The 110,433-nt window shown below is 74.6% G+C and carries 111 protein-coding genes and 1 riboswitch (1 of these 112 only partly in view); of the genes, 49 read left to right on the top strand and 62 right to left on the bottom strand.

From position 1 onward, the window contains the following. The 4 genes from PU704_RS13545 to fmdA form a co-directional block, all read left to right on the top strand. On the top strand, window positions 1–882 hold the final stretch of the coding sequence (locus PU704_RS13545; RefSeq protein WP_277551706.1) for a M23 family metallopeptidase. It extends 912 nt beyond the left edge of the window; only the last 882 of its 1,794 coding nucleotides appear in the window; the start codon falls outside the window, past its left edge; its stop codon occupies window positions 880–882. A 137-nt stretch (window positions 883–1,019) separates the two neighbouring features. Beyond that, window positions 1,020–2,447 (top strand): FAD-binding oxidoreductase, encoded by a 1,428-nt coding sequence (locus PU704_RS13540; protein ID WP_277551705.1) that lies wholly within the window; start codon window positions 1,020–1,022, stop codon window positions 2,445–2,447. 136 nt (window positions 2,448–2,583) lie between these two features. Next, window positions 2,584–2,868, top strand: coding sequence for an FmdB family zinc ribbon protein (locus tag PU704_RS13535; protein ID WP_277551704.1), 285 nt, complete (start codon window positions 2,584–2,586; stop codon window positions 2,866–2,868). Window positions 2,869–2,910: 42 nt separating this feature from the next. Next, window positions 2,911–4,164, top strand: coding sequence for a formamidase (gene fmdA / locus PU704_RS13530; RefSeq protein ID WP_047801602.1), 1,254 nt, complete (start codon window positions 2,911–2,913; stop codon window positions 4,162–4,164). Window positions 4,165–4,259: 95 nt separating this feature from the next. Here fmdA and PU704_RS13525 read toward each other — a convergent pair whose 3' ends face one another. Both PU704_RS13525 and PU704_RS13520 read right to left on the bottom strand, forming a co-directional pair. After that, window positions 4,260–4,793, bottom strand: coding sequence for an alpha/beta fold hydrolase (locus PU704_RS13525; protein ID WP_047801603.1), 534 nt, complete (start codon window positions 4,791–4,793; stop codon window positions 4,260–4,262). A gap of 73 nt (window positions 4,794–4,866) precedes the next feature. Next, window positions 4,867–5,526 (bottom strand): maleylpyruvate isomerase family mycothiol-dependent enzyme, encoded by a 660-nt coding sequence (locus tag PU704_RS13520; RefSeq protein WP_277551703.1) that lies wholly within the window; start codon window positions 5,524–5,526, stop codon window positions 4,867–4,869. Window positions 5,527–5,600: 74 nt separating this feature from the next. On the opposite strand from PU704_RS13520, the gene PU704_RS13515 reads away from it, so the two are divergent. The 5 genes from PU704_RS13515 (at window position 5,601) to PU704_RS13495 (ending at window position 9,670) form a co-directional block, all read left to right on the top strand. Next, a complete protein-coding gene (locus PU704_RS13515) occupies window positions 5,601–6,038 on the top strand; it encodes a MarR family winged helix-turn-helix transcriptional regulator (protein WP_047801605.1) in 438 nt (145 codons plus the stop codon). Between the two features lie 144 nt (window positions 6,039–6,182). Further along, entirely contained in the window at window positions 6,183–7,175 is a 993-nt protein-coding gene (locus tag PU704_RS13510; RefSeq protein WP_277551702.1) for a dehydrogenase, read from the top strand. 28 nt (window positions 7,176–7,203) lie between these two features. Next, window positions 7,204–7,620: a 6-pyruvoyl trahydropterin synthase family protein gene (locus tag PU704_RS13505; protein WP_075872199.1), complete on the top strand. Its 417-nt coding sequence runs from the start codon at window positions 7,204–7,206 to the stop codon at window positions 7,618–7,620. Continuing rightward, window positions 7,617–8,807 carry a glycosyltransferase family 4 protein gene (locus tag PU704_RS13500; RefSeq protein WP_277551701.1) on the top strand — a complete coding sequence of 397 codons (1,191 nt, stop codon included), beginning with the start codon at window positions 7,617–7,619 and terminating at the stop codon, window positions 8,805–8,807. Before PU704_RS13505 ends, PU704_RS13500 begins: the two co-directional genes overlap by 4 nt. Beyond that, on the top strand, window positions 8,804–9,670 hold the full coding sequence (locus PU704_RS13495) for a class I SAM-dependent methyltransferase (protein WP_277551700.1): 867 nt from the start codon (window positions 8,804–8,806) through the stop codon (window positions 9,668–9,670). Before PU704_RS13500 ends, PU704_RS13495 begins: the two co-directional genes overlap by 4 nt. On the opposite strand, the gene PU704_RS13490 is transcribed toward PU704_RS13495, so the two are convergent. Next, window positions 9,663–10,430 carry a CDP-alcohol phosphatidyltransferase family protein gene (locus tag PU704_RS13490; RefSeq protein WP_277551699.1) on the bottom strand — a complete coding sequence of 256 codons (768 nt, stop codon included), beginning with the start codon at window positions 10,428–10,430 and terminating at the stop codon, window positions 9,663–9,665. The two genes, PU704_RS13495 and PU704_RS13490, sit on opposite strands and share 8 nt — an antisense overlap. Window positions 10,431–10,521: 91 nt before the next feature. Here PU704_RS13490 and PU704_RS13485 point away from each other — a divergent pair, with 91 nt between their 5' ends. Beyond that, on the top strand, window positions 10,522–11,478 hold the full coding sequence (locus tag PU704_RS13485) for a lysylphosphatidylglycerol synthase domain-containing protein (RefSeq protein ID WP_277551698.1): 957 nt from the start codon (window positions 10,522–10,524) through the stop codon (window positions 11,476–11,478). Window positions 11,479–11,536: 58 nt separating this feature from the next. On the opposite strand, the gene xdhC is transcribed toward PU704_RS13485, so the two are convergent. The 3 genes from xdhC to PU704_RS13470 are packed head-to-tail and all read right to left on the bottom strand — an operon-like array spanning window position 11,537 to window position 16,291. Further along, window positions 11,537–12,388 (bottom strand): xanthine dehydrogenase accessory protein XdhC, encoded by an 852-nt coding sequence (gene xdhC / locus PU704_RS13480; protein WP_277551697.1) that lies wholly within the window; start codon window positions 12,386–12,388, stop codon window positions 11,537–11,539. Window position 12,389: 1 nt separating this feature from the next. Further along, the gene (xdhB, locus tag PU704_RS13475; RefSeq protein ID WP_277551696.1) at window positions 12,390–14,771 is read right to left on the bottom strand and encodes a xanthine dehydrogenase molybdopterin binding subunit; all 2,382 of its coding nucleotides are present in this window, start codon (window positions 14,769–14,771) and stop codon (window positions 12,390–12,392) included. Continuing rightward, window positions 14,768–16,291: a xanthine dehydrogenase small subunit gene (locus PU704_RS13470; protein ID WP_277551695.1), complete on the bottom strand. Its 1,524-nt coding sequence runs from the start codon at window positions 16,289–16,291 to the stop codon at window positions 14,768–14,770. Before PU704_RS13470 ends, xdhB begins: the two co-directional genes overlap by 4 nt. An 862-nt stretch (window positions 16,292–17,153) precedes the next feature. Here PU704_RS13470 and PU704_RS13465 point away from each other — a divergent pair. Together PU704_RS13465 and PU704_RS13460 are read left to right on the top strand one after the other, a co-directional pair. Beyond that, window positions 17,154–17,651 carry a nucleoside deaminase gene (locus tag PU704_RS13465; protein ID WP_277551694.1) on the top strand — a complete coding sequence of 166 codons (498 nt, stop codon included), beginning with the start codon at window positions 17,154–17,156 and terminating at the stop codon, window positions 17,649–17,651. A 157-nt stretch (window positions 17,652–17,808) separates the two neighbouring features. After that, window positions 17,809–19,410, top strand: coding sequence for a nucleobase:cation symporter-2 family protein (locus PU704_RS13460; protein WP_277551693.1), 1,602 nt, complete (start codon window positions 17,809–17,811; stop codon window positions 19,408–19,410). A 99-nt stretch (window positions 19,411–19,509) separates the two neighbouring features. Here the strand turns inward: PU704_RS13460 and PU704_RS13455 are convergent, their stop codons facing one another. Further along, on the bottom strand, window positions 19,510–20,907 hold the full coding sequence (locus tag PU704_RS13455) for an 8-oxoguanine deaminase (protein ID WP_152683237.1): 1,398 nt from the start codon (window positions 20,905–20,907) through the stop codon (window positions 19,510–19,512). 444 nt (window positions 20,908–21,351) lie between these two features. Between PU704_RS13455 and PU704_RS13450 the strand changes: the two genes are divergently transcribed. The 3 genes from PU704_RS13450 to PU704_RS13440 all read left to right on the top strand — a co-directional run bounded on the left by PU704_RS13450 (window position 21,352) and on the right by PU704_RS13440 (window position 23,743). Further along, on the top strand, window positions 21,352–22,560 hold the full coding sequence (locus PU704_RS13450; RefSeq protein ID WP_277551692.1) for an LLM class flavin-dependent oxidoreductase: 1,209 nt from the start codon (window positions 21,352–21,354) through the stop codon (window positions 22,558–22,560). Beyond that, window positions 22,557–23,249 carry a CE1759 family FMN reductase gene (locus tag PU704_RS13445; protein ID WP_047801615.1) on the top strand — a complete coding sequence of 231 codons (693 nt, stop codon included), beginning with the start codon at window positions 22,557–22,559 and terminating at the stop codon, window positions 23,247–23,249. Before PU704_RS13450 ends, PU704_RS13445 begins: the two co-directional genes overlap by 4 nt. A gap of 77 nt (window positions 23,250–23,326) precedes the next feature. Then, a complete protein-coding gene (locus tag PU704_RS13440) occupies window positions 23,327–23,743 on the top strand; it encodes a MarR family winged helix-turn-helix transcriptional regulator (protein WP_075872245.1) in 417 nt (138 codons plus the stop codon). A 15-nt stretch (window positions 23,744–23,758) separates the two neighbouring features. Here PU704_RS13440 and PU704_RS13435 read toward each other — a convergent pair whose 3' ends face one another. From PU704_RS13435 to PU704_RS13410, 6 genes are all read right to left on the bottom strand, one after another. After that, window positions 23,759–23,995 carry a hypothetical protein gene (locus tag PU704_RS13435; RefSeq protein ID WP_277551690.1) on the bottom strand — a complete coding sequence of 79 codons (237 nt, stop codon included), beginning with the start codon at window positions 23,993–23,995 and terminating at the stop codon, window positions 23,759–23,761. 95 nt (window positions 23,996–24,090) lie between these two features. Beyond that, window positions 24,091–24,936, bottom strand: a complete 846-nt coding sequence (locus PU704_RS13430) for a sigma-70 family RNA polymerase sigma factor (RefSeq protein ID WP_238985942.1) — start codon at window positions 24,934–24,936, stop codon at window positions 24,091–24,093. A 53-nt stretch (window positions 24,937–24,989) separates the two neighbouring features. Further along, entirely contained in the window at window positions 24,990–25,157 is a 168-nt protein-coding gene (locus PU704_RS13425; RefSeq protein WP_187347273.1) for a hypothetical protein, read from the bottom strand. Between the two features lie 50 nt (window positions 25,158–25,207). Continuing rightward, complete coding sequence (locus tag PU704_RS13420; protein WP_047801617.1) at window positions 25,208–25,414, bottom strand: helix-turn-helix domain-containing protein; 207 nt, start codon at window positions 25,412–25,414, stop codon at window positions 25,208–25,210. After that, window positions 25,414–25,893: a DUF2975 domain-containing protein gene (locus tag PU704_RS13415; protein WP_047801618.1), complete on the bottom strand. Its 480-nt coding sequence runs from the start codon at window positions 25,891–25,893 to the stop codon at window positions 25,414–25,416. Before PU704_RS13415 ends, PU704_RS13420 begins: the two co-directional genes overlap by 1 nt. Window positions 25,894–25,962: 69 nt before the next feature. After that, window positions 25,963–27,153, bottom strand: coding sequence for a cytochrome P450 (locus PU704_RS13410; protein WP_277551689.1), 1,191 nt, complete (start codon window positions 27,151–27,153; stop codon window positions 25,963–25,965). A gap of 234 nt (window positions 27,154–27,387) precedes the next feature. On the opposite strand from PU704_RS13410, the gene PU704_RS13405 reads away from it, so the two are divergent. After that, the gene (locus tag PU704_RS13405) at window positions 27,388–27,582 is read left to right on the top strand and encodes a ferredoxin (RefSeq protein ID WP_047801620.1); all 195 of its coding nucleotides are present in this window, start codon (window positions 27,388–27,390) and stop codon (window positions 27,580–27,582) included. A gap of 117 nt (window positions 27,583–27,699) precedes the next feature. On the opposite strand, the gene allB is transcribed toward PU704_RS13405, so the two are convergent. The 9 genes from allB to PU704_RS13360 all read right to left on the bottom strand — a co-directional run bounded on the left by allB (window position 27,700) and on the right by PU704_RS13360 (window position 39,737). Beyond that, complete coding sequence (gene allB, locus PU704_RS13400) at window positions 27,700–29,361, bottom strand: allantoinase AllB (protein WP_255396229.1); 1,662 nt, start codon at window positions 29,359–29,361, stop codon at window positions 27,700–27,702. Then, the gene (locus PU704_RS13395; RefSeq protein ID WP_277551688.1) at window positions 29,358–30,575 is read right to left on the bottom strand and encodes a glycerate kinase; all 1,218 of its coding nucleotides are present in this window, start codon (window positions 30,573–30,575) and stop codon (window positions 29,358–29,360) included. Before PU704_RS13395 ends, allB begins: the two co-directional genes overlap by 4 nt. Before the next feature lie 43 nt (window positions 30,576–30,618). After that, window positions 30,619–32,394: a glyoxylate carboligase gene (gene gcl, locus PU704_RS13390; protein WP_277551687.1), complete on the bottom strand. Its 1,776-nt coding sequence runs from the start codon at window positions 32,392–32,394 to the stop codon at window positions 30,619–30,621. Between the two features lie 58 nt (window positions 32,395–32,452). Then, complete coding sequence (locus PU704_RS13385; protein WP_075872210.1) at window positions 32,453–33,388, bottom strand: 2-hydroxy-3-oxopropionate reductase; 936 nt, start codon at window positions 33,386–33,388, stop codon at window positions 32,453–32,455. Between the two features lie 43 nt (window positions 33,389–33,431). Then, entirely contained in the window at window positions 33,432–34,238 is an 807-nt protein-coding gene (locus tag PU704_RS13380) for a hydroxypyruvate isomerase family protein (RefSeq protein ID WP_075872211.1), read from the bottom strand. Window positions 34,239–34,476: 238 nt separating this feature from the next. Then, a complete protein-coding gene (locus tag PU704_RS13375; protein WP_075872212.1) occupies window positions 34,477–35,298 on the bottom strand; it encodes a bifunctional allantoicase/(S)-ureidoglycine aminohydrolase in 822 nt (273 codons plus the stop codon). Window position 35,299: 1 nt separating this feature from the next. Beyond that, entirely contained in the window at window positions 35,300–36,652 is a 1,353-nt protein-coding gene (locus tag PU704_RS13370) for a DUF6986 family protein (protein WP_277551686.1), read from the bottom strand. Beyond that, window positions 36,649–38,265: a malate synthase A gene (aceB, locus tag PU704_RS13365; protein WP_277551685.1), complete on the bottom strand. Its 1,617-nt coding sequence runs from the start codon at window positions 38,263–38,265 to the stop codon at window positions 36,649–36,651. The genes PU704_RS13370 and aceB overlap by 4 nt, the downstream gene beginning before the upstream one ends. Before the next feature lie 47 nt (window positions 38,266–38,312). Continuing rightward, window positions 38,313–39,737: an NAD(P)-dependent malic enzyme gene (locus tag PU704_RS13360; protein ID WP_075872214.1), complete on the bottom strand. Its 1,425-nt coding sequence runs from the start codon at window positions 39,735–39,737 to the stop codon at window positions 38,313–38,315. A gap of 187 nt (window positions 39,738–39,924) precedes the next feature. Here PU704_RS13360 and PU704_RS13355 point away from each other — a divergent pair, with 187 nt between their 5' ends. Next, entirely contained in the window at window positions 39,925–40,689 is a 765-nt protein-coding gene (locus PU704_RS13355) for an IclR family transcriptional regulator (RefSeq protein ID WP_047801627.1), read from the top strand. A 98-nt stretch (window positions 40,690–40,787) separates the two neighbouring features. Here the strand turns inward: PU704_RS13355 and PU704_RS13350 are convergent, their stop codons facing one another. From PU704_RS13350 to uraD, 4 genes are all read right to left on the bottom strand, one after another. Further along, window positions 40,788–42,347, bottom strand: coding sequence for a nucleobase:cation symporter-2 family protein (locus PU704_RS13350; protein WP_075872215.1), 1,560 nt, complete (start codon window positions 42,345–42,347; stop codon window positions 40,788–40,790). Between the two features lie 242 nt (window positions 42,348–42,589). Beyond that, the gene (pucL, locus tag PU704_RS13345; protein ID WP_075872216.1) at window positions 42,590–43,513 is read right to left on the bottom strand and encodes a factor-independent urate hydroxylase; all 924 of its coding nucleotides are present in this window, start codon (window positions 43,511–43,513) and stop codon (window positions 42,590–42,592) included. Window positions 43,514–43,585: 72 nt separating this feature from the next. Next, window positions 43,586–43,912: a hydroxyisourate hydrolase gene (uraH, locus tag PU704_RS13340; RefSeq protein ID WP_075872217.1), complete on the bottom strand. Its 327-nt coding sequence runs from the start codon at window positions 43,910–43,912 to the stop codon at window positions 43,586–43,588. Beyond that, window positions 43,909–44,406: a 2-oxo-4-hydroxy-4-carboxy-5-ureidoimidazoline decarboxylase gene (gene uraD / locus PU704_RS13335; RefSeq protein WP_047801631.1), complete on the bottom strand. Its 498-nt coding sequence runs from the start codon at window positions 44,404–44,406 to the stop codon at window positions 43,909–43,911. The genes uraH and uraD overlap by 4 nt, the downstream gene beginning before the upstream one ends. 195 nt (window positions 44,407–44,601) lie before the next feature. Between uraD and PU704_RS13330 the strand changes: the two genes are divergently transcribed. Further along, on the top strand, window positions 44,602–45,390 hold the full coding sequence (locus tag PU704_RS13330; RefSeq protein ID WP_277551683.1) for an SDR family oxidoreductase: 789 nt from the start codon (window positions 44,602–44,604) through the stop codon (window positions 45,388–45,390). 67 nt (window positions 45,391–45,457) lie between these two features. On the opposite strand, the gene PU704_RS13325 is transcribed toward PU704_RS13330, so the two are convergent. The 4 genes from PU704_RS13325 to PU704_RS13310 all read right to left on the bottom strand — a co-directional run bounded on the left by PU704_RS13325 (window position 45,458) and on the right by PU704_RS13310 (window position 47,628). Beyond that, window positions 45,458–45,925: a peroxiredoxin gene (locus tag PU704_RS13325; RefSeq protein WP_047801633.1), complete on the bottom strand. Its 468-nt coding sequence runs from the start codon at window positions 45,923–45,925 to the stop codon at window positions 45,458–45,460. A 51-nt stretch (window positions 45,926–45,976) separates the two neighbouring features. After that, on the bottom strand, window positions 45,977–46,159 hold the full coding sequence (locus tag PU704_RS13320) for a hypothetical protein (protein ID WP_047801634.1): 183 nt from the start codon (window positions 46,157–46,159) through the stop codon (window positions 45,977–45,979). Between the two features lie 157 nt (window positions 46,160–46,316). Beyond that, window positions 46,317–47,093, bottom strand: a complete 777-nt coding sequence (locus PU704_RS13315) for a RibD family protein (protein ID WP_277551682.1) — start codon at window positions 47,091–47,093, stop codon at window positions 46,317–46,319. Window positions 47,094–47,097: 4 nt separating this feature from the next. Continuing rightward, complete coding sequence (locus tag PU704_RS13310) at window positions 47,098–47,628, bottom strand: hypothetical protein (protein ID WP_075872219.1); 531 nt, start codon at window positions 47,626–47,628, stop codon at window positions 47,098–47,100. Window positions 47,629–47,805: 177 nt separating this feature from the next. Here PU704_RS13310 and PU704_RS13305 point away from each other — a divergent pair, with 177 nt between their 5' ends. Together PU704_RS13305 and PU704_RS13300 are read left to right on the top strand one after the other, a co-directional pair. Continuing rightward, window positions 47,806–48,069: a DUF3072 domain-containing protein gene (locus tag PU704_RS13305; RefSeq protein WP_047801637.1), complete on the top strand. Its 264-nt coding sequence runs from the start codon at window positions 47,806–47,808 to the stop codon at window positions 48,067–48,069. A 24-nt stretch (window positions 48,070–48,093) separates the two neighbouring features. Next, complete coding sequence (locus tag PU704_RS13300; RefSeq protein WP_075872220.1) at window positions 48,094–49,125, top strand: NAD-dependent epimerase/dehydratase family protein; 1,032 nt, start codon at window positions 48,094–48,096, stop codon at window positions 49,123–49,125. Window positions 49,126–49,155: 30 nt separating this feature from the next. Here PU704_RS13300 and PU704_RS13295 read toward each other — a convergent pair whose 3' ends face one another. The 4 genes from PU704_RS13295 to PU704_RS13280 all read right to left on the bottom strand — a co-directional run bounded on the left by PU704_RS13295 (window position 49,156) and on the right by PU704_RS13280 (window position 53,698). Continuing rightward, complete coding sequence (locus PU704_RS13295; RefSeq protein ID WP_380112669.1) at window positions 49,156–50,448, bottom strand: MFS transporter; 1,293 nt, start codon at window positions 50,446–50,448, stop codon at window positions 49,156–49,158. A 192-nt stretch (window positions 50,449–50,640) separates the two neighbouring features. Further along, window positions 50,641–51,582, bottom strand: coding sequence for a DUF4097 family beta strand repeat-containing protein (locus tag PU704_RS13290; RefSeq protein WP_277551680.1), 942 nt, complete (start codon window positions 51,580–51,582; stop codon window positions 50,641–50,643). Further along, entirely contained in the window at window positions 51,579–52,283 is a 705-nt protein-coding gene (locus PU704_RS13285; protein ID WP_047801640.1) for a response regulator transcription factor, read from the bottom strand. Before PU704_RS13285 ends, PU704_RS13290 begins: the two co-directional genes overlap by 4 nt. Next, window positions 52,283–53,698 carry a sensor histidine kinase gene (locus PU704_RS13280; protein WP_255396230.1) on the bottom strand — a complete coding sequence of 472 codons (1,416 nt, stop codon included), beginning with the start codon at window positions 53,696–53,698 and terminating at the stop codon, window positions 52,283–52,285. Before PU704_RS13280 ends, PU704_RS13285 begins: the two co-directional genes overlap by 1 nt. Window positions 53,699–53,954: 256 nt before the next feature. Here PU704_RS13280 and PU704_RS13275 point away from each other — a divergent pair, with 256 nt between their 5' ends. Further along, window positions 53,955–54,989, top strand: a complete 1,035-nt coding sequence (locus PU704_RS13275; protein WP_277551679.1) for a DUF1990 family protein — start codon at window positions 53,955–53,957, stop codon at window positions 54,987–54,989. A gap of 90 nt (window positions 54,990–55,079) precedes the next feature. Here PU704_RS13275 and PU704_RS13270 read toward each other — a convergent pair whose 3' ends face one another. From PU704_RS13270 to PU704_RS13220, 11 genes are all read right to left on the bottom strand, one after another. Beyond that, window positions 55,080–55,319 carry a hypothetical protein gene (locus PU704_RS13270; protein WP_047801641.1) on the bottom strand — a complete coding sequence of 80 codons (240 nt, stop codon included), beginning with the start codon at window positions 55,317–55,319 and terminating at the stop codon, window positions 55,080–55,082. Between the two features lie 119 nt (window positions 55,320–55,438). Beyond that, window positions 55,439–56,215, bottom strand: coding sequence for an urease accessory protein UreD (locus PU704_RS13265; protein WP_255396231.1), 777 nt, complete (start codon window positions 56,213–56,215; stop codon window positions 55,439–55,441). A 131-nt stretch (window positions 56,216–56,346) separates the two neighbouring features. Further along, window positions 56,347–57,000 (bottom strand): urease accessory protein UreG, encoded by a 654-nt coding sequence (gene ureG, locus PU704_RS13260; protein WP_047801642.1) that lies wholly within the window; start codon window positions 56,998–57,000, stop codon window positions 56,347–56,349. A gap of 90 nt (window positions 57,001–57,090) precedes the next feature. Beyond that, the gene (locus PU704_RS13255; protein WP_277551678.1) at window positions 57,091–57,804 is read right to left on the bottom strand and encodes an urease accessory protein UreF; all 714 of its coding nucleotides are present in this window, start codon (window positions 57,802–57,804) and stop codon (window positions 57,091–57,093) included. Continuing rightward, window positions 57,785–58,273 (bottom strand): urease accessory protein UreE, encoded by a 489-nt coding sequence (locus tag PU704_RS13250; RefSeq protein ID WP_277551677.1) that lies wholly within the window; start codon window positions 58,271–58,273, stop codon window positions 57,785–57,787. Before PU704_RS13250 ends, PU704_RS13255 begins: the two co-directional genes overlap by 20 nt. 64 nt (window positions 58,274–58,337) lie before the next feature. Next, entirely contained in the window at window positions 58,338–60,050 is a 1,713-nt protein-coding gene (ureC, locus tag PU704_RS13245) for an urease subunit alpha (protein ID WP_277551676.1), read from the bottom strand. Continuing rightward, window positions 60,047–60,391: an urease subunit beta gene (locus tag PU704_RS13240; RefSeq protein ID WP_047801646.1), complete on the bottom strand. Its 345-nt coding sequence runs from the start codon at window positions 60,389–60,391 to the stop codon at window positions 60,047–60,049. Before PU704_RS13240 ends, ureC begins: the two co-directional genes overlap by 4 nt. 25 nt (window positions 60,392–60,416) lie before the next feature. Continuing rightward, window positions 60,417–60,719 carry an urease subunit gamma gene (locus PU704_RS13235; protein WP_047801647.1) on the bottom strand — a complete coding sequence of 101 codons (303 nt, stop codon included), beginning with the start codon at window positions 60,717–60,719 and terminating at the stop codon, window positions 60,417–60,419. A gap of 223 nt (window positions 60,720–60,942) precedes the next feature. Then, complete coding sequence (locus PU704_RS13230) at window positions 60,943–61,485, bottom strand: hypothetical protein (RefSeq protein ID WP_047801648.1); 543 nt, start codon at window positions 61,483–61,485, stop codon at window positions 60,943–60,945. Between the two features lie 193 nt (window positions 61,486–61,678). Continuing rightward, window positions 61,679–63,262, bottom strand: coding sequence for a thiamine pyrophosphate-binding protein (locus PU704_RS13225; RefSeq protein WP_277551675.1), 1,584 nt, complete (start codon window positions 63,260–63,262; stop codon window positions 61,679–61,681). Then, window positions 63,259–64,752 (bottom strand): sodium:solute symporter family protein, encoded by a 1,494-nt coding sequence (locus PU704_RS13220; RefSeq protein ID WP_047801650.1) that lies wholly within the window; start codon window positions 64,750–64,752, stop codon window positions 63,259–63,261. Before PU704_RS13220 ends, PU704_RS13225 begins: the two co-directional genes overlap by 4 nt. Window positions 64,753–64,918: 166 nt before the next feature. On the opposite strand from PU704_RS13220, the gene PU704_RS13215 reads away from it, so the two are divergent. From PU704_RS13215 to PU704_RS13200, 4 genes are all read left to right on the top strand, one after another. Then, window positions 64,919–65,485, top strand: coding sequence for a helix-turn-helix domain-containing protein (locus PU704_RS13215; protein ID WP_277551674.1), 567 nt, complete (start codon window positions 64,919–64,921; stop codon window positions 65,483–65,485). Window positions 65,486–65,555: 70 nt separating this feature from the next. Then, complete coding sequence (speB, locus tag PU704_RS13210; protein ID WP_047801652.1) at window positions 65,556–66,617, top strand: agmatinase; 1,062 nt, start codon at window positions 65,556–65,558, stop codon at window positions 66,615–66,617. Further along, window positions 66,614–67,837 carry an aminotransferase-like domain-containing protein gene (locus PU704_RS13205; protein WP_047801653.1) on the top strand — a complete coding sequence of 408 codons (1,224 nt, stop codon included), beginning with the start codon at window positions 66,614–66,616 and terminating at the stop codon, window positions 67,835–67,837. The genes speB and PU704_RS13205 overlap by 4 nt, the downstream gene beginning before the upstream one ends. 138 nt (window positions 67,838–67,975) lie before the next feature. Then, window positions 67,976–68,728 (top strand): GAF and ANTAR domain-containing protein, encoded by a 753-nt coding sequence (locus PU704_RS13200; protein ID WP_277551673.1) that lies wholly within the window; start codon window positions 67,976–67,978, stop codon window positions 68,726–68,728. A 35-nt stretch (window positions 68,729–68,763) separates the two neighbouring features. Here the strand turns inward: PU704_RS13200 and PU704_RS13195 are convergent, their stop codons facing one another. From PU704_RS13195 to PU704_RS13185, 3 genes are all read right to left on the bottom strand, one after another. Continuing rightward, window positions 68,764–69,990 (bottom strand): NAD(P)/FAD-dependent oxidoreductase, encoded by a 1,227-nt coding sequence (locus tag PU704_RS13195; protein ID WP_277551672.1) that lies wholly within the window; start codon window positions 69,988–69,990, stop codon window positions 68,764–68,766. Between the two features lie 10 nt (window positions 69,991–70,000). Further along, entirely contained in the window at window positions 70,001–71,173 is a 1,173-nt protein-coding gene (locus tag PU704_RS13190; RefSeq protein WP_277551670.1) for a type III polyketide synthase, read from the bottom strand. Between the two features lie 137 nt (window positions 71,174–71,310). After that, a complete protein-coding gene (locus tag PU704_RS13185) occupies window positions 71,311–71,922 on the bottom strand; it encodes a malonic semialdehyde reductase (RefSeq protein ID WP_075872226.1) in 612 nt (203 codons plus the stop codon). Between the two features lie 113 nt (window positions 71,923–72,035). Between PU704_RS13185 and PU704_RS13180 the strand changes: the two genes are divergently transcribed. Together PU704_RS13180 and PU704_RS13175 are read left to right on the top strand one after the other, a co-directional pair. Beyond that, the gene (locus PU704_RS13180; RefSeq protein WP_277551668.1) at window positions 72,036–72,413 is read left to right on the top strand and encodes a DoxX family protein; all 378 of its coding nucleotides are present in this window, start codon (window positions 72,036–72,038) and stop codon (window positions 72,411–72,413) included. A gap of 185 nt (window positions 72,414–72,598) precedes the next feature. After that, window positions 72,599–74,218, top strand: a complete 1,620-nt coding sequence (locus PU704_RS13175) for a S8 family serine peptidase (RefSeq protein ID WP_277551667.1) — start codon at window positions 72,599–72,601, stop codon at window positions 74,216–74,218. 126 nt (window positions 74,219–74,344) lie between these two features. On the opposite strand, the gene PU704_RS13170 is transcribed toward PU704_RS13175, so the two are convergent. Genes PU704_RS13170 through PU704_RS13160 form a run of 3 tightly spaced genes read right to left on the bottom strand, consistent with a single transcriptional unit; the run spans window position 74,345 to window position 76,257 of the window. After that, window positions 74,345–74,902: a TspO/MBR family protein gene (locus PU704_RS13170; RefSeq protein ID WP_277551666.1), complete on the bottom strand. Its 558-nt coding sequence runs from the start codon at window positions 74,900–74,902 to the stop codon at window positions 74,345–74,347. A 3-nt stretch (window positions 74,903–74,905) separates the two neighbouring features. Next, the gene (locus PU704_RS13165; protein WP_053004965.1) at window positions 74,906–75,457 is read right to left on the bottom strand and encodes a DUF2238 domain-containing protein; all 552 of its coding nucleotides are present in this window, start codon (window positions 75,455–75,457) and stop codon (window positions 74,906–74,908) included. Further along, the gene (locus PU704_RS13160) at window positions 75,454–76,257 is read right to left on the bottom strand and encodes a glycosyltransferase family A protein (protein ID WP_277551665.1); all 804 of its coding nucleotides are present in this window, start codon (window positions 76,255–76,257) and stop codon (window positions 75,454–75,456) included. Before PU704_RS13160 ends, PU704_RS13165 begins: the two co-directional genes overlap by 4 nt. Window positions 76,258–76,295: 38 nt before the next feature. Here PU704_RS13160 and PU704_RS13155 point away from each other — a divergent pair, with 38 nt between their 5' ends. The 6 genes from PU704_RS13155 (at window position 76,296) to PU704_RS13130 (ending at window position 82,456) form a co-directional block, all read left to right on the top strand. Beyond that, a complete protein-coding gene (locus PU704_RS13155; RefSeq protein WP_053004964.1) occupies window positions 76,296–76,910 on the top strand; it encodes a MarR family winged helix-turn-helix transcriptional regulator in 615 nt (204 codons plus the stop codon). Window positions 76,911–76,957: 47 nt separating this feature from the next. After that, window positions 76,958–78,067: a polyprenyl synthetase family protein gene (locus PU704_RS13150; RefSeq protein ID WP_277551664.1), complete on the top strand. Its 1,110-nt coding sequence runs from the start codon at window positions 76,958–76,960 to the stop codon at window positions 78,065–78,067. Next, window positions 78,064–80,550: a phytoene desaturase family protein gene (gene crtI / locus PU704_RS13145; protein ID WP_277551663.1), complete on the top strand. Its 2,487-nt coding sequence runs from the start codon at window positions 78,064–78,066 to the stop codon at window positions 80,548–80,550. The genes PU704_RS13150 and crtI overlap by 4 nt, the downstream gene beginning before the upstream one ends. Next, window positions 80,547–80,903 (top strand): lycopene cyclase domain-containing protein, encoded by a 357-nt coding sequence (locus tag PU704_RS13140; protein ID WP_047803940.1) that lies wholly within the window; start codon window positions 80,547–80,549, stop codon window positions 80,901–80,903. The genes crtI and PU704_RS13140 overlap by 4 nt, the downstream gene beginning before the upstream one ends. Then, a complete protein-coding gene (locus tag PU704_RS13135) occupies window positions 80,900–82,081 on the top strand; it encodes a prenyltransferase (protein WP_277551662.1) in 1,182 nt (393 codons plus the stop codon). Before PU704_RS13140 ends, PU704_RS13135 begins: the two co-directional genes overlap by 4 nt. 219 nt (window positions 82,082–82,300) lie before the next feature. Next, window positions 82,301–82,456 carry a hypothetical protein gene (locus PU704_RS13130; protein WP_277551661.1) on the top strand — a complete coding sequence of 52 codons (156 nt, stop codon included), beginning with the start codon at window positions 82,301–82,303 and terminating at the stop codon, window positions 82,454–82,456. 65 nt (window positions 82,457–82,521) lie between these two features. Here the strand turns inward: PU704_RS13130 and PU704_RS13125 are convergent, their stop codons facing one another. From PU704_RS13125 to PU704_RS13115, 3 genes are read right to left on the bottom strand one after another with little or no spacing between them, the layout of a single operon-like run. After that, the gene (locus PU704_RS13125; RefSeq protein WP_047803938.1) at window positions 82,522–84,069 is read right to left on the bottom strand and encodes a dihydrolipoamide acetyltransferase family protein; all 1,548 of its coding nucleotides are present in this window, start codon (window positions 84,067–84,069) and stop codon (window positions 82,522–82,524) included. A 2-nt stretch (window positions 84,070–84,071) separates the two neighbouring features. Further along, window positions 84,072–85,121, bottom strand: a complete 1,050-nt coding sequence (locus tag PU704_RS13120; protein ID WP_047803937.1) for an alpha-ketoacid dehydrogenase subunit beta — start codon at window positions 85,119–85,121, stop codon at window positions 84,072–84,074. Further along, the gene (locus PU704_RS13115; protein ID WP_047803936.1) at window positions 85,118–86,293 is read right to left on the bottom strand and encodes a thiamine pyrophosphate-dependent enzyme; all 1,176 of its coding nucleotides are present in this window, start codon (window positions 86,291–86,293) and stop codon (window positions 85,118–85,120) included. Before PU704_RS13115 ends, PU704_RS13120 begins: the two co-directional genes overlap by 4 nt. A gap of 241 nt (window positions 86,294–86,534) precedes the next feature. Between PU704_RS13115 and PU704_RS13110 the strand changes: the two genes are divergently transcribed. From PU704_RS13110 to PU704_RS13095, 4 genes are all read left to right on the top strand, one after another. Further along, window positions 86,535–86,987, top strand: a complete 453-nt coding sequence (locus tag PU704_RS13110) for an Lrp/AsnC family transcriptional regulator (RefSeq protein ID WP_047803935.1) — start codon at window positions 86,535–86,537, stop codon at window positions 86,985–86,987. A 137-nt stretch (window positions 86,988–87,124) separates the two neighbouring features. Then, window positions 87,125–87,257, top strand: a riboswitch (SAM riboswitch). 15 nt (window positions 87,258–87,272) lie between these two features. Then, window positions 87,273–88,601 carry an O-acetylhomoserine aminocarboxypropyltransferase/cysteine synthase family protein gene (locus PU704_RS13105; RefSeq protein WP_277551660.1) on the top strand — a complete coding sequence of 443 codons (1,329 nt, stop codon included), beginning with the start codon at window positions 87,273–87,275 and terminating at the stop codon, window positions 88,599–88,601. 8 nt (window positions 88,602–88,609) lie between these two features. Further along, a complete protein-coding gene (locus PU704_RS13100; protein WP_277551659.1) occupies window positions 88,610–89,800 on the top strand; it encodes a cystathionine gamma-synthase in 1,191 nt (396 codons plus the stop codon). Window positions 89,801–89,823: 23 nt separating this feature from the next. Further along, on the top strand, window positions 89,824–90,681 hold the full coding sequence (locus tag PU704_RS13095) for a sulfurtransferase (protein ID WP_277551658.1): 858 nt from the start codon (window positions 89,824–89,826) through the stop codon (window positions 90,679–90,681). A 47-nt stretch (window positions 90,682–90,728) separates the two neighbouring features. On the opposite strand, the gene PU704_RS13090 is transcribed toward PU704_RS13095, so the two are convergent. The 3 genes from PU704_RS13090 to PU704_RS13080 form a co-directional block, all read right to left on the bottom strand. Beyond that, window positions 90,729–92,312, bottom strand: a complete 1,584-nt coding sequence (locus PU704_RS13090; protein ID WP_277551657.1) for an SDR family oxidoreductase — start codon at window positions 92,310–92,312, stop codon at window positions 90,729–90,731. A gap of 152 nt (window positions 92,313–92,464) precedes the next feature. Next, window positions 92,465–93,580, bottom strand: a complete 1,116-nt coding sequence (locus tag PU704_RS13085; protein ID WP_047803520.1) for a fatty acid desaturase family protein — start codon at window positions 93,578–93,580, stop codon at window positions 92,465–92,467. Between the two features lie 59 nt (window positions 93,581–93,639). Further along, on the bottom strand, window positions 93,640–94,692 hold the full coding sequence (locus PU704_RS13080; RefSeq protein ID WP_277551656.1) for a ferredoxin reductase: 1,053 nt from the start codon (window positions 94,690–94,692) through the stop codon (window positions 93,640–93,642). 94 nt (window positions 94,693–94,786) lie between these two features. Here PU704_RS13080 and PU704_RS13075 point away from each other — a divergent pair, with 94 nt between their 5' ends. Further along, window positions 94,787–95,983: a PucR family transcriptional regulator gene (locus PU704_RS13075; RefSeq protein ID WP_075872678.1), complete on the top strand. Its 1,197-nt coding sequence runs from the start codon at window positions 94,787–94,789 to the stop codon at window positions 95,981–95,983. Between the two features lie 17 nt (window positions 95,984–96,000). Here PU704_RS13075 and PU704_RS13070 read toward each other — a convergent pair whose 3' ends face one another. Both PU704_RS13070 and PU704_RS13065 read right to left on the bottom strand, forming a co-directional pair. Next, complete coding sequence (locus PU704_RS13070; protein ID WP_075872677.1) at window positions 96,001–96,816, bottom strand: lysophospholipid acyltransferase family protein; 816 nt, start codon at window positions 96,814–96,816, stop codon at window positions 96,001–96,003. An 89-nt stretch (window positions 96,817–96,905) separates the two neighbouring features. Further along, window positions 96,906–97,565 (bottom strand): TetR/AcrR family transcriptional regulator, encoded by a 660-nt coding sequence (locus PU704_RS13065; protein WP_047803516.1) that lies wholly within the window; start codon window positions 97,563–97,565, stop codon window positions 96,906–96,908. 111 nt (window positions 97,566–97,676) lie between these two features. Between PU704_RS13065 and PU704_RS13060 the strand changes: the two genes are divergently transcribed. Next, on the top strand, window positions 97,677–99,152 hold the full coding sequence (locus PU704_RS13060) for a YhgE/Pip domain-containing protein (protein ID WP_277551653.1): 1,476 nt from the start codon (window positions 97,677–97,679) through the stop codon (window positions 99,150–99,152). A 121-nt stretch (window positions 99,153–99,273) separates the two neighbouring features. Continuing rightward, on the top strand, window positions 99,274–99,774 hold the full coding sequence (locus PU704_RS13055) for a DUF4870 domain-containing protein (RefSeq protein WP_277551652.1): 501 nt from the start codon (window positions 99,274–99,276) through the stop codon (window positions 99,772–99,774). A 9-nt stretch (window positions 99,775–99,783) separates the two neighbouring features. Here PU704_RS13055 and PU704_RS13050 read toward each other — a convergent pair whose 3' ends face one another. Beyond that, on the bottom strand, window positions 99,784–101,034 hold the full coding sequence (locus PU704_RS13050) for an MFS transporter (protein ID WP_277551651.1): 1,251 nt from the start codon (window positions 101,032–101,034) through the stop codon (window positions 99,784–99,786). Window positions 101,035–101,090: 56 nt separating this feature from the next. Between PU704_RS13050 and PU704_RS13045 the strand changes: the two genes are divergently transcribed. The 7 genes from PU704_RS13045 to PU704_RS13015 all read left to right on the top strand — a co-directional run bounded on the left by PU704_RS13045 (window position 101,091) and on the right by PU704_RS13015 (window position 105,573). After that, window positions 101,091–101,717, top strand: a complete 627-nt coding sequence (locus tag PU704_RS13045; RefSeq protein ID WP_277551649.1) for a DNA-3-methyladenine glycosylase I — start codon at window positions 101,091–101,093, stop codon at window positions 101,715–101,717. 60 nt (window positions 101,718–101,777) lie between these two features. Further along, window positions 101,778–101,957, top strand: coding sequence for a hypothetical protein (locus tag PU704_RS13040; protein ID WP_047803512.1), 180 nt, complete (start codon window positions 101,778–101,780; stop codon window positions 101,955–101,957). A gap of 4 nt (window positions 101,958–101,961) precedes the next feature. Continuing rightward, entirely contained in the window at window positions 101,962–102,795 is an 834-nt protein-coding gene (locus PU704_RS13035) for a PhzF family phenazine biosynthesis protein (RefSeq protein ID WP_075872671.1), read from the top strand. 34 nt (window positions 102,796–102,829) lie between these two features. Continuing rightward, on the top strand, window positions 102,830–102,964 hold the full coding sequence (locus PU704_RS13030; protein ID WP_277551647.1) for a hypothetical protein: 135 nt from the start codon (window positions 102,830–102,832) through the stop codon (window positions 102,962–102,964). A gap of 1 nt (window position 102,965) precedes the next feature. After that, a complete protein-coding gene (locus PU704_RS13025; RefSeq protein ID WP_203225604.1) occupies window positions 102,966–103,838 on the top strand; it encodes an SMP-30/gluconolactonase/LRE family protein in 873 nt (290 codons plus the stop codon). Between the two features lie 70 nt (window positions 103,839–103,908). Then, window positions 103,909–104,703, top strand: coding sequence for a MerR family transcriptional regulator (locus PU704_RS13020; RefSeq protein WP_047803523.1), 795 nt, complete (start codon window positions 103,909–103,911; stop codon window positions 104,701–104,703). A gap of 159 nt (window positions 104,704–104,862) precedes the next feature. Next, on the top strand, window positions 104,863–105,573 hold the full coding sequence (locus PU704_RS13015) for a TetR/AcrR family transcriptional regulator (RefSeq protein ID WP_047803510.1): 711 nt from the start codon (window positions 104,863–104,865) through the stop codon (window positions 105,571–105,573). 4 nt (window positions 105,574–105,577) lie between these two features. On the opposite strand, the gene PU704_RS13010 is transcribed toward PU704_RS13015, so the two are convergent. After that, window positions 105,578–106,123, bottom strand: coding sequence for a GNAT family N-acetyltransferase (locus tag PU704_RS13010; protein ID WP_047803522.1), 546 nt, complete (start codon window positions 106,121–106,123; stop codon window positions 105,578–105,580). Window positions 106,124–106,253: 130 nt separating this feature from the next. Here PU704_RS13010 and PU704_RS13005 point away from each other — a divergent pair, with 130 nt between their 5' ends. Beyond that, window positions 106,254–108,389: a 3-hydroxyacyl-CoA dehydrogenase NAD-binding domain-containing protein gene (locus PU704_RS13005; protein WP_277551646.1), complete on the top strand. Its 2,136-nt coding sequence runs from the start codon at window positions 106,254–106,256 to the stop codon at window positions 108,387–108,389. A 48-nt stretch (window positions 108,390–108,437) separates the two neighbouring features. Then, window positions 108,438–109,676: an acyl-CoA dehydrogenase family protein gene (locus PU704_RS13000; RefSeq protein WP_277551644.1), complete on the top strand. Its 1,239-nt coding sequence runs from the start codon at window positions 108,438–108,440 to the stop codon at window positions 109,674–109,676. A gap of 89 nt (window positions 109,677–109,765) precedes the next feature. On the opposite strand, the gene PU704_RS12995 is transcribed toward PU704_RS13000, so the two are convergent. Then, complete coding sequence (locus PU704_RS12995) at window positions 109,766–110,110, bottom strand: hypothetical protein (RefSeq protein ID WP_053004914.1); 345 nt, start codon at window positions 110,108–110,110, stop codon at window positions 109,766–109,768. Window positions 110,111–110,433 lie beyond the last annotated feature (323 nt).

Below are 110,433 nucleotides of genomic sequence, written 5' to 3'. Positions count from 1 at the left end.
GCCGCCGATAAGGTCGCCGCAAAGCAGAAAGCTGCCCAGAAGAAGGCTGCCCAGAAGAAGGCCGCCGAGAAGAAGGCCGCCGAGAAGAAGGCGGCCGAGCAGAAGACCGCGCAGCAGAAGGCGGCCGCCGAGAAGCGTGCCGCGGCGCGGAAGGCCGCCGCCGACAAGGCCGCTGCCGACAAGGCCGCCGAGTCGACGAAGGCCACGGCGCCGCCACCGCCTGCTCCCGCGCCGGAGCAGCCCGACGACGGCCCGGCGACAGTGCCCTCCACCCCACCGGCGCCGCCCAGGGGTACGGAGCCGCTGACGGGCACAGAGCAGCCGTTGCCGCCTGTTTCCTCACCGACCACGCCGCCGGCGCCCGAGCTCCAACCTGCCCCGGAGCCCGGCACGAAGCCGTTGGGGCCTCCGGAAGCGGCGCCGGCCCCGACCCCGACTCCGACCCCGACACCGACCGCTCCCGGGGGGATCTCGCCGACCCCTGAACCCGGAGTCGCTCCCGTCGTGGCGGACACAGTGCGGGACACCGACAAGGACGGGATTCCGGACGTCGACGACGACAACCTCGACGGCGACTTCCACTCCGACCGCACGGACATCTTCAACCACGAGGACACGGACCTGGACGGCGACGGCATCGACAACGAGAAGGACCCCGACCTGGACGGCGACGGCCTGCGCAACGAGGCCGATCCGGACATGGACGGGGACGGACTGCCCAACGACGAGGACGACGACCGCATGCGACCCGCCCGACGCGCGGCCGCGCCCGGGGTCGGCGATGGTGTCGTGCCCGTCGAGGAGACGGGCGCGCCCGGTCCTGCCGCCGCCGGTCCGGCGGCGCCGGTCGGCGACACCGGTGCGGAGGTCCCGGCCCCCTGACCGGGAGCCGGGTCCGTGCGCGTTCCCGGGAGCGGCCCGGAGTTATCCAGCAGTGACGCGGCCCCCGGCCCGGACGGCCCCGGGGCGCACTAGAATTCTGCCGCCGGTGTTCGCATTTCCGCGCGGGGGTGATGGCGATGAGCACCACGCACCGGAGGGTCCCGGAGGACACGACGGCCCGGGCGCTCCGGGAGCTGGCGGAACGGCTGACGGGTCGGTTGGTCGCACCCGGGGACCCCGACTACGACCGCGCCCGGCGGTTCTGGAACAGCCTGCTGGACGTCCGCCCCCGAGCGGTCGTGCGGGCCGGCTCCGTGCAGGACATCGATCTCGCGGTGGCCGCCGCGCAGCGCATGCGCCTGCCCCTGGCGGTCCGCGGCGGGGGGCACGGGGTGGCCGGCTCCGGCGCTATGGAGGACTGCCTGCTGCTGGACCTCGGGCGGCTGCGGCAGATCGTCGTCGACCCGGCGAACCAGCTCGTGAGCGTGGAGCCGGGCACCACCATCGGCGCTCTGGACCGGGCCACCACGGTCCACGGGCTCGCCGTCCCGCTGGGGGCGGTCAGCACGGCGGGGGTCTCGGGCCTCGCTCTCGGCGGGGGCATGGGCTGGTTGACCCGCAGCAACGGGCTGACCCTCGACAACCTCGACTCCGCGGACGTCGTGACCGCCACGGGGGACCACCTGCACGCCAGCGAGGAGGAGAACCCCGAGCTGTTCTGGGGGCTGCGCGGGGGAGGGGGCAACTTCGGGGTGGTGTCCTCCTTCACCTTCGGCGCCCGCAGGATGCCGGCCCTCGTGCTCGCGGGCAGCCTCCGCTACCGCCGGCCGCACTGGACGGGCGCCCTGCGGGCCTTCGCCCGGTGGGCGCACGACCTGCCCGACGAGCTGAACCCGATCGTCACCTTCGGGCTCGGGCCACCGGGGGACGCGGCCGGCGACGAGCCGGCGATGGCGGTGCGGTTCTGCTGGGTCGTGGAGGACCACGTCGCAGGCCGCGCCCTGGTCGACGAGCTGCGGGTCGACGCCCCGCCCGATGCGGAGGACGTGGCGGCGGTGCCGTGGCTCGACTGGCAGAGCGCCCGGGACGGGGCCTTCCCGAAGGGCTCGCGCGGGCGCTGGCAGAACCTGCCCCTCGGCCGGCTGGACGACGAGGTCATCGACGTCGTCGTCCGCCTGGCGTCCGGGATCGCCGACCGGGGCGCCGGCCTCGACCTCCACCGCCTGGGAGGCGCGTTCGGGCGGGTCGCCGAGGAGGCCACCGCCTTCCCCAACCGCTCCGCGCCGTACTGGGTGACGTCCCACGGCGTTCGGCAGGACCCCGCGGAGGACGAGGATCTCACCGCGTTCACCCGGAGGGTCCACGCGGAGCTGCAGCCGTTCGCCGAGCACGGCCAGTACCTCAACCTCCTCGGTCCCGACTCCGCGGTGCCGGGGAACGCGGACCGGGCCGTGCGTCAGGTGTACGGGCGGGAGAAGCTGCAGCGGCTGGTCCGGCTCAAGGACCGCTACGACCCGGGCAACCTGTTCCGGCTCAACCTCAACGTCGCACCGAGCCGCCGCTGAGCCGCCGCTGCCCCTCCGGCGGGCCCGGGCGCGGCCGCGTCATCTTCCGCGGCCACTCGGTCCGCGCCCTTCCGCGGGACCGGGGCCGAGCGCTACGGTCGGGGACATCCGGTCCCGGCGCCGAGAGGTGACGCGCATGCCGCTCTACGAGTACCGCTGCCCCGCGTGCGGGGTGTTCGAGCTCCTGCTGGGGATGGGCGCGGCCGGGCGCGAGGCGTCCTGTCCCGAGTGCGGGACCGCGGCGCGCCGGCTGCCGGGCGCGCCCGGGCTCTCCCGGGCCGGGTCCCCCGAGGCACGGCTCATCGAGCGCACCGAGGCCACCGCGGGCGAACCGGACGTCGTCGCCGCCCTGCCGTCCGGGCCCCGGCGGCCCGCCCGGCACAGCACGAACCCCCTCCACCGCAGACTTCCCCGCCCCTGAGGGGGCACCGCACCGTCCGCCACGCACGCCAGGAGGCACGTCATGCCGGAGCTCATCTTTCCCCTCGACTCCTCGCGGTCCTTCGAGGACCAGCAGCTCGTCGGGCACAACCGCTGGCATCCCGAGATCCCTCCGGTGGCGACCGTGCGGCCCGGGGACACCTTCCGGGTGCACTGCCGGGAGTGGTTCGACGGCGCGATCGTCAACGACGACTCGGCGGAGGACGTCCTCAACGCTCCGCTGCGGACCGTGCACAAGCTCTCCGGCCCGTTCGCGGTGGAGGGGGCCCGGCCCGGCGACCTGCTCGTCGTCGACATCCTCGACGTCGGGCCGATCCCGCAGGAGGACTCCGGGCCGCTGGCCGGACAGGGCTGGGGCTACACCGGGATCTTCGCCAGGACCAATGGGGGCGGCTTCCTCACCGACCGGTTCCCGGACGCCTACAAGGCGATCTGGGACTTCCGCGGTCAGACGGCCACCTCCCGGCACGTCCCGGAGGTGTCCTTCACGGGCATCGTCCACCCCGGCCTGATGGGGACCGCGCCCTCCGCGCAGCTGCTGGCACGGTGGAACGAGCGCGAGGGCGCGCTCATCGCGACCGATCCGGACCGGGTCCCGCCCCTCGCGCTGCCCCCGGAGCCGCAGGACGCACTGCTGGGCGGGGTCCCGGACTCCGACGTCGACCGGGTGGCAGGAGAGGCCGCCCGCACCGCCCCGCCGAGGGAGAACGGCGGCAACCAGGACATCAAGAACCTCACCAAGGGCACACGCGTGTTCTACCCCGTGTTCGTGGACGGCGCGAACTTCTCGGTGGGGGACCTGCACTTCTCCCAGGGCGACGGTGAGATCACCTTCTGCGGCGCCATCGAGATGGGCGGGTTCATCGACTTCCACGTGGACGTCATCAAGGGCGGGATGGAGACCTACGGGGTCTCGGAGAACGCGATCTTCCTGCCGGGCAACACGGACCCGCAGTACAGCGAGTGGATCTCCTTCTCCGGCACGTCGGTGACCCTCGACGGCGAGCAGCGCTACCTCGACGCGCAGCTGTCCTACCAGCGGGCCTGCCTGCACGCGGTCGACTACCTCACGAAGTTCGGGTACTCCCCGGAGCAGGCGTACCTGCTGCTAGGCGCCGCGCCGATCGAGGGCCGCTTCTCCGGGGTGGTGGACATCCCCAACTCGTGCGCGACCGTGTACATCCCCACCGCGATCTTCGACTTCGACGTCCGGCCCTCGGCGGCGGGACCCCACCAGGTGGACCGCGGCATGGGCGCGCCCCACGCGGCAGCCTGACCCGCGGGTGGTGCGGGTGCCCGTCGGCGGCCTCCCGCGCCTGCGTCCGGCGGGGACCGGAGGGTTCGTTCGGCGGGGACCTGGACCGGCTCAGGTCAGGGCAGGAGGTCCTGCTCCGTCCAGGACGTGGGCAGGTGCCCGCCGGCGGGGAGCAGCACGAGTCTTGCCGAGGGCAGGTGCTCGGCGAGGCGGCGCGCGTGGACGGGCGGGACCACGTCGTCGTCCTCGGCGTGGACCACCACGATCTCCAGGTCCGCGAGCCGGCGGCCCACGGTGGGCGGCAGCGGGAAGCCGGGGGCGCTCCAGTCGGGGTCCTCCGCGTCCCAGAAGGGGGCGGCCACGGTCACGACCCGCTGCAGCAGCGTGGGGACGCGGTGGCAGAGGAAGCGCAGGACCTCGGACCCGCCGAGGGAGTGGCCCACGATCGCCCACGGCTCGTCCGGGATGGCCCGCACGGCCCGCCCGATCGCCTCCTGCCACAGCTCGGGGTCGGGGTCCTCGGGGCGGGGCAGGTCGGGAGCGACGACGTCGGCCTCGGGCCACTGCCTGCGCACCGCCTCGAGGAGCGGATTGCCGCCGGGGGCGGGCTGGGAGCCGGCACCGTGCAGGAAGAGGATGCGCTGGACCATGGGTCACCTCGGGAACGGGGGAGGCGACGGCGGACGCCGCCTGTTCCAGCGTCCCCGCCGCCGCGGCGGGGTGTCAAGCGTCCCGGGCCGCTCCCGGGGCCGCTCCCGGGGTCGCTGCGAGGAGCGGCAGGCCCGGGCCCTCCAGCCGGTCGAGGGCGGCGGTGCGGCCGGTCAGCAGCAGCAGGAGCGCCTCCATGCTCCCCCGGACCTCCGGGCCCTCGCCCGCGCGCCAGGCGACGTCGGTGGCCACCATCGTCAGCCCGCGCAGCCTCCGGCGGGCCCGGAACGGGAACGGCATCGACCACACCCGCTCCGCGGCCGCCCGGGCCGCCTCGGGCGGCATGGCGTGCCGGCGCCCCAGGGGCAGGACGATGTCCTGGGTGTGCACCAGCACGTCCAGCAGCGGTTCCCGGACGCTCGTGCCCGGTGGGTGACGCCTCGACCCGTCCAGCCGCCGGTAGTCGGCCACGATCTCCGCGGCGGGCCGCCGGCCGCGGTCCCGGGCGTCCAGGCGCATCGCCCGGTCGAAGTCGCCGCGCCCGCGCCACAGCGCCCGCACGAGGTCGGCGGGACCGTACTGCGCCGAGGAGATGACGTGGGCGGCGACGTCCCGCACGGCCCAGCCCGGGCAGAGCGTGGGGTGGTCCCACTCCTGCGGGCTCAGCGTCTCGAGCAGGTCCGCCAGTGCGGAGCGCTCGCGGTGGACGGCGTCCCAGACGGCGTCGCGGTCCATGGTAATCTCCCCCAGAAGTCAGTTTTCCTGACTAAATTTTCCGGCGCTGACGGCCGCGCCGTCAAGGGGTGGGCATGCACGAGGACACGGGCACGAACACGGGGCTGCTGCTGTACTACCCGTACCGGGACATGGAGATCCGGGTGATGGAGGCCCTGCACGCCGGCGGGTTCGAGGACCTCACCTACGCCCAGGCCCGGATCTTCCAGCGCATCGACCCCCAGGGCTCCCGGCTGGCCCGGCTGGCCGAGCAGGCCCGTGTGACCAAGCAGACCGCCAGCGTGCTCGTCCAGGCCCTCGAGCAGGAGGGCTACGTGGAGCGCCGCCCCGATCCGGCCGACGCCCGGGCCCGCGTCGTGACGATCGCCGCCCGCGGCCGGGCGGCCCAGGCCGCGGCGGCCGCCGTGGTCGCCGAGGTGGAGGCGCAGTGGCGCCGACGGCTCGGCGCACGGCGCTATGCCGAGCTGCGCCGGGCGCTCGCAGAGCTGCACGAGGACCCCGGCGCCGACTGACCGCGCGTCACCGAGCGACCACGGGCCCGAGCGACCACGGGCCCGAGCGAGCACGGGCCCCGAGCGAGCACGGAAAAAGGCGGTCACTCGAGCGGACCCCGGTCGCTCGGTGGCGCGGAGCCCGCCGCGCGCCACAATGGGAGCATGACCGACGCCGCTCAGCAGCCCAGGACCAACCGCGCCTACTGGACCGTGGAGCCCGGCCGGGGCGAGCTGCGCACCGCGCCGCTGCCCGCGCCGGGCCCGGACGAGGTCCTGGTGCGGGCGCTGCGCTCCGGGATCAGCCGCGGCACGGAGCGGCTCGTCCACCGCGGCCTCGTCCCGGCCCGCGTGCACGAGCGCATGCGGGCCCCCTTCCAGGAGGGGACGTTCCCCGGCCCGGTGAAGTACGGGTACCTGTCGGTCGGCGTCGTGGAGCAGGGCCCGCAGCCGCTCGTGGGCCGGCGCGTGTTCGCGCTGCACCCCCACCAGGATCGCTACGTGGTCCCCGCCGCGGACGTGACCCCCGTGCCCGACGGCGTGCCCTCCGACCGTGCGGTGCTCGCCGGACCGGTGGAGACCGCCGTCAACGCGCTGTGGGAGGCGGCGCCGCGCTTCGGGGACCGCGTGGCCGTGGTCGGCGCGGGGATGATCGGGGCCTGCACGGCCGCGCTGCTGGCCCGGTTCCCGCTCGCCCGGCTCCAGCTGGTGGACCCGCAGCCGTCCCGGGCCGGGCTCGCCCGCGCGCTCGGCGTGGAGCACGTGCGCCCGGAGGACGCGGCGGGGGAGTGCGACGTCGTCGTGCACGCCTCCTCCACCGCCGCAGGACTGGCCCGGGGGCTCGAGCTGCTCGGCGACGAGGGCGAGCTGATCGAGATGTCCTGGTACGGCGACGAGGACCCCGCGGTGCCCCTGGGCGCGGACTTCCACGCCCGCCGGCTGCAGATCCGCGCCAGCCAGGTGGGGGTCGTCGCCCCTGCCCGCCGGGCCCGCCGCACTCCCGCCGACCGGCGCGCCGCCGCCCTGGACGCCCTGCGCGACCCCCGCTTCGACGCCCTGCTCACCGGGAGCTCGCCCTTCGAGGAGCTGCCCGCGACGATGGCGCGGCTCGCCGGGGACGCCCCCGAGGCGCTGTGCCACGTGGTGCGCTACGACTGACCACCGACCGCCCGATCCGAGGAGCACCGTGTTCACCCTGACCGTCCGAGACCACATCATGATCGCCCACAGCCTCCCGGACCCCTTCTTCGGCCCGGCCCAGAACCTGCACGGGGCCACCTTCACCGTGGAGACCACCTGGGCCCGGCCCGTGCTGGACGAGCACGGCGTGGTCCTGGACATCGGCGTGGCCTCCCAGCTGCTCTCGGGCGTGCTCGACGGGCTGCGCTACCGCAACCTCGACGACCACCCGGACTTCACGGGCCGGCTGTCCACCACGGAGGTCCTCGCCCAGTACATCGCCGAGCGGCTCGCCGCCGGGGCGGCCGGGATCGCGGGGCTCGACCGGCTGACCGTCACCCTGCGGGAGAACCCCGACGCCTGGGCCTCCTACACCCTCGAGCTGCCCGTGCTGACCGAGCGCGGCGGGCCCACCTCCCGGTGAGCACGGGCTCCGCGGTGGTCGACGTGGTGGTGCCCGACGACGGCGGGCGGCCCACCGGCGGCTCGCTCTACGACCGCCGGCTCGTGGCGGCGCTGGGCGGGCTCGGCCGCCCGGCCCGGCTCGTGCCGGTGGCCGGGGACTGGCCCGCAGCCGACGCCGGCGCCCGGACCCGGCTGCGCACCGCCCTGGGCGAGCCCGCTCCCGGGCGCACGGTCGTGCTCGACGGCCTCGTCGGCTGCGCGGCCCCCGGGGTCGTGGGCGACGCCGTGCGCCGCGGCGTGCCGGTGCACCTGCTCGTGCACCTGCCGCTGCCGGCCGAGACCGGTCTGGCCCCGGGGGCGGCCGCCCGGCTCGCCCGGGCCGAGGCCGCCGCGCTCGCGGCCGCCACCGGGGTGCTGACCACGAGCACCTGGGCGGCCCGCGACCTGTCCCGCCGCTACGGCACCACGGACGTGGCGGTGGCCGAACCGGGAGCGCCCCGCGGGCCGGTGTCGGCCGGGTCGGCCGTGCCGCGCCTGGTCTGCGTCGCGTCCCTGACCCCCCGCAAGAACCAGCTGCTCCTGCTGCAGGCCCTCGCCCCGCTCAGCGGGCTGCCCTGGACCCTCGAGCTCGTCGGTCCCGCGGGCGGTCCCGCCTACGGGCAGCGGCTCCGGGCCGCCGTGCGCGAGCTCCCGGACGCCTCCCGGGTGCGCCTGCACGGCCCCCTGCACGGCCCTGCGCTGGAGCGGCTGTGGACCGGCGCGGACCTGCTGCTGCTGCCCTCGAGCGCCGAGACCTACGGCATGGTCGTCACCGAGGCCCTCGGCCACGGCGTGCCCGCGGTGGTGGGGGCCGGCACCGGCGCCGTCGAGGCGCTCGACGGCGGGCCGGCCCCCACCGCGGCGCCCCGACCCGGTGCCGCCCTCCCCCCGGACGACCCGTCCGCCTGGACCGGGGCGCTCCGCGCCTGGCTGACCGACCCCGCCGTGCGCGAGCAGTGGCGGACCGCTGCGCTGGCCCGTCGCGAGCGCCTGCGCGGCTGGGAGGACACCGCCCGCGACGTCCTCACGGCGATCGGGCGGCCCCTCGGCCGGCCGGACGCCGCCGAGCACGACCCCGACCCCGACCCCGTCACCGCGCTCGACCCCGACCCTGTCACCGCCGTCGACCCCGTCACCGCCACCCACCGAACCAGGAGACCGTCATGACGAACCACTCCGCACCCCACCGGCCCGTCGCCGGCGACTGGCTGGCCCTGCGCGAGCCCGCCGACGCCGCGGCCCGCGAGGACTCCCTGCCGCTGATCGCCCGTCTCGTCCGGCACTGGGAGGAGCTGCCGCCGGGCGACGACCCCGGTGCCGCGGGCGCCGAGCCCGTCGTGGTCGTGGACCTCGGCGCCGGGACGGGCGCGAACCGGGCGTGGCTGGCCCGCCATCTCCCCGGCCCCCAGCGCTGGGTCCTGCTCGACCACGACCGCGAGCTGCTCGAGCAGGCCGTGTCCGCCGCCCGGGCGGAGGGGGCCGACGTCGTGCCCGTGCTCGCCGGGATCGAGGAGCTCGGCCGGGTGCTCTCGGAGCACCCGGCGGCCCGGCGGCTCGTGACGTGCTCCGCCCTGCTCGACCTGCTGACCCGGGAGCAGGTGCGGGAGCTGGCCCGGGTGCTGGCCGAGGAGGCCGTCCCGGCGCTGCTGGCCCTGACCGTCGACGGCGAGGTCCTGATCGACCCGCCCCACCACCTGGACCCCTCGGTGCTGGGTGCCTTCGAGGACCACCAGCACCGCGGTGAGCTCGCCGGCACGGACGCCGTGCGGCTGGCCGCGGAGGCCCTGCGGGAGCGCGGCATGGTCGTGGACGTCACCCCCACTCCCTGGTGGATCTCCGACCAGCCGTGGGCGCGGCCCCTCCTGGAGCGGTTCCTCGGCGACCGCGCGGACGCCGCCGTGGAGCACCGGCCCGATCTCACCGCGGAGGCGCACGCCTGGCTGCGGACCCGCCTGGTGGACTGTGCCCGGGGACGGCTGCGGGCCACGGTCGGGCACGCTGACGTGCTCGCCCTGCCGCCGGTCAGCTGAGGCCGCGGGCGCTCCGCTCCAGCCACAGCACGTCCCGCCCGAAGGACACCAGGAGCAGGGCCAGGGCCGCCGCCGTGGCCCCGGCGGCGAGCGGCAGGGGGATCAGCGGGACCAGGGCGCCGAGCAGCACCCCGCCCTGGATCCCGGCCACCACCCGGCGATAGGGCGAGTAGGGCAGCGGGCGGCGCCAGGCGGGCCGGGCCCGCAGGCCCAGCAGGAACAGGTAGCGCAGCGCGCCGATCAGCAGCACCCACCACGCCCCGGGCAGTCCGAGCCTGGCGGCCACCGCCAGGGAGAGGACGAGCAGCAGCGCGGCGTCGACCTCCTGGTCGAACCGTGCCCCGGCACGGGTGGCGGTGCCGGTGCGGCGGGCCACGCGGCCGTCGATGCCGTCGAGCAGCCAGGCGGGCAGGGCGAGGGCGACCACGGCCCAGCACCAGGCCCCGGCCGGACCCTGCGCCTGCCCCGCGAGCACGGGCGTCAGCCCCACGGGCAGCAGTGCCGCGCACAGGGCGACCAGCACGGAGCGCGCCACCGTGACGCGGTCGGCGGGCCCGTAGGGCTCGGTGCGGCGGCGCAGCGTGCTGCGCACCACCGCCCCCAGCCCCGCGAGGCCCAGCAGCGCGGAGACCGCCAGCACGGCGGCCGGCGCCTGCGAGGCCGCACCGAGCGCGACGAGGCCGGCCCCCAGTCCCGCGAAGGCCAGGAGGCCGTCCCGGCGGGCCGAGGGGACGGACGCGGTGGAGTGGTCCAGCGGCATGGGGTCGCCTTCCGGGTGGGGGTCTTCATCCTGGGCGGGACGGCTCGCCACGTCAATCCGGGCCGCACCGGGCGGTGGCTAGACTGCGCCCATGCCCGCCGAGACCGCACCCCCGCGCCGCGGGCGAGGTCCCCTCCGCCGGATCCTGCTGGCGGTCGCGCAGGCGGTGGCCGGGCTCGTCCTGCTGGCGGTGCTCTTCCGGACCCTCGGCACGGACTCCGCCCGCAGCGCCGTGGGCGTGCTCAGCCCCCTCACCGTGGTCCTGGCGCTGCTCGCCGGGCTCGTGGCCACGGCGGCCCAGGCCCAGCGGTGGCGGCTCGTGGCCCGCGGCCGCGGAGCACGGTTCGGTCTCCGCGAGGCCCTGGGCGAGTGCTGGGCGGCCGGGCTCGTCAACCTGCTGCTGCCCGGCGGCGTGACCGGGGACGCGGTGCGGGTCCTGCGCCGGCGCCGGCGCGGCGACTCCTGGCCCGGGGCAGGGGGCTCCGTGGTGGGCGAGCGGCTGGCCGGGACCTCCGTGCTCCTTGCGGCCGGCGTCGTCCCGGCCCTGGCGGTCGGGCCCTGGGTGGCCGCGGCCTTCGGCGCGGGCGCCCTCGCCGTGGGGGCGGTCGCCTGGCGCGCCACGAGCAGGTCCCCGGTCCGGGACCGGGCCGCCGTGTGGTCCCTGTCGGTGCTCGCCTGGGCCTGCTACCAGGGGCTGTTCCTGCTGGCGGCCCTGCGCACCGCTCCGCAGGCACCCCTGCCGGACCTGTGGGGGACCACGGTGCTCGGCCTGGCCGGCATGTCGGTGCCCGTGGGCGTGGGCGGCTGGGGTCCGCGCGAGGGGATCACGACCCTCGCCGCGATGGCCCACGGCCTGCCCGCCGGGACGGGATTCGCGATCTCCCTCGGCTACGGGCTGCTCGCCCTGATCTCCGCCCTGCCGGGAGCCGTGGTCCTGGCCCGCTGGCTCCTGCCCCGGCGCGCGGCAGCGGGCACGGCTCGACCTCCTCGTGGGAGCGCAGGACGGAGCGGGCCCGGTCCCCGGCGGCAGTTCCGTCGGCCGCGCTGAGGGCCCCGCTCCCGGCCACGGGGTCGGTCCGGCCGCGGCGGCCCCGGGGAAGCACGCCTCACACCGCCTCGACCGCCTCGGCCGGGCGGCCGAGGCCCGGGGGCGCTGCCGCCGGTGAGCCGGCCAGGTCCCGGAGCAGGCCGGCGGCGACACTGATGGCGATCACCGCGGGGGCCTTGCCGGGGATGTCGGGGAGCCCGATGGGGCACGTGATGCCGTCCACGGCGCTCTCCGGGTGCCCCTCCGCGCGCAGGCGCTGCCGGAAGCGGGCCCACTTGGCCCGGGAGCCGATCAGGCCCACGGTGCCCAGGTCCGCCCGGCGCAGCGCCGCGTCGCACAGCACGAAGTCCTCGGCGTGGTCGTGGCTCATGATCAGCACGTGCGCTCCGGCCGGCAGCCCGGCCAGGACGTGCTCCGGGACGGGGCTGTGGTGGAGGTGGACCTGTGCGGTCCCGTCGGTGACGTCGGCGAGCCGGGCGGCGTCCAGCTGGCCTTCCCGGCTGTCCACCAGGTGCAGGTGCAGGGGCAGCCGGGACAGCACCCGGGCGAGCTCGTGCCCCACGTGCCCCACGCCGAACACCGCCACCGCGGGCCGGGCGCCCTGGGGCTCGAGCAGGACGCTGACCACGCCCCCGCAGCACTGCCGCCCGTGCTCCACGGCGGCGTGCTCGTTGAGCGAGAAGGTCAGCGTCTCCGGGACCGTGGCCCCGCCGGCGAGGAGGACGCGCGCCCGCTCGACCACGGTGGCCTCGAGGTTGCCCCCGCCCACGGTGTCCCACGTGGCGGTCTCGGCCACGACCATCTTGGCCCCGGCCTCCCGGGGGGCGTGCCCGCGCACCTCCGTGACGGTGGCGAGCACCCCCGGCGCGCCCGCCGCGCGCAGGTGCTGCAGCGCGTCCAGCCAGTCCACGTCAGTGCGCCGCCGTGGTGGCCGGCGCCGGAGTTCCCTCCGCGTCGGCGGTCAGGGCCCGGCGCCCCTCCTGGACGGCCCAGAACACCGCCTCCGGGGTGGCCGGGCTGGCGAGCCCGACGCTCCGGCCGCCGGGGCCGAAGGCGGCCGCCGCCTCCCGCAGCGCCTCGCGCACGCTGAAGGCCAGCATGAGGGGCGGTTCCCCCACGGCCTTGGACCCGTAGACGACCCCGCTCTCGGTGGCCTGCTCGAAGAGGTGCACGTTGAACTCCTCGGGCATCTCCGAGAAGCTCGGCAGCTTGTAGGTGCTCGCCGCCTGCGTGGCCAGCCGGCCCCGGTGCGGGCCGTCGGAGACGTCCCAGCGCAGGTCCTCGAGCGTGAGCCAGCCGGCCCCCTGCACGAAGCCGCCCTCGATCTGCCCCACGTCGATCAGCGGGGAGAGGCTGTCCCCGACGTCGTGCACGATGTCGGTGCGCAGCAGCCGGTAGGCGCCGGTGAACCCGTCGACCTCCACCTCGGAGACGGAGGCGCCGTAGGAGAAGTACTTGAACGGCTCGCCCTGCATCCTGGCGCCGTCCCAGTGCAGCCCCTCGGTGCGGTAGTACCCGGCCGCCCACAGCGAGATCCGCTGGAAGTAGGCGTCGTGCGCGAGCTCCGCGAAGGACATCTGCCGGTCGTGGAAGCCGATCCCGGTCACCGTGCCGTCCACGAACCGGACGTCGTCGGGGTGGATGTCGAACTTGCGGGCGGCGACCTCGGCCAGGCGGTCGCGGATCTGCTCGCAGGCGTTCTTCACGGCCCCGCCGTTGAGGTCCGCCCCGGAACTGGCGGCCGTCGCGGAGGTGTTGGGCACCTTGTCGGTGCGGGTGGGCGCGAGCCGGACGGTCTCCAGGGGCACGCCCAGGGCCGTGGCCGCGACCTGGCGCATCTTGGTGTGCAGGCCCTGCCCCATCTCGGTGCCGCCGTGGTTGATCAGCACGGACCCGTCCTTGTAGACGTGCACGAGGGCGCCGGCCTGGTTGAAGGCGGTGAGGTTGAACGAGATGCCGAACTTCACGGGGGTGACCGCGAGCGCCCGCTTGGTGTCGGGGTGGGCGGCGTTGAACGCCGCGATCTCCTCGCGGCGGCGCTCGACCTCGGCCCGGTCGAGCAGCTGCGTCCAGATGGTGCGCAGCCGCTCGGCGTGCCGGACGGGCTGACCGTAGGGGGTGGACTGGCCGGGGACGTAGAGGTTGCGGTGGCGCAGCTCCGTGGGGTCCACCCCGAGCAGCGGGGCGCAGCGGCCCAGCACCTCCTCGATCACCAGCATGCCCTGGGGGCCGCCGAAGCCGCGGAACGCGGTCTGGGAGGTCTTGTGGGTCTTCGCGATCCGCCCGTGGACCTGCACGTTCGGGATCCAGTAGGCGTTGTCGATGTGGCACAGCGTCCGCTGCAGCACGGGCTCGGAGAGGTCCAGGCTCCACCCGCCGTCGCTGGTGACGGTGGCCTCCAGGGCCTGCAGGCGACCGCTCTCGTCGAAACCGGCCTCCCAGCGGGCGTGGTAGGGGTGGCGCTTGCCGGACAGGGTGATGTCCTGGGTGCGGTTGAGCCGCAGCCGGACCGGCCGTCCCGTGAGCACCGACCCGAGGGCGGCGACGGCGGCGAAGCCGTGCGGCTGCATCTCCTTGCCGCCGAACCCGCCGCCCATGCGCAGGCACTGCACGGTGACCTCGTGGCTGTGCAGGCCCAGGACGTGGGCGACGATCTCCTGGGTCTCGGTGGGGTGCTGGGTGCTGCAGTGCACCAGCACCTGCCCGCCCTCGTCGACGTAGGCGAAGGAGGCGTGGGTCTCCAGGCAGAAGTGCTCCTGGCCGCCGAACTCGAGCTCCCCGCTGAAGCGGTGGGCGGCGGTGGCCAGCGCCGTGGCGGTGTCCCCGCGGCTGACGGTGGGCTGACCGCCCTGGAAGCTCCCGGCCCCGACGGCCTCCGCCACGGTGACCAGCGACGGCAGCGGCTCGTAGTCGACCTCGACGGCCTCGGCCCCCAGCCGGGCGGCCTCCAGGGTCTCGCCCAGCACCCAGCACACCGCGTGCCCGTGGAACATGACCTCGGAGGGGAACAGCGGCTCGTCGTGCTTGGTGCCGGCGTCGTTGACCCCGGGCACGTCCGCGGCGGTGAGCACCCGGACCACGCCGGGGACCGCCAGGGCCGGGGCCGTGCGCAGGTCCCGCACCAGGGCGTGGGCGTGCGGGGCCTGCACCGGCCAGGCGTGCAGCACGTCCTGGTGGCGCACGATCAGGTCGTCGGTGTACAGGGCCGTGCCCGTGACGTGCAGGGCGGCGCTCTCGTGCGCGACGGGCACGCCCACCACGGGGTTGACGGGGCGGTCGGCGAGGGACGTCATCGGGACTCCTCCAGATCGGGAGCGGGCGCGTGCTGCGCCCAGAACTTGAGCAGGGCCTGCTCGAGCATGGCCGAGCGGTAGCGGGCGCTGGCCCGGTGGTCGTCGATCGGGGTGCCCTCGCCGGCCAGCGCGGCCGCCGCGGCGAGGACCGTGTCGCGGCTCCACGGCGCGCCGCTGAGGATGCGCTCCGGGCCGTGCGCCCGGATCGGGGTGGCGGCCACGCCGCCCAGGCCGATCCGCGCCGAGGTGACCGTGCCGGCCTCCACGTGCACGGCGATGCCGACGGCCACGCTGGAGATGTCGTCGAAGCGCCGCTTGGCGATCTTGTGGAACGCGGTGTGCCGGGCCGGCGGCAGCGGGATCCGCACCGCGCGGATGATCTCCCCGGGGCGGCGGACGCTCTGCCGGTACCCGGTGTAGTACTCGTCCAGGGGGACCTCGCGCTCGCCCCCGGCGGAGGCCAGCACCACGGACGCCCCCAGGGCCAGCAGCGCCGGGGCCGAGTCCCCGATGGGCGAGCCGGTCCCCAGGTTGCCGCCGAACGTCGCGGCGTTGCGGATCAGGCGGGAGGCGAACTGCGGGAAGAGCTGGTCCAGCAGCGGCACCCGCCCGGCCAGGCCGCGCTCCACCTCGGACAGGCTCAGGGCCGCCCCGATCTCGACCCGCTCCGGTCCCACCTCGAGCGTGCGCAGCTGCTCGAGCCGGTCCACCGCCAGGGCCAGCGGCGGGCGGGCGTGCTGGATGTTGACGCCCACGCCCGCGTCCGTGGACCCGGCGACCAGCTGGGCCTCCGGGGTGCGCTCCAGGTGCTCGAAGAGCTCCTCCAGGGAGCCGGGGCGGACGAACCGTGCGCCGTCGGCCTCCACCCGCGTGGGCGGGGCCGGCTGCGCGGGCCGGTCCTGGCGCCGCAGCAGCGGGTCGGCCTCGGCCGGGGTGCCCAGCGCGTAGGCGGCGTCGCGGATGGGCCGGTAGCCGGTGCAGCGGCAGAGGTTGCCGCTGAGGGCGTGCAGGTCGAAACCGTTGGGCCCGCACTCGTGGCCGGCCGCGTGCTCCTCGCCGGCGACCTCGGTGCCGGTCTGCGCCTCGGGGGCCGCGCCGTGGTCCGCACCCAGGGCCTCGCGCTCGGGGCGGTAGTACTCGGCGGCCATGGAGCAGACGAAGCCGGGGGTGCAGTAGCCGCACTGGGAGCCTCCCCGGAACGCCATCTCCTGCTGGACGGGGTGCAGGGCCGCCGGCGCGCCGGTGCCGCCCGCCGCGCCGAGGCCTTCGGCGGTGACGACCTCCTGGCCGTCGAAGGCGGCGGCGGGGGGCAGGCACGCGTTGACCGAGGTCCACCGGCTGCGCCCTTCGCCGTCCGGCCGGGCGACCAGCACCGCGCAGGCCCCGCACTCGCCCTCGGCGCAGCCCTCCTTGGCGCCGGTCAGTCCCTCGCCGCGCAGCCAGTCCAGCAGCCGGGTGTGCGGGCCGACCCCGGCACCGTCCCGGGTCCGACCGTTGACCGTGACTCGGATCTCACTCATGCCTTGTCCTCCATGGCTTCGCGGAAAGGGTGTCGCCGACGGGCACGGGGCGACCGCCCCTCGGCGCTCGGGTGCTGCGGGTCCTGCGCCGGCGGGATGGGCGGCCGGGCGTCCGGCGTCCCGGGCGGCCCGGTGATGGCGGACCGGGCGACAGTGGACCCGGTGACAGTGGGCCCGGCGGCGGACCGGGCGCCGGCGGCCTCTGTCCGCGTGGGCGCGACGAGTGCCACCGAGATGACGGGTGCCACCACGACGACGGGCGACCCGCTCGACGACGCGGCCCGTCGGGCATTCCTCGGTGGAGGCGCGGTGCTCCTCACGGGGCGCGGGTCCGCAGGCCCGAGACCAGGCTGCCGGTGGGGGGCGTCGATGCCCGCCGGGCCGGTGCCCGTCCACGCCGGGCGCCGGTCTGCCGGCCACCTCCGGACGTGGCCGTGCTGACCGGGCGGCGGCACGGTGTCGATCATGGCGATGAACTCCTCGATGCGGGCCACTGGCCGCGACGTGGAGTCAGGTGGTTCCCCTGGGGTACCGGGAGCTCTCTGGCGGCGGGCCAGTGCGATTCGTGGTTGCTCGCCCGGTAGATAGTCCGTTGAGGACCCGCCGTGGGCTGTCTCACACCCTAATCACGCCGCCGTGCGGCCGCAACAGGTTCGCCGCCGCACGGAGTCATGGGTGATCGCGGAAGAATTCTTCCACGATGTGTTGTAGATCACGTCGAGCTGCTCTACGTTGGCCTCAGCCAATGGCGGGTCCCGGTTGCACGGGGCTATCTACCGGGCATGATCTGACAGCCGGGCGGGCCCGCCGACGGACAAGCCGTTCCCCGGGTCCATCCACGATCCGTGAGGACCTGAGCATCATGTCGACCATCCACGAAACCACTCCGCGCACCAGCACCCACCTGGAGCGGGCCGTCGATCTCGCGGCGGAGAGCGCCGCCGGCGACGGCGGGCCGTTCGGCGCCGTCGTCGTGACCGCCGACGGGCGGGAGTTCCCCGCCGTCAACCGCGTGACCGCGGAGCACGACCCCACGGCGCACGCGGAGGTCATGGCCATCCGCAGCGCCTGCCGCGAGCTGGGCACCTTCGACCTCAGCGGCGCCGTGCTCTACAGCAGCTGCGAGCCCTGCCCGCTGTGCCTGTCGGCGTCCCTGTGGGCCCGGCTGGACGCGGTGTACTTCGCCGCCGACCGCCACGACGCGGCGGCCGGCGGCTTCGACGACGCGCAGTTCCACGAGTTCTTCGCCCAGAGCGCGCAGGAGCGGGACCGGGCCCTCCCCGTCCGCCACGTCGCCCTCGCCACGCGCACGGAACCGTTCGAGGCCTGGGCCGGCAACGCCCTGCGCACCGCGTACTGAGCCGAGCACCCCGCCGCCCCGGTCGGCTCCCACCGGGACCATCAGATCTGGACACTTCACGGGGGATCCGCCCACACCGGACGGCCCGGGAAAAACAGAGGATCGCCGGACCTTGCGCAGCAGTGCCGACGCCTGCGCGCTGAAGGAGGCTCCTGCCATGTCATCGACCGCATCTGGCCACCAGGACAACGACCACCGGATCCGCCGCGACCGCTCGGCGCGACCGGCACCTGCACCCGGCCCCGAGGACGAGAGGCTCCCGCTGGGGCGCACCACGGCCTACGGCTTCCAGCACGTCCTCACCATGTACGGGGCCATCGTCGCCGTGCCCCTCATCATCGGGCAGGCCGCCGGCGTCTCCGGCGAGGAGATCGCCCTGCTCATCAGCTCCTGCCTGCTCATGGGCGGGATCGCCACGATCCTGCAGAGCTTCGGGGCCCCCTACCTCGGCTCCCGGCTGCCGCTGGTCCAGGGGGTCTCCTTCGCCGGGGTGGCCCCCATGCTGGCGATCCTCGCCGGGGGCGGCGACCTGTCCACCATTTTCGGGGCCGTCCTCGTCTCCTCGGTGGTGGGGTTCCTGCTCGCCGGTGCCTTCTCCCGCGTCCTGCGGCTGTTCCCGCCGGTGGTCACGGGCACGGTCATCACGGTCATCGGCATCTCCCTGCTCCCGGTGGCGATCTCCTGGGCCGCCGGCAGCGGGGAGGGTGGAGCCGCCGATCCCCGCAGCCTGGCGCTGGCCGGCATCACCCTGCTCATCGTGCTGGTGCTCTCCAAGGTGGGCGTGGGGATGATCTCGCGCCTGTCCATCCTGCTCTCCTTCGTGCTGGGCACGGCGATCGCCACCGCGATGGGGATGGTGGACTTCTCCGGCGTGGGGGAGGGCGGCATCGTGACCTTCCCGACGCCGCTGGCCTTCGGCCCCCCGAGCTTCGAGGTCGCCTCGATCATCTCGATGCTGATCGTGGTGCTGGTGACGATGACCGAGACCACGGCGGACATCCTGGCCGTGGGCGAGATCACCGGGGCCAAGGTGGACTCCCGGCGCGTGGCCGACGGCCTGCGGGCGGACATGCTGTCCTCCGCGGGAGCGCCGCTGCTCAACTCGTTCACCCAGACGGCCTTCGCGGCCAACGTCGGTCTCGTGGCGGTGACGGGCATCCGCAGCCGCTACGTGGTCACGGCGGCGGGGATCATCATGGTCGGGCTGGGCATGTTCCCCGTCGTCGGGGAGGTCGTCGCGGCCATCCCCACGCCGGTGCTGGGCGGGGCGTCGATCGTGCTCTTCGGCACGGTGGCCTCGTCCGGGGTCCGCACGCTGGCGAAGGTGGACTTCAACCACTCCATGAACCTCGTCATCGTGGCGGTCGCCTTCGCCTTCGGTCTCATCCCGGTGGCCGCGCCCCAGTTCTACGCCGGCTTCCCCTCCTGGGCCCAGACCGTCCTCGGCTCGGGCATCAGCGCCGCGGCGGTCGTGGCCATCGCGCTCAACCTCCTGTTCAACGAACTGGCCGCCGGCAACTCCGAGCACCAGTCCGCCGTGGCGGCGGCCCCGGTCCGGGTCGTCCGGGCGGACACCCTGGCGCACCTGCGGGAGGGCGACCGGATCCAGAACGGCACCGTGGTGGGCAGCGACGGGGCCGAGGTGGCGGTCGTGGCGGAGCGTCACTTCGACGACGTCCGGAGAATGATCGACGAGGGGGAGATCACCCACACGGGGCAGATCCGGATGGTCCTCGAGGCGAAGGACGCCAGGTCCTGAGCACGCCGGTCCGCCCCGGCCTGCCGAGGCCTCGACCCCGGGGTGTCCCCGCCCCCGCCCGGCGAGCCGCCGGGCGGGGCGGGGCACAGCCGGGGTGACTCAGACGTTCACCAGGCGGTGGGCCGCCGCGGTGTGCTCGGCCGTGAGCGCCTCCACGTCCAGTCCGGTGATCGCCCCGTCCTCCACGAGCCAACGCCCGGCCACCATGACCCGGTCCGCCCGCTCCGCGCCGCACAGCAGCAGCGCGGAGAGCGGGTCGTGCGCCCCGGAGAAGCGCAGCCCGTCGAGGCGGAACATCGCGAGGTCCGCCTGGGCGCCCGGGCGGAGCGCGCCGAGGTCCGGGCGGCCGAGCAGGCGCGCGGAGCCGGCCGTGGCCCAGCCGAGCGCACGCTGCGGGGTCACGGCCTCGGCCCCGTAGCGCAGCCGCTGCACGTACAGGGCCTGACGGGCCTCCAGCACCAGGTTGGAGGCGTCGTTGGAGGCCGACCCGTCCACGCCGAGACCCACGGGGGAGCCTGCGTCCTCGAGCTCCACGGCCCGGCAGATCCCGGAGGCCAGGCGCATGTTGGACGTGGGGCAGTGGGCCACGCCCACCCCGGCCGCGCCCAGACGGGCCAGCTCGGCGTCGTCGAAGTGGATGCCGTGGGCCAGCCAGGTCCGGTCGGTGAGCCACCCCGTGGACTCGAGGTAGTCCACCGTCCGCAGCCCGAAGCGCTCCCGGCAGAAGTCCTCCTCGTCGATGGTCTCGGCCAGGTGGGTGTGCAGCCGCACGTCGAGCTCGCCGGCCAGCACGGCGGTGTCCCGCATGATCTCCCGCGTGACCGAGAAGGGGGAGCACGGGGCCAGGGCGATCTGGGTCCGCGCGCCGTCGCCGCGCTCGTGGTGGGTCTCCACGAGCCGGGCGCTGTCGGCGAGGATGACCTCCGCCTCCTGCACCGTGTGCTGCGGGGGCAGTCCGCCGTCGCGCTCACCCAGGCTCATGGACCCGCGGGAGAGCACGGCCCGCATACCGAGGCTGCGCGCGGCCTCCACCTGCACGTCGATCGAGTCCTCCATGCCGCCGGGGAACAGGTAGTGGTGGTCGGCGGCCGTGGTGCAGCCCGAGAGCAGCAGCTCCGCCATCGCCACCGTGGTGGCCAGCTGCAGGTCGCGGGGGCGCAGGCGGGCCCAGACCGGATAGAGGTCCCGCAGCCACGGGAAAAGGGGCACGCTGACCACGGGCGCCCAGGCCCGGGTGAGGGTCTGGTAGAAGTGGTGGTGCGTGTTGATCAGCCCGGGCACCACCACGTGCTCCCGGGCGTCGAGGACCGCGCACGGCGCGGCCGGGACGCCGCCCGCGGGGACCAGCTCCACCACGGTGCCGGAGGCGGTGTCCACCACCACGCCGCCGGCCGTCCGCTCGGTGGTGTCCTCGCCGGCGTCCTCGCCGGTGTACAGGGCCAGGGGATCGCGCAGCCACAGCAGGTGGGAGCCGGGGTCGGTGGTGTGGGTGTGCACGGGGTGCTCCGATCGGTCGCAGGATCTCGTCGCCGGCGCCGTGGCCCCGGGTCCTTCCGAGGGCGGCACACGGCGCCGCCAGCTCAGTGAGGTCCTGTCTGCTGATCCAGGAGACCGCTCGTGCAGTCCCGGCGACCTTAACACCGCTGCGCGCCGCCCGACAAGCAGGTGGCCGCGGTGACGGCGCCGTGCACGGTGGAGCTCGCAGATCCTCGGGGGGCATTTGCTCGACGACCCGAGCGGAAGGCGCCGCCCCGGTGGCTGCCGCCGGCCGCGCTCACCCCGGCGGATGCCGACCTCGGTGGACGGGTTCCCCGCCCGGCCTCCGCCGGGGACCCGGGCCGGGAATAACCTCGCGCGGGCACGGCTTGTACGGGATGGTTCAAATTTGTAGAACTTGCGGTGCTCGCCGACACGGGTGCCGCGGGAGACCAGGAGGACGGCATGCAGTTCGGCATCTTCACCATCGGGGACGTCACCGAGGACCCCACCACGGGACGCGTCCCCACCGAGCACGAGCGGATCAAGGCCACGGTCGAGATCGCGAAGAAGGCCGAGGAGGTGGGGCTGGACGTCTTCGCCACGGGTCAGCACCACAATCCGCCGTTCGTGGCCCCGGCCAACCCGCCCATCCTGCTCGCCGCCGTCGCGGCGCAGACCGAACGGCTGCTGCTGTCCACGGCCACGACGCTCATCACCACGACCGACCCGGTGCGCATCGCCGAGGACTACGCCTACCTGCAGCACCTGACCGACGGGCGGGTGGACCTGACGATGGGCCGCGGCAACACGGGCCCGGTCTACCCGTGGTTCGGCAAGGACATCCGCCAGGGCATCCCCCTGGCGGTCGAGAACTACAACCTGCTCCACCGGCTGTGGCGGGAGGACGTGGTCGACTGGCAGGGGAAGTTCCGCTCTGCTCTGCAGGGCTTCACCTCGACCCCGCGCCCGCTCGACGACGTGGCTCCCTTCATGTGGCACGGGTCGATCCGCTCGCCCGAGATCCCGGAGCAGGCCGCCTACTACGGTGACGGGTTCTTCCACAACAACATCTTCTGGCCCGCCGAGCACACCCGGCGGATGGTCGACTTCTACCGGCAGCGCTACGAGCACTACGGCCACGGGTCCTACGACCAGGCGATCGTGGGGCTGGGCGGGCAGGTGTTCATGCGGCGGAACTCCCAGGACGCGGTGCGGGAGTTCCGGCCCTACTTCGACAACGCCCCGGTTTACGGCCACGGCCCCTCCCTGGAGGACTTCACGGCCCAGACCCCGCTGACCGTCGGCACCCCGGAGCAGGTGGTCGAGAAGACCCTCGCCTTCCGGGACTACGCCGGCGACTACCAGCGCCAGCTGTTCCTCATCGACCACGCGGGCCTGCCCCTGAAGACCGCCCTGGAGCAGATCGACCTGCTGGGCGAGGAGGTCGTGCCGGTGCTGCGCCGGGAGTTCGCCGCGCTCAAGCCCGCCCACGTGCCGGAGGCGCCGACCCACGCCTCGCTGGTGGCCCGCCACCGCGCCGGCCAGGACCCGGTGCCCGGGGGTGCCGCGGACTCGCCCGCCGGGCGGGCCCGTGCCGAGCAGGAGAGCCGCGCAGGCCAGGGAAGCCGCACCGGGCAGGAAAGCCGCACCGAGCAGGAGGCCCGCCGATGAGCACGCACACGCCCTCCCGGACGGCCTCGGCCCCCGGGGCTGCCCGCCCGGTCCGTCTGGTCGTGGTGTCGGCCGGGATGTCCGACGCCTCCTCGACCCGGCTGCTGGCCGACCGGCTTACCGAGGCGACCCGCGACGCCCTGGGTCCGGCCCCGGTACGGATCACCCGCGTGGACCTGCGCCCGCTGGCCCACGCCATCACCGACCACCTGCTGACCGGCTTCCCCGCCCCGGCCTTGCAGGAGGCGCTCGAGGCGGTCTCCGGCGCGGACGCCCTGATCGCGGCGACCCCGACCTTCAAGGCCTCCTACGCCGGGCTGTTCAAGTCCTTCTTCGACCTCGTCGAGGAGGACGCGCTGGAGGACCTGCCGGTGCTCGTGGCCGCCACCGGGGGCACCGCACGGCACTCGTTGATGCTCGACACCGCCCTGCGCCCCCTCTTCGCCCACCTCAAGGCGTTCGTACTGCCCGTGGGGGTCTACGCGGCCACCGAGGACTGGGCCGGGGAGGAGCTCCAGGCGCGCATCCGGCGCGCCGGCGCGCACCTGGCGTCACAGCTCGCACCCGGCCGCGCCCCGGAAGTTCCGGCCGCCGGGGAGGCGCCGGCCGGGGCGTCGGGCCGGCCGGGGGGCGACGGGTTCGCCGACGTCCCGGACTTCGCCGACCTGCTCGCCCGGACCGGGCAGTGAGCGGTCCGGCAGTGAGCGGCCCGGCAGTGAGCGGCCGGGGCACGGGCGGTCGGGGCACGGGCGAGCACCCATGGGACGTGTGGCAGCTGTTCTTCGAGACCTCCGCCCGGCTGACCATCGAGCTGGAGACCCGGCTGAAGGAGCACGGCTGCTCGCTGATGGACTACCAGGTGCTCCTGCTGCTGCGCAACGCGGCCCACCACCGCCTCCGGATGGGAGAGCTCGCCCAGCGGATGGTCTTCTCCCCGAGCCGGCTCAGCTACCAGATCGGAGTGCTGGAGAAGCGCGGGTGGGTCCGGCGCCGGCCGTGCCCGCAGGACAGGCGCGGGCTGGAGGCCGAGCTCACCGGCGAGGGGCTGGCCGCCTTCCGCCGTCTCCGGCCCGCCCACGCCCGCGACGTCGAGGAACTGTTCTTCGACGCCCTGGAGGGCGACGACGCGCAGCGGCTGCACGCCATCATGGAGCGCCTCGCGCGGACGGTGCACCCCTCCTGAGGCCGTCCGCCTCGATCAGTCCTCGGGGAGGTCGGCGAAGGCCTGCTTCATGTCGCGGTACCAGCCCAGCGACTGCTTCGGGTGCCGCCAGCGGCCCTTCATGGCGTCGCGCGCCTCCTGGTGGTCGGCGTCCCCGCTCCGCACCGCATCCTTGAGGTGGCGGTCCTGGGCGGTGATGACGTCGTCGGCCGTCTCGCCGCGGTGCGCGAGGTCGCAGGGCCCTCCCAGCTGGCGGCAGGTCATGGTCTTCATCGTCGGTTCCCTCTCTCTGATCCGGTGGTCCGGTTCGTGTGCTGGTGTTCGACTGTCCGACGATCGGCGCGCGGGGGATGTGACCGGCGCCGGGATCAGGCCCGTGGGCGCTGCCCGTCGCGCCGGACCACCTGCGCCAGCACCTCGGGTGCGGCACGGAAGGTGATGTGGGCGACGAGGCCGTCGACGACGGTGATGTCGAAGAGGACCCGGGCCCGGCCGCGGTGGAACCACGCCGCAGCGGGGCGGCTGCCGACGAACACCGGAAGCGCGGCGTGGGCGCTGCCGTCGAAGAACGCCGCCACCTCCTCCCGGCCGTCGATCCGCTGGGGGGTCCCGGCCAGGATCGCGGCGTCGTCGGCCGTCACGGTGACGCCCGGCGCCAGGAGGCGCACCAGGCGCTGGAGGTCGCCCTGCCGGGCAGCGGCCATGAAGGCGTCGACGACCTCCCCGTCGGCCGCCCGGCCCTCGGGGGCGGACCGGCCGACCTCGGCCCGGGCGCGGGAGGCCAGCTTGCGCGCGGCCGCCGGCGTGGTGTCCAGGACGGCGGCGATCGTGGAGAACTCGACCCCGAAGCTCTCGTGCAGGACGAACGCGACCCGCTGCTGCGGCGAGAGCCGGTCGAGCACCAGCTGGAGGGCGACGCCGACGGCATCGGCGAGCACGACCTCGTCGGCCGGGTCCGGGGCGGTGTCCGGCGGCCCGATCTCGGGGGCGGGGACCGGGGTCCGCGCCTTCAGCCGGTCCAGGCACAGACGGGTGGTCACCGTGGTCAGCCAGGCGGGCGGGTTCTCGATCTCGGCCTCCGTCCGGTGCAGCCGGAGCCAGGCCTGCTGCACCACGTCCTCGGCCTCGGCGTGATCGGCCAGGACGCCGGCCGCGAGGCGCAGCAGACGCGGCCGCTCCGCCTCGAAGATCTTCGTGCGCTCCACCGTGCTCACCGTGCCATTCTCCACCGTTCGCCCTGTGCGCTGTGGGGCCGCGGCGCCGGCGGTCAGCGGCTGCGCCGGACGGTGCGCACGCCGTACAGCACGGCGGCGAGGACCAGCAGGACGCCCAGCCCCTGGAGGCCGGGGGAGTCGTCGGCCTCTCCGTGGACGATGCCGGCGGCACCGATCGCCAGGCCGAGGACGACGAGCAGGACGGGGAGGACGTGTTTCACGGGTTTCCTCTCACAGGCTTCCGTTCACGGGAGTGGGGCGGCGGGGCAGGTCAGTCCTCGACCCACTCGAGCAGATCCCCGGGCTGGCACTCGAGCACCCGGCACATGGCGTCCAGGGTCGCGAAGCGCACCGCCTTGGCCCGGCCGTTCTTCAGCACGGCGACATTGGCGGGGGTGAGCCCGACCCGTTCGGCGAACTCGCCGACGCTCATCTTGCGCTTGGCCAGCTCGACGTCGAGGCGCACGACGATCGGCATCAGATCACCGCTTCCATGTCGGTGCGCAGGGCCGTGGCCTGGCGCAGCAGCGCCCGCATCACCACCATGAGCAGCCCCAGCACGGTGACCCCGGTCAGCATCAGGAACAGCAGCAGCGGCAGCCCGGGGTCGCCGGCGTTGAAGCCGACGAACAGGAACACGCCCAGCAGCACCGCCCACGCCGCGGCCACGGCCCACACGATCGCGTCCACCCACACCAGGGACGCCGGGCTGAAGATGCGGTCCTTCTTGACCAGGGTGAGCAGCTTCCAGGTGCACACGATCACCACCTGCGCGCACAGCACCCAGAACACCGTCACGGCGGTCGCCGGCCACCTCAGGTAGGCCATCTCGGGGTTCTCCTGGGCCATGTGCGCGAACTGCCCGGGCAGGGACATGACCTGGAACAGCACCAGGATCCCGAAGAGCAGCGCGAGGAAGACGCGGAGGGCGGCGACCGCCCGGTGTTCACGAATCATGCATCGAGTCTCGCTCGGTATCTATCGAATGTCAATAGGCGGGCGTGGGTGTGGCCCCGCCGGTGGACATCACCAGATGACGGGGAGCTCGTGCAGGCCGTAGATGTCGGCGTCGTTCTTGAAGGGCAGCTCGTCGACGGGCACGGTGCACCGGAGGTGGGGGATGCGCCGGAACAGGGTGTCGAGGACGATCTGCAGCTCCAGGCGGGCGAGGTGCTGGCCCAGGCACTGGTGCGGGCCGTAGCCGAAGGCGAGGTGGTGGCGTCCGCCGCGGTCGATGTCGAAGGAGCCCGGGTCGGTGAACACCTCCGGATCGCGGTCGGCGGTGTTGGACAGGCCGAGAACGCCGTCCCCGGCGCGGACGAGCACCCCGCCGATCTCCACGTCCTCCAGGGCCACGCGCGAGGTGCCCAGCTCGGCGATCGTGAACCAGCGCAGCAGCTCCTCCACGGCGTCCGGGGTCCTGCTGGGATCCCGGCGGATCACGGCCAGGTCCTCGGGGTGGTCGAGCAGCGCCAGGACGCCCAGGGAGATCATGTTCGCGGTGGTCTCGTGGCCGGCCACCAGCAGCAGGAAGGCCAGGCTGATCAGCGCCTCGTGGTCGACCGGGCCCTGCTCCTGCTGCCTGCGGACCTGGCGGCCCAGCAGATCGTCTGTGGGCTCCTGCTCCTTCGCGGCGATCAGCCGGTCGAGGTAGGACAGCAGTTCGCCCAGTGCCTGCTGGATCTGCTGCACGGAGATGCCGCGGGAGAGCAGCGTGGCCGAGCGGCTCTGGAAGAAGTCGTGCTCGGCGTAGGGCACGCCGAGCAGTTCGCAGGTCACCAGCGATGGCACCGGCAGGGACAGCGCCGGCACCAGGTCCACCGGGCGGGGCCCGGCCAGCAGGGCATCGACGCGTTCGTCCACGATCTGCTGGATGCGCGGGCGCAGGGCGGTGATCCGCTTGAGCGTGAACTCTCCCATGACGGCCCGGCGGGCGGGGCCGTGCTCGGGCGGGTCCATGCCGAGCAGGCTCAGGGAGACCGGGATCGGGTCGTGCGTGAACGCCGGGAACCCGGGGCGGTTGCGGTCGGAGCTGAACCGCGGATCGGTCAGCATGGCCCGGATGTCCTCGTGGCGGGTCAGCGCCCACACGGTCATCCCGGAGGGCAGCCTGACCCGGGCGACGGGTTGCTCGTCGCGTAGCCGCAGGTGCTCGGGCGGTGGGGCGTAGGGGCACTGCCGGGTGAGCGGCAGGGCGACGGGTTCGGTGGAGGTCATGGTGCACCCCGTCCTGGTGGCCGTACCACGTGACGTCTTCCGTGGTGTTCCACGCTACAGAGCTGCCGGAAACCCGTCCATATGCGTCATGACCAGGGGCGACGGGAGTCCGGGGGAGCGGCGGCCCGGGGGCCGCTGGTACGTTCGGCACCAGAGGGCACCAAAGGGCATCAGGCGGCACCGGACGATCCACGGGACGGGGACGTCCGGGTCCGGCCGGACGAGGAGGCGGACATGCGGGTCAGCGTGGACCGGACCAGGTGCGCCGGCTCCGGGCAGTGCTCCGCCCTGGCGCCGGCGGTCTTCGACCAGCAGGAGGACGACGGCGTGGTCCTCCTGCTCGACGCCGAACCGCCCGAGGCGCTGCACAGCGCCGTCCGCGAGGCCGCCCTGGCCTGTCCGGTCGCCGCGATCCTGCTCGACCCCTGACGGGCCGGGGTCCCTCGGCGGTGCCGGCTCCCGCGCGAGGGGGTGGTACCGGACGAGGGCCGGCCCCGGCGGGCACCGTCCGGCTCCGGGCCGCGTCACCGCGGCGTGCGCACCGGGTCAGCTCTCCCCGCGCCGGATGAGCCGGCCGCGCGGCGTCTCGAAGTCCACGGGCACCCCGCGCAGATAGGTTCGGCGCACCTTCCCGGACAGCGCCTTGCCCTGGTACGGGGTGATCGGGTTCCTGTGGTGCAGCCGTCCGGCGTCGACCACGAACGCGTCGTCGGGGGCGAAGACCACCAGGTCCGCGTCGTAGCCGAGAGCCAGCTTCCCCTTGGACCGCAGGCCGGCCCGCTGGGCGGGCCTCGTGGACATCCACTCCACCACGCGTCCCAGGTCGATCCCGCGACGGCGTGCCTCGGTCCAGATCAGGGACAGCCCCAGCTGCAGGGAGGAGACCCCGCCCCAGGCCACGCCGAAGTCGCCGTTGTCCAGGTCCTTGAGGTCCAGGGTCGAGGGGGAGTGGTCGGAGACGATGAAGTCGATGGTCCCGTCGACCAGCCCCTCCCACAGCAGCTCGCGGTTGCCGACCTCCCGCACGGGCGGGCAGCACTTGAACGCGGTGGCGCCGTTGGGCACCTCCTCGGCCAGCAGGGTCAGGTAGTGCGGGCAGGTCTCCACCGTGATGTCCAGGCCGTCCCGCTTGGCGGTGGCCAGCATGGGCAGCGCGTCCGAGGAGGACAGGTGCAGGATGTGCGAGCGCGCCCCGGTCCACCGGGTGCGCTCGATGACCTCGGCGATCGCCAGGTTCTCGGCGCCGCGGGGACGGGACCTCAGGAAGTTCTCGTAGACGTCGCCCTCGGGGTGGGGGGCGCGGTCGATGGCGCGGGAGTCCTCGGCGTGCACGATCATCAGGGAGTCGAAGGTCTTGATCTCGGCGAGGTCCTCCTCCATCTCGTCGGCCTCGAGGTGCGGGAACTCGTCCACCCCCGAGTGCAGCAGGAAGCACTTGAAGCCGAAGACGCCGTCGTCGTGCAGCTCGCGCAGGTCCGGGGTGTTTCCGGGGATCGCCCCGCCCCAGAAGCCGACGTCCACGAAGACGTTGTCCTGGGCGAAGAGCCGCTTGTACTCCAGCGCCGGCACGTTCACCGTGGCGGGGATCGAGTTGAGCGGCATGTCCAGGACCGTGGTCACCCCGCCGGCCGCGGCGGCCCGGGTCGCGGAGGCGAAGCCCTCCCACTCGGTGCGGCCGGGCTCGTTGATGTGGACGTGGGTGTCCACCAGTCCCGGCAGCAGCCTCTCGTCGTCGGCCAGCTCCAGGACCTCGCGGCCGCGCAGACCGGCGCCGAGGGGCTCGACGGCCACGATCCGGCCGCCGCGCACGCCGACCTCCCGGGGGGCGAAGTGGTCCCCGCACGAGACGTTCCTCCCGCGCACCACGAGGTCGAACTCCCGGTGGTCGCGGGCGTTGGTTCCCTGCTCGTCCGCTCCCGTGCGCGGGGCGTCGCCGGTGTCGTCGGGCAGCCCGTGCTCGCGGCGGTGGTCGGCGATCAGACGGCGGATGCGCTCGGGGTCGTTGACGTTCTCGCTGACCTCGAGCTTGTGGGCCTGTTCGGCCTCGAAGGCGTGCTGCGCGGCGGCGGGCTTGGTGGCCGCACGCGCGGAGTCCTCCTGGGCGATCGCCGCGGGGTCCTCGGGCAGCCGCTGCGGGCGCCCCGTGGGATCTGCGGCGTCGTCCCCGCCCTCGACGGGCGGCTGCCGGGGCGGCGTCTTCTCGGTCATCGAGGTTCCTTCGGGTCGTCGGCGTCCGCACCGGCCGCCGGATCGGTGAGGTCGGGCTGGGTCCCGGCGAGCAGCTCGGGAAGGTCGTGGGCCAGGCGGGCGCCCACCTGTTCGAGCAGCCGCCTCGCCTCCCGCATGCACGTGCGGGGGTCCGGCTCGAAATCGGTCAGAGCATAGGTCCGCCGGAAGCCGGCCTCGTGCAGCACGCGCGGCTCCAGGGTGGTCCGCCCGCAGACCGCGACCGCGGGCACGCCCGCGGACCGTGCGGTCTCCAGCACGCCCAGCGGCGTCTTGCCGCCGAGGGACTGCTCGTCCAGGCTGCCCTCGCCGGTGACCACGAGGTCCGCGCCGGCGAGCCGGTCCGCGAGGCCGACGAACTCGAGCACCACCGCGACGCCGGGGCGGCGCCGGGCGCCGAGCACGGCGAGGGCCGCGAAGCCCACGCCGCCGGCGGCACCGGCCCCGGGCGCCTCGGCGGCGCGTGCCGCGCCGTCCCCGAGGGCGTCGGCGAGCCGGTCCCGGAGGACCGTCAGGGCGGCGTCGAGCGCCCGCACCTGATCCGGGTCCGCGCCCTTCTGCGGGCCGAAGACCGCGGCGGCGCCGCGCTCGCCCAGCAGCGGGTGGTCGACGTCGGCGGCCAGGACGAACTCGGTGCCCGCCAGGCGCGGGTCGAGGTCGGTGAGGTCCACGCGGGACAGGCCGGCCAGGGCGGTCCCGCCCCGGCCCAGCTCCTCGCCCACGGCGTCCAGCAGACGGGCGCCCAGGGCCTGCAGCAGCCCGGCCCCGCCGTCGGTGCAGGCGCTGCCCCCGACGCCGAGGACCACGCGCTCGGCCCCGGCGTCGAGGGCGGCGCGGACCAGTTCGCCGGTGCCGCGGCTCGTCGCGCCGCCGGCGTCGAGGACGGGCTGCCCGGTTTCGTCCACGGGCAGGGCGGCGAGCCCCGAGGCGAGGGCCATCTCGACCACCGCGGTGCGGTCCCGCAGGGCGAACTCCGCCTCGACGGGCTCCCCGACAGGGCCGGTGACGGTGACGGGCGAGGGGACGAACCCGGCGCCGAGGGCGGCCTCGAGGGTGCCCTCCCCGCCGTCGGCCACGGGCAGGCGGACCACCTCTGCGGTGGGGTCCACCGAGTGGATCCCCTCCTCCAGGGCCGCGGCCACGTCGGGGGCCTCGAGAGAGCCCTTGAACTTGTCCGGGGCGACGACGATGCGCACGTCCGTCCTCCTGTCTGGTCGGTGCCGGCGCGGTGCCGGCGGGTCAGTCGAGCAGGGCGATCGCGGTGGGGGCGTCCTCGCCGCGCTCGGCCAGCTGCTCGAACTCCACCACATTGTCGATCTCCGTGCCCATGGAGATGTTGGTGACCTTCTCCAGGATGACCTCCACGACCACCGGGACCCGGAACTGCTGCATCAGCTCGTGGGCCTCGGCGAAGGACTCCTGCAGCCTCTCCGGGTCGGTCACCCGCACGGCCTTGCAGCCGAGGCCCTCGGCCACCTTCACGTGATCCACACCGTAACCCTCCGTCTCCGGGGAATTGACGTTCTCGAACGCCAGCGACACGTTCTGCTCCATCTCGAACCCGCGCTGGGACTGGCGGATCAGGCCCAGGTAGGAGTTGTTCACGACCACGTGCAGATAGGGCAGGTTGAACTGGGCGCCGACGGCCAGCTCTTCGATCATGAACTGGAAGTCGTAGTCCCCCGAGAGGGCCACCACGGTCCGCTCCGGCTGGGCGCGCACCACGCCGAGGGCCGCGGGGGCGGTCCAGCCCAGGGGCCCGGCCTGGCCGGCGTTGATCCACCGGCGCGGGCCGTACACGTGCAGCAGCTGCCCGCCGGCGATCTGGGAGAGCCCGATCGTGGAGACGTAGGTGACGTCCTTGCCGAAGGCGGAGTTCATCTCCTCGTACACGCGTTGCGGCTTGATCGGCACCTGCGTGAAGTGCGTCTTGCGGTGCAGGGAGCCCTTGCGCCGGGCGCAGTCCAGCACCCACCGGCCCCGGTCCGGCACCAGCCCGCGGTCCTTGCGCTCGCGGGCGACCTCGAGCAGGACGTCCAGGGCGGCGCCCGCGTCGGAGACGATGCCCAGGTCCGGGGCGAAGACGCGCCCGATCTGGGTCGGCTCGATGTCGACGTGCACGAACGTGCGGCCGGCGGTGTAGACGTCCAGGCTGCCGGTGTGCCGGTTGGCCCACCGGTTGCCGATGCCCAGCACGAAGTCCGACTCCAGGAACGTCGCGTTGCCGTAGCGGTGGGAGGTCTGCAGGCCGACCATGCCCGCCATCAGCGGGTGGTCGTCGGGGATGGCGCCCCAGCCCATCAGCGTGGGGATCACGGGGACGTCGAGCAGCTCGGCCAGCTGGACCAGCCGCTCCGAGGCGTCGGCGTTGATGATCCCGCCGCCGGCCACGATCAGCGGGCGCTGCGCGGCGAACATCAGGTCCAGGGCCTTCTCGGCCTGGATCCGGGTGGCCGCCGGGCGCTCGGGGCGCATCGGCTCGTAGGCCTCGATGTCGAACTCGATCTCGGCCAGCTGGACTTCCAGCGGCAGGTCCAGCAGGACCGGTCCGGGGCGGCCGGAGCGCATGAGGTGGAAGGCCTTCTGGAACGCCCCGGGGACCTGGCCGGGCTCCAGCACGGTCATCGCCATCTTGGTCACCGGCGCCGCGATGGCGGCGATGTCCACGGCCTGGAAGTCCTCCTTGTGCAGCTTCGCCACGGGGGCCTGGCCGGTGATGCACAGGATCGGCACGGAGTCCGCCCAGGCGGCGTAGAGGCCGGTGACCATGTCGGTGCCGGCGGGGCCGGAGGTGCCCACGCAGATCCCGATGTTGCCCGGGGCCGCCCGGGTGTAGCCGTCGGCCATGTGCGAGGCCCCCTCGACGTGCCGGGCGAGGGTGTGGCGGATGCCCCCGTGGGCGCGCATCGCCGAGTAGAACGGGTTGATGGCGGCGCCGGGCAGCCCGAAGGCCTCGGTGGCGCCCTCCTTCTCGAGGATGGCGACGACGGCGTCGACCGTGCGCATTCTGGCCATGGTGAACTCCTTGGAAGCAGGACCCGGGGTCGGGTCGGGAAGCGGTGGGGTGGGTGGGTCAGCGGCCGGAGCGGCCGGAGAGCTCCTCGGTGAGCTTGAACAGCCCGGAGTGGTCCAGGCCGCCGTCGCCGCGGGCCACCGTGGCGGCCACGAGCTGGGCGACGAGCGCGCCCAGCGGGACGGTGACCCCGGCCTCGCGGGCGGCGGCGGTCACGATGCCCATGTCCTTGTGGTGCAGCTGGAGCCGGAAGCCGGGGTCGAAGTTGCGCTCCAGCATCTTCCGGCCCTTCTGGTCCAGGACCTTGGAGCCGGCCAGGCCGCCGCCGAGGACCGTCAGCGCGGCGTCCGTGTCGACCCCGTAGGCCTCGAGGAAGACGACGGCCTCCGCGAGCAGCTGGATGTTGCCGGCCACGATGAGCTGGTTGGCGGCCTTGACGGTCTGCCCGGAGCCGGCGGGACCCACGTGGACGACGGTCTTCCCGACGGCCTCGAGGACCGGCCGGGCGGCCTCGAAGTCCGCGGCCTCGCCCCCGACCATGATCGACAGCGCGGCGTCGATCGCGCCCTGCTCGCCGCCGGAGACGGGGGCGTCCAGCGGGCGCAGGCCCGCGCGGGCGGCCTCCTCCGAGAGCCGGGCGGCCACGTCCGGGCGGATGGAGCTCGCGTCGATCCAGATCGCGCCCTGCTTCGCGTGGGCGAGGACGCCGTCCTCGCCGGTGACGACCTCCTCCACGTCGGGGGAGTCCGGGACCATGGTGATCACGACGTCGGCCTCCCGCACGGCCTCGGCCACGCCGGCGGCGCCCCGGCCGCCGGCCTCGACGAGCTGGTCGACCTTGTCCGGGGAGCGGTTGAAGCCGACGACGTCGAAGCCCGCGGAGACGAGGTTGCGGGCCATGGGCAGGCCCATGATGCCGAGGCCGATCACGGTGACGCTGCGGATGGCGGCGGGGGCGGTGCCGCCGGCGGCGGGGGTGTTCGCGGTGCTGGTCATGGTGTGCTCCTCGAGGTGCTGGTGGTGTCGGAGAGGACGGGGCTCAGGCGCCGGTGCGGGTCGCGGACCGGGAGGAGAGCCACGCGAAGGGGTCCTCCTGGGAGGCCTTGTACTCCAGGCCCACGCGGCCGGTGTAGCCGAGCGCCCGGCTGCGGTCGATCCACTGCTGCAGCGGGAGCTCGCCGGTGCCGGGCTCGTGGCGGCCCGGCGCGTCGGCGATCTGGAGGTGCGCGAAGTCCGCCGCGTGCTGCTCGATCACCGCGGCGACGTCGTCGCCGTTGACGGCCAGGTGGTAGAAGTCGGCGAGCAGCCCGATGTTGTCCGCACCGGCCCGCCGGACCTCCGCGATGGTGTCCAGGGCGTCCTGGGCGGTCTTCAGCGGATAGGCGGGCGCGCCGGAGACCGGCTCCAGCAGCACCGTGCCGCCGATGCGCGCGACGCCCTGCGCGGCGGCCACGAGGTTCTGCACGGCCAGCGCGTCCTGGGCCTCGGGGGTGTGCTCGGGCTGCCGGTTGCCGTAGAGGGCGTTGAAGGCCGTGCAGCCGGTGCGCTCGCCGATGGCGGCGACCACGGCCACGTTCTCCGCGAACTCCGCCTCGCGGCCGATCCAGGACACGAGGCCGCGGTCCCCGCCGGGCATGTCGCCGGCGTCGAAGTTCAGCCCGCTCAGCTGCACGCCCGCGTCCTGGACCGCCGCCACGAAGGCGTCCACGTCGCGGTCCGCGGGGGCCGAGGTCGCGAAGGGCCACCAGAACTCGACGGCGTCGAAGCCGGCCGCCCGGGCCGCCGCAGGGCGCTCGAGCAGGGGCAGGTCGGTGAGCAGGATGGAGCAGTTCACGGTGTACGACATCGTTTCCTCCTGGCCGGGAGCGACGCGCTGCAGGCGTCTTTCGTATTGCGGAATTTTGTTTTCTTTGTACGAAAAGACTACGACGGGATGTGATCCAGGTCAACGTACTGCTGAAAATTAAATTTCATAATGCGGAATACTGGGACATCGTGCGGGCGGTGCCGCACGTGGAAGGACCCCGCACCACCACGGCGAGGAGGCGGTGCGGGGTCCGGTCGGGAGGGCGCCGGCCCGTGGGTCAGCGCAGTTTCATCTGCCGGTTGACGTCCTTGTAGAGCAGGTACCGGAAGCGGCCCGGGCCGCCGGCGTAGCACGCCTGCGGGCAGAAGGCCCGCAGCCACATGAAGTCGCCGGCCTCCACCTCCACCCAGTCCTGGTTGAGCCGGTAGACGGCCTTGCCCTCGAGGACGTAGAGGCCGTGCTCCATCACGTGGGTCTCCGCGAACGGGATCACCGCGCCGGGCTCGAAGGTCACGATCGTCACGTGCATGTCGTACCGGACGTCGTCGGGGTCCACGAAGCGGGTGGTCGCCCACCTGCCGTCGGTGCCCGGCATGGGGGTGGGCGCGACCTCCTGGTCGGACGTGACGAACGGCTCGGGGACCTCGACGCCCTGGACGTACTCGTAGGCCTTGCGGATCCAGTGGAAGCGGGCGGGCTCGTCGCCGGTGCCGCGCACGGTCCACTCGCACTCCGGCGGGAGGAACGCGTAGCCGCCCGGGGTCAGCTCGTGCTCCTCGCCCTCCACGGTCAGGGTGAGGGTGCCCTCCATGAGGAACAGGACGCCCTCGACGCCGGACTCGGTCTCGGGGCGGTCGCTGCCGCCGCCGGGGGCGACCTCCACGATGTACTGCGAGAAGGTCTCCGCGAACCCGGACAGGGGCCGGGCGAGGACCCAGACCCGGGTGTCGTCCCAGAAGGGGAGCCGGCTGGTCACGATGTCGCGCATGGTCCCCCGCGGGATCACCGCGTAGGCCTCCGTGAACATCGCCCGGTCGGTGAGCAGCTGGGTCTGGTCCGGGTGCCCGCCGTGCGGGGCGTGGTAGGTGCGGTCGGTCATGTCAGATGCCTCCTGGGGTGGGGGTGGCCGCAGCCGGCCGGGGGTGGGCGAGGGCGGCCAGTTCGTGGTGGTCCAGCCCCGCGGCCGAGGCCAGCTCTCCCGCGCCGATCGCCCCGCACAGCAGGCCGCGGTGGACGAACCGGGCGAGGGCCCGGGCGGTCGCGGGCTCGTCTGCGACGTCCGCGGCCTCGATGCCGGGCACCGAGCGGCTGCGGTACACCTGCAGCCGGTGCGCGGACGCGCCGAACGAGCGCCGGTAGAACGCGTAGTTCGTCAGGAAGCGGGTCGGCAGCTGGTGGGCGTGCAGGTCCCAGCCCTGGTAGAGGGCCCGCTCCAGGGAGCGGCGGACCAGGCGCGCGTGCAGCGCCCAGGCCTCGCGCCGCTGGGCGGCATCGCCCACGGGCAGCCGGTTGGTGGACCCGTCCGAGAGCCGCACCCCGGTGCCGGCCACGGCGACCTGCATGACCTGCTTCGCGTGGTCGGCCACCGGGTGCTCCATGGACTGGAACTCCGCGGCCACGCCGAGGGAGGCGGAGTAGTCGTAGGTGCCGTAGTGCAGGGCCGTGACCCGGCCCTCGGCGACGCGCAGCATCGCCGGGATGGGGCAGGTGCCGTCGAGTCCCAGGATCATCGGGGCCGTCTCCATCTGGATCTCGAAGCGCAGCCGGCCGTGGGCCAGGCCGAGGGCGCTCTCCAGGGCGCGGCAGGCCTCGGTCATCACCTCGACCTGCTCCGCGGTGGAGACCTTCGGCAGGGTCAGCACCAGTCCGGCCGGCAGCCCGTCCGCGGCCGCTCCGGCCTCCGCCAGACCGCCCTCGCGCACGAGGGCGGTCACGAACAGGTCCAGGGAGCGCAGCCCGCGCTCCCGGGTCCCGGCCTCCAGGCACTTGAAGCGGATCCCGGCGAAGGCCGGCTGCGGCGAGTCCCCGCGGTGCCGGGCGAGCGCCATCGCGGCCACGGTGCGGGCGGCGCCGACGGCGGCCTCGTCCTCCTCGGCGTCGGGCCGCTCGCCGTAGCCGTCCTCGAGGTCCAGGCGCAGGTCCTCGATCGGCTCCTCCCGCAGCTTGCGCCCGGTGCGGGTCACGACCTCCTCGCGCAGGTGCTCCTCCACCCCGGCCAGCTCGGCCAGGGCGGTGAGCCCGCCGGCCTCCGCGGCGGCGGCGAGCGCGGCCTCGCCCCACTCCCGGGCGGTGGCCGGGGTGACCAGGTCCGCGGGGACGTAGCAGGTGTGCAGCGGCTGCCGTGACCCGTCGTCGCCCGGGAAGCAGTGCTCCAGGGCCGCGTCGGTGCCCTCGAGCAGCTGGTCGGCGCACCGGGCGAACGAGGCGGGCAGGCTCGTGCGCGCGGCGCTCACCGGCCCTCGATGAGGTCGTAGGCCGGCAGGGTCAGGAAGTCGACGTACTCCTCGCCCAGGACGAGGTCGGCGATGAGCCGGGCGGCGGGCTCGAAGTGGCGCTCGAAGAGCTCCGGGGCGACCTCCCCGCGCAGCACCTCCTTCTGCTGCTCGAGCACCTCGGCGACCAGCTCCCGGGTCGCGGTGCTCCCGGTGTCCTCGTAGACCACGCCGTTGCGGATCTGCTGCCAGACCTGGGAGCGGGAGATCTCGGCGGTCGCGGCGTCCTCCATGAGGTTGTGGATGGCCACCGCCCCGTTGCCGGACAGCCACACGGCGGTGTACCGGATCGCCACGTAGAGGTTGGCGGCCAGCTCCTGCTGCGTGCTGGTGCGGCCGGCGCTGGGGACGTCGAGCAGCTGCTCCGGGCTGACCTGCACCTCCTCGCGGAGCCGGTCGACCTGGTTGGGCCGCTCGCCCAGGACGTCGTCGAAGACCTCCCTGCAGGTCGGCACGAGGTCGGGGTGGGCCACCCACGACCCGTCGAAGCCGTCCTGGGCCTCCCGGGTCTTGTCGGCGCGCACCTTGGCGAAGGCGGCCTCCGTGGCCTCCGGGTCGCGCCGGTTCGGGATGACCGCGGCCATCCCGCCCATCGCGAAGGCTCCCCGGCGGTGGCAGGTCTTCACGAGCAGCTCGGTGTAGGCGCGCATCAGCGGCGCGGTCATGGTGATCGTGGACCGGTCGGCGAGCACGAAGCGCTCGCCGGCGTCCCGGAAGTACTTGATGATGCTGAACAGGTAGTCCCAGCGCCCCGCATTGAGCCCGGAGGCGTGCTCGCGCAGCTCCCAGAGGATCTCCTCCATCTGGAACGCCGCCGGGATCGTCTCGATGAGCACGGTCGCACGGACGGTGCCGTGGTCGATGCCGAGGTACTCCTCGGCGAAGCTGAACACGTCGTTCCACAGCCGCGCCTCGAGGTGGGATTCCATCTTGGGCAGGTAGTAGTACGGGCCGTGGCCGTTGGCCAGCAACAGCTGTGCGGTGTGGAAGAAGTGCAGCCCGAAGTCCACGAGCGAGCCCGAGGCCGGCTGCCCGTCCACGGTGACGTTGTGCTCGGGCAGGTGCCACCCGCGGGGGCGGGTGACGACCACGGCCAGCGGGGCGTCCTGGCGCAGGGCGTAGTGCTTGCCCTCCGGGGAGGTGAAGGAGAGGGTGCCGCGGGCGGCGTCGCGCAGGTTGAGGATGCCGTCCACCTGGTTGTACCAGGTGGGGCTGGAGGCGTCCTCCAGGTCGGCCAGCCAGACCCTCGCCCCGGAGTTCAGGGCGTTGATCGCCATCTTGGCCGGCGAGGCGGGCCCGGTCATCTCCACCCGGCGGTCCTGCAGGGCCGGCGGCGCCGGGGCCACCGTCCACTCGCTCTCGCGGATCTCCCGGGTCTGCGGGAGGAAGTCCAGGGTGCCGCTCCCGGCCGCGGCGCGGCGGTGCTGCTCGCGCGCCCCGAGCAGCTCGGCGCGGCGGGGGGCGAAGCGGCGGTGCAGCTCGGCGACGAACTGGAGGGCGTCCTCGGTGAGGATCTCGCCGGCGCGCTCGAGGCCCTCCGGCAGGGTGTGCTCGACGGTGTTCGTGGTGGTCATGGGAGTGCCTCCTGGTGCGGGTGGGTCGGCGTGCGGGCGGGGGCGGGTCAGGCGTGCGCGGGCTCGGTGACCGGCTCGGCGACGGCGCCGACGGCCTCGGCGCTCGCGCGCACGGAAGCGGCCACGGCCGGGGCGACCGCGGGGTCGAAGACGCTGGGGACGATGTAGCCGGCGTTGAGCTCGTCGTCACCCACGCAGTCGGCGATGGCGCGGGCGGCGGCCACCAGCATCTCGGTGGTGATGTCCGTGGCCCCGGCGTCGAGCAGACCGCGGAACAGCCCCGGGAAGGCCAGCACGTTGTTGATCTGGTTCGGGAAGTCCGAGCGGCCGGTGGCCACGACCTCGGCGTGCTCGGCGGCCGCCCCCGGGTCGACCTCGGGATCGGGGTTCGCCATGGCGAAGACGACGGCGCGGTCGTTCATCGCGGCGATGTCGGCCTCGTCGAGGAGGTTCGGCGCCGAGACGCCGATGAAGACGTCCGCCCCGGCCATCGCCTCCTTGAGGCTGCCGGAGAAGCCCTGCTCGTTGGTGTGCTGGGCGATCCACTGCCGGTGCTGGTCCTGGTAGTCCTCGCCCCGGTGGATGGCGCCGTTGCGGGAGCAGGCGACGATGTCGCCGGCGCCGTTGGCGGTCAGCAGCTGGATGATGGCGTGGCCGGCCGCGCCCACCCCGGAGACGACGATCCGGACGTCCTCGATGCGCTTGTCCACCACCTTCAGGGCGTTGTACAGCGCGGCGAGGGCGACGATGGCGGTGCCGTGCTGGTCGTCGTGGAAGACGGGGATGTCGAGCTCCTCGCGCAGCCGCGCCTCGATCTCGAAGCAGCGGGGGGCCGCGATGTCCTCGAGGTTGACCCCGCCGTAGACGGGCGCCATCGCCTTGACGATCCGCACGATCTCGTCGGTGTCCTTCGTGTCGAGGCAGACCGGCCACGCGTCGACGTCGCCGAAGGCCTTGAAGAGGGCGGCCTTGCCCTCCATTACGGGCAGGGCCGCGGCCGGGCCGATGTCGCCGAGGCCGAGGACGGCGGTGCCGTCCGTGACCACGGCCACGGTGTTGCGCTTGATGGTCAGGCGCCGGGCGTCGGCCGGGTTCTCCGCGATCGCCGTGCACACCCGGGCGACACCGGGGGTGTAGGCGCGGGAGAGGTCGTCGCGGTTGCGCAGCGAGACGCGGGGCGTCACCTCGATCTTGCCGCCGAGGTGGATGAGGAACGTGCGGTCGCTGATCTTGCGGACCGCCACGCCCTCGATCGCCTCGAGGGCGTCCCGCACCTCGTCCCGGTGGGACGCGTCGGAGACGTTGCAGCTGACGTCGACCACCACGTGCTCGGCGTGGGACTCGACGACGTCGAGGGCGGTCACTGCCGCGCCCGCGGTGGCCGCCGCCGTGGCGAGCTCGCTGGTGACGGTCAGACCGGCAGGCGCCTGCACGCGCAGGATCATCGAATATCCGGGACTGGGCGTTGCCATGGTTCCTCCGTGGAAGCTCGAGATGAAGGTTTCACCCGCATAGCGGAATGAAAATTCCGTATTATGGATATTATGGGACACTGGCATTGATGGCAAGACTCGTCCGTGACTCCTGTCACGGTACGTCGCCCTGGAGGGTCGGGTGCGGCGGCGAGCTGTCCCACGACCGACGGAGGACCACGGAACCATGACCACACGACCTGCATCGGGCGGTGTCCAATCGGTGGAGCGGGTGTTCGAGCTCCTCGAGGTGATCACCGCCGCGGGCGGCGAGATGTCGCTGAGCGAGCTCTCCGCCGCCGTCAAGCTGCCGCTGCCCACGATCCACCGGCTGCTGCGCACCCTGGTGCCCTCCGGCTACGTCCGCCAGCTGCCCAACCGCAACTACGCGCTCGGGCCGCGGCTGATCCTGCTGGGGGAGGCCGCCGGGCGCCAGTTCGGCTCCGCGGCCCGGGGCCGGCTCGACGAGCTGGTGCGCGAGCTCGGCGAGTCGGCGAACATGGCCGTGCTCGACGGCCAGGAGGTCGTCTACATCGCCCAGGCGCAGTCCCAGCGCTCGATGCGGATGTTCACCGAGGTGGGCCGCCGCGCGGACACCCACGACACCGGGGTGGGCAAGGCCATGCTCGCGACGCTGCCCGACGACCGGGTCCGGGCCATCGTCACCGCCACCGGCATGGCGACGCCCACGCCCAAGAGCCTCGGCACTCTCGAGGAGCTCTTCGCCGACCTCGAGCGGATCCGGGAGCGCGGCTACGCGATCGACGACGAGGAGCAGGAGCTCGGCGTGCGCTGCTACGCGATGGCGGTGCCCGGCGCGCCGACCCCCACGGCGATCTCCGTCTCCGGGCCCGTGAGCCGGGTGGACGAGGACTTCGGCCGCCGGGCCGTGCCCGTCCTGCGCCGGGCCGCCGAGGCGATCGCCGCGGAGCTCATGCCCGTCAGGGCCTGAGCCGCGGCCCGGGCGCACCGGCCGCCGTGCGGCAGGATCCCTGCGGCGCCGGGGATCCCGGCGCCGCAGGGATCCGGCGGTGAGCCGGCGCCGCGGTGTCAGTGCGCGGACGGCTCGCCGGGGCCGGCCGGGGTCCGGCAGATCCTGGTGTCGACGATCTCGCCGGCGGCGGTGATCACGGGGACCTCGTTGCCGTCGCAGTCCACGAGCTTGCCGTCCCGGACGGTGTCGCCCTCCTGGAGGTGGTCCTGCAGGTGCTCGAGGCTCTCGTAGCGGACGGCGCGCACCGGGGCCTGGGCGAAGACCGAGCCGGTGCCCCGCGGCGGATTGCCGGTGCGGATCTCGTTGAACAGGATGTTCAGCAGGATCGCCATCACGGCCGCCGAGCTGATCCCGGAGTGGAAGATCGTCTCGAACCAGGCCGGGAAGTTCGCATAGATCTCCGGCACGGCGATGGGCAGCATGCCGAAGCCGAGGGAGGTGGCCACGATGATCAGGTTGGCGCCGTTGCCGAAGTCCACCTTCGCCAGGGTCCGGATGCCGGAGGCGGCCACGCTGCCGAAGAGCACGATGCCGGCCCCGCCGAGCACGGGCGGCGGGACCGCCGCGACGACCCGGCCGAGGACGGGCAGCAGGCCGAGGGTCACGAGGATGAAACCGCCGGCCGTGACCACGAAGCGGCTCTTGACGCCGGTGATGGCCACGAGCCCCACGTTCTGGGCGAAGGCGCTCTGGGTGAAGCCGTTGAAGATCGGCGCCAGGGCCGAGGAGGCCATGTCCGCGCGCAGGCCGTCGGCGATGCGCTTCTTGCCGACCTTCGTGTCCACGATCTCGCCGACCGCGATGATGTCGGCAGTGGTCTCGGTGAGGGTCACGAGGATGACGATGAACATCGAGAGGATGGCCGCCACCTCGAACACGGGGGGACCGAAGGCCAGCGGCTGCGGAACGGCGAAGATGTCACCGCTGAGCACCTGGCTGAAGTCCGCCATGCCCAGCGCCGCCGCCGCGGCGGTGCCGAGCACCAGGCCGATGAGGATGGACAGCCGGGAGACGGCGGCGCTGCCCAGCTTGGAGAGCAGCATGATGATCAGCAGGGTCAGGCCGGCCAGCGCGAGGTTGCCGACCGAGCCGTACTCGGGAGCCTGCGCGTTGCCGCCCATGGCCCAGCGGGCGGCCACCGGGAACAGCGTGAGGCCGATGGAGGTGATCACCACGCCGGTGACGACCGGCGGGAAGAAGCGGATGATGCTCACGAAGAACGGCGTGATCAGGAATCCGATCACGGAGGCGGCGATGACGGCGCCGAAGACCGCCTGGATGCCGCCGCCGCCCTGGACGATGGCCGTCATGGTGGCCACGCCGGCGAAGGACGTGCCCTGCACGAGCGGCAGCTGCGAGCCGAAGAACCTGATGCCCCACGACTGCAGGACCGTGGCGAGGCCGCCCACGAAGAGCGAGGCCGCGATGAGCAGGCCCTGCTCCTGGGGCGTCATGCCGGCGACACCGCCGATGATGAGGGGCGGCGCGATGATGCCGCCGTACATGGTGAGCACGTGCTGCAGCCCGTAGCCCAGGCTGCCGCCCACGCCGAGGAACTCGTCCTCCGGGCGGGTGCGGGTGGTGGCGGGCGGCTCAGCGGTGCGTGACCTGGCCATGGTGTTCTCCTAGGGATCCTGGTGACGGGAGAGACCCGGTGCCGGCGTCGGGGCGGGACCGGGGCGGAGCGAGGAGGTGGAGAGGACCGCGGTGCGCGGTGGGCGCCGCAGGGGCGCCGGGCGTGCGGGCAGCGGGTGCGCCGCCCCAGCAGGGAGTGCGGGGTCCGTCGTCGTCGTGCGCGGACGGCGACGACGGGCCCCGTCCCCCGGCGCCGCGGTCGGCGGCGCCGGGGCGTGCGGGCTCAGCAGAAGCCGGCGATGCCCGTCCAGGCGGCCTCGTTCTCCGCGGCGCCCTTGCGCTGGATCGTGGCCTCGATGAGTCCGTAGGGGCGGTCGGCCGCCCAGTGGGTCTCCTTGTCGTTCTCGAGGCCGCAGAAGCCGAGGTCGTACACGAAGTGGTGCTTGTTCGGGCAGGAGAACTTGATCTCGTCGATCTCCGGGTGGGCCTCGATGACGGCCTTGCCCATCAGGTAGAGGGTCTCCTGGAGGGCCTTGGAGTAGTGGTCGGTGAACTTGGTGAGGATGATCCTCTTGACGTCCTCGTAGACGGCGTCGTAGTCCACGTCGGTGGTGCTGTAGCGCCACCGGGTGGCGATGTCGGTGGACATGATCCGGTCCTCGGTCTCGGGCAGCACCGTGTACTCGTCCTTCGGGTAGCCCGTGAAGCCGGACTGCGTGGACTTCAGGACGGTCAGGTCCTTGAACCCGGAGATCACCGTCCGCTCCTGGCCGTCGGCCACCACCACGGCGGTGCGCACCTCGTCCTTGTGCTGCACGAAGCAGTGGTCGTGGTCGTCGATCCGCTGCCACGCGTGCTCCTGGGCCGCCCAGCGCCCGCCCGTGATCCACTCGAACTCACCGGTGAAGTGGTCGGCGAGCTTGAGCAGGAACTGCTCGGGGGAGTCGATGCCGTACTGCTGGGCGAAGGCGAACACGGTCTGCTTCTGCGTGTCCGTGGGCACGCAGTGGGCGTTGTCGCCGCGCGTGTGCACCTCCTCCAGGTCGCCGCGCAGCTGGGAGGTGACCACGAGGTCGCGGATCTCGTGGCGGTCGGTGTCGCGGTTGATGCGCACGACATGGTTCTCGGCCTTGCCGTACTGGTTCCTGCCCAGGACGACGGTGTCCGTGGCCTTGTCCGTAGCCTTGCCGGTGACGACGTCGGTCATGACGTTTCTCCTCGCGGTCTGGTGTCTGCTGATCGGGGCGGTCGAAGACGGGCGGGCCCGCCAACTCCTGGGTCAACTGCCCCGGTAGGTGGAAAAGGCGAACGGGCTCAGCAGGAGCGGCACGTGGTAGTGCCGCTCCTCGGCCTGCACCGTGAAGTTCACCGTCACGAACGGGTAGAACGTCGGCTGGTTCCTGCCGGCGAAGTACTGCCCGGTGGCGAAGGTGATCCGGTAGTCGCCGGATTCCAGGGTCTCTGGGCCCAGTTCGGGCACGCGGCCGTCGTCGTCGGTCCGGGCGGCCGCGATGGAGGTGCCGTCGGCGGCCTCGAGGGACACGGCGACGCCCTGGGCGGGGGTGCCGGTGACGGAGTCGAGGACGTGGGCGGTGACGTAGCTCATGGGGTGACGAGTCCTTCGAGTCGGAGGAGGGCGATCTGGCGCAGCTGGTCGGCGACCACGGCGCGCTCGGTCCCGGCGTCGTGCTGCAGGCGCTCGGAGAGCTGCTCCAGGATCTCCTCGGGGGTGCGCCCGGCGGCGCGGATGAGGAAGACCTGGCCGAACTTCTCCTCGTAGGCGCGGTTGCCCTCCCGCAGGCGCCGTTGCACCTCGGCGTCGGAGGGGTCCACGGCGGACTGCTCCGCCCGGGACAGGCCGGCCTCCGCGCTGTCGCCCTGCGGGCGCTCGCCGATCCGGGGATGGTGGGACAGCGCCCGGTCGATCTCCTCGTCACCGAACGGCTCCGCCGCGTCACGGGCCCTGCCGAGCAGGGCATCATGGTGCCAGTAGGGGCGGGCGTCGGCCACGGCCTCCAGCCAGCGCGGGATGTCGAGGGCCGGGCGGATCGCCTCGACGGCCTCGGACCGGGGGAGGGAGTTGAACTCGGTGAGATGCATCGGGTGCGCCGTCAGCCCTTCCTGTATTCCATAATGTGGAATAAAACTTTCATTGCTTCCAGTGAACTGGATCACAAGACCCAAGTCAATGGTTCCACGCTCCTGTTACCAAGTTTTTGCAGCAAGATGGCGGAGGTGGAACTTTCGTTTCACGCCGGGGCGGACGCGCCGGCAGGACGGTGAGGGGGGCGCGGGATGGACGTGCAGGGCGTGGTGGACGGTGCCGGGGAACCCGGCACGGCTGCGAGGGTGCTGGTGGTGACGGGGGCCGGGTCCGGGATCGGTCGGGCGGTGGCGCGCAGCTTCCTTGCGGCAGGGTGGGCGGTCGTGCTGACCGGACGGCGGCGGGAGCCCCTGGAGGAGACCGCCGGCGGTGCGCCCGGGTCCTGGGTCGTGCCGATGGACGTGGCCGACGCGCAGAGCGTGTCCGAGGCCTTCCGGGAGATCTCCCGTCTCGCGGGGCGGATCGACGTGCTGTTCAACAACGCCGGGACATTCGGGCCGCGCGGGGAGGTGGACGAGATCGACCCCCTCGAGTGGCAGCGCACCCTGCAGGTGAACCTCATCGGGACCTATCTGTGCGCGGCCGAGGCCTTCCGGGTCATGAAGCGGCAGCGCCCCGGCGGCGGGCGGATCATCAACAACGGCTCGATCTCCGCCCACGCCCCCCGGCCGCTGTCCGCGGCCTACGCCGCGAGCAAGCACGCCGTCACCGGCCTGACCAAGTCCCTGGACCTGGACGGCCGTCCGTACGGGATCACCTGTGGGCAGATCGACATCGGCAACGCGGCCACGGAGCTGCTCGCGGGGCTGGGGACGGACGGCGGCGCCCTGCAGGCCGACGGCTCGCTCCGCCCGGAGCCCAGCTTTCCCGTGGAGGAGGTGGGGCGCGCGGTGCTGATGATGGCCGAGCTCCCCGCCGCCGCCACGGTGAACTCGCTCGTGCTCACCGCCTCCGGGATGCCGTTCGCCGGGCGGGGCTGAACGGCAGGACCGCCGCGCCCCGACGCGTCGCGGCGCGGGTGCGGGGGTCCCCGGGGTCGGGCGCCGGTCAGGCCGGAAGTCGCCGGCGCAGGTCCGCCACGTGGCCCTCAGCCTGGACGCCGTACTCCGCGGAACTGACGGTGCCGTCCTCCTGGATCACGAAGGTCGAGCGCAGGGGGCCGACCGTGCTCTGCCCGTTGACGGTCTTCTCGCCCCAGGCGCCCCACGCCTGCGCGGTGGCCGAGTCCGGGTCGGAGAGCAGGCGGTACGGGATGCCGTACTCCTGTGCGAAGCGCCCGAGCGTCTCGGTGTCGTCCCCCGAGATCCCCAGCACGGTGTAGCCGAGGCCCTCGAGGGAGGCGAGGTTGTCGCGGAAGTCGCACGCCTCGGACGTGCAGCCGGGGGTGAAGGCCTTCGGGTAGAAGTAGGCGATCACCTTCCGGCCCCGCAGCTCGGAGAGCCGCACCTCCTGGCCCTCGTGGTCGGTGAGCGTGAAGTCGGGGGCCTGCCGGCCGGTCCGGATCTGCGGTGCCATGGGTGCTCCTGAGGGCCGTGGTCGGTGTGGTGGTCGATGCGGTGCGCCGTGCTAGGGGCGCCGGACCGAGAGGCGGCCCACGGCGGCTCCGACACAGGCCGAGGACACCGCCAGCACCCACAGCGGGGTGGCGCGGACGGCGGGGTGCGGGGACAGGGCCAGATCGGGATCACAGTCCGTTCCGGTGTAGCTGAAGAAGGACGCGTGGGCGGCGAAGGCCGGGCTGGCGTTCATGAGGACTCCTTCGAGTTCGTATGACGGAATTGGGATTCCGTATCATGAAAGTTAGTGCTGCGGCAGGGTCGAGTCAAGGATGACGTGGTCGATGACACCGTGCGGGTCCCGCCGTCGCAGCCCGCCTCGGGCGGCTGCGCGGGCACGGGGAGCCCGCTCAGGCGCGGAAGGTCAGCTCGGTGCAGAGGTCGTCGCCGAGCGGGAAGCGGCGCGCCGGGGCCCGCAGCGCCCCGGAGAGGTGCTCCGCGCCGCGGAACCTGATGCCGGGCACGCCGTCGCCGATGAGCATGGGAGCGGTGGTGAGGTAGAGCCGGTGCAGCGCTCCGGCCTCGAGGAAGCTCGAGACCGTGCGCCCCCCGCCCTCCACGAGCACCCGGCCCAGGCCGCGGCGCGCGAGCGCGGTCAGCACCTCGTGCGGGTTCAGCCGGTGGGGCGGGGCCGGCACGCGCAGCACGTCGACGTGCGGGGCGAGCCGCGCCGGCACGGGGGCGCCGGAGCCCACGACCCAGACGGTGGGGGCGGCGCCGTCGGTGAGCACGGCCGAGCCGGCCGGGGCGCGCGCCGAGGGGTCGAGGACCACCCGGGTGGGGTGGGGGCCGGGCACCGCTCGGACGGTCAGCCGGCAGTCGTCGGCGGCGACCGTCCCGACGCCCACGAGCACGGCGTCCACGAGCGCGCGCAGCCGGTGCAGGTGCTCCCGGTCCTCGGGGCCGGTCACGTACTCGGCGTGCCCGGTGCGCGAGGCGATGAACCCGTCCAGGCTCTGCCCGAGCTGGGCGATCACCAGCGGCCCCCGGTGCGCCACGAGGGGCCCGTAGCGCTCGACGAGCTCCGGCTCGGCCGCGGGGTCCACCCGGCCGGCCAGCAGCTGCTCCCACGCCCCGGCGGACGCGCCCGCCGGGGGCCCTGTCGCCGGGCGGGGGCTCTCGGCCACGGGCTCAGCCCCGGGTGAGGAAGCGGTCCCGGGCGGTCTCCCCGGCGACCGCCCGCAGCCGGTCGTACTGGTCGGCGGCGCCGGCCTCGAGGGCGCGCAGCTCCTCGGCGTCCAGACGCGGGTCCGAGGGGGCGAGCTCGAGCAGGGTGACCCACATGCTGCGCTTGGCCACCACCAGGGACTGCAGCATCTCCAGCTCCCCGTGGGCGGCGATCCCCGCCCGTTCCCGGATCCGGCTCAGCGGATTGAGCCGGGACGCGATGCCGGTGGCCGTGCCGAGCCCCTTGGCGACCCGGCGCCGGGTGGCGCCGAGCCGGTCGAGCATCGTCTCGAGGTGCCCGATGTCGTCCTGGATCTCACGGACGAACCGGGCGAACCGGTCCTCGTAGGCGGTGCCGGCCCAGGTGCGGGCGGCCTCGTCGAAGAGCCGCACCCCGGACAGGGCGCCCATGTAGTGCCCGAGCATGTAGGCCTTGAGCTTGTCCCCCTGCAACCGCGCTCCCGCGGTCCCGCCGGTCTCGACCTGCTCGCTCATCTGCGTCTCCTCTGGTCCTGTGTGCGTCCGCCGGTGCGTCTGCTGCCGGGTCCCGCCGGCCGGGGCCGGTCCTCCAGCGTACTGACTGCGCCGCCGCGCCGGGAGGAGGTCCGGGCCGGGAGCTCGGCGACCGGCGCCGCGGCGCGACATCGTAAGCGGTATGACTATCATGGGCGCATGACTGAGAACCCGAACGGCACCCCGGATCCCGACGAGCAGGAGACCCTCGGCGCCTCCACTCCCGAGCCGGGCAGCGGGCTCGACCGCGACCCGGACGAGTGGGCCACGGGCGAGGAGCCCATGACCAGCGCCCAGCGCAGCTACCTGGACACGCTGGCCCGCGAGGCCGGGGAGGAGCTGCCCGCGGACCTCACGAAGGCGGAGGCCTCCAAGCACATCGACCGCCTGCAGGACCACAGCAAGCGCGTCCAGGACCAGTAGGTCCGGGCGGGGAGGGAGAGCGCCGTGAAGATCGTCGTCCTGGGCGCCACCGGCAACGTGGGCACCGCCCTGCTGCGGCGGCTGCACGCCGCCCCCGAGGTCACGCAGATCGTCGGGGTCTCCCGGGAGGGCCCGGAACGGGGCGGCGAGCCGTACGACGGCGTCGAGTGGCACACCGTCGACGTCGCCGAGAAGGAGTCCACCGGCCGGCTCGCGGAGATCCTGCGCGGGGCGGACGCGGTGGTCCACCTGGTGTGGCTGATCCGCCCCAACCGGGACTTCGCGCTCATGCACCGCACCAACGTCGACGGACTGGTCCACGTGCTCGACGCCGTCGTCCTGGCCGGCGTGCCCCAGGTCGTCTACCCGTCCTCCCTCGGGGCCTACAGCCGCGGCCCCAAGGACCGCCGCGTGGACGAGTCCTGGCCCGTGGGCGGGGTGGACACCTCCCACTACAACGTCCAGAAGGCCGAGACGGAGGCGCTGCTCAACCGGTTCGAGGAAGCCCACCCCGGGGTTGTGGTGACCCGGCTGCGGCCCGGCTTCCTGTTCCAGGCCGGTGCCGCCCCCGAGATCGGGGACTACTTCTTCGGTGCCCTCGTGCCCAAGGGGCTCATCGCCCGGATGCGCCTGCCGGTGCTGCCGTTCCCGGAGAGGTTCCGCTTCCAGACCCTGCACACCGACGACGTCGCGGACGCGTTCTGGCGGGTCATCCGGCACCGTGCGGGCGGGGCGTTCAACGTCGCGGCCGAGCCGGTGCTCGGTCCTGACGGCGTGGCCCAGGTGCTCGGCGCCAAGCGCGTCCTGCCCGTTCCGCCGGCCCTCGTCCGGGCGCTGGTGGCGATCACCTACCGGCTGCGGCTGCAGCCCACCGATCCCGGCTGGATCGACCTCGCCGACGCCGTGCCCGTCATGGACACCACGCGGATCCGCGAGGTCACGGGATGGTCCGAGACCGTGAGCTCGCTCGAGGCGCTCCGCCAGCTCGTCGACCACCTCGACGGCCGCGAGGGACTCGGCAACCGGGAGCACCGCCCCAAATCGCCGCTGGTGTAGCCGCCGCGGCCCCGCCGCCCGTCCGGCTCCTCAGCGGCGCCGGAGCAGGACCAGCGCCGCGCTGATCAGCACCATGGCGCAGGCCGCGCCGATCGCGGCCGTGAAGGCACCCCTGTGACCGGCGGTCTCGGCCGCGAGCCCGGCCAGCGCCGCGCCCACGGCCGTGCCCAGCACCACGCCGCTCGCCAGCATCGTCATGACCGTGCCCAGCCGCTCCGGCCGGGCGACGTCCCCGCCGATCGTGTAGATCGTGACCATGGTGGGGCCCACGGGCAGGCCGACGAGCAGCAGCACCAGGAGCATCGGGACGATCTCCCCGGGCAGGAGGAACAGCAGGCTCAGGGCGGCCATGGCGCCCGCGCTGGCCACCCAGCGGGCGGCGGGCGGGAAGCGCCGGGGCCACCAGGCCACGGACAGGGCCGCGGCCGCGGAGCTGATGCCCAGCACGGCGTAGAGCAGCCCGGCCGCGCTCTGGGCGCCGAACTCGCCGCCGAAGGCGCTCAGCGCGTTCTGCACGGCTCCGAAGAACGTGCCCATGGCCACCATCCCGAGCACGGGGAGCAGGACGAGGATCCGGTCCCGGCCGGGACCGGGCGCGGCTGCCGTCCGGCGCCGCGGGCGCGGGGCGGCCGGTGCCGCGCGGTGGGTGGGGTGCACGGCGAAGCACGAGACCATGGTGAGGGTCAGCGCGGCGGCCAGGACGAAGGGGGTCCACGGGGCGAGCAGGGACGCCAGCAGCCCCACGAGGGCGGGGCCGAGCACGAAGGTCAGCTCGTCGGCGGTGGACTCGTAGGACAGCGCGGTGTCCAGCTCCTGCCGGTCACCCCTGGTCAGCCTGCGCCAGCGGACCCGGGCGAGCGGGCCCACCTGGGGGCAGGTGGCGCCCACCAGCAGCGCCGCCGTGACGAGCAGCGGCACGGCCGGGCCGCCCGGGCCGGCGTAGGCGGTGATCAGCAGCACGCCGATGGCCACCGCGTGGGCGAGGGCCGAGACCAGCAGCACCGCCCGCTGTCCCACCCGGTCGGCGAGGTGGCCCATCACGGGCCCGCCCAGGGCCGAGCCGATCCCGACGGCGCCGGCGGCCGCCCCGCCCACGGCGTAGGAGCCGGTGACGGCGGTGGCGAGGGTCAGGGCCCCCACGGTGATCATGGCCAGGGGCAGGCGGGCCACGAAGGCGATCGGCAGGAAGCCGCGGCCGCCCAGCTCCAGGAGCCGCGCGTAGCGGCCGCCGGAGCGTCGCGGAGCCCGGCGGCCGGTGCCACCGTGCCCCGTGGCGGGCTGCCCGGCCGACGTCGACGCGGCGGACGTCGAGGCGGTGGCGATCGGCGCGGTGGCGGACTGCTCGGTGACAGGGGGCACCGTCGCGCGCCGGGCTGCGGCGGGGTGGTCGACCGGGGCCTCGGAGGTCGTGCCCACGGGGGCGGGAAGGGAGTTCAGGGGGTTCACGGGTGTCCTCGAAGACTGTGCGCACCGTCCCCCCTCCCGGTGCGCCCGACCCGGACGAACGTACCCAGTCTACCCGGCGGCCGGGCGCAGGGAACGGCCCCCGGAGGTGACCTCCGCCGCGCCCACCTCCGAGGAGACGTACAGGCACGGGCGGTCCTCGGGGGCCGTGGCACAGACCGTCGCCGCCGTCAGCTCCTCGGGGCCGCGCTCGCCGGCGCCGGCCACCGCGGGGGTCCACCACTCGGCGTCCGGGACCGAGGCCTCGATCGCGCCCGCGCCGGTGGTGATCGCGACCCGTCGCGGGGCGTCGCCGAGGATCCGCACCTCGGTGGCCCCCACCTCCGTGTGCACGTCCACGTCCTCGCGCACCCGGGCGCCGTCGACCAGGACGGTGCCCACCTCCGAGGCCGCCCACAGGCTCCGGGCGCTGCCGCCCATCTGCACCACGCCGGCCTCGGTGTCGAGCCGGACGTCGCCGAAGTCGCCCCGGGCGGAGAGGGTGCCGGCGTCGCCGGAGAGCCGCAGGTCCACGGGGTCGTCGTCGGCCGGGACCGTGACCCGCACCTGCATCCCGCCGCCGGTGCCGAACCAGGAGCCGGACGGGGGAGCCGCCACGGTCAGCCGCCCGTCCCGGACCAGCGGCTCGGGCGCCCGGTCCAGGCCGATGCCGGCGTACACGGCCTCGACCCGCAGATCGGGCACGTCGGCGGTCACGACCTCGATCACGGCGGAGCGGCCGTCGATCGCCACGGTGTCCACGGGCGCGGTCACGGTCGTGTCCACCCGCCGCTCCTCGATCGACAGCGACGCGGCCATGGCCGCCCCGCCGCCGCCGAGCAGCAGCAGGGCGCCCAGGCCGCCGAGCACGGCGGTGGGCACGAGCCAGGCGGCGCGCTCGCTCTGCCCGACGGTGTCCGGGGCGGGGCGCTGCGGGGGGCCCTGCAGGGGGTCGTGGGCGGTGCCGGGGGCGGCGGGCTGGCCGGGGACGGCGTGCTCGGGGTGGGTGCTCATGGCCGGAACTCCTGATGGGACGGGTGGGCGGACGAGGGGTGGCCGGGCCCGGGGTCGGGGTAGCCGAGGTAGCGCAGGACCGCGCGGACGCGGCGGTTGCCGCCGTCCTCGTGCGCGAGGCCGAGCTTGGTGAACACGGACCGGATGTGCTTCTCCACCGAGGACTCGGTGAGGAACAGGTTCGCGGCGATCGAGGCGTTGGACAGGCCCTGGGCCATCAGCCCGAGCACCTCGTGCTCCCGCGGGGAGAGCAGCTCCAGGTCCTGCCGGTGCCGCGAGCGCACCAGCAGCTGGGAGACCACCTCCGGGTCCAGGACGGTGCCGCCGGCGCCGACCGTTCCCACGGACTCGAGGAACTGGTCGACGTCGGCCACCCGGTCCTTGAGCAGGTAGCCCAGCCCGTCCCGGCGGGAGGCGATCAGCTCCGCGGCGTAGCGCTCCTCGACGTACTGGGAGAGCACGAGCACCGCGATCCGCGGGTGCTGGGAGCGGACGAGGACGGCGGCGCGGATCCCCTCGTCCGTGAAGGTCGGGGGCAGCCGCACGTCCACCAGGGCGAAGTCCGGCTCGTGCTGCTCGACGGCCTTCAGCAGGCCCTCCGCGGTGTCCACGTCGGCGACCACCTCGTGCCCGGCCTCGGTGAGCAGGCGGACCAGGCCCGCGCGCAGGAGGACGGCGTCCTCGGCGATGACGATGCGCATCAGGCTCCCTCCCCCCGGGCGACCGGCAGCTCGACGGTCAGCTCGGTCGGCCCGCCCGCGGGCGAGTCGAGGAAGAAGTGCCCGCCCGCGGAGCGGATCCGGTCCGCGATCCCGGACAGCCCGCCGCCGGGGACCAGCACGGCGCCGCCCCGGCCGTCGTCGGCGATCCGGGCGACCACCCGGGTGCCCCCGGCGGGGTCGGACTCGAGCCCGACCCGGACCGAGGCGGCGTCCGCCCCGGCGTGCTTGACGACGTTGGCCAGGCCCTCGGAGACCGCGAAGTACACGGCGGCCTCGGTCTCGGGGGCCAGGCGGGGCACGCGCACGTCCACGGCGACCGGCACGGGCGACTGGGCGGCCACGGCGGACAGGGCCGCGTCCAGCCCCCGGTCCTCCAGCACGGCCGGGTGGAAGCCCCGCGCCAGGCGGCGCAGCTCCGTGATCGCGGCCTTCGTCGTGGCGTGCGCCTCGCCGATGAGGTCCTTGGCCCCGGCGGGGTCGTGGTCGATCCGCCGCTGGGCCATCGACAGGTTCATGGCCACGGACACCAGCTGCGGCTGCACGCCGTCGTGCAGGTCGCGCTCGATCCGGGAGCGCTCGGTCCGCGCTCCGCGCACGGCGGTCTCCCGGGCCGCCGCGGCCTCGGCGGCCCGCCGGCGCAGCTCCGCCGCCTCGTCCACGCGCAGCAGCAGCCGGGACAGGCCCCGGTGGGCGGCCACGGCCAGCACGAGCAGGAGCACCCCGAGCAGCGCGAGCGTGATCCCGGCCAGCGCCACGGCCCAGTCCGGCCACGTGCCGACCAGCTCGGACGGCCAGACCGGGTTGGACTCCGCGGCGTAGAGGGGGGCCAGTGCCAGCGCCACGGCGGCGCCGGTGCCGGCGAGGGTGCCGACCGCCACCCAGCCCAGGGCCGTGGTCAGGAGCAGGTGCAGCAGGCCGGTCCAGAACGCGGGGTCGGAGACGTCCAGCCACCACTGGTGCAGGATCCGCCACCCGTCGGCGCGCGGGGAGCGGCGCCGGTGCGGGGCCGGCAGGTGCAGCCCGAACGCCGCCTGCGTCCGGCGGCGCTCCACCCACTCGATGCCGCGGACGGCGTAGATCGCGGCCACCAGCAGCACCACGCCCACGAGGGCGGCGAGCGAGGCGAGGCCCGCGGTGACCAGGGACACGAGGGCGGTCAGCCACAGGGTGCCCAGGGCGGCGTCGACCACCAGGTCGGTGCCGCCGAAGAAGAGGGTCTTGGCGGACCACGGCCCCCACTCGCGGGCGCCGGTGCCGCCGCCGGGGACGGCGGGCCGGGAGCCGGAGGCGGCGCGGTGGGCGGCGCCGTCGTCCGCCGTCCCGGGATCGGAGGGGTGCCCGGTGCCGCTCCACGGTGCGGGCGGCAGGGGCCGGGTCTCGTGCGGTGTGCTCATGGCTCTCACGCTACGGTCGGCGGGCTCCTCCCGACTGCGACGTTCTCCACCTGTTACGGGTGGGGTTTTCCGCACCGTCGCGGCCCGGGCCGCCCCGTCGGTCCCGGAACTCGTGGACGGGCCGACCCTGGGCGCCATCGACCTCGCCAACGACTGGCCGGGATCGTCACCGGCATCCGGCAGATCGCGCCGGACACCGGCGTCGACATCTGCACGGTGGCCCACGCCGCCGACGGCACCCTGCACCCTGCACCCGGTGATCGTCGTCGCCGAGCACGAGTCCATCACCCGGGGCGCGCCGAAGGACGCCCTCGGCCGGATGGTCGGGCTCGCCCGGGGTCTCGGCGGCGCCCTGACCGGTGAGCACGGTGTCGGACTGCTCCAGCGCGACCGGTTCACCGCCGAGGTCGGGGAGGTCCCGCGCGACCTCCAGCACCGCATCAAGCGCGCCTTCGACCCGCACAGCACCCTGAACCCGGGCAAGGCCGTCCGACCCCGGCCACCGCCGCCCCGCTGCGGCGCGGGGAGGAGGCCGACGGGCGGCTCGCCGGGCCGGGACCGGCGGCGGTGCCGGCGGATCCGGGAGACTGAGGGCATGGACGCGACCTGCCCCGCCGACGACGGCGCCCACGACGAGCCGGGCCCCGGCCCCCGGCGACGTGCCGCCGGCGGGACGCCGGCCGAGGACGGAGTCCGTGCCCGGTGGCCGGGGGAGCGGCCCCGGGGCCACCCGGACGGTCCCGGAGCGACCCGTCGCGGGCCGGCACCGCGCGGAGGGCGCCGGCGGGGGCCGCCGCTGGAGCAGCGCCGGCTCACCTACCCCGAGGTCGGGGCGACCGCCGGTGCGCTGCCGGCCGGCTACGACCACCTGGTGCGCTCCCGCGCCGTCGGCGCCGGGGAGGCCGCGTTCCGGGCGGCCGCCGAGCGGCTGATGGGCTGGGAGATGCACCGGTCCGCGGGCTTCGAGGTGCGGCCCACGGCCGCGCGGGCCGCCCTCGGCACCCGGGTGGTGCTGCGCCTGGGACGGGGGCCCCTGCGGCTTGAGGCGCCGTGCGAGGTCGTGCGCGTGCTCGACGAGCCCCGGCGGCAGGGCTTCGCCTACGGCACGCTGGAGGGCCACCCGGAGCGGGGCGAGGAGCTGTTCTGCCTGGACCTGCGCCCGGATGGCACGGTGGTGCTGAGCATCACCGCGTTCTCCCGCCCTGCCGCGTGGTGGGCCCGGGCGGGGGCTGCGCCGGCCCGGTGGGCGCAGGAACGGGTCACCCAGCGCTACCTGCGCGCTCTGCTCTGACGGTTCCCGGGCACACGGCGCACCGGGCACGAACCGCGCCCGGTGCGCGGGCCCGGGTGTCGCGGGGTCCCGGGGCTCCGGTGGACCGGCTCAGGCGGCGGGACGCAGCGGGCAGCGGCGCAGGCGGTGGTCCCGGAGGGTGGCCAGGCGCGGGATCCCGGTGCGGTCCTCCAGCAGCCAGAGCACCCCCAGGTGGGGTGCCACCTGGCTCACGGTGCCGGTGCAGCGCAGCTTCCGGTGCTCCCACACCTCGATCCGGTCGCCGGGCGCCACCCGGGACAGGCCCAGGATCCAGCGGGCGGGCGCAGTGGTGGGGCTGGGCGCGGTCATGGGCCCCCCTTCCGGGTCGTGCGGCGGGACCCTCCCATCCTCGGCCCCGGATGTGGCCGTGGCGTTACCGGGCGGTTGAGATCGGATGTCCTCTCCCGGACGGCGGGCGGGTCCCGTCCTCAGTACTTGCGCAGCGCCACGCGCCCCTGTCCGGTCCACCGGCTCCGCAGCAGCGCGGAGACGTCCAGCAGCAGTTCTGTCAGCTCCGCGGAGCCCGGTCCCAGGGCGCGGACCACGAGCCCCGGCACCGGCAGCTCGGAGACCCCGCAGCGCAGCAGCGGCAGCCGCCGCTCGGCGGCGGCGAGCAGCTCGTGGACCTGTTCGACCAGGGCGCGGTCCACCCGCGGGTCCACCACCAGCAGGGAGCCCAGGTGCGTGCGGCCCTCCAGGAAGCCGAGCCCGGCCACGGCGTCCTCGGCGGGGCGCAGGCGGAGGTTGTCGAGCACCACCGTGGTCCCGTCCATCACCACCTCGGTGCGCAGGGCCACGCCGCGGTAGCGGAAGACCGTCCCGTCCGGCGCCCACCCGGGGGTGACGACCTCGCTCGCCACGAGACAGGCCGAGGGGTCCATCGACACGGTCGTGGACTGCACGTAGTCGGCGTCCTCGTAGGCGATCAGCTGGTCCGGCAGGTACTCGAGCACCGCCCCGGGGCCGAGCGTGAGCCGCACGTCCTGGCGGGCCGGGGCGGCCGGGCTGCGGTACACCTTGGTCGCCGACTGGGTGGTGACCAGGGCGGTGCCGGCGGCCTCCACCGCGATGTCGAGCTCGTAGCGGTCCCCGCCGAGGTAGCCGCCGCCGGGATTGACGACGACGAAGCACGGCTGCCCCGACCCGTCCAGGCGGTGCGGGCGCAGCACCCGCAGGGCCCCGGCGTGGAACTGGCGGACGGCCACGGTGCGCCCCCCGCGGGGCGCGAGGACCAGCGCGAGCCGCCCGGTCGGGGCGGGAGCCCCCGGCCCGGGGTCCGGCCCAGGTCCCGGCACGCGTCCGGGACCGGCCGCGGGGGCCGTGGGCGCGGCCGCGGTCACCGGGCCATGTCCAGCATCAGCACGTCGTGCCGGATCCATGCGAGGATCCGCTCGAGGCCCTCGTCCGTGCGGAGATTGGTGAAGCAGAACGGCCGGTCCCCGCGGAACACCGCCGAGTCCGCGGCCATGACCTCCAGGTCCGCCCCGACGTGCGGGGCGAGGTCGATCTTGTTGATCACGAACAGGTCCGCCCGGATCATGCCCTGCCCGGCCTTGCGCGGGATCTTCTCGCCCTGGGCCACGTCGATGACGTAGATCGAGAAGTCGACCAGCTCGGGGCTGAACGTGGCCGAGAGGTTGTCCCCGCCGGACTCGACGAACACGAGCTGCAGGTCCGGGTGCTCGGCGCACAGCTTCTCGATCGCGGCCTCGTTCATCGAGGTGTCCTCACGGATGGCGGTGTGCGGGCAGCCGCCGGTCTCGATGCCCACGATCCGGTCCAGGGGCAGCACCCCGTTGCGGGCCAGGATCTTGGCGTCCTCGATCGTGTAGATGTCGTTGGTGATCGCGGCCATCGAGACCTCGTCGATCAGCGCCCGGGTGACCCGCTCCACGAGCTGCGTCTTGCCGGCGCCCACGGGCCCGCCCACGCCGATGCGCACGGGCCCGCGGCCGGTCGGGGTGGTGGGGGCGGAGGGAACGGTGGTCATGGGAACTCCTGGGTCGGTGCGGTCGGTGCGGTCGGTGCGGTCGGTGCATTCGGTGCGGTCGTGTGGCGGGGCGCCGGTCCGGTCGGCCGGTCAGGACATGAACATCCGGGCCCGCTGCCAGGCGTGGCGCATCTGGGCGATCTCCAGGCCGGGGCCGGTCGCCCCGACCTCCTCCTCGGACATGCGCCCGATCCGCTCGACCCCGCGGGCCACGTCCTCGTGCAGGGCGCGCAGGACCCGCTGGCCCGCGGTCTGGCCGAGGGGGATCCCGCGCACGGCGTTCTGGGTCAGCGAGGTGGCGGTCGAGAAGAGGTACGCGCCGGCCAGCTGCTCCCAGGCGACGCCGAGACCGGCGCCCACGAGGGCGAAGGCCACCGCGGGACTGCCCCGGCTGGTCCCGGCGCGCTGCCGGTCCGCGTAGGCCAGCAGCCGGGGGGAGGGGAAGTTCTCCGCGCCGATCTCGGTCATCCGCCGGCCCATCGCGGACGCGGCGTCCCGCACCTGGACGGGCAGGGCCTGGGCGGTGAGCAGCTCGTCGGCGCGCCACACGGCGTCGTCGTCCTCCGCCGTGGCGACGGCCCGCACGGCCCAGCCCTCGGCGGGCACCACCTGGTGGTGCAGGCAGTGCCGCACCCAGGCGAGGAAGCCGGGCTCGTCGCCCACGGTGCCGTCGTCGAGATAGGTCTCCAGGCCCAGGGAGTGGGCGAAGGCGCCGGTGGGCAGCGCGGAGTCGCACAGCTGCAGCACGGCCAGCATCCCCGCAGCGGCAGCGGGGGCGGCGGGATCAGTGGGTGTGCTCGGCATGGCGGAACGGGACCTCCATCTGCCGTTCGACGCGCGCGAAGCGCACCCCGGCCTCCTGCAGGTAGGTCTCGGCCGTGTGGTCGTACTGGAGCACCATGAGGCCGTCGTGCCCCGGCAGCTCCGCGACCTCGGTGGCGGGGCCGAGGAACTGGGCGGGCAGGTGCCGGTTGCCCAGCGCGTGCGCCACGCGGCCCATCTGCTCGATCGTCGCCGGCGCCACGACCAGGACGTCGGTGGGCAGGGTCGAGACCACCACTGCGTTGCTGCCCTCCCGGTGCAGGATGTCCCCGTCCTTGAGCTCCCGGCGCTCGGCCAGGCGCAGGCCGAGCTCGGTGCCGTGGTCGGTCACGACCCGCTGGACGCGCTTGCGCAGCTCGGGCCCGGCGAGGGCGACCCGCTCCAGGTGCAGGCCGGCGCGCTCCTGCTCGGTGAGCTCGGCCAGGTTGCCGAGGACGGCTTCGACGATCACGGGTGCAGGTCCTCTCGGGGAGTACGGGGAAGTGCGGGGAAGTGCGGGGCGGCCGGCGGGCCGGTCAGAAGAGGAAGTAGCGCTGGGCCATGGCCAGCTCCTCGGCGGGCTCGCAGGTGACGAGCTCGCCGTCGACCCGGACCTCGTAGGTCTGCGGGTCCACCTCGATCCGCGGGGTGGCGTCGTTGTGCCGCATGTCCTGCTTGGTCAGTCCCCGGATCCCGCCCACCGGCAGCACCCGCTTGCGCAGGCCCAGGCGCTCGCCGACGCCCGCCTCGACGGCGGCGCGGGACATGAAGGTGATGGAGTTGGCGTGCGGGGCGGTGCCCCGGGCCCCGAAGGCGTCGCGCATCAGCTGCGGCTGCGGGGTGGGGATGGAGGCGTTGGGATCTCCCATGAGGGAGTGCACGATCTGACCGCCCTTGAGCACGAGGTGCGGCTTCACCCCGAAGAACACGGGGTCCCACAGCACCAGGTCCGCGAACTTGCCGGTCTCCACCGACCCCACGACGTCGGCGATCCCGTGCGCGAGCGCCGGGTTGATCGTGTACTTGGCCACGTAGCGCCTCAGCCGCGCGTTGTCCCCGCGGCCGGTCTCCCCGGGCAGGGGGCCGGTGCGCCGCTTCATCTGGTCGGCGAGCTGCCAGGTGCGCAGCACCACCTCGCCCACACGGCCCATGGCCTGGGAGTCCGAGGAGGTCATGGAGAACACCCCGAGGTCGTGCAGGACGTCCTCCGCGGCGATCGTCTCGGGCCGGATCCGGGAGTCGGCGAAGGCGACGTCCTCGGGGATGTCCGGGTTGAGGTGGTGGCAGACCATGAGCATGTCCAGGTGCTCCTCGGCCGTGTTGCGGGTGTAGGGCAGCGTCGGATTGGTGGAGGACGGCAGCACGTGGGGCAGCGAGGCGATGCGGATGATGTCCGGGGCGTGCCCGCCGCCGGCGCCCTCGGTGTGGAAGGTGTGGATCACCCGGCCCGCGATGGCGGCCACCGTGTCCTCGAGGAAGCCGCACTCGTTGAGCGTGTCGGTGTGGATGGCCACCTGCACGTCGAAGGCGTCGGCCACGGCCAGGGCCGTGTCGATCGCCGCGGTGGTGGCGCCCCAGTCCTCGTGGATCTTCAGGCCCACGGCCCCGGCCCGGATCTGCTCGGCGAGCGGCTCCGGGGCGGAGGCGTGGCCCTTGCCGAGCAGCCCGAAGTTCATGGGGTAGTCGTCCAGGGCCCGGAACATCCCGGCGAGGTGCCACGCCCCGGGGGTGATCGTGGTGGCGTTGGAGCCCTCAGCGGGCCCGGTGCCGCCGCCGAACATCGTGGTGATCCCGGAGGACAGAGCGGTGCCGATCTGGTCGGCCCCGATGAAGTGGATGTGCGAGTCGATCCCGCCGGCGGTGAGGATCCGGCCCTCACCGGCGATCACCTCGGTGGAGGCGCCGATGAGGACGTCCACGCCGTCCATGATGTCCGGGTTGCCGGCCTTGCCGATCGCGCTGATGCGCCCGTCGCGCAGGCCCACGTCCGCCTTGTAGATCCCGGAGGCGTCCAGGACCACCGCGTTGGTGATCACGGTGTCCACCACGCCGTCGTCCCGGGTGAGCCGGCCGTTGTGGCCCATGCCGTCCCGGATCACCTTGCCGCCGCCGAAGACCACCTCGTCGCCGGGGACCGTGAGGTCGCGCTCGACCTCGAGGAACAGCTCGGTGTCCGCCAGGCGCACCAGGTCCCCGGTGGTGGGGCCGTAGAGGCTGGTGTACTGGGCGCGGGACATCTCGTGGCTCATGGCTGCTCCTGCCCGGACGCGGCGCCGGCGGGGCGGTCGAGGGGGCCGTCGACCCGGTTGGCGAGGCCGTGCACCTCACGGCGCCCGGCCAGGGCCACCAGGCGCACCCGCTTGCGGTCGCCGGGCTCGAAGCGCACGGCCGTGCCGGCGGGGACGTCGAGGCGGAAGCCCCGGGCCGCGGCGCGGTCGAACTCGAGCCCGGGATTGGCCTCGGCGAAGTGGAAGTGCGAGCCCACCTGCACCGGGCGGTCGCCGCGGTTGACCACGTCCACCTCCGTGGTGGGCCGGTCGGCGTTGATCAGCACGGGCTCGGGCCGCAGGACGTACTCTCCGGGGATCACGGGCGCTCCTTCGGGGCCGGGCGGGTCAGCGGATGGGGTCGTGGACGGTGACGAGCTTCGTGCCGTCGGGGAACGTCGCCTCCACCTGGACGGAGGAGATCATCTCCGGCACGCCCTCCATGACGTCCTCGCGGGCGAGGATCGTGGAGCCCCAGGACATCAGCTCGGCCACGGTCCGCCCGTCCCGGGCGCCCTCCAGCAGCTCGGCGGTGATCAGGGCGACGGCCTCGGGGTGGTTGAGCCGCAGCCCGCGGTCCCGGCGGCGGCGCGCGAGGTCACCGGCCACGACGACGAGCAGCTTCTCCTGCTCCCGGGGTGTCAGGTGCACGGCTCTCCTCGGGGACGGCGGACGTTCAGGGACAGTCGTCACGCTAGGGTCCCCGTGTTACGTGCGCGTGCCCGCCGTGTTTCGACGACGTGGCGGGCGCCGCCCGGGCCGCGCAGGAGTCCTCCCGTGCCGCCTCACGACGAGGGGCCGGGTGGTCCCGGAGCACGGTGCGTGCTCCGGGACCACCCGGCCCCTCGGTGCGGCAGTGCGGCCTGCCGGGTCCTCACTCCTCCTGCTGCGTCACGGTCACCTCGGTCGCCCGGACGTAGGACTCGCCCTCCATGTCGGCGAGCTCGTCCCCGAGGTCGGCGCCGAGGTCCTCCTCGGCGGCGGCCACGTCCAGCGAGGCCTGCAGGGTGCCGGTCACCTCGACCAGGGCGCCGTCCTGGAGCTCCGGCAGATCGGCGTCGTGCAGCACGAGCAGGGAGCCCAGCTCGACGTCGTTCGGGTCCGAGAGCTGCAGCGCGTTCGGTGAGACGACGTCCTCGACCTCGCCGGTGAGGGTCACCTCCTGGCCCTCGTACAGCGCCTGGTCGTCGTAGAAGTCCCGGTTGTAGGCGCCGCTGTAGGGAGCGATGGTGTCCGCCGGCGTCTCCCCGGCCTCCTGCGGGGCCGGCGAGGACTCCAGGACCTCGCTCTCCTGGACGTCCTCGATGTCGGTGCCCGTCTCGGACTCGCCGTTGCCGCAGCCGGCGAGTCCCAGTGCGGCGACGGCGAGCACACTGGCCGCGGCCCTGCGGGTGGTGGTGCGTTGATGCGTGTTCACGATGAGCCTCCTGGTGTCGGCCTGGTCCCAGGGTCGACGTGCGGTGTGCGTCCCCGGGTCGTGCCCCTCCACCGTAAGCAGGCTGTTGGCGCGCTCACAAGCCGCGACGGCCGATTCCGGGGGACTTCCACGAACCCTCGGGGAGCCTTCTGCGGCAACCGTGACCCGCGCGTGACGCACCGGCCGCGCCGGCTCAGAGGCGCAGGTGCACCAGGCTGGGGCCGCGCACCGCGAGCGCCTCGACGACCGTCTCGGCCAGGGTCTCCTGCGTCGCCGTGAACCCCACGGCGCCGAAGGCCTCGGCGAGCGCCGGCCAGTCGGGCTGGCGCAGGTCCACGGCCAGCGGGTCGATGTCCCGGTCGGTCATGTTCTGCCGGATCTCGCCGTAGCCGCCGTTGTCCACGCAGACGATCGGCAGGTCCAGGCCCAGCTCCACGGCGGTCATCAGCTCCTGGATCGAGAACATCAGCGCGCCGTCGCCCACGAGGCACAGCACCGGCCGGTCCGGAGCGGCGAGCTTGGCCCCGATCGAGGCCGGCAGCCCGTAGCCCAGGGTCGCGTAGGTCCCCATGTAGAGCAGGGAGCGCGGGTGCCGGGCGCGGAAGAACGTGGTCGAGCCCAGATAGGTGACCTGGGAGGAGTCCCCGCCCACGATCGTGTCCTCGGGCACCACGGACATGATCGTCTCGTTGAGCGCCGCGAGCTCGGGCGCGGTGCGGCGGCCCTCGTCGTCGAGCCGGGCGAACACGTCGGCGAGGTCCCGCGGGGGCCGCGGCTCGAGCGGGCCGAGCGCCTCGATCAGCTGCGGGACCACGGCCGCGGAGTGGCCGGGCAGCTCGATGTCCGGGTCGAGGTTGCACAGCATCTGGTCCCGCACGATGTCCACGCGCACGATCGGCCCGGCCGGGGTGATGTCCCCGCCCCACAGCTCGGCCTCGCCGACCTTGGAGCCGATCACGAGCAGGGCGTCGGCCGCGCGCAGGAACTCGTGCGCGGTGGACAGGCGCAGGTCGGCGCCCAGGGAGAGGCGGTGCCGCTCCGGGATCGCGCCCTTGCCGTTGGTCGTGGTGATCACCGGCGCCTCGAGCAGCTCGGCGAGCTCCAGCAGCCGCTCCCCGGCGGCCAGCGAGCCGCCGCCGGCCAGGATGACGGGGGTGGCCGCCCCGCGCAGCACCTCGGCGGCACGGCGCACGTCGTCGATCGGGGCCGGCTGCGGGGCGCCCAGCCGGCGCGGGGCCACCTGCCGGTCCGTGTAGTCGAGCTCGGCCTCCAGCACGTCGAGCGGGATCTCGATGTGCACGGGGCGGGGCCGGGAGTGGGCGAAGTCCCGGAAGGCGTCGTGGACCATGGTCACGGCCTCGGCGCCGCTGGTGACCCGGCGGCTGCGGCCCACGATGGCGTCGACGGCCGCGGACGGGTTCTTCGTCTCGTGCAGCGAGCCGATGTCCCGGAAGTCGTGGCCCACGGGCCGTCCGGGGGAGAGGACGATCATCGGGCGGGACTCGGCGTAGGCGGTGGCCGCCCCGGACAGGGAGTTGAGCAGCCCCGGGCCGGAGGTCGTGATGACGACCCCCGGCAGCCCGGAGATCTGGCTCCACCCGTCGGCCCCGTAGGCCGCCCCCTGCTCGTGGCGGGTGGTGACCGCGCGGATGCCCAGCTCCCGCAGCGGACGGTAGAACTCCAGCGAGTGGGTGCCGGGGATGCCGAAGACGGTGTCGACCCCGTAGCCGCGGAGGGTCTCCAGCACGGCGCGGGCCGTGGTGCGCCGGGGGCTCACGAGCGGGCCTCCGTCCGGCCGGCGGTGCCGGTGGGGTCCTCGGTGCCGGGGGCCCGGCGGGACGCGGCGATGCGCTCGTCCCAGTGCTGCAGCACCCCGGTGTGCGTGGGGCGGGTCAGCAGCGAGACCACCACGTAGACGAGGGCGGAGCTGAGCAGGCCCAGGTAGATGGGCGCGTTGGCCAGCACGCCGAAGACCGCCATGGACGCGACGGTCACCACGGAGCCCACGAGCATGGACAGGGCGGCCCCGAGGCCGGTGCCCCGGCGCCACACCAGGCCGCCGAGGATCGCGACGAGCAGCCCGCCCACCAGGATGTCGTAGGCGATCGTGAGGGCGGTGACGGTGTCGGACACGAAGATCGAGATCGCGGTGATCACCACGCCGAAGACGAGGACGTAGAGCCGGTCGCCGCGCAGCGCCTCGGCGGTGCCCTCCGGGGCCGGGGCGGCGTCGCGCCGGCCCAGGGACTTCAGGGTCGGCACGACGTCGACCCGCGCGACCGTGGCCGCGGCGATGAGCGCCCCCGAGGCCGTGGACATCATGGCGGCCACACCGGCGGCCAGCACGATCCCGCCCAGCCCGGCCGGGACGTACTGCTGGGCCATCGTGGCGAAGGCGTCGTCGGGGGAGGACAGCTCCGGGGCCACGGCCGCGGCGGTCATCCCGATGACGGCACCGGCCACGCCGTAGAGCGCCACGTAGGCGGCGGAGGTGAGCCCGCCCCAGCGGGCGACCCGCGGGGAGCGGGCGGTGAAGACGCGCTGCCAGATGTCCTGGCCGATGAGCATGCCGAACCCGTAGACCACGAACTGGGTGATGATCGCCTGCGTGCCCATGCCGCCCCAGGTGAAGAACGACGCGTCGAGCCGCTCGCCCAGCCCGGTCCAGCCGCCCGCGGCGGAGAGGGAGAAGGGCAGCAGGATCAGGAACAGCCCGACCGTCATGAACACGAACTGCATCATGTCCGTCAGCGTGATCGACCACATCCCGCCGAGCACGGAGTACGCCACCACGACCACGCCGCCGAGCAGGATCGCCCAGGTGCGGTCGAGGGGGAGCAGGACCGAGAAGATCGCCGCGTACGCGGAGGTGGAGGTCACCGAGAGCATCACCGTGTAGGCCAGCATCACGAACGACGACGCCTTGGCCCCGCCGCGCTCCCCGTAGCGCAGCTGCAGCATCTGGGAGACGGTGAACACCTTCAGCGACTGGATGCGCCCGGCGAAGAACAGGCTCAGCGCGGCCAGGCCCGTGGCGATCGCCACCACGAGCCACATGCCGGAGATCCCGTAGGTGTAGCCCAGGCCCACTCCGCCGACCGTGGAGGCGCCGCCGAGGACCACGGCCGCCATGGTGCCGGTGTAGAAGCCGGGGCCGAGCCGTCTCCCGGCCACCCGGTAGTCCTCAGCGTTCTTGGCACGCCGGCTGGCCCAGAGGCCCACCGCCACCATGGCGACCAGGTACAGCACGATGATCAGCACATTCATGGGTGTCACTTCTTCCTGGAAGCCCGAGGGACTTCCGCGGTCGATCGGCAAGTTTCTCAATGAGAAACAAAAGTTGTCTCACATAGTATGATGCAGATCATGTTTTGAGAACGGGTCCGGGGTGTTACGCCCTGGTAAGACCGTCCGTGAGCGAGGAGCCGTCGCCGTGAAAGCCCTGCCCATCGAGAGCACCGGCCACTCCGCCGCCGTGGGGTCGCGCCTGCGCAACCACCGGCTGCGCAACCACATGACCATCGACCAGCTCGCCTCCGCCGCCGGCCTCACCAAGGGGTTCGTCAGCCGGGTGGAGCGGGACATCACGTCCCCCTCCGTGGACTCGCTGGTGCGCATGTGCCAGGTGCTGCGCATCGACGTGGGAGCGGTCTTCGCCGGCCCCGTCGACGTCGAGCTCGTCCGGCTCGCCGACGCCCCGCACGTGGACCTCGGCGGCCAGGGCATCGAGGAGCAGCTCGTCACGCCCACGGGCCAGCGCACGGTGCAGGTCATCCGGGCGCGGGTGGCCGCCGGGGGCCGCGGCGAGGAGTCGATGTACAGCATGGACTGCGAGACCGAGGTGCTGCACCTGATCAGCGGCCGGTTCCGGCTCATGGTCCCGGACCGCACCTACGAGCTCGAGGCCGGGGACACCGTGAGCTTCCCCGGCACCGAGCCCCACACCTGGGAGAACCCCGGCCCCGAGGAGGCCGTGCTGCTGTGGATCCTCGGCTCCTGAGCGCCCCGCCCGTTCCGCCCACCCGTTCCGCCCGCCCGTCCACCATCCCCCGTCGAGAGGACCGCACACCATGAACCCCGAGCGCATCACCACCACCGGCGACGACGGCACCCGCGTCGTCGGTCCCGTCAACGCCGCCCTCACCCCCCGCTGGGCCGGGCTGGGCACCTTCGCCCGCCTGCCGCGCACCGACGAGGTGGAGCACACGGACATCGCCGTGGTCGGCGTGCCCTTCGACGCCGGGGTCTCCTACCGGCCCGGCGCCCGCTTCGGCGCCAACCACGTCCGGGAGTCCTCCCGCCTGCTGCGCCCGTACAACCCGGCGCAGAACGTCTCACCGTTCGCCGGCAAGCAGGTCGCCGACGCCGGGGACATCGTGGCGAACCCGTTCGACATCGGCGAGGCGATCGACGCCATCGAGGCCCAGGCCAAGGAGCTGATGGGCGAACGCACCCAGCTCGTGGCCATCGGCGGCGACCACACCATCGCCCTGCCCCTGCTGCGCGCGGCCCACTCCCGCCACGGCAAGGTGGCCCTGCTGCACTTCGACGCGCACCTGGACACCTGGGACACCTACTTCGGTGCCGAGTACACCCACGGCACCCCATTCCGCCGCGCCTGGGAGGAGGGCCTGCTCGACACCGACGCCGCCTGCCACGTGGGCACCCGCGGGCCCCTCTACGGCACCGAGGACCTCGACGACGACGCCCGCTTCGGCTTCGGCATCGTCTCCTCCGCCGACGTCATGCGGCTGGGCGTGGACGCCGTCGTCGCGCACCTGCGGGAGCGCGTCGGCGACCGCCCGCTCTACGTCTCCCTGGACATCGACGTCCTGGACCCGGCCCACGCCCCCGGCACCGGCACCCCGGAGGCCGGCGGGATGACCAGCCGGGAGGTGCTGGAGATCCTGCGCGGGCTGCGCGGCACGAACGTGGTGGGCTGCGACGTCGTCGAGGTGGCCCCCGCCTACGACCACGCGGAGCTCACCGGGGTGGCGGCCGCGCACGTGGCCTACGAGCTGATCACCCTGCTCGCCATGGGCCCCGGCGCGGCCCCCGACGGGCCCGCGTACGGGCTGGCCGGGCACGTCTACGGGGCCGCCGCGCCGGAGGCCGGGCAGGGGCAGCGGTGACCGGCGGCGCGGCCGCGACCCGCCGCACGGGCTCCGTGCCCCTCTTCGCCCACCGCGCCGAGGAGTTCCGCCCGTCCCCGGTCCGGGCGGTGTTCGAGATCGCGATGCAGCCCGGGATGATCTCCCTGGCCGGCGGCAACCCGGACATGAGCGCGCTCCCGCACGAGGTGGTCGCCGGCATGGCCGCCCGGATCCTCGCCGAGCGCGGGCCCGAGGTGCTGCAGTACGGCTCCGGGGCCGGCATCGGGCGGCTGCCGGAGCTGGTCGTGGAGCTCATGGGCCTGGAGGGCGCCGAGATCGCCCCGGACCGGATCCAGATCACCGCCGGCTCCCAGGCCGGCCTGGACCTGGTGACCAAGCTGTACTGCGACCCGGGGGACGTGGTGGTCGCCGAGGGCCCCACCTACGTGGGCGCCCTGGGGGTGTTCGGCAGCTACGAGGTCGACGTCGAGCACGTGGACGTCGACGACGACGGGCTGGACCCCGAGGCGGTGGCCGAGCGGCTCGACGCGCTGCGGGCCGCCGGCCGCACCGTGAAGTTCGTCTACACGGTCCCGAACTTCTCCAACCCCACGGGCGTGACGACCCCCGAGGAGCGGCGCCGCCGGCTCGTGGACGTGTGCGCCGAGCGCGGCGTGCTCGTCCTGGAGGACGACCCCTACGGGCTGCTCGGCTTCGACCGCGCCCACCGGCTGCCGTCCCTGTACTCCCTGGCCCCGGACACCGTGATCCACCTGGGCAGCTTCTCGAAGATCTTCTCCCCGGGGCTGCGGGTGGGCTGGATCGCGGCCCCGCCGGCGGTGCGGGGGCGGCTGCAGATCGCGGCCGAGGCCGTCACGATCCACCCCTCCGTGCTCAGCCAGGAGCTCGCGGCCGCGTACGTGGACAGCGAGCACTGGCGGCCGTCCCTGGACCGGGCCGTGGCGCTCTACCGCTCCCGCTGCGCCGCCATGATGGAGGCCCTGGAGGCGCACATGCCGGAGGGCGTGCGCTGGACGCGGCCGGCCGGGGGCTTCTTCACCTGGCTGGACCTCGGGCCGTGGACCGGGGACGGCGACCTGCTGCGGCGGGCCGTCGACCACGGCGTGGTGCTGGTGCCCGGCGGCGCCTGCTACGCCGACGGACGCCCCACCACGAGCCTGCGCCTGGCCTACTCGGCGACCCCGGAGGCGGAGATCGCCGAGGGGGTCCGGCGGGTCGGCGAGATGCTGCGGGGCTGAGGCCCCGCGTCCCGCCCCGGTGCGGCACGCACCGGGGCGGGACCCGCCCGCGCCCGGCTAGACTGGTCCGCAGCTTCAGCAGCGAGGCTTCCACCACCCCGGGGCATCCTCCGCCGGGGGCGACGCCTCGGAGCCGCTGTGATCCTTCCCCGCCCCCGCACCGACCTCCCCGAGCTGGGCGAGGTCGCCCAGGCCCTGACACGCCTGGGCGAGAGGCTGGAGGCCAGCCCCGCCGACTCGCTGGTCGACGCGGTCGTCCGGTGCGCGGTGGAGTGGGTGGACGGCGCACGCTGGGCCAGCGTCACCGTCATGCAGCAGGGCAGCTTCCGGACGCTGGGCCACACCGGCCCCGAGGCCGCCGCCGCCGACGCCCTGCAGTACGACCTGCGATCGGGCCCGTGCGTCGACGCGGTCCTGGACGAGAGCGTCCTCGTCTCGGGCAACCTCGCCCACGACGACCGCTGGCTCGGCTACGGGCCCCGGGTCGTCCGCGAGGTCGGCGTGACCAGCGTCCTGTCCCACCGGCTGCGGCTGATCGGGGACCCGGAGCTGATCGCCTCGCTGAACCTCTACTCGGACGCGCCGGACGCCTTCGACGAGCACGCGGTGTGGGCCGGGACGCTGCTCGCCACGCACGCGGGCCTGGGCATCTCCGTGGCGGTCTCCCACCGGCGGGCCGCCCACCTGGAGACGGCCCTGCGCACCAACCGGGAGATCGGGACGGCGATCGGCATCCTCATGGCCCGGCACCGGGTGACCCGCGAGCAGGCCCAGGAGCTGCTGCGGCTGGCCAGCCAGGACACCAACCGCAAGATGAGCGAGATCGCCGCCGAGGTCGTGCGGACGGGGGAGCTCTCCCTGCCCCGCCGGCCTCCGTCCGGCTCGGCCTGACCGGCGCGCCCGGCCGGCCCGGGGTGCCCCCGGGCTCAGGCGAGTACCGCCTCCGCGGCCCGGCGCCCGGAGGCCAGGGCGCCCTGCGTCGACCCGGTGGTGCGGTGGTCACCGCACACGTAGAGGCCGTCGCCGAGCGCGGCGGGGCGGTCGACGACGCGCCCGGGAGGCTGCTCGGGCAGGGCGTCGCGGATCTCGTGCACGGTGAGCAGCTCCCAGGCGGAGGCGTCCGCCCCCCAGATCCGGCCCAGCTGGCGCCGCACGTCGGCCTCCGCGGGCAGTGCGGCGCCGCGCGGGAGGAGGGCGCTGGCCTGGACGAGGGCCCGGCCGTCCGGGGTGTAGCTGGGGGCCGCGTTGCTCACCACGGCGGTGTCGACGAGGGGCCCGCCGGTGCGCCCGGGCAGGACCAGGCACGCCAGCTCCGAGGGGGCGGACTCCGCGGCGAACCACCACGTGGCCTCGCCCTTCATCGGGGTCGCCGGCAGGTCCAGCAGCCCGGCCGCGGCCGGGGCCTCCGTGGCCACGACCACGGAGGGCGCCCGCCAGGTGCCGTCCCCGGCGCCCACGGACCAGCCGGTGCCGGTGCGCTCCAGGGCCCGGACACGGGTGTCCAGGACGGCGGGCGCGCGCAGCCCGTCGTGGATCCACTCCGGCAGCGCACCCATCCCGCCGGCCGGCAGGCCCGGGGTGCCGAGCAGGAACCAGCCCACCAGCTCCCGCACGAAGGCGGCGGAGGTGCGGCCCTCGTCCTCCAGGATCACCCCGGCCAGGAAGGGCTCGAGCACCAGGTCCCGCAGCGGACCGCGCACCCCGGCGCGGTCCAGGGCCTCGTGCCACGGCCGGTCGTGCTCCTCCTGCCGCCGCGCGCCGGGGTCCAGGCCGGGGGCGAGCCAGGCCAGCAGCGCCGGCAGCCGCCGCAGCTCCACGCAGGGGCTGCGCAGGGTCTCCACCAGGCGGCGGGGGACCCGCCGCGGGTCGGCCAGGACGTCGATCCCGTCCCCGTGGGGGATCCCGGCCGCCGCGTCGAAGGGCTGCAGGCCCAGGGCCGCGACCTCCACGCTGCGCCGCAGCTCGGTGTAGGCGGGGTTGAGCACCTGGAAGCCGCGGTCGCAGCGGAAGCCGTCGACCAGGTCGGTGCGCACGCGGCCCCCGACCCCGTCGGAGGCCTCGAGGACCGCGACGTCCAGGCCGTGCTGCTCGAGCAGGCGGGCGCACTGCAGGCCGGACAGCCCGGCGCCGACGACGATCACGTCATGGTCCACGAGGAGCCTCCTAGGGGGTCGGGACGGCCGTGGCCGAGTGGGCGTGCGCGGCGGGTGCCGCGGGGCGGGCGGGGATCGTGAACAGCGCCGACTCCACGGTCAGCCCGGGGCCGAAGGCCAGGGCGCACACGGTGCGGTCCTCGCCCGGCGGGGCCTCGTCGATCACCTGGCGCAGGACGTGCAGGACGGTCACGCTGCTCATGTTCCCGCGGGTGGCCAGCACGTCCCGGGACTCGCGCAGCGCCTCGGGGGCCAGGTCCAGCGTGTGCTCGAGCTTGTCGAGGATGCCCCGGCCGCCCGGGTGGAGGGCCCAGTCGGTGATGCTGGCGCGGTCCACGGCACCCTCTGGTCCCTCCAGCAGGGCCTCCAGGGCGGCGTGGATGTTGTCCTCCAGCACCTGCGGCACGGCCGCGCCGAGGATCATCTCGAACCCGGAGTCGCCGATGGTCCACGCCATCGCCTGCTCGCCGTCGGGGATGACGAGGGTGCGGAACCGGTCGAGCTGCAGCAGGGGCGCGCACCCGTCCGGGACCCGCGAGCCGATCAGGGCGGCGGCCGCGCCGTCGGCGAAGAGGGCGGCGCCCCGGATGGCGTCCGCGTCCCGGGCCGGGCGCAGGTGCAGCGTGCACAGCTCCACGGCCACGAGCAGCACCACCGCGTCCGGGTCCGCGGTGGCGATGGCCGCCGCCTGCCGCAGCCCGATCAGCCCGCCGTGGCAGCCCATGAAGCCGATGTGCGACCGGCGCGTGGCGGGGTTGAGCCCGAGGTCCCGCACCAGGTGGTAGTCGGGTCCGGGGGCGAAGAAGCCGGTGCAGGAGACGGTGACCACATCGGTGATGGATGTGGGGTCGACCGCGGGGCAGCGGGCGAGCGCGTCCCGGGCGGCCGCGGCGAACAGGCCGGGGGCCTCCTCCATGTAGGTGCGGTTGCGGGCACCGGTGAGCGGTGCCCGGAACCGGCCGTCGCCGGTGATGTAGGGCGAGTCCTCCCGGGCGTCGTGGTCGACCAGCTCGGAGAGCACGGTGTGCCGGCGCGCGACCCCGGAGGCGCCGAACACCGTGCGCAGCAGCCGGGCGTTGAGCCGGTCGGTGCCGGGCTGGGCCTGGTAGAGGTCCTGGGCGTCGGTCTGCTCGAGCACGTGCGGCGGAAGGGCCGTGCCGAGGGACAGGAGTGCGGGCGTCATCCCGTCCAGTATCCGTGCTGACACCGACAGCCGCCACGGAGGACGCGCGGAGCATGCGGGGAGGACGTGCAGGACCCGCCCGGGAGCGGACGGGCGGCCGGGCGGGGCCGCGGTCCGCGGACCCGCCCGGCACGGTCTCAGACGGTGGTCGTCGCGGCGTCGAAGTCCAGCCGCGGCAGCCGGTCGTGGCGCGGGGCGGCGGGGGCGCCGATGTTCACGACCATGAACGAGCGCAGGCCGGTGCCGGCGTGGAACGCCGCGTCCACCCCGGGGGCGTCGAAGCCGCCCATGGGGCCCGCGGCCAGGCCCACGGCCCGCACGGCCAGCACGAAGTACCCGGCCTGCAGGTGGGCGTTGTCCCGCCCCATCCGGGTGCGCAGCTCCTCGTTGCCGGCGAACATCGCCTGGTTGCCGGCGGCGGGCGGGAACAGCGCGGGCAGGTGCTCGTGCCAGTCGGTGTCGTAGCTGAGCACGGCGACCGCGGGGGCGCCGGCCGTCTTGGCCCGGTTGCCCTCGGCCAGGAGGGGGAGCAGGCGCTCCCTGGCCTCCGCGGAGCGGATCCAGGTCACGCGCAGCGGCTGGATGTTCATGGCCGTGGGGCCCATCCTGGCGAGGTCGAAGATCGCGCGCAGCTGCTCGTCGCCGACGGGCTCGTCGAGGAACTCCGAGGCGGTGCGGGCCTGGTGGAAGAGGAGGTCGGCGGAGGGGGCGTCGAGGACGGCCCGGTCCTGGAGGGCGTCGGTGGTCATGGGGGTTCCTTCCCGGTCGGCAGCATTTGCTGTACGTGTCAACAAAATCGGAGGCGGATGCATGCCCGGCGCCGCCGTGCTGTGCGTCACGGCCGGGCCGGTAGGGTGGGCCCATGTCCTCCCCTCCGGCCGCCGCCCGCCGCGCCCTGCTCCTGGGCGGGTCCCTGACCGGGATGGGGGTCCTGCACCTCGCCTGCCCGGCACCCTTCGACGGGCTGATCCCCCGGGTCCTGCCCGGCCCCGCCCGGGCGTGGACCCTGGGCTCCGGCGTGGCGGAGCTGGGGGTCGGTGCGCTGCTGCTGCACCCGCGCACCCGTCGCAGCGGGGGCTGGGCCGCGGCGGCCCTGTTCGTGGGGGTGTGGCCGGGCAACGTCACCATGGCCTGGCGCGCCCGCCGGGACTCGCCGGCGCGGCGGACCGCGGCGATCGCGCGGCTGCCGCTGCAGCTGCCGCTGATCGGCGCGGCGCTGCGCGTGGCCCGGGAGGCCTGAGCGCCGCCACCGCGCCCGGGCCGGCCGCGTTCGCATTCGGTCACACGCGCGCCCCCTCCCTACGCTGAGCACAGCACAGGAGTGGGGGCTCCGTTTCCGCAGGGGGTCGTTCCCGCTCCAGTTCATCGGGGGGTGGAACCGTGTGCTCCGTGCTGCCTCCCGCCCGACCGGCCGGAGGAACTTCCGTGACGCCCACTCGCAGCACCACCGTCTCCCTGGCACTGGCTGCCGCTCTCGCCCTCGTCCCGCTGGGCGCCGCCGGTGCGACCGCGCTCCCGCAGCCCGGTCCGGCGGCCGCGCCCTCCGGCGCCGCGCCGGCGGAGGCGACCGACCGCGTCGTCGTGAAGTTCCGCGACGGGACCGTTCCGGAGGACCTCCGGGACGACGTCTACGCGCAGGCCGCGGCGCGCGCCGGGAGCGGTGGGCTCGCCGAGACCACGACCACCGCGGACGGCGCCCAGGTGCTGCGCACCGGCGGGTTGCTCGCCGGTGCCGAGCTCGAGGCCCTGACCACGGCCCTGGCGCAGGACCCCGCCGTGGAGTACGCGGCGCCGGACTCGCTGGCCGCCACGGCCGCCGTGCCGAACGACCCCTCCTACACCGCCCTGCAGTGGAGCCTGTGGGACGACCCGGCCGGGCTGGGCATGCCCGCCGCGTGGGACCTGGCCACCGGGGCCGGGCAGACCATCGCCGTGGTGGACACCGGCATCACCGCGCACCCGGACCTGGACGCCAACGTCCTGCCCGGCTACGACTTCGTCTCCACGGCCGCGAACGGGCGGGACGGCGACGGATGGGACGCGGACCCGTCCGACGAGGGCGACTACCCGGACGCGGTCCTGTGCCCCGCCAGCCCCATGCCGACGACCTCCACCTGGCACGGCACCCACACGGCCGGCATCGCCGCGGCCGACGCCGGCAACGGGCAGGGCATCGCCGGGGTGGCCCCGGACGCCCGGATCCTCCCCGTGCGCGCCGTGGGCGCCTGCAGCCTGGGCTACATCACCGATGTCGCCGCGGGCATCACGTGGGCCAGCGGCGCCGCGGTGCCGGGCGTGCCCGCCAATCCGAATCCGGCCACGGTCATCAACCTCAGTCTCGGCGTACCGGGGCAGTGCCCGCCGGTCCTGCAGGCGGCCATCGACGAGGCCCTGGGGCGCGGGATCCCCGTGGTCGTGGCCGCCGGGAACCAGGGCGTGGACGCCGCGCAGTCGGCGCCGGCCAACTGCGCCGGGGTCATCTCGGTCGCCGCCACGGACGTCTCCGGCGCGCTGGCGACCTACTCCAACTTCGGCTCGGTGACGCTCGCCGCGCCCGGCGGCGACCCGTACGCGCAGATCGTGTCCACGGGCAACGCCGGGGCCCAGGCGCCGGCCGGACCGGCGTACACCGAGCGCAACGGCACCTCCATGGCCGCGCCGGCCGTCTCCGGCGCGGTGGCGCTGCTCCGCGAGCGGTCCCCGGAGCTCGGCGTGGAGGGGATCCGCGCCGCGCTGACCGGCACGGCGCGGCAGGCCCCGGGCGGCTGCGCCCCCGGCTGCGGCGCCGGCATCGTGGACCCGGTCTCCGCGCTGATCGAGGCGCAGGGCGGTGAGCCCTTCAGCACCGGCGGCGGCATCGGCGCCCTGCACGGGCAGATCGCGGCGACCGCGGGTGAGCCCCGCTCACGGGAGCTGTGCGCGCTCGGCGGGACCCCGTGCTTCCAGGAGTTCGCCAACGGGTGGATCGTCTGGAGCGCCGGCACGGGCGCCCGCTGGACCTCGGCCCTGCCGGCGCAGTGGTGGATGATCGGCGCCGCCGGCTGACCGCCCGCCCGGCGGCGACGTGCACCCCGCGTCGACGTCGCCGCCGTGCTGCACGGGGCCGGGTCCACGTCCCGGGGCGTCCCTCCCCGGCGATCCCTCCGGCCGGGCCGTCCCGGGTCCCCGCGCTCAGGCGTTGAGCCGGTGGATGCGGCCGCTGAGGACGGTCGCGAAGCCGCACCAACCGGCGTAGGGCAGCAGCGCGGCGCCGAGCAGCGGACGCGCCCGCCCCGCGCGGCGGGCCAGATCGGCGGAGCTGGCCGTCAGCGCCGCCGCCACGACCGTGGCCAGGGCGGTGTCCTGCTTGCCGAAGAACACCCAGCTCCACCCCGCGTTGAGGGTGACGTTCACGGTGAGCGCGGTGCGGTAGCCCCGGCGGCGCCGGACCGCGGCCGAGGGCGTGTCCCCGGGGCGGGGCCGGCGGATGACCCCGCCGCGGTCGTGCAGCCCGTGCCGCCCCGGGCACGTCCGCCGCTCCAGCTCGGTCAGCACCGCCGCGGACGTGACCGCCAGGTCGGCGTACAGCGCGGTCCACACCACGGGGAAGACCTCCGGAGGCGGCTGCAGGGCCGGCGTGCGCAGGTCCGCGTACCAGGTGCTGTCCACCCCTCGCGCGGTGGCGGCGGTGCCGGCCGCGGCGGCGGCCGCGGTCTGTGCGGAGGTCTTGAGCAGAGTCGTCCAGAACATGTGCTAGTCCGTTCCCTCGGCGGTCCCGTGCGGTGGGTCCACCCTATGCCGGGCCCAGGCGCCGAGGATCCCGGCCACCAGGGAGCCGGCGTTGCCGGCGGCCAGGTCCCCCATGGTGTCCGTGTAGCCGACCTGCACGCGCGGGTCGACCAGCGCGTAGCCGGCGAACTCCACGTACTCCCAGACCAGGGCGAGCGTGGTGCCGAGGGCGGTGACCAGCAGGACGTGGGTCACGGGCCCGGGCGTGCGCAGCCGGCCCCAGCGCTCGAGGGCGCGGAAGGCGAGCTCGGCCAGCACGGCGGTCGCCGCGAAGTGGACCACCAGGTCCCAGTGCTCCAGCCGCTCGTAGAGCAGGAACACGGAGCTCCACGCGGCGACCAGCAGGACCAGGTCCGTGGCCAGCTCCAGGAGCGCCGGCAGCCGGGCCCGCCAGGTGATCGTGATGGCCAGGCAGACGAGCATCATCACCGCGGCGCCCGCAATGTTGAAGAACACGGCCGTGAGCAGCACGGACAGCGGGCCCGCCCATCGGACCGCGAGCACGGTCCACCTCATGCGCCGCACCTGCCGGCGCGGTGGCCCAGGCGCGCCTGCCAGCGCTCCCACGGGCGCTCCTCGGCCCAGTTCACCCGGATCGTCCGCACGGCCCGCGCCAGCCGGCGGACGGCCGGGCGCCCGGCCCGCAGCGCCCGCGGCGACATCCCCACCGTGAGCCCGGGCCGGTACAGGATGCGGCGCCCCGGGGCCAGCCGGAAGCTGAGGTCGAGGTCGTCGTGCAGCTCCGGGTCGTGGCGGTGGACCCGGTCCCGGACCTCGAGCCACCAGGACCGGCGCATGGCCATGTTGGTGCCGAACAGGGGCGGATGGCCCAGGGCCGAGGCCGTGCTGAGCACGTACAGGCCCATGTACAGCTCCGAGAGCAGCAGGCCCGTCCCGGGAGGCAGGCCCCGGAAACGGCCCGGCCCGGCGACGGCCACCGCGTCGGGGCAGGACTCCAGCGCGGCGAGCAGCCCGGCGATCCACTCCGGGCCCGGCACGGTGTCGGCGTCGCAGCGCACCACCACGTCCCCGTGGGCGGCGTCGTAGCCGGTGGCCGCGGCGGCGGGGATCCCGGGCCGGGGCTCGGGCACCACGCGCGCCCCGGCGGCGCGGGCCACCTCCGGCGTGCTGTCGGCGGAGGCGTTGTCCACGACCACGATCTCGTCCGGGGGGCGGGTCTGGGCGGCGACCAGGCGCAGGCACCGGGCGAGGTGCGCGGCGTCGTCGCGGGCGGGGACGACCACGGAGACGGTGGGGGACCGGGGCCCGGGGGCGGGGGGTGGGGGTGGTCCGGTCCGGTCTCTGCTGTCCGTCATGGATCCATTCTGGCGCAGTGGCCGCCTAGAATCGGCACATGCAGGCCGACGAGGGCACGACGAGCACGCCCGGCGGCGCACCGCCGGAGCCGAGTGCGCACCGGGATCGCAGGGGGTTCGACGTCCTCTTCCTGCTCCAGCACTTCAGCACCGAGGCCGAGCGCTACGCGGACCAGGTCCGGCGCCGCTACGGGCTGGCGCACAAGGACGTCCACGCCCTCAACGAGGTGATGCAGGCCAACCGGGAGGGGCGCCCGGTGCGGGCCGGGGACATCGCCCGCCGCCTCGTGCTCAGCGGGTCGGCGACCACCACGGTCATCAAGCGCCTGGTCTCCGCGGGGCACATAGTGCGCTCGATCGATCCGCGCGACCGCCGGGAGGTGAGCCTGCGGGCCACCGAGCACGCCTACCGGGCCGGCCGCGAGATGTTCGCGCCGATGACCGAGGAGGTCCTGGCCGTGCTGGACGACTGCGGGGACGACGAGATCGAGGTCCTGCGCCGGCGCCTGCCCGAGCTCACGGACGCCGTGCGCCGGGCCGGGCGGCGCGCCGCGGAGGGCGGGCCCACGGCGCCGGCCGCAGCGGCCGCGGCGGCTGGAGCGGCAGCGGGAACGGTCCCGCCGGCACCCGGCCCGTCCGCCGCCACGGGATGACCCGGGCGAACGCTTCGACTTTCGAAGGACTGTGGTGGAATGGGGGAATGGTGACGGTCTTCTCGCGCGAATCGGCATTCTCGAGCGCCCGTCCGGGCACCGGGGCAGGCACCGGCCCGGACGCCGCGGGGGCCTCCGCGGCCCTGGACCGGTTCCTCACCGAGTCCACCGGCCGCGCCGGCGGCGTGGACCCGGGCTTCGCCCAACTGTGGGAGGAGGTCGCCCGCCTGAGCACCGGGGGCAAGCGGATCCGCCCCCGGCTCGTCCGGCTCGCGGCGGACGCCTATCCCCAGCGGGAGCCCGCCCCCGTGGTCGAGGCCGTGGGGGCCGCCTTCGAACTGCTGCACACCGCGCTGATCGTCCACGACGACGTCATCGACCAGGACGAGCAGCGGCGCCACCAGCCCACCATCAACGCCGCCGCGGCCGCCCGGGCCTCGGCCGCCGGCTCCGCCCCGGAGCAGGCCCGGCAGTACGGCGCGAGCGTCGGGGTGATCGCCGGGGACCTCGCCCTGGCCGGGGCGTACCGGCTCGTGGCCCGCTCCGGGCTCTCCCCCGAGCGCCTGCCGCGGCTGCTCGAGCTGCTCGACGAAGCCCTGTTCAGCTCCGCGGCCGGCGAGCTGCTCGACGTCGACCACGCGCTGCCCGGGGCACGCCCGGAACGGGAGCAGATCCTCGCGGCCACGTGCCTGAAGACCGCGGTCTACTCCTTCGAGACGCCGCTGCAGGCCGGGGGCGTGCTCGGCGGCGCCCCGGAGGAGCACGTCGCGGTGCTCGGCCGGCTCGGACGCACCGTGGGCACCGCCTACCAGCTGGTGGACGACCTGCTCGGCGTCTTCGGTGACCCGGAGGCCACGGGCAAGTCCGCGGTCAGCGACCTGCGGGAGGGCAAGCGCACCATGCTCGTGCTGGCCGCCCAGTGCACGTCCGACGGCGAGGAGCTCGACGCGCTCCTGGGCCGGCCGGACCTGGGTGACGAGGAGGCCGCCCGGGCCCGGGAGCTCATCGAGCGGTGCGGAGCCCGGCAGGAGGTCGAGGACATGGTCGCCGGCTGCGCCGCCGAGGCGCGGGCGCTGCTGGAGGCCGCCGGACTGCCCGAGACCCTCGACCAGGAGCTGCGCCGCATCGTGGGCGGGGCCACGGAGCGCATCCGGTGAGCGCGGCACAGCACGCCGGGTCCCCGGCCGAGGCCGCCGCCCGCTACGACGACGCCGCCCGGCAGGCCGCCGCGACCGTCATCCGCCGGTACTCCACCTCGTTCGGCCTGGCCTGCCGGCTCCTGGGCCCGCAGATCCGCCCCCACGTCTACGCCGTCTACGCCCTCGTGCGCATCGCCGACGAGATCGTCGACGGCGCCAGCGCCGGCGCCGGGGTCCCGGCCGAGGGGGCGCGGGAGCTGCTCGACGACCTCGAGGCCGAGACCTACGCCGCGATCGCGCGCGGGTTCAGCAGCAACCTCGTGGTGCACGCCTTCGCCCGCACGGCCCGCGACGCCGGGATCGGCGCCGACCTCGTCCGCCCGTTCTTCGCGTCGATGCGCGCCGACCTCAGCGAGGACCGGCACAGCCCCGGCTCCCTGGACGAGTACGTCTACGGTTCCGCGGAGGTGGTCGGCCTGATGTGCCTGCAGGTCTTCCTCGCCGGCCGGGAGGTGCCCCCGGACGTGCGCGCGCAGCTCGTCGCCGGGGCCCGCCGCCTGGGCGCCGCGTTCCAGAAGGTGAACTTCCTGCGGGACCTCGCCGAGGACTACGGCGAGCTGGGCCGCGTCTACTTCCCCGGCGTGGAGCCCGGCGCGTTCTCCGAGACCGAGAAGGACCGGCTCCTCGACGACATCGACGCCGACCTCGCCGCCGCCCGGGCGGTGATCGACGACCTGCCCGTGTCCTCCCGCGCCGCCGTCCTCGCCGCCCACGACCTGTTCCGGGAGCTGTCCGTGCGCATCCGTGCCACCCCCGCCCGGGAGCTGCTCAGCTCCCGGATCCGCGTCCCCGACCCGCGCAAGGCCGCGCTCGCCGCGTCCGCGGTCGTCCGGGCGAGGACCCGGCGCCGGGCCCCCGCCCCGCGCGGGCGGCGCGCCGTGGTGGTCGGCGCCGGGATCGCCGGGCTCGCCGCGGCGGGCCTGCTCGCCAAGGACGGCTGGGACGTCACCGTCCTCGAGCGCGGGGCGAGCACCGGCGGGCGGGCCGGGCTGCTGGAGCGGGACGGGTTCCGCTTCGACACCGGGCCCTCCTGGTACCTGATGCCCGAGGTCTTCGACCACTTCTTCCGCCTCATGGGCTCCAGCGCGGTGCAGGAGCTCGACCTCGTGCGCCTCGACCCCGCCTACCGGGTCTACGGCGAGCGCTACGAGCAGCCGATCGACATCCGCTCCGACCTCGAGCACACGGTGGCGCTGTTCGAGTCGGTGGAGCCCGGGGCCGGCGCGCGGATCCGCACCTACCTGGCCTCGGCGAAGCGCACCTACGAGCTGGCCGTGGGCCACTTCCTCTACACCTCCTACGCCGCCTTCACCCCGCTGCTCAACCGGGCGGTCCTGCGGGGGCTGCCGGAGCTCGCCCGCCACCTCTCCGGATCCCTGCACGACTTCGCCGCCGCCACCGTCCGGGACACCCGGCTGCGGCAGGTGCTCGGCTACCCGGCCGTGTTCCTGGCCAGCGCGCCCCGGATGACGCCCTCGCTCTACCACCTCATGAGCTGGATGGACCTCGCCGACTCCGTGCAGTACCCGCGGGGCGGGTTCCGCCGCGTCGTCGAGGCCGCCGAACGGCTCGCCGTCGCCCACGGGGCCCGGATCCGGACCGGGGCCGACGTCGTGCGGATCCGCACCTCCGCGGCCGCGGACGGCCCCGTGCGGGCCACCGGCGTGGTGTGGCGGGACGTGGAGGGGGCCGAGCACGAGCTCGCCGCCGACGTCGTCGTCTCCGCCGCTGACCTGCACCACACGGAGACCGCGCTGCTGCCGCCCGAGCTGCAGAGCTACCCGCAGCGGTACTGGGACCGGCGCCAGACCGGCCCGGGGGCGGTGCTCGTGATGCTCGGGGTGCGGGGGGAGCTGCCCCAGCTGCCGCACCACAGCCTGTTCTTCAGCGAGGACTGGGACACCAACTTCCGGGCCATCTTCGAGGAGCCCACGCGGGTGCCGGACCCCGCGTCCGTCTACGTGTGCAAGCCCTCGGCCACCGACCCCTCGACCGCCCCGGAGGGGCACGAGAACCTGTTCGTCCTGATCCCCGTGCCCGCCGACCCGGGGCTCGGCGTCGGCGGCCCCGACGGCACCGGCGCCGCGCGCGTGGAGGAGGTCGCCGACCGGGTGATCGACCAGGTCGCCGCGTGGGCCGGCGTGCCGGACCTGCGCGCGCGGATCGTGGTGCGCCACACGGTGGGCCCCGAGGACTTCCGGCGGGACTTCAACTCCTGGCGGGGCAACGTGCTGGGCCCCGCCCACGTGCTCAAGCAGTCCGCGTTCTTCCGCGGGGCCAACCGCAGCCGCAAGGTGGCCGGGCTGCACTACTGCGGGGCCTCGACCATTCCCGGCATCGGGCTGCCGATGTGCCTGATCAGCGCGGAGATCCTGCTCAAGGACCTGCGCGGGGACACCTCCACCGGACCGCTGGCAGAACCCCTGGTGCCCCGCGGATGAGCTTTGCGTACCTCGGTTTCCTGCTGCTCAGCCTGGCCGGGATGGTGCTCCTCGACGTGCGGGGCAGGCTGTTCCTCGCCCGGGACCTCCGCCGGGGTCTGCTCGTGCTGGCCGCGGGCCTGGTGTTCTTCCTCGCGTGGGACGTGGCCGGGATCGGCCTCGGGATCTTCCTGCACAGCCGGAGCGCCTACGCGACGGGCTGGATGGTGGCCCCGCAGATCCCGGTCGAGGAGGTCGTGTTCCTGCTGTTCCTCTGCTACCTCACCATGAACCTGGTCCGGCTGACGGAGAAGGCGCTGGCGCGCCGCTCCGCCGCGGCCGCGCCGGTCCGCGAGGAGGCGGACGCCCCGTGACCTACGCCCTCGTCATCCCGGTCTTCCTGGCGCTGGCCCTGGTGCCGGCCACCCTGCTGGTCCGCCGGCCCTCCCCGGCGCCGGCCCCGCGCCGGGCCCTGGCCGTGCTCGGGATCTCCTTCGGGGTCCTGGCGCTGCTGACGGTCGTGTTCGACAACCTCATGATCGCCGCCGGGTTCTTCGACTACGGGGCCGGGCACATCACGGAGCTGCGGATCGGCCTGGTGCCGGTGGAGGACTTCGCGTACCCGCTGGCCGCGCTGCTGCTGCTGCCCTCGCTGTGGTGGGGGCTGGCCGAGCGCGGTCGGCTGACGGCCACCGTGCGCACCCTGGTGGCCACGTCCCGCCCGGTCTCGTGGGTCAACACCGCCTTCCCGTTCGCGGCGGCCTACGTCCTGACCACCGGCCGGGTGGACCTGCCCCTGGTGGCCGGGACCCTGTTCTTCCTGTTCCCCTACAACCTGCTGATGTACGGGATCAACGACGTCTTCGACTACGAGTCCGACCTCCGCAACCCCCGCAAGGGCGGCGTCGAGGGCGCGCTCGTGGACCGCTCCGAGCACCGGATGGTCCTGGTGGGCTCGGTGCTGGCCGCCCTGCCCTTCCTGGCCTACCTGCTCCCCGCCGGCGGGGCCGCGGCGGCCGGGGTGCTCGGGGCGAGTCTCTTCGCGGTCGTGGCCTACAGCCTCAGGGGGCTGCGCTTCAAGGAGGTCCCGTTCCTGGACTCGGCGACCTCCGCCGCCCACTTCGTCTCCCCGGCCGTCTACGGTCTGGTGCTCGCCGGGGCGGACCCGTCGGTGGGCGTGGTGGCCCTGTGCGCGGGGTTCTTCCTGTGGTCGATGGCCTCCCAGGCCTTCGGGGCCGTGCAGGACGTCCGGGCGGACCGGGAGGGCGGGCTGCGCTCGATCGCCACGGTCCTGGGCGCCCGCCCCACCGTGTGGGCCGCCCTGGTGCTCTACCTGGCCGCCGGGCTGCTCCTGCTCCTCGTGCCCTGGCCCGGGCCGCTGGCGTCGCTGCTGGTGCTGCCCTACCTGGCGAACCTCGTGCCGTTCCTGACCATCACGGACGCCGGCTGCGCGCGGGCCAACCGCGGCTGGCGGCGCTTCCTGTGGCTGAACTACCTCACCGGGTTCCTGGTGACGCTGCTGCTGCTGTGGTCCTGGGAGCTCGCGCACTGAGCCGTGGGCATCCGCGCCGCTGGGCGAGGGCACAAAAATACTAACCAGTAGTCGTCGGAAAGCATCGCTTTTGCCGATGGGACCGGCGGCCGATACTGGATACACCAGCCCGCCGGCCGTGAGGCAGGACACAGGCGTCCCGTCCTGCCCGCGACCGCCGTCGCCGGTGCGCCCCTGCACGACCACCGCTCCGCGGCCCATCCTCGAGGACCTGCACCCATGACCGTCGAACTCCTGCCGAACCTCGTCCCGGCCCCGCCCCGTCCCCGCCTCCGCGGGACCGCCGCCCTGTCCTGGGACGCCGTCGTGCTGCGCTGCGCCTGCGGCGCGGCCGAGCCCGACTGCCTGTACTGCTCCGGCCCCGAGAGCGACTGACGGCCGGGGCGGTCCCGGACCGCTGAGCCTGCCGGGCCGGGCCCGAGGGCCCGGCCCGGTTGCTGCTACAGGTCCGCGAGCACCGACATCGGGTTCTCGACCGCGTCGGCCACCATGCGCAGGAAGCCGCCGGCCGCCCCGCCGTCGCACACGCGGTGGTCGAAGGCCAGGGAGAGCTGGGTGACCTTGCGGACGGCCAGCTGCCCGTCGACCACCCACGGCCGGTCGATGATCCGGCCGACCCCGAGGATCGCCACCTCCGGGTGGTTGATGATCGCCGCGGCCCCGTCCGTGCCGAACACCCCGTAGTTGTTGAGGGTGAACGTGGACCCGGACAGCTCCGCCGGGGAGGCCTTGCCGGAGCGGGCCAGCTCGGTGAGCCGGCGCAGCTCGGCGTCGAGACCACGGGCGCTCAGGGCGTGGGCGCCGCGGATGTTGGGCACCACGAGCCCGCGGTCGGTCTGCGCCGCGAAGCCCAGGTTCACGCCCTCGAAGCGCACGATCTCCTGGCTGCCGTCCTCGCGGGTCTCGATGCGGGTGGCGAGCTCGGGATACCGGGCCAGGCCGGCGAGCACGAAGCGGGCGATCAGGGCCATGAGCCCCGGCGCGGTGGCGGGGTCCTGCGCCTTGAGCGCCGCGCGCAGCTCCACCAGCCTCGTGGCGTCCACGTCCACCCAGACGGTGGCCTCGGGGATCTCGGTGCGCGACCGGCTCATCGCCTGCGCGATGACCTTCCGCACCCCCGAGACCGGGACGCGCCCGGCCACGCCCAGGCCGGTGCGCGGGTCCGTCCCGGACGGCGCCCCGTCGGCCGGCTCCGCCGCGAGGGGCTGCGGCGGGGCGGCTTCCGGAGGGGCGGGCGCCGTCGGGGCGGCGGCCGTCTCCGGGGCGGCGGTGGCGGCCACGACGTCCCGGCGGAGGATCAGCCCGCCGGGCCCGGAGCCGCGCACGGTGGAGATGTCGATCCCGCGGTCCTTCGCGAGCTTGCGCACGATCGGGGAGATGACAGTGGGGGCCAGCCGCGGGGCCGAGGCCATCGCGTCGTGGGCGGCCCCGGACGCCGCGGCCTGCCCGGCGGTCTGCTCGGCGAGCTGCTGGGAGGCCCGGTCGCCGAGCCGGTCGGCGAGCGGGCCGGAGGCCCCGGCGGGAGCCGCGGCGCGCTTGGGCCGGCGCCGGCGCCCGGCCGATCCCGCGGCCGGGGTGCCGTAGCCGATGAGCACGCTGCCGGAGCCCTCGGCGTCGTCGGAGGCCCCGGAGGCCACGGTGCCCGCCTCGGCCGCGGAGCGAGGGTCCGCCCCGGCGCGCTCCTCCTCGCGGTAGGACTGCCCGCCACGGGGTCCGCCGCCCTGCGGGGCGGGGGTCCCGGCGGTGTCCCCGGTGTTCACGGAGATCAGCGGCGCGCCCACGTCGAGGGTCTGCCCGGAGGCGCCGTGCAGCTCCTGCACGGTCCCGGCGAAGGGGCAGGGCACCTCCACCGCGGACTTGGCGGTCTCCACCTCGGCGATGGGCTGGTCCACGGCCACGGTGTCGCCCACCTGGACCAGCCAGCTCACGAGCTCGGCCTCGGTGAGTCCCTCGCCGAGATCCGGCAGGGTGAACGTCTTCACGGTCATGGTCAGTCCTCCCACTGCAGGTCGTCCACGGCGTCGAGGATGCGGTCGACGCTGGGCAGGTAGTACTCCTCGAGCTTGGGCGAGGGGTACGGGATGTCGAAGCCGGTCACGCGCCGCACCGGCGCGGCCAGCGAGTGGAAGCAGCGCTCCTGCACCCGGGCCACGATCTCGGCGGCCACGGAGGCGAAGCCGGGGGCCTCGGCCACCACGACCACGCGCCCGGTGCGGCGCACCGACGCGGCGACGGTCTCGTCGTCGAACGGGACGATGCTGCGCAGGTCCACGACCTCGAGGGAGCGGCCCTCGGCCTCGGCGGCCGCGGCGGCCGCCAGGGCGGTGGGCACGGACGGCCCGTAGGTGAGGATCGTGGCGTCCTGCCCGGTGCGGGCGACGACGGCGCGGCCCTCCCGGCGCTCCGGGGCCCGGTTCTCGTAGCGGTCCCTCAGCTCGGCCAGGTCCACCGGCGCCTTGGACCAGTAGAGCTTCTTGGGCTCGAAGAACACCACGGGGTCGTCGGAGTCGATCGCCTCGCGGAGCATGAGGTAGGCGTCCTCGACGGTGGCCGGGGTGAAGACCTTCAGCCCCGGGGTGTGGGCGTAGTAGGCCTCGGAGGAGTCGCAGTGGTGCTCCACGCCGCCGATGCCGCCGGCGTAGGGGATGCGGATGACGATCGGCAGGGTCACGGCGCCGCGGGTGCGGTTGTGCATCTTCGCGATGTGCGAGGCGACCTGCTCGAACGCCGGATAGGCGAAGGCGTCGAACTGCATCTCGATCACCGGGCGCATCCGGTTCATCGCCATGCCCACGGCCATCCCGGCGATCCCGGACTCGGCCAGCGGGGTGTCGAAGCAGCGGGTGCGGCCGAAGCGCTGCGTCAGCCCGTCGGTGATCCGGAAGACCCCGCCGAGGGTCCCGACGTCCTCCCCGAAGACGACGACGGCGTCGTCGGCGGCCAGGGCGTCGGCCAGGGCGGTGTTGAGCGCCTGGGCGAAGGTGGCCGGCTTGACGGCCGGGGTCCGCCCGGACGGGGCGGGGGCCTGGAGGGTGCTCACTGTGCGGTCTCCTCTCGGGCGAGCTCGGCGGCGAGGAACTGCTCCTGCTCGTCGAGCTGCGGGGTCTGCTCGGTGTAGACGTGGCGGAAGAGCTCGCGCGGGTCGACCTGCACGTCGGCGTTCATGCCGTCGCGCAGCGCCGCGGCGACGTCCTCGGCGGCGGCGGCGATGCGCTGCTCGGCCGCGTCGTCGAGCAGTCCCTCCCCGGCCAGGTAGGCGCGCATCCGGGTCACGGGGTCCTTGGCGATCCACTCCTGCACCTCCGCGTCGTCGCGGTAGCGGGTCGCGTCGTCGGCGTTGGTGTGCGCCTGCATGCGGTAGGTGTGGGCCTCCACGAGGAGGGGCTCGGACTCCGAGCGCGCCAGGTCCACGGCGCGGCCCAGCGTGGCGAGCAGGGCCACCAGGTCGTTGCCGTCCACCCGCTCCCCGGCCATGCCGTAGCCGACCGCCTTGTGGGCGAGGCTCGGGGCGGCCGACTGCTGGGACAGGGGCACGGAGATCGCGTAGCCGTTGTTCTGCACGAAGAACACGACCGGCAGCTTGAACACGGCGGCGAAGTTGAGGGCCTCGTGGAAGTCGCCCTCGCTCGTGGCGCCGTCGCCGCACATGGCCAGGACCACGGTGTCCTCACCGCGCAGCTTCGCGGCGTGGGCCACGCCCACCGCGTGCAGCAGCTGGGTGGTCAGCGGGGTCGACTGGATGCCGACGTGGTGCTCGTGGGGGTCGTAGCCGCCGTGCCACTCGCCGCGGAAGATCGACATCACGTCCATGGGCCGCACGCCCTTGGTCATCACGGCCACGGTGTCCCGGTAGGTGGGGAACAGCCAGTCGCCCTCCCGCAGGCACAGGGCCGCCGCCACCTGGCAGGCCTCCTGCCCGTGGCTGGAGGGATAGACGGCCATCCGGCCCTGGCGCACCAGCGCGGAGTTCTGGTCGTTGACCCGGCGGCCGACCACCAGCTTCTCGTAGGCGCCCAGCAGCACGTCCCCCGCGGGCAGCGGGTACTCGTGGCCGGGCTCGGTGCCCTGCTCCTCGGCCGGCAGCAGCCGGCCGGTGGGGTCCACCATCCGGATCTCGCCGCGCGCCGGGAGCATGTACTGCTCCGGCGTGATGCCGAAGGTCTGGGAGGCCCGGAGGATCGGGTCCTCGGGGGTCTCGACGGTCTGGCTCATGGTGTCCCCTCGGTCGGTCCCCGGTCCTGGTGCGGACCCGGGGAGGCAGGAAGGCCGCTGAAGTTCTGTCCGCCCAGTATGAGAAGAACCGACGGTTCGTATCCAGGGGTGCGGGAAAGTCCAGAATCCTGCGGGCATCGGTGCTGTCCTCGTGGACGAAATGTTTTACTGTGGCGTGGCGCACACGCATTCGTCCGACACCGCTGCCCGCCCTCCCGTCCCGCCCCGAAGGAGCCCCGCCGTGCCCTCGACCCCCGTCCCGCTGGACGAGACCGACCGGAAGATCCTCGCCGAGCTCTCCCGGGACGCCCGGCAGTCGGTGACCGCGATCGCCGCGGCCGTGCACGTCTCCCGCGCCCACGCCTACGCCCGCATCAACCGGCTGCGCGACGAGGGGGTGATCCTGCGCTTCAGCACCGTGATCGACCCGGTGCGCGCCGGGCTGCAGGCCTCGGCCTATGTGACGCTGAAGCTCCAGCAGAACACCTGGCGGGAGCTGTGCGCGCAGCTGCGGGCCATCCCGGCCGTGCACCACATCGCCCTGGTGGGCGGCAACTTCGACGTCATGCTGCTGGTGCGCGCCGTGGACACGGTGCACCTGCGGCAGGTGATCTTCGAGCACATCCAGCAGCTGCCCGGCGTGGTGGACACCCAGACGTTCCTGATCTTCGAGGACATCGACACCCGGGCGTGACCCGCCGGGGCGCCGGGAGCGCCGGGGCTCACAGAGGGCGCCACCGGGGGCCTCACGAGCGGCGTCACGATCCGTCACGGACGTCATCTTGGGTCGCGGAACGGCGCCGGCCCGCCCCGCGCATAGTGTGGTCCCAGCTTCACGAGACGCGACTGCCAAGCTCCGACTGGGTCGCGCACCAACCCCATGCTCATCGGGTGGTTCGGATGAGGAAGCGGCCTGCATCCCCGCTGCCCCGCAGCGGGTGACCGGTGCGGGTAAGAGCACGTGCACAGGAGCCGCGCCATGTCCCTCCCCGTGACCGATCACGACCTCTCGACCCGGCAGATCCACGCCGGCGCCGACCACGACCCCGGGCAGCGCACCCTCACGGTGCCGATCTACCAGAGCGCCGCCTTCGAGTTCCCGGACTACGAGGCCGCCCGGCAGATGTTCGCCCAGACCCGCGCCGGCTTCACCTACACCCGCACCGGCAACCCCACGGTCGCCGTGCTCGAGCAGCGGATCAGCGACCTCGAGGGCGGGGCGGGCGCCGTGGCCACCGGCTCCGGGCAGTCCGCGGTGGCCGTGGCCCTGCTGGCCCTGCTGGGCCAGGGGGAGGACAAGCACCTGGTCGCCTCCGAGAAGCTCTACGGCGGGACCGTGGACCTGCTCACCGACTCGCTGGCCGACCACGGCGTCGAGGTCGACTTCGTGGACCCCACCGCACCCGGCGCCTGGGCCGCGGCCGTGCGCCCCGACACCCGGGCCTTCCTGCTCGAGTCCATCGGCAACCCGCTGGCCACGCTGCCGGACCTGCCCGGGATCGCCGACGTCGCCCGGGCGGCGCGGGTGCCCGTCGTCGTCGACAACACCCTCGCCTCCCCGGCGCTGTACCGGCCGCTGGAGAAGGGCGCGGACATCGTGGTGCACTCGGCCACCAAGTTCCTCGGCGGCCACGGCAACGCCCTCGCCGGGGCGGTCGTGGACGGCGGGACGTTCGACTGGTCCGCCGAGCCTGCGCGGTGGCCCCAGTTCACCCGCGCCCGCGCCCGCTGGGGCGGGCAGAGCCTGCTCGACAAGTGCGCCGGCGCCAGCCCCTACCTGCACCTGGTCCGGGCCAAGTACGTGCACGACCTCGGCACCACGCTGTCCCCGTTCAACGCCAGCCAGATCCTGCAGGGCACCGAGACCCTCGACCTGCGGGTGGCCCGGCACACGGCCTCGGCGCTGACCGTGGCCGAGTTCCTCGCCGGCCACCCCGCCGTCGCGCGCGTGCACCACCCCGGGCTGCCGGGGGACCCCGGGGCCGGGATCGCGGCCCGGGACTTCCCCCGCGGCACCGGCTCCGTGTTCTCCTTCGACCTCGCCGCCCCGGACGCCGCCGTGGGCCCCTTCATCGACGGGCTGCGACTGTTCAAGCTGGTCGCCAACATCGGCGACACCCGCAGCCTCGTGGCCCACCCGGCCGCGATGACCCACTGCCGGCTCACGCCCGAGCAGCGCCGGGCCGGCGGGATCGCCGAGACCACCGTCCGGCTCTCGATCGGCCTCGAGGCGCCCCAGGACCTCGTGGCCGACCTCGGCCAGGCCCTCGACGCCGTGCTCGAGACCGTTTCGACCCTCCGGAAGTGAGCCCCACCATGAGCCAGACCGTCACCACCCGCCGCCGCGGCTTCACCACCACCGCCGTCCACGCCGGCCAGCAGCCCGACCCCCTGACCGGGGCCGTCATCCCGCCGGTCTACCAGACCTCCACCTTCGCCCAGGACGGGATCAACGTCCTGCGCGCCGGCCACGAGTACAGCCGCGGCTCCAACCCCACCCGCAACGGCTTCGAGGAGCAGCTCGCGGCCCTGGAGCACGGCGAGCGCGCGTTCGCCTTCGCCTCCGGGATCGCCGCCGAGGACGCGCTGCTGCGGGCGGTGCTGCGCCCGGGCGAGCACGTGGTGCTCGGCGCCGACGGCTACGGCGGCACCAACCGGCTGATCACCCGGGTGCTCGCCCCGTGGGGGATCGGCCACACCCCCGTGGAGATCACCGATCTCGACGCCGTCCGCGCCGCGGTCCGCCCCGGGGACACCGCGGTGCTGTGGCTGGAGACGCCCTCCAACCCGCTGCTCGGCATCGCCGACGTCGCGGCCTGGGCGGAGCTGGCCCGGGAGGCGGGCGCGCTGCTCGTGGTGGACAACACCTTCGCCTCCCCGTACCTGCAGAACCCGCTGCTCCTGGGGGCCCACGCCGTGGTGCACTCCACCACCAAGTACATCGGCGGGCACTCCGACGTCCTCGGCGGGGCCGTGGTCGTCGGGACCGCCGCCTGGCGCGGCGCCCCGCTCGCCGAGACGGTCGGCTTTCAGCAGTTCGCCGCAGGCGCCGTGGCCGGGCCCCAGGACAGCTACCTGGCCGCCCGCGGGCTCAAGACCCTGAGCCTGCGCATGGAACGCCACCAGGAGAACGCCCAGCGGATCGCGGAGTGGCTGCTGGGGCGTCCGGAGGTCTCCCAGGTGCTCTACCCCGGGCTGCCCGAGCACCCCGGCCACGCGCTCGCCGCGACGCAGATGCGCGGGTCCGGCGGCGTGGTCTCCTTTCGCCTCGCCGGGGGAGAGGCCGCGGCCCGCGCGGTGGCCGAGGGCACCCGGCTGTACTCCCTGTCCGTGAGCCTGGGCGGGGTCGAGTCCCTGATCTGCTATCCGTCGGAGATGACGCACGCCTCGGTCCGGGGCACCCCGCTGGCGGTGCCCACCGACCTCGTGCGGCTGTCGGTGGGGATCGAGGACGTCGAGGACCAGCTGGAGGACCTCGAGCGGGCGCTGGCGGGCGCCGCCTCGTAGCCCGAGGCGCTACCCTGACCCGCATGAGCACCGGCACCCCGCACCAGGAGACGTCCCTCGAGCTGCCCGGGCCCGTGGTGGGCACCGGATGGCTGGCCGCCCACCTCGGCGACCCCCGGCTCGTGCTGGTGGACGCGAGCTCCACGCTCAACCGCACCGACGAGGCCATCCCGGGCGCCCTGCTCCTGGACCTGGACGGGCCGTTCGCCGACCCGTCCGCGGAGCTGCCGCACACCATGCCGCCGGCGGGCCGGCTGACCGCGGCGGCCCGCGCGCTGGGGATCTCCCGGACCAGCAGCGTGGTGGCCTACGACGGCAAGGGCGTCTTCGCCTCCGCGCGGGTGTGGTGGATGCTGCGGGCGGCGGGCTTCGACCGGGTCGCGGTGCTCGACGGCGGGCTGCCGGCCTGGGCCGCCGAGGGACGGCCGGTGGGCGCGCACGCGGATCCGCCCGCCGAGCCCGGTGACGTCGAGCTCGTGCCGCAGGAGGGGTTCTTCGTGGGCGCGGACGACGTCGCCGGCGCCCTCGCCGAGCCCGGGGCGGTCGTCCTCGACGCCCGCTCCGCCGGCCGGTTCGCGGGCACGGAGCCCGAGCCCCGCCCCGGCCTGCGCCCCGGCCACATGCCCGGGGCGGTCAGCCTGCCGTACACGGAGCTGCTGGGCGCGGACGGGCGGCTGCTGCCGCCGCCCGAGCTGCGGGAGCGCATCGCAGCGGCGGCCCCCGAGGGCCGGCGCGTGGTCACCAGCTGCGGCTCGGGGCTCACCGCGTGCGTGCTGGCCCTGGGCGCCCACCTCGCGGGCCGCACGGAGGTCTCCGTCTACGACGGCTCCTGGGCCGAGTGGGGCCGCCCGGGCCCGCGGCCGGTGGTCGGCCCCCGCTGAGCCGGGCCGGCGGTGGTGGCCCGGCTGGGCCGGAGGCCGGCGCGCGGTCAGCCGCGGGCCGCGGCGTCGCGCGCGGCGGCGGTCCGCTCGACGTCGTGGGTGCTGGCGGCCTGCTCGACGTCGTGGGTGCCGGCGGCCTGCTGGGCGTCCGGTCCCGCGCCGTCCCGCGCGGCGGCCGCGGCCAGGATGTTGCGGGCCATGGAGGGGAAGATGAAGCCGTGGAAGGGCCACACCCCCCACCAGTAGAGCCGGCCGGGCAGGCCCTTCGGGAAGAAGATGGCCCGCTGCCGGTAGCGGCTGCCCTCGCCCTCGGGCTCCACGGACAGCTCGAGCCAGGCCCGGCCGGGGGCCCGCATCTCGGCGTGCAGCAGCAGCTTGTGGCCCTCCTCCAGCTCCTCGACCCGCCACCAGTCCACGTACTCGCCGACCTGCAGGTCCGTGGCGTCGCGGCGGCCGCGGTTGAGCCCGGCGCCGCCCACGAGCTTGTCCATGACCCCGCGGACCTGCCAGGCCAGGGGCAGCGAGTACCAGCCGTTGCGCCCGCCGATGGACTCGATGACCCGCCACACCTGCTCGGGGCGGGCCGGGCCGGTCCGGCTGCGCTCGTCGACGAAGACCGTGCGCCCGGCCCAGTCCGGGTCCGAGGGGAGAGGGTCAGCGGCGGCCTCGGAGGAGCTGTAGTGGACGTCCCACGTGGTCTCCACGGAGTTGTCCTCGATCTTCTTCAGGGCCAGGGCCACCGCCCGGCGGTACCCTGCCAGCCCCTCGGGCGGCGGGGGGATGTAGGCGTCGATGTCGTGCTCGCCCGCCACCGCGTCGTGCTGCAGGGACTGCACGAGCGGCACGGCCAGCGCCAGCGGGATCGGGGTGACCATGCCCACCCAGAACCCGGACAACCGCGGGGCCGGCAGGGGGAGGTGGAAGACCACCCGCCGGCGCAGTCCCGCCACGCGGGCGTATCGGCGCATGGCGTCCGCGTAGGTCATCACGTCGCGGGAGCCGATGTCGAAGGTGCGGTTGAGGTCCTCCGGCAGGTCCATCGCGTGGACGAGGTAGTACAGGACGTCGCGCACGGCGATGGGCTCGATCCGGTTGGTCACCCAGGAGGGGGCCGGCATGACCGGGAGGGTGTCGCCCAGGTGCCGGATCATCTCGAAGGAGGCCGACCCGGAGCCGATCACCACGCCGGCCTGGAGGACGACCGCGGGGACCGCCCCGGCCAGCAGGATCTGCCCGACCCGCACCCGCGAGCGCATGTGCTGGGACAGCTCGACCCCGGAGGGGTGCAGCCCGGAGAGGTAGACGATGCGCCGCACCCCGGCCCGCTCCGCGGCCTCGGCCACGGTGCGGGCCATCTGCGCCTCCTGCTCCTCGAACTGCCGGGAGCCGCCCATGGAGTGCACCAGGTAGTAGAGGGTGTGGACGTCCCGGCAGGCGGCGGTCATCCCGTCGAGGTCGTTGAGGTCCGTCTCGGCGACCTCCACCCGGTCCCGCCACGGCACGGAGTGCAGCTTGCCGGGGGAGCGCACGGCGACGCGCACGGTGTGGCCCGCCTCCACCATGCGGGGCGCCAGGCGCCCGCCGACGTAGCCGGTGGCACCGGTGATGAGGACGCGCTGGGGAGAGCTCATGGCCTGCCTTTCGTGCGGGTCCCGTGAGCGTACCAACGCCGCCCGACAGGTCCCTGGGGGCCGGCCGGGCCGCCCGGACACGGCGACGGCCGCATCCCGGCGGGATGCGGCCGTGTCCGGCGGCCCCGCAGGACGCGGGCCGGGAGCGCGGGTCAGGGCAGCGCCAGGCGGAACACCTTCGCCCACGCCGAGGCCACCTGCTTGGGCAGGGGACCGGTGGTGTAGGGCAGCTCGTAGCGCTCGCAGATCTCGCGCACCTTCACGGCGACCTCGGCGTAGCGGTTCGAGGGCAGGTCCGGGAACAGGTGGTGCTCGATCTGGAAGGACAGGTTGCCGGTCATCAGGTGCATCAGCCGCGAGCCCGAGATGTTGGCGGAGCCGATCATCTGCCGCACGTACCAGTCCCCGCGGGTCTCGCCCTCGATCTGCTCCTCGGTGAAGGTGTCCGCCCCGGCCGGGAAGTGGCCGCAGAAGATCACGGCGTGCGCCCAGATGTTGCGCACGGCGTTGGCGGTCAGCGTCGCGGTCAGCGCCTGCTTCGCGGAGCCGGTCACGGCCGCCGCGGCGGGCGTGGCCGCGTAGTCCTTGGCGGCCTGCTTCGCGAACTTCGCCCCGAGGGCCTTGAGCCCGCGCCGCAGCTCGGCGACCGGCTTGCGGCCCTCCCGGACCTCGTCCAGCTCGAGGTCGTAGATCGCGATGCCCCACTCGAAGACCGGGGCGAGCAGCGCGTTGTAGAGCGGGTTGCCCAGGTTGCGCGGCGTCCAGGGCTGGTCCTCGTCCATGCGCAGGATCGTGTACCCGACGTCCCGGTCCTTGCCGACCACGTTGGTCCAGGTGTGGTGGAGGTCGTTGTGGGTGTGCTGCCACGCCTCGGCCGGGGTCACGAAGTCCCACTCCCAGGTGGTGGAGTGGATGTCGGGATCGCGCATCCAGTCCCACTGCCCGTGCAGGACGTTGTGGCCGATCTCCATGTTCTCGAGGATCTTGGCGAGGGTGAGCATGCCGGTGCCGGCGAGCCAGGCGGGCTTGTGCTTGGCGAACAGCAGCGCGGCCCGCCCGGCCAGCTCGAGGGAGCGCTGGGTGGCGATCACCCGGCGGATGTAGGCGGCGTCGCGGGCGCCGCGGGTGGCGATCACGGACTCGCGCAGGGCGTCGAGCTCCCGGCCCAGCTCCTCGATCTGGACGTCGGAGAGGTGGGCGGCGGCGGAGGGCTTGGCCCGTCCGGCGGGCCGGCCCTGGTCGAGCAGGAGGGGGGTGACGATGGTCATGGTGTCGCTCCTTCGGGAACGGGATCAGGGGAAGGGGATCAGGTGGTGGGGAGCGGCGCTCAGGCGTCGAGGCTGACGGGGCCGGCGGCCGTGGACACGCACGTCTGGACGAGGTGCCCGGGCTCCCCGTGCACCTCCCCGGTGCGGGTGTCCCGGACCTGCCCGGAGAGCAGGGGGGTCACGCAGGCGTGGCAGATGCCCATGCGGCAGCCGCTGCGCATCATCAGGCCGGCGTCCTCGCCGGCGGCGAGGAGGGTCGTGGCGCTGTCGGCCTCGACCTCGGTGTCGGACTTCTCGAAGGTCACGCGGCCGCCCTCCCCGCCGGAGCCGGGGGCGACGACGGCGGCGAAGCGCTCGACCCGCAGCTCGCCCTCCTCGCGCTGCCACAGGGCCTCGGCGGCGTCGAGGAAGTCCGCGGGCCCGCAGGCGTAGGCCGCACGGTCGCGCCAGTCGGGGCAGGCGGCGTCGAGGTCGCCGGTTCCGGCGAGGTCGAGCCGGCGGCCGCGCTCCCCGGTGAACCACTGGACGAGGCGGAAGCCCGGGAACTGGTCGGCCAGCTCCAGCAGCTCCTCGCGGAAGAGGGACTCCTCGGGCGAGCGGGAGGAGTGCACGAGCACGAGGTCGGCGTCCGCGCGGCGGGGCACCAGCGTGCGGATCATGGACATGACCGGGGTGAGACCGCTGCCCGCGGTGAGCATGAGCAGCGGGCGGGGACTCTCGGGGAGCACGAAGTCGCCCTCCGGCGGGGCGAGGAACAGGACGTCGCCTCGGCGGGTCCCCCGCACCAGGGCGGTGGAGACCTTGCCCATCGCGGTCACGGTGATGGCCGGGTCCTGCCCGGCGCCGGTGCTCAGCGAGTAGGAGCGCCAGTGCCGCACCCCGTCGATCTCCACCCCGATGCGCGCCCACTGGCCGGCCTGGTGCGCGTTCCACCCCTTGCCGGGGCGGAACCGGATCGTCACCGAGTCCGCGGTCTCGGGCACCACGGAGGTCACCAGGCCGCGGAGCTGGCGGGCACTGGCGAGGGGATCGACGAGCCGGAGGAAGTCCTCCGGGGAGCGTGGGGTCGTGAAGGCCGAGGCGAGGCGGGAGAGCAGTCGTATGGATGGCACCTAATCACTGTGCCGCAAATCCGGTGCCGATTCTCGTTCCGTCACGTACTCTTTCAGTGGAGAAACTGTGTCGTCGGAATGAAAGGGGGCGCCGGTGGATGCACCGCAACATCCGGGCCGGACGGACCGGGAGCTGCCCTGGACGTCCCTGCCCCCGGCCCTCACCCCGCTGCTCGTGCCGCACCTGCCCGCCGTCACGGAGGAGCTGCTGGACGCCGTGCGCCACGACGTCCCGGTCTACGCCCGGCCGCTCGAGGGCCTGTTCGGGGACAGCATCCGGCAGGGGGTCGAGGTGGCCCTGACCCGCTTCCTGCACCTGCCCGGGACCGCGCGGCCGGCGCTGCAGCAGGAGGACCGGAGGGTGTACGAGGGGCTCGGCCGCGGCGAGGTGCGGGAGGGGCGGCCCATGGACGCCCTGTTCGCCGCCTACCGCTCCGGGGCCCGCACCACGCTGCGCTCCCTGTCCCGGGTGGCCATGGACGCCGGGTTCGAGGCCTCCGTGCTGATCGGGCTGGCCGAGTCGGTCTTCGCCTACATCGAGGAGCTCTCCGCGGCCAGCGCGGAGGGGTACGCGCTGGAGCAGTCCGAGCGCGCGGGGGAACGGGACCGGATGCTGGACGCCCTCGCGGACATGCTCGTCCGCGGCCACGTGGTGGAGGACTCCGTGCGCAGCGCCGCGGCCGCCGCCGGCTGGCCGGTGCCGGAGCGCGTGGTCGTGGTGACGCTGGCCGCCGACCGCCGGGTGGGCCTGCGCTCCCGGCTGGGGGAGCGGGCGCTGCTCACCTCCCGCCCCGGCGACGTGGTGGCCGTGGTGCCGGAGCCGTCCTCCGCGTCCGGGCGCCAGGACCTGGAACGGGCGCTCACGGGGCGCAGCGCCGTGATCGGCCCGGGCCGGCCCTGGTACGCGGCCGCCGACTCCCTGCGGCTGGCCGCGCTGACCCGTGACCTGATGCGGCGGGAGGAGCCGGTCGGGGAGGGGCCGGTGTGGGTCTCGGAGCACCTCGTGCAGCTCGTGCTGCATGGCGAGCGCTCCGTGGTCGAGGACCTCGCCGCCCAGCGGCTGGCCCCGCTGGACGAGCTGCGCCCGGGGCAGCGGGAGCGGCTCGGCGCCACCCTCCTGTCCTGGCTCGCCCACCAGGGGCAGCGCGCGGCCATGGCGGCGGAGCTGGGGATCCACGAGCAGACGGTGGGCTACCGGGTGAACCAGCTGCGGGAGGTCTTCGGGGAGGTCCTCAACGACCCGCAGACCCGCTTCGAGCTCGAGCTCGTCCTGCGCGCCGGGTTCCGCTGACCCCGGTCCCGCCGGGCTCAGCCGGTGCGCTTGTAGGACTCCCGCTCGCGGTCGTCGTGCGCGGTCTGCTCGGCCGCGGTGATGGCCCCGCCGCCCCGGTGCGCCGGCATCCACCACGCCCCGGGCGCGGGGACGACCGGATAGCTGTCGATGCACCGGTCGATGCCCTCCTGCATCGCCTTCCGCAGCCGCTCGCTCGCCGCGCGGACGTCCTCGTCGGCGGCGACGCGCAGCAGCGGGCCCACGTGCACCCGGACGGGAGTCCGCCAGACGTCGCGCAGCCGGATCCCGCCCCGTCCGCGGGTGAGCATCCGGTGCCCGCCCCACACGGCCACGGGGATGACCGGGACGCCGGTCTCCGCGGCCATCCGGGTGGCGCCGGTGCGCAGCGGCCGCACGGTCCAGCTGCGGCTGACCCCGCCCTCGGGGAACACGGCGAGGAACTCCCCGCGCCGCAGCTTCGCCAGGGCCTCCGCGTAGGCGGGGGCCCCGTTGGCGCGGTCGACGACGACGTGGTCGCACAGCCGGCACACCGCGGTCACGAAGGCGCTGCCGGTGTGCTTGCGGGTGATGAGGAACCGCGAGTGGGCCCGCAGCCGGCGCCAGATCACCAGCTGCGCGAACACGAAGTCGAGATAGCCGAAGTGGGTCACCGCCACGACGGCGCCCCGGCCGGGCCGGACCTCCCGGTCCAGCCCGTGCACCACCTGGTCGTCCGGCAGGTGCTCCTCGCCCGAGGTGAGCACCGGCACGCGGAAGAGCCGCACCGCGGCGAGGCCGGCGAGCACGATGGCCCGGTAGGCGTACTTGTTGGGGCGCAGCTGCAGGGCCACGGGCGCTCCTCGGGGACGAGGCCCGCGGTGGGGCCGGGAACGGTCTGCGGGACATCGTAAGCCCGCGCGGCCCGCCCGGCGGCCTCCGCTCAGCGGCGGTCCGCCGGCGGCGTGCCGTCCGCCTCCTCCGGGCGCGTGAAGGCGAGCCAGATCGCCGGCGCCACGTCGTGCTCGGCGGCGCCCTCGGGGCCGTCCGCGAGCCGGGCGTTGAGCGAGCCGTCGTAGGTGGCCAACAGCATCCGGGCGAGGTCGGCGACCTCGACGGTGAACCGCAGCCGCTGCCTGCGCGCCACCCGGGTGAGCGCGTCGACGACGGCGTCCACCAGGGCGTCGCGGTGTCCGGCCAGCACCTCCCGGACCGCGGGCGAGCGCCGGGCGGTCAGCAGCAGCTCGAGCCGCACGGTGTGCCACGTCGTGTCCGAGGTGTGGTCGGACAGGCCCTCGAGGATCCGCACGACCACCTCCTCCGCGGAGGCGCCGGCGGTGAGCCAGCGCTCCAGCTGCTCCCCGAGCCGGGACACCAGCTGCTCCACGTGGTCCTCGTACACGGCCAGGGCGAGGTCGGTCTTGGAGTCGAAGTTGCTGTAGAACGCACCGCGGCTGAAGCCCGCCGCCGCGCACAGCTCCCCGACGCTCGCGCCCTCGATGCCCCGCTCGGCGAAGACGCCGGCGGCGGTCTCCAGCAGGCGCCGACGGGTGGCCGTCCGGGAGCGCTTCGCGCCCTCGTCCCTGCCCGGTCCGCTCGTCATGGGGCGGCTCCTTCCCCGGCTCGCACCGGGCACTCGATACATCGGTGTATTCTGACGGTCGACCTGTTCGATACATCAGTGTATCCAATGTTGTGCTGGAAGGCCGTGCCCATGCCCACCGTGCCCGCCCCGTCCGCTCCCCGGCATCTGGCGCAGCCCCGGGAGCGCCCGCCCTGGCGCTCCCTCAGCTTCTGGGCCGCGCCGCTGCTCACCGTCCTGGCCCTGGCCGTCGCGGGGACGGCCCTGTACATGGGCGGGCTCTCCGACCCCACGGCCCACCTCCGGGACTTCCCGGTGGCGCTCGTCAACCGGGACGCCGGGGCGGACGCCGCCGGGGGCGAGCACCGGAACCTGGGCCGTGAGATCGTCGACGGCTTCGTGGACGGGGCCGAGGGGTCCGACGAGCTCGACCTGAGGGTCCTCGACTGGGACGCGGCGCAGCAGCAGCTGGACTCCGGCCGGGTCTACGCCGCCGTGGTGGTCCCCGAGACGTTCTCCGCGGACGCGACCGGGCTCGTGCAGGGGGCCCTGACGAGCGAGGATTCCCGCCGGCCGCGGATCACGGTCCTCACCGACCCCCAGGCGGGGACGCTGGGCACCCGGCTGGCCGCCGGTGCGGTGGAGCCGGCGCTGCAGGAGGCGAGCGTGCGCCTCGGGGAGCAGCTCACCGCGGCGGCCGAGCAGGCCGAGGAGCAGGCGTCCGCGGCGGTCCAGCGGCGGCTCGCGGACGCCCAGGCGGAGCAGTCGCGGGAGCTCGCCGCGGCCGCCGCCCAGGCCGGGCCCGGCGCCCAGGCCTTCGCCCGGCAGATCGCCGCCGCCCAGGAGGGCATCCCCGGCAGTCTCGCCGCGGAGCTCGCCCCGCGGGTCAGCTCCGCCTCCGCCGCGGCGCTCGCGGACCCGGTCGACGTGGTCGTGGAGGCCTTCCACGAACCGCAGCCCGGCACGGCGCTGGGCATGGGGGCGTTCTACTACGCCGTGCTGCTCCTCGTGCTCGGGCTGAGCGGATCGATCGGGGCGAGCATCCTGATCGACGGGCGCCTCGGGGTGGCGCCCCTGGAGCTCGGTCCCGTCTTCCGCCAGCGGCTGCGGGCGCGGCCGTCCCGGCGGGCGACCTTCCTCATGAAGTGGGGCGTGGTCGTGCTGGCCGGCGCCCCCGCCGCGGGTTCGATGATGGCGGTGTGCGCAGGACTCGGGGTGCCGCTGCCGCACGGGTTCCTCCTCTTCCTGCTGAGCTGGCTGTCGATCGCCACCGTCTCCGCCGTGACCCTCGCCCTCGTCACCGTGCTCGGCAGCGCGGGGCTGGTCCTGGCCATGGTCTACCTCGTGCTCATGGGCCTGCCGTCCGCCGGGGCCGTGGTCCCGCTGGAGGCGCTGCCGGAGTTCTTCCGGGCGATCGCCGCAGCGGAGCCGCTGCACCACATGGCCACGAGCGTGCGCGCGGTGCTCTACTTCGACGCCGTCCCGGACGCCGGCCTGCGGGTCGGCCCGCCGGCCCTGGGGGCGCTCCTGGCGGGCTCCGTGGCCCTGGCCCTGGCCGTGGGGGCGGTCTACGACCGCCGGGCGGGTCGCCGCGGGGCGGTGCGCTGACCCCCCGCCCGGCGCCCGGTCCCGGTATCCCGCAGGACTGCGGTCAACCCCCATACCGCCCCCGGGAACGGCGGTCTACGCTGGCAGCACCGCATCCCACCGCACCGACCAGGAGCACGCGATGTCCTACCTTCCTCCGTCCGCCCCCCGCCCGGGTGAGGGCGGCCCCGGCCCCTCCGGTCCCGGCAGCGGGCCCGGCTACGACCCCGGCCCCTCCGGCGCCGGCCACGGCTACGGGCCCGGCGGGCCGGCACCGCAGTACCGGGCGCAGGGCGACGACCGCACGATCGCGATCCTCACCCACCTCTCCGGCCTGGTCGGCGCGCTGATCTCCGTCGGCTGGCTCGGCTTCGTGGGCCCGCTCGTCGTGTGGCTCGTCCACAAGGACCGCAACGCGTTCCTGCGGGCCACCGCGGCCGGATCCTTCAACTTCAACCTGTCGATGTGGCTGCTCAACGCGGCCGCCTGGGTCTGCCTGTTCACGGTGATCCTCTTCCCGGTGGCGATCGTGCTGTGGCTCGTGGCCGCGGTGCTGCTCGTGGTCTGCCACGTCCTGGCCGTGCTCAAGGCCAACAAGGGCGAGGTCTACCGCTACCCGCTGCAACTGCCGGTGCTGCGCTGAGCCGGGTGCTCAGGACACCGGGGCCGGCTGCCGGCCCCGGTGGAGGAGCACCACGGCCGCCACGAGGACCAGCAGCGCCGCGCTGAGCCCGTCGAAGCCGACGAGGGCCAGCACGGGGCCGGCCAGCGCGCCCCCGGCCGCCCCGGCGAGGTTCATGAACAGGTCCGAGACGCCATGCAGCTGCGGCCGCTCGGCCGGCGGGACGGCCTCCGCCACGAGCGCCGAGCCGGCCACCGTGGACGCCGACCAGCCGAGCCCCAGCAGGACGAGGCTGACCGCCACGAGCGCCGGGGCGGCCGAGGCCAGCCAGGAGAGCACGAGCGAGGCCGTGAACGCGGCCTGGCCGAGCAGGACCACCGGGCGGCGGCCGACCCGGTCCGCGAGCCAGCCGAAGACGGGGGCGAGGGCGTACATCCCGGCCACGTGCAGGCTGATGGTCAGGCCCACGAGGCTCAACGACGCGCCGTGGCCGGTCAGGTGCACGGGCGTCATGGACATCAGCGCCACCATGACCGCGTGGCTCAGCGCCACGGTGAGCACGGCACGGCGGGCGGGCGCGGAGGAGCGCAGCACGGCGAGCCCTCCGGCGGGCGAGGGCCTGCCCGTCCCCGCGGCCTCGCCCTCGGCCACGGCCAGCAGCAAGGGGTCGGGGCGCAGCGCGGTGAGGTACACGAGCGCGCCCGCGGCCTGGGCCGCGAGGGCGATGACGAATCCGCCGGTCAGCTCCGGCAGTCCCAGGGCCCGGCCGAGGAGCTCGCCCGGCACGAAGAGGTTGGGGCCCAGCACCGCGCCGATCGTGGTGGACCACACGACGAGGGACAGGTCCCGGGCACGCGTGTCGTCGGCGGCGAGGTCGGTCGCCGCGAAGCGGGACTGCAGGTTCAGGGCCGATCCGGCGCCCAGCAGGGCCAGGCCCAGCAGCAGGACGGGAAAGCTCGTGAGGACGGCGGCGCCGATCGTGACGCCCGCCCCGGCCATCGCGGTGACCGCGCCGGTGCTCAGGGAGATCCGGCGCCCGCGTGCCCGGGCCAGGCGGGCCAGCGGCACGGCGAGCAGGGCCGCGCCGAGGGTGTTCATGGTCGCGGCCATCCCGGACCACGCCGGGGAGCCGGAGACCTCGGTCACGAGCAGGGCACCCAGGGCCAGGGTCGCGCCCACCCCCACCCCGCCCAGGACCTGGCCCAGGGCGAGGACGCGCACGACCCTGCGCTGCAGGGCGCGGCGCTGCGCCGCCGGGTCCGTCGGGTGCATGGCCGCCATCATATACCCCTGGGGGTACGGACCCCGGGTGCGCGGCGGGTCGGCGGTGTGCTTCCATGCTGGGCATGGACCCTCGACCTGACCTCGTTCCCGGCGCCGACGGGCTGGCCCGCCCGGTCTGGGCCGCGACGGACCCGCTGCTGCGGGCGTACTACGACACGGAGTGGGGTCTGCCGGTGCGCGACGAGCGGGGCCTCTACGAGCGGATCTGCCTGGAGGGGTTCCAGGCCGGGCTGTCCTGGGCCACCATCCTGCGCAAGCGCCCGGCGTTCCGCGCCGCCTTCGCGGACTTCGACCCGGACGTCGTGGCCGGCTTCGGGGACCCCGACGTCGACCGGCTCCTGGCCGACGCCGGCATCGTGCGCCACCGCGGCAAGATCGAGGCCGCCGTCGGCAACGCCCGGGCCACCGTGGCCCTGCGCGCCGAGGGCGGACTGCCCGGACTCGTGTGGTCCTTCCGCCCCGCGGCCACCCCGCGCCCGCGCACGGCCGCCGAGGTGCCCACCCGCTCCGCAGAGTCCGAGGCCCTCTCCCGGGCGCTGCGGGCCCGGGGCTTCCGCTTCGTGGGGCCGACCACGATGTACGCGCTGATGGAGGCCGTCGGGATCGTGGACACCCACCTGGTGGGCAGCCACCGGCGGGGCAGCTCCGGGGTCTGGCCGGAGCCGGACGGGCGTGCGTAGGATCGTCAGCACCGATCCCGGCGGCGCCGCGCGCCGCCTCCCGGCAGGAGGCCAGAGACCATGTACGACAACAGCCGGCAGCCCAGCGCGGTGCTGCCCCTGATCCTGAGCACCGTCGGCTCCGTCCTGGTCGGCATGGTGGTGCAGCGGCTGCGCCGGGACCGCGCCGCGGCCCGCGGCGCCGTGCCCACCCGCGGCGAGCGCGCGGCCCGGGCCCGCCGACGCGGGCCGGTGCTCTGAGGCCGTGACGAGCCGCGCGATCAGCTGGGTGGACGTCTTCTCGCCCACGCCCCTGGGCGGCAACGCCCTCGCCGTCGTGCACGGGGCCGACGCCCTGGGCGAGGACACGATGGCCCGCTTCGCCCGCTGGACCAACCTGTCCGAGACGACCTACCTGCTCGAGCCCACCGTGCCGGAGGCGGACTACCGCGTGCGGATCTTCACCCCCGGAGGCGAGCTGCCGTTCGCCGGGCACCCCACGCTGGGGACCGCGGCCGCCTGGCTCGCCCTCGGGGGCCGGCCCGCCGGGGAGGACGTCGTGCAGGAGTGCGAGGTGGGCCTGGTGCCCGTCCGGCGCCGCGGGGACGAGCTGGCCTTCGCCGCGCCGCCCCTGCTGCGCTACGAGCCGGTGGCGGAGCCGGAGCTGCTGGACCGGGTGGCACGGTGCCTGCGCCTGGACCCCTCGGCCCTGCTCGACGTCTCCTGGCTGGACAACGGCCCCGGCTGGATCGGGGTGCGCGTGGCCGACGCCGCGACCGTGCTCGGGCTGCGGGCCGACTGGTCCGCCATGGCCGGGCTCAAGCTCGGGGTGGTCGGGGCGCACCCGGCGGGCGCGGAGTGCGACGTCGAGGTGCGCGCGTTCGTGGGGGACTGGGTGGTGGAGGACCCGGTCACCGGCAGCCTCAACGCGGGCCTGGCCCGCTGGCTCACCGACAACGGCTGGGCCCCGGAGGCCTACGTCGCCGCCCAGGGCACCGTGCTCGGGCGCACGGGCCGGGTGCACGCGCGGCGGGAGGCGGACACGATCTGGATCGGCGGCCACGTGAGCCCGGTGGTGCGCGGCACGGTGGAGCTGTAGGCCCGCCGCGCGCCGGTGTCAGTATCGTGGGGCCATGAGCACCCTGGGAATCCTCGTCCGCACCCGCCGGCCGGCCGCACCGGAGGGCACCATCGAGGCGGCCCCGGCCACCGCAGGGGCCGGCCGCGCCTGTCCGGGCCGGCCCCCGGCGGCCGAGAGGAGCCGCTGAGATGGCGGTGCAGCGGCTGAGCGCCGAGCGGATCACCGACTCCGTGACCTACCACGGGGAGGGACCGTGCTGGTCCGACCGGTGGGGCGGGCTGCGCTGGGTGGACATGCTCGCCGGGGACGTGCTGTCCTTCGGCGAGGACGGGGAGGTCCTGCGCCGGCACGTGGGGGACGTGGTGGCCTGCGTGCGACCGCGCGCCACCGGCGGCGCGGTCCTGGCGGTCGAGACGGGGGTCGCGCTCGAGGACCCGGACGGCACCGTCCACCCGCCCGAGCTGTTCTGGCAGCCCGGCACCGTGCGGATGAACGAGGGCGGCGCGGGCCCCGACGGGTGCTTCTACACCGGCTCCATGGCCTACGACCAGGCCGAGGGCGCGGCAACCCTCTACCGGGTGCACCCCGACCTCCGGTGGGAGCCCGTGCTGGAGGGCGTCACGGTCTCCAACGGCATCGCCTGGTCCCCGGACGGCACTCGCGCCTACTACAACGACACGCCCACCGGGAAGGTCGACGTGCTCGACTGGTCGCGGGACCGGGGGCTGCACCGCCGGCGGACCTTCGTGGTGCCGCAGCTGGAGGAGGGGCAGGACGTGCACCCCGACGGCTTGACCGTCGACTCCGCAGGAGCGGTCTGGGTGGCCCTGCACGGCGCCGGCCAGGTCCACCGCTACACCGCCGAGGGCGAGCTCGACGCCGTCGTGGAGGTGGGCGCCCGACAGACGACCGCGTGCTGCCTGGGCGGGCCGGACCTGCGCACCCTCTACATCACCACGTCCCGGGAGAACCTGGAGGCGGGCGAGGACCCCGCCGCCGGATCCCTGTTCTCGGTGCGGGTGGACGTCCCCGGCCTGCCCGTCCTGCCCTTCGCCGGCTGAGCGCGATGCGCACCCCCCGGACGCCGACGGGCTTGACCCTCACGCGACGGAAGGCCCCAGGGTGGAGGACATGGACGGACAGCGGCCCGTGACGACGGGCGAGAGGCTCACGGTGGGACAGGTGGCGGAGCGCTTCGGCGTCACCGTCCGCACGCTCCACCACTACGACGACGTCGGCCTGCTGCGCCCGAGCGAACGCTCGGCCGGCGGCTACCGCCTGTACACGGACGAGGACCTGCTCCGGCTGCGGCACGTCGTGGTCTACCGCCGGCTCGGCTTTCCCCTCGAGCGCATCGAGGAGCTGCTGGCCGCGGACGAGCCCGGGGCCGTGCTGGCGCACCTGCGCCGGCAGCGCGAGTCCGTCCTGGCGAGGCTGGCCGAGCTGTCCGGCCTCGTCACCGCGATCGACCGAGCACTGGAGAAGGAAATGACCGGAATCGACCTGACCCCGCAGGAACGGCGCGAGCTGTTCGGGGACGGCTTCAGCGACGAGTACGCGGCCGAGGCCGAGCGCCGCTGGGGCGACACCGACGCGTGGGAGCAGTCCCGCCGCCGCACCGCCGGCTACGACGCGGAGGAGTGGCGGCGGATCGCGGCCGAGACCGCGGCGATCAACCAGCGGTTCGTCGAGGCCCTGCGCGCCGGGCTGCCCGCGACCTCGGCCGAGGCGATGGACGCCGCGGAGGCCGCGCGGCGCCAGATCCACGACCGCTTCTACGACCTCTCGCCGGAGTTCCACCGGGCGCTGGGGGACATGTACGTGGCGGACCCCCGGTTCACGAAGACCTACGAGGACCTGGCGCCCGGGCTGGCGCAGTACGTCCGGGACGCGATCCACGCCAACGCCGACCGCGCCGCGGACTGAGGACCGCGACGCTCGTCCCGCCGCGTGCCCGGGCACCGGCCCGGGGACGCGGCGGCCTCCGCGTGCCGGCTCCCAGGCCCGGCGCCCGGGGGACGACGTGCGGAGGACGACGTGCGGGCCGGGCAGGCCGCCGGTCTACGATCGAGCGGAGGAGGAACCATGACCGAGACCCCCCGGGCTGCCCCGGACGTCGTCACCCGCTCGATCCGCCTGCTCGCCGAGCAGGGCTGGGAGTCCACGACCGTGGACCGGCTGGCGCAGGCGGCCGGGATCAGCCGCGCCACGTTCTTCCGCAAGTACGGGTCCAAGGAGGACATCGTCTTCGCGGACCACGCCGCCAACCTCGAACGGCTCGAGCAGCTGCTGGCCCGGTCCGGCGCCACCCCGGGCACGGATCCCGCCGTGGTGCTGCGCGAGGGCGTGCTGCTGGTCTTCCGCCACCACCTCGACCACCGCGAGCGCGCGCTCGCGCGCAACGCCCTGCTCCGGCAGGTGCCGCAGCTGCGGGAGCGGGAGCTCATCACCTCCCACCGCTACGAGCGGGTCCTGCAGCGCTACCTGCGCTCCGCGCTGCCCGAGACCCCGGCCCGGGCCACCCTCGCCACGGCGCTGTCCGCGGCCGCGGTCGCGGTGCACAACGCCTATCTGCGGGGCTGGTTGCGCGCCCCCGAGACCGACCCGTCGGCGGAGCTGGCCGCGCAGACCGAGCGGCTGGCCCGCGCCCTGGTCGCCGGTTTCGGCCACCCCGGGGCCGCACCGGCCGGCGAGCCGACGGCCGCCCGCGCGCGGCCGGCCGTCGTCGTCACCGTGCTGGACCCGGCGGCGGACACGGAACAGGTCCTGGCCTCCGTGCGGGACGCCCTCCGGTGAGGGCTCAGACCTCGTCGGCGAGGATCGCGTAGATCAGCTCGTCGCGCCACTCGCCCAGCTGGCGGTGGCTCTGGCGCAGCGTCGCCTCCAGGCGCATGCCGATGCGCTCGCAGACCTTGGCGGAGCTCACGTTGAGCGCGTCCAGGCTCGCGCAGACGCGGTGGGCGCCCAGCGAGGCGAACGCGAACTCGATGGCCGCACGCGCGGCCTCCGAGGCGATGCCCTTCCCGGCGTGGTCGGGATGGACGACCCAGCCGATCTCGACCTGGTCGGCCTCCGCCTCCGTGAGCGTCAGCACGATCTCGCCCACGAGCTCCCGCGAGCCCTTCGGGGACACGGCGAAGCGGACGTGGTCGCCGTCCCGGCTCCAGGGGCGCAGCCCGCTGTTCTCGGCGAGGGCCCGCTCGCACTCCTCGCGGGTGCGCGGGCCCCGCCACGCGTACTGCGCGTAGTCCTCCCGGCGCTGGTACGAATACATGGGCTCGAGGTCCGCGGCGTCGAAGCGGCGGAACACGAGGCGTTCGGTCTCTGGAGGCAACACATCGATCATCAGTAGCGATACTAATGCCTCGGGGCGCCGTACGCCGCGTCCCGCCATGACACTGAGACTCAATACCTTGACGTGATACTCCGTATCAGTCAGAGTGGTGCCGATCACGTCCCGTCCCAGGAGTCCGTCCATGGCACCCGCCCCGCACGCCCCGTCCTTCCCCTCCACCGTCACGGTCGCCGTCGAGCACCTCGTGCTGCCCGGCCGGCACCTCCCGAGCGCCCTCGCGCGGCTGGACTCGACGCAGCCCGGCGGACTGATCATCTGGGGCTCCGAGGCCCTGGGGCAGCTGCGGGACGTTCTGCGCTCCGTGGACCAGTCGGCCGTCGAGGCGATCGTGGTCACCGGCAACGCCCGGTCCTTCGGCGCGGGGGCCGACCTCAAGGAGATCCGGCACGCGCAGCTCAGCGGCGTCTCCGACTCCTACGTCGGCCTCGGGCACGAGGCCTTCGGCATCCTGGCCGACGCGGAGGTGCCGACCTTCTCCCTGCTCACGGGGCAGGCGCTGGGCGGCGGGCTCGAGCTGGCCCTGCACACCGACCACCGCGTGGCCCACCCGCGCACCGGCCCGCTCGGCCTTCCGGAGTGCCGGCTGGGCTTCTTCCCGGGCTGGGGCGGCGTCCACCTGCTCCCGCACCTCGTCGGCCCGGCCGCGGCCCTGCGCATCATCGTGTTCGATTCCCTGCGCGGCCGCCACGTGAAGGCCCGGGAGGCGCAGGAGCTCGGCCTCGTGGACGTCGTGCTCGACGCCGCGCCGGGGACCGAGCAGTGGGACCCCGCCTGGCAGCGGTGGGTGGCCGGCCGGCTCGCCGCGCTCGACGCCGGGGAGCCCCGCCGGCGTCCCGGCGCACCGGGCCGGGCGGACGACCGGGAGTGGCAGGAGGCCGTCGAGCAGGCCCGCGTCCGCGCGGAGCGCACCTGGCACGGCGCCGCCCCGGCTCCGCTGGTGGCGATCGACCTCGTCGCCGACGCCCGCACCGAGAGCCGCACCGAGAACGGGGCCAAGGCCGTCGCGGCCTTCGCGGAGCTCGTCCGCGGGGACGTCGCCAAGGCCTCCCTCTACGCCTTCGAACTGGTCTCCTCCCGCTCCCGGCGGGCCTCCGACGTGCCCGAGGCGGCGCCGAAGCCCCTGCGCAAGGCCGCCGTCATCGGCGCCGGGCTGATGGCCGGACAGCTCGCCTCCCTCATCGCCGGAGGTGCCCGAATCCCCGTGGTCATGACCGACCTCGACGACGAACGGCTCGCCGCCGGCGTGGCCCGGACCCGGGAGCGCTTCGCCGCCCAGGCCGCCAAGGGCCGGATCACAGCAGAGCAGGCCGAGCAGCTCGGCGGTCTGATCACCGCCGCGAGCGGACCGGAGGACCTCGCCGACGCCGATCTCGTGATCGAGGCCGTCTTCGAGGACCTCGACGTCAAGAAGGCTGTCTTCGCCCAGTGGGAGAAGGTCGTCCGGCCGGACACCGTCCTCGCGACGAACACGAGCTCCCTGTCCGTCACCGCCATGGCCGAGGGCCTGCGCCACCCCGAGCGGGTCGTCGGCTTCCACGTGTTCAACCCCGTGGAGGTCACCCCGCTGCTCGAGATCATCGCGGGGGAGCGGACCGGTGACGTGGCGCTGGCCACCGCCTTCGACCTCGCCGCCACGCTGCGCCGCACGGCCGTGCGGGTCCAGGACGCCCCGGGCTTCGTGGTCAACCGCGTGCTCACCCGCATGTTCGACGTGGTGGTGCGGGCGGTCGACGCGGGCGCCGACGTGGCGACCGCCGACCACGCCCCCGACCCGCTGGGGCTGCCGATGACGCCGCTGCGGCTGCTCGACTTCGTGGGGCCGGCGGTGCTGCACCACGTCGGCGGCACCATGCAGCGGGCCTACCCCGAGCGCTTCGCCCGGTCCCCGTGGATGGACGCGGTGGTCGAGGCGGGGCTCACCCACGTCCTGCCGACCGAGCGGGCCCCGGAGACGGGGGCGGACGGCTACCTCGCCGCCGAGGCCGCCCGGCTGCTCGAGCGCACCCGCGCCGAGCACCCCGAGCTCGCCGCGCACGCCCCGGCCTCCGCCGAGGAGCTGCTCGCCCGCATCCAGGACGCCCTCGCCGAGGAGATCGGCGCGATGCTGGCCGAGGGCGTCGTCGCCGGACCCGAGGACGTGGACCTGTGCATGATCCTGGGCGCCAACTACCCCTTCCACCTCGGAGGGATCACCCCGTACCTCGACCGCACGGGCGCCGCCGCCCGCGTCCTCGGCCGCCGCTTCCACCAGGACTGACCCGGCACCGCCCTCCACCCGACCGCTGAACGACCGAAGGATGCTCCGATGACCGCCACCCCCGAGACCGGCGAGAGCCTGTTCCCCGCCGGCACCGTGGAACCCGACTACGTCCTCGACGAGGCCCTCGGCACGGACGCGGCCGGCGCCTTCGAGTCCGTCTCCGACGCCGACCGCGAGCACTGGATGCGGGCGCGGGCCTTCGTCCAGGAGGACCTGCTGCCCGTGATCGCCGGGCACTGGGACAGCTCCGAGTACTCCCTCGACCTCGTCCGCCGGCTGGGGGAGCTCGACCTGCTGCGCGACGGTGTGGCGGTCGACGGCTACCCCGGGATGTCCAAGACCGCCGCCGGGCTGGTCAGCATGGAGCTCTCCCGGGGTGACGGGTCCATCGCCACCGTCTCGGGCGTCCAGGGCGGGCTCGCCATGCGCTCGATCGCGATGTGCGGTTCCGAGGAGCAGCGCCGGCGCTGGCTGCCGCGCATGGCCACCGGCGAGCTGCTCGGCGCCTTCGCGCTCACCGAGCCCACGCACGGCTCGGACTCCGTGAGCCTGGAGACCCGCGCCACCCGGGTGGACGGCGGCTGGCTGCTCAACGGCGAGAAGAAGTGGATCGGCAACGGTTCCATGGGCGGGATCACCGTGGTGTGGGCCCGCTCCGACGCGGACGGCCAGGTCCGCGGCTTCGTGGTCCCGCAGGAGAGCCAGGGCTACACCGGCACGACCATCCGCGGGAAGCTCGCCCTGCGCGCCATCCATCAGGCGCACCTGCGCTTCGAGAACGTCTTCGTCCCCGAGGAGAACGCGCTCCCCGCGGCCCGCTCCTTCAAGGACACGGCCGCGGTGCTCTTCGCCACGCGGGTCAGCGTGGCGTGGGGCGCCGTGGGGCACGCCCAGGCCTGCTACGAGACCGCGGTCCAGTACGCCGCCCAGCGCGTGCAGTTCGGCCGGCCGCTCGCCGCGTCCCAGATCGTCCAGGAGCGCCTGGCCCGGATGCTGAGCGAACTCACGCAGATCCAGCTGCTCGTGGCGCGGATGACCGAGCGGGAGGAGGCCGGGACGCTCACGGGCGAGCAGGCGTCCCTGGCGAAGTACACCTCCACCCGGACGGCGCGCTCGATCGCCGCGAACGCCCGTGACCTCATGGGCGGCAACGGCATCCTGATCGAGCACCGCGTCGCCCGGCACTTCGCGGACATCGAGGCCCTGCACACCTACGAGGGGACCGAGACGATGCAGGCCCTGATCATCGGGCGGAGCATCACGGGGCTCTCCGCGTTCGCCTGAGCCGCGCACCCGCACCCCTCGGACGGTGCCCGGACACGAGGACGCCCCGGCCGTGACGACCGGGGCGTGCTCGTGTCCGGGGACCGCGCTCAGGAGAGCGGGTCGCCGCCGGCGTGGAACGAGTCGTTGCTCGAGTCGACCTCGTCCTCGAAACCCGAGTTCTCGGGCACGTCGAGATTGTCGAGGGCCTCGCCCATGCCCGGCTCCTCGGGCGGGATCTGCTCGTCCCCGGCCTCGAAGCGGGCCTCGGCCGTCTCGTCCCGCAGCTGCTGCTCGGAGGGGACCACCGGGTGGGCGGGATCGGCGCGCTCGTCCGCCGCGTCCACCTCGGCTCCCTCGATGAGCGGGTCGTCGCGCCAGTGGTCGGGGTCGACCTCCGCCGCGCCCTCGTAGGTGTCGGGGGTCTCCGGCAGTTCTTCCGGTGAGGTGCCCATCTGCTGTCCTTTCGGTTGACGGTCACGGATGTGTCATCAGCCTACGCACGAATCCGCCCGGGCCGAGGGGTCAGGACGGGCGTTCGCGGACCGCGTGCACGGCCCCGGCCCGGACCGTCCCCGGCCGCTCCGGGGCGCGTCAGCGGGGGACCCTCGGCGACGCCGTCAACGGCCTCCTGGCGTGGTGGTGGGTGTTTTGACGGGGTGTGGGGGTGGGTGTAGTGTCGTCCGGGTTGCTGCGGGTGGGCGAGGTTCTCGCCCCGTGGTGGCGGTAGGTTTCCGGTTGATGGTTCGTTCCCGGTGGTCCTGGTGTGGTTGTCGTG

Origin of the sequence: Kocuria oceani (assembly GCF_029524215.1) — a bacterium.
GTDB lineage: Bacteria > Actinomycetota > Actinomycetes > Actinomycetales > Micrococcaceae > Kocuria > Kocuria oceani.
The sequence above is the reverse complement of the archived record's forward strand: the minus strand, read 5'-3'. Positions and strand labels throughout refer to the sequence as shown.

Coding starts and splice junctions, on each gene's coding strand:
- PU704_RS13220 (WP_047801650.1), bottom strand. CDS start 64,752: ATGAATGTGCTGATCATCGTGCTGTACCTGGTCGCCATGGTGGCGGTG.
- PU704_RS13360 (WP_075872214.1), bottom strand. CDS start 39,737: ATGGCAACGCCCAGTCCCGGATATTCGATGATCCTGCGCGTGCAGGCG.
- allB (WP_255396229.1), bottom strand. CDS start 29,361: ATGACCGAGAAGACGCCGCCCCGGCAGCCGCCCGTCGAGGGCGGGGAC.
- PU704_RS13380 (WP_075872211.1), bottom strand. CDS start 34,238: ATGTCGTACACCGTGAACTGCTCCATCCTGCTCACCGACCTGCCCCTG.
- PU704_RS13100 (WP_277551659.1), top strand. CDS start 88,610: ATGAGCCAGACCGTCACCACCCGCCGCCGCGGCTTCACCACCACCGCC.
- fmdA (WP_047801602.1), top strand. CDS start 2,911: ATGCCGGAGCTCATCTTTCCCCTCGACTCCTCGCGGTCCTTCGAGGAC.
- PU704_RS13535 (WP_277551704.1), top strand. CDS start 2,584: ATGCCGCTCTACGAGTACCGCTGCCCCGCGTGCGGGGTGTTCGAGCTC.
- PU704_RS13040 (WP_047803512.1), top strand. CDS start 101,778: ATGTACGACAACAGCCGGCAGCCCAGCGCGGTGCTGCCCCTGATCCTG.
- PU704_RS13470 (WP_277551695.1), bottom strand. CDS start 16,291: ATGAGTGAGATCCGAGTCACGGTCAACGGTCGGACCCGGGACGGTGCC.
- PU704_RS13385 (WP_075872210.1), bottom strand. CDS start 33,388: ATGACCAGCACCGCGAACACCCCCGCCGCCGGCGGCACCGCCCCCGCC.
- PU704_RS13495 (WP_277551700.1), top strand. CDS start 8,804: ATGACGAACCACTCCGCACCCCACCGGCCCGTCGCCGGCGACTGGCTG.
- PU704_RS13325 (WP_047801633.1), bottom strand. CDS start 45,925: ATGGCACCGCAGATCCGGACCGGCCGGCAGGCCCCCGACTTCACGCTC.
- PU704_RS13170 (WP_277551666.1), bottom strand. CDS start 74,902: ATGTTCTGGACGACTCTGCTCAAGACCTCCGCACAGACCGCGGCCGCC.
- PU704_RS13255 (WP_277551678.1), bottom strand. CDS start 57,804: ATGCCGAGCACACCCACTGATCCCGCCGCCCCCGCTGCCGCTGCGGGG.
- PU704_RS13010 (WP_047803522.1), bottom strand. CDS start 106,123: ATGATCGATGTGTTGCCTCCAGAGACCGAACGCCTCGTGTTCCGCCGC.
- PU704_RS13490 (WP_277551699.1), bottom strand. CDS start 10,430: ATGCCGCTGGACCACTCCACCGCGTCCGTCCCCTCGGCCCGCCGGGAC.
- uraD (WP_047801631.1), bottom strand. CDS start 44,406: ATGCATCTCACCGAGTTCAACTCCCTCCCCCGGTCCGAGGCCGTCGAG.
- PU704_RS13465 (WP_277551694.1), top strand. CDS start 17,154: ATGTCGACCATCCACGAAACCACTCCGCGCACCAGCACCCACCTGGAG.
- PU704_RS13165 (WP_053004965.1), bottom strand. CDS start 75,457: ATGAGGTGGACCGTGCTCGCGGTCCGATGGGCGGGCCCGCTGTCCGTG.
- PU704_RS13540 (WP_277551705.1), top strand. CDS start 1,020: ATGAGCACCACGCACCGGAGGGTCCCGGAGGACACGACGGCCCGGGCG.
- PU704_RS13310 (WP_075872219.1), bottom strand. CDS start 47,628: ATGAGCGAGCAGGTCGAGACCGGCGGGACCGCGGGAGCGCGGTTGCAG.
- PU704_RS13015 (WP_047803510.1), top strand. CDS start 104,863: ATGACCGAGACCCCCCGGGCTGCCCCGGACGTCGTCACCCGCTCGATC.
- PU704_RS13515 (WP_047801605.1), top strand. CDS start 5,601: ATGCACGAGGACACGGGCACGAACACGGGGCTGCTGCTGTACTACCCG.
- PU704_RS13520 (WP_277551703.1), bottom strand. CDS start 5,526: ATGGACCGCGACGCCGTCTGGGACGCCGTCCACCGCGAGCGCTCCGCA.
- PU704_RS13020 (WP_047803523.1), top strand. CDS start 103,909: ATGGACGGACAGCGGCCCGTGACGACGGGCGAGAGGCTCACGGTGGGA.
- PU704_RS13405 (WP_047801620.1), top strand. CDS start 27,388: ATGCGGGTCAGCGTGGACCGGACCAGGTGCGCCGGCTCCGGGCAGTGC.
- PU704_RS13420 (WP_047801617.1), bottom strand. CDS start 25,414: ATGCCGATCGTCGTGCGCCTCGACGTCGAGCTGGCCAAGCGCAAGATG.
- PU704_RS13525 (WP_047801603.1), bottom strand. CDS start 4,793: ATGGTCCAGCGCATCCTCTTCCTGCACGGTGCCGGCTCCCAGCCCGCC.
- PU704_RS13055 (WP_277551652.1), top strand. CDS start 99,274: ATGTCCTACCTTCCTCCGTCCGCCCCCCGCCCGGGTGAGGGCGGCCCC.
- PU704_RS13160 (WP_277551665.1), bottom strand. CDS start 76,257: ATGACGGACAGCAGAGACCGGACCGGACCACCCCCACCCCCCGCCCCC.
- PU704_RS13285 (WP_047801640.1), bottom strand. CDS start 52,283: ATGCGCATCGTCATCGCCGAGGACGCCGTCCTCCTGCGCGCGGGCCTG.
- PU704_RS13150 (WP_277551664.1), top strand. CDS start 76,958: ATGGTGACGGTCTTCTCGCGCGAATCGGCATTCTCGAGCGCCCGTCCG.
- PU704_RS13435 (WP_277551690.1), bottom strand. CDS start 23,995: ATGAAGACCATGACCTGCCGCCAGCTGGGAGGGCCCTGCGACCTCGCG.
- PU704_RS13050 (WP_277551651.1), bottom strand. CDS start 101,034: ATGGCGGCCATGCACCCGACGGACCCGGCGGCGCAGCGCCGCGCCCTG.
- PU704_RS13350 (WP_075872215.1), bottom strand. CDS start 42,347: ATGGCCAGGTCACGCACCGCTGAGCCGCCCGCCACCACCCGCACCCGC.
- speB (WP_047801652.1), top strand. CDS start 65,556: ATGAACCCCGAGCGCATCACCACCACCGGCGACGACGGCACCCGCGTC.
- PU704_RS13130 (WP_277551661.1), top strand. CDS start 82,301: ATGACCGTCGAACTCCTGCCGAACCTCGTCCCGGCCCCGCCCCGTCCC.
- uraH (WP_075872217.1), bottom strand. CDS start 43,912: ATGAGCTACGTCACCGCCCACGTCCTCGACTCCGTCACCGGCACCCCC.
- PU704_RS13190 (WP_277551670.1), bottom strand. CDS start 71,173: ATGACGCCCGCACTCCTGTCCCTCGGCACGGCCCTTCCGCCGCACGTG.
- PU704_RS13140 (WP_047803940.1), top strand. CDS start 80,547: ATGAGCTTTGCGTACCTCGGTTTCCTGCTGCTCAGCCTGGCCGGGATG.
- ureG (WP_047801642.1), bottom strand. CDS start 57,000: ATGACCACCGTTCCCTCCGCCCCCACCACCCCGACCGGCCGCGGGCCC.
- PU704_RS13270 (WP_047801641.1), bottom strand. CDS start 55,319: ATGACCGCGCCCAGCCCCACCACTGCGCCCGCCCGCTGGATCCTGGGC.
- PU704_RS13485 (WP_277551698.1), top strand. CDS start 10,522: ATGCCCGCCGAGACCGCACCCCCGCGCCGCGGGCGAGGTCCCCTCCGC.
- PU704_RS13155 (WP_053004964.1), top strand. CDS start 76,296: ATGCAGGCCGACGAGGGCACGACGAGCACGCCCGGCGGCGCACCGCCG.
- PU704_RS13510 (WP_277551702.1), top strand. CDS start 6,183: ATGACCGACGCCGCTCAGCAGCCCAGGACCAACCGCGCCTACTGGACC.
- PU704_RS13000 (WP_277551644.1), top strand. CDS start 108,438: ATGACCGCCACCCCCGAGACCGGCGAGAGCCTGTTCCCCGCCGGCACC.
- PU704_RS13030 (WP_277551647.1), top strand. CDS start 102,830: ATGAGCACCCTGGGAATCCTCGTCCGCACCCGCCGGCCGGCCGCACCG.
- PU704_RS13185 (WP_075872226.1), bottom strand. CDS start 71,922: ATGACCACCGACGCCCTCCAGGACCGGGCCGTCCTCGACGCCCCCTCC.
- PU704_RS12995 (WP_053004914.1), bottom strand. CDS start 110,110: ATGGGCACCTCACCGGAAGAACTGCCGGAGACCCCCGACACCTACGAG.
- PU704_RS13460 (WP_277551693.1), top strand. CDS start 17,809: ATGTCATCGACCGCATCTGGCCACCAGGACAACGACCACCGGATCCGC.
- PU704_RS13105 (WP_277551660.1), top strand. CDS start 87,273: ATGTCCCTCCCCGTGACCGATCACGACCTCTCGACCCGGCAGATCCAC.
- PU704_RS13025 (WP_203225604.1), top strand. CDS start 102,966: ATGGCGGTGCAGCGGCTGAGCGCCGAGCGGATCACCGACTCCGTGACC.
- PU704_RS13085 (WP_047803520.1), bottom strand. CDS start 93,580: ATGACCATCGTCACCCCCCTCCTGCTCGACCAGGGCCGGCCCGCCGGA.
- PU704_RS13290 (WP_277551680.1), bottom strand. CDS start 51,582: ATGAGCACCCACCCCGAGCACGCCGTCCCCGGCCAGCCCGCCGCCCCC.
- ureC (WP_277551676.1), bottom strand. CDS start 60,050: ATGAGCCACGAGATGTCCCGCGCCCAGTACACCAGCCTCTACGGCCCC.
- PU704_RS13125 (WP_047803938.1), bottom strand. CDS start 84,069: ATGACCGTGAAGACGTTCACCCTGCCGGATCTCGGCGAGGGACTCACC.
- PU704_RS13180 (WP_277551668.1), top strand. CDS start 72,036: ATGTCCTCCCCTCCGGCCGCCGCCCGCCGCGCCCTGCTCCTGGGCGGG.
- PU704_RS13330 (WP_277551683.1), top strand. CDS start 44,602: ATGGACGTGCAGGGCGTGGTGGACGGTGCCGGGGAACCCGGCACGGCT.
- PU704_RS13450 (WP_277551692.1), top strand. CDS start 21,352: ATGCAGTTCGGCATCTTCACCATCGGGGACGTCACCGAGGACCCCACC.
- PU704_RS13045 (WP_277551649.1), top strand. CDS start 101,091: ATGCTGGGCATGGACCCTCGACCTGACCTCGTTCCCGGCGCCGACGGG.
- aceB (WP_277551685.1), bottom strand. CDS start 38,265: ATGACCACCACGAACACCGTCGAGCACACCCTGCCGGAGGGCCTCGAG.
- PU704_RS13280 (WP_255396230.1), bottom strand. CDS start 53,698: ATGAGCACACCGCACGAGACCCGGCCCCTGCCGCCCGCACCGTGGAGC.
- pucL (WP_075872216.1), bottom strand. CDS start 43,513: ATGACCGACGTCGTCACCGGCAAGGCTACGGACAAGGCCACGGACACC.
- PU704_RS13065 (WP_047803516.1), bottom strand. CDS start 97,565: ATGACGAGCGGACCGGGCAGGGACGAGGGCGCGAAGCGCTCCCGGACG.
- PU704_RS13320 (WP_047801634.1), bottom strand. CDS start 46,159: ATGAACGCCAGCCCGGCCTTCGCCGCCCACGCGTCCTTCTTCAGCTAC.
- PU704_RS13410 (WP_277551689.1), bottom strand. CDS start 27,153: ATGACCTCCACCGAACCCGTCGCCCTGCCGCTCACCCGGCAGTGCCCC.
- PU704_RS13005 (WP_277551646.1), top strand. CDS start 106,254: ATGGCACCCGCCCCGCACGCCCCGTCCTTCCCCTCCACCGTCACGGTC.
- PU704_RS13355 (WP_047801627.1), top strand. CDS start 39,925: ATGACCACACGACCTGCATCGGGCGGTGTCCAATCGGTGGAGCGGGTG.
- PU704_RS13090 (WP_277551657.1), bottom strand. CDS start 92,312: ATGAGCTCTCCCCAGCGCGTCCTCATCACCGGTGCCACCGGCTACGTC.
- gcl (WP_277551687.1), bottom strand. CDS start 32,394: ATGGCCAGAATGCGCACGGTCGACGCCGTCGTCGCCATCCTCGAGAAG.
- PU704_RS13445 (WP_047801615.1), top strand. CDS start 22,557: ATGAGCACGCACACGCCCTCCCGGACGGCCTCGGCCCCCGGGGCTGCC.
- PU704_RS13115 (WP_047803936.1), bottom strand. CDS start 86,293: ATGAGCCAGACCGTCGAGACCCCCGAGGACCCGATCCTCCGGGCCTCC.
- PU704_RS13375 (WP_075872212.1), bottom strand. CDS start 35,298: ATGACCGACCGCACCTACCACGCCCCGCACGGCGGGCACCCGGACCAG.
- PU704_RS13305 (WP_047801637.1), top strand. CDS start 47,806: ATGACTGAGAACCCGAACGGCACCCCGGATCCCGACGAGCAGGAGACC.
- PU704_RS13060 (WP_277551653.1), top strand. CDS start 97,677: ATGCCCACCGTGCCCGCCCCGTCCGCTCCCCGGCATCTGGCGCAGCCC.
- xdhB (WP_277551696.1), bottom strand. CDS start 14,771: ATGACGTCCCTCGCCGACCGCCCCGTCAACCCCGTGGTGGGCGTGCCC.
- PU704_RS13415 (WP_047801618.1), bottom strand. CDS start 25,893: ATGATTCGTGAACACCGGGCGGTCGCCGCCCTCCGCGTCTTCCTCGCG.
- PU704_RS13095 (WP_277551658.1), top strand. CDS start 89,824: ATGAGCACCGGCACCCCGCACCAGGAGACGTCCCTCGAGCTGCCCGGG.